The 91759-nt window shown below is 68.2% G+C and carries 87 protein-coding genes, 6 pseudogenes and 1 other annotated feature; of the genes and pseudogenes, 47 read left to right on the top strand and 46 right to left on the bottom strand.

Going from position 1 to position 91759, the window contains the following annotated elements; all coding sequences use genetic code 11:
• Positions 1-1324, bottom strand: a 1324-nt coding sequence (gene mobF, locus AC57BS_RS01300) for a MobF family relaxase (RefSeq protein ID WP_496409742.1), incomplete at its 3' end; no start/stop codon positions are given.
• A 257-nt stretch (positions 1325-1581) separates the two neighbouring features.
• Here mobF and AC57BS_RS01295 point away from each other — a divergent pair.
• From AC57BS_RS01295 to AC57BS_RS01250, 10 genes are all read left to right on the top strand, one after another.
• Positions 1582-1950, top strand: a complete 369-nt coding sequence (locus tag AC57BS_RS01295) for a hypothetical protein (protein WP_496409741.1) — start codon at positions 1582-1584, stop codon at positions 1948-1950.
• A complete protein-coding gene (locus AC57BS_RS01290; RefSeq protein ID WP_496409740.1) occupies positions 1950-2708 on the top strand; it encodes a hypothetical protein in 759 nt (252 codons plus the stop codon). Before AC57BS_RS01295 ends, AC57BS_RS01290 begins: the two co-directional genes overlap by 1 nt.
• The gene (locus AC57BS_RS01285) at positions 2705-3265 is read left to right on the top strand and encodes a thermonuclease family protein (RefSeq protein WP_496409739.1); all 561 of its coding nucleotides are present in this window, start codon (positions 2705-2707) and stop codon (positions 3263-3265) included. The genes AC57BS_RS01290 and AC57BS_RS01285 overlap by 4 nt, the downstream gene beginning before the upstream one ends.
• A 189-nt stretch (positions 3266-3454) precedes the next feature.
• Positions 3455-3727 carry a hypothetical protein gene (locus AC57BS_RS01280; protein ID WP_496409738.1) on the top strand — a complete coding sequence of 91 codons (273 nt, stop codon included), beginning with the start codon at positions 3455-3457 and terminating at the stop codon, positions 3725-3727.
• Complete coding sequence (locus AC57BS_RS01275; RefSeq protein WP_496409737.1) at positions 3724-3987, top strand: hypothetical protein; 264 nt, start codon at positions 3724-3726, stop codon at positions 3985-3987. The genes AC57BS_RS01280 and AC57BS_RS01275 overlap by 4 nt, the downstream gene beginning before the upstream one ends.
• On the top strand, positions 3984-5939 hold the full coding sequence (locus tag AC57BS_RS01270) for a DNA cytosine methyltransferase (RefSeq protein ID WP_496409736.1): 1956 nt from the start codon (positions 3984-3986) through the stop codon (positions 5937-5939). The genes AC57BS_RS01275 and AC57BS_RS01270 overlap by 4 nt, the downstream gene beginning before the upstream one ends.
• Positions 5939-6166 carry a hypothetical protein gene (locus AC57BS_RS01265; RefSeq protein WP_496409735.1) on the top strand — a complete coding sequence of 76 codons (228 nt, stop codon included), beginning with the start codon at positions 5939-5941 and terminating at the stop codon, positions 6164-6166. Before AC57BS_RS01270 ends, AC57BS_RS01265 begins: the two co-directional genes overlap by 1 nt.
• Before the next feature lie 426 nt (positions 6167-6592).
• Positions 6593-6970, top strand: coding sequence for a hypothetical protein (locus AC57BS_RS01260; RefSeq protein ID WP_496409734.1), 378 nt, complete (start codon positions 6593-6595; stop codon positions 6968-6970).
• A gap of 560 nt (positions 6971-7530) precedes the next feature.
• Entirely contained in the window at positions 7531-10758 is a 3228-nt protein-coding gene (locus tag AC57BS_RS01255) for a helicase-related protein (RefSeq protein WP_496409733.1), read from the top strand.
• 2796 nt (positions 10759-13554) lie between these two features.
• Complete coding sequence (locus AC57BS_RS01250) at positions 13555-16551, top strand: DUF499 family protein (RefSeq protein ID WP_496409732.1); 2997 nt, start codon at positions 13555-13557, stop codon at positions 16549-16551.
• Positions 16552-16963: 412 nt separating this feature from the next.
• Here the strand turns inward: AC57BS_RS01250 and AC57BS_RS01245 are convergent, their stop codons facing one another.
• The 4 genes from AC57BS_RS01245 to AC57BS_RS01230 are packed head-to-tail and all read right to left on the bottom strand — an operon-like array spanning position 16964 to position 20665.
• Complete coding sequence (locus AC57BS_RS01245; protein ID WP_496409731.1) at positions 16964-17473, bottom strand: Mov34/MPN/PAD-1 family protein; 510 nt, start codon at positions 17471-17473, stop codon at positions 16964-16966.
• Positions 17474-17480: 7 nt separating this feature from the next.
• A complete protein-coding gene (locus AC57BS_RS01240; RefSeq protein WP_496409730.1) occupies positions 17481-19025 on the bottom strand; it encodes a ThiF family adenylyltransferase in 1545 nt (514 codons plus the stop codon).
• Entirely contained in the window at positions 19018-20013 is a 996-nt protein-coding gene (locus AC57BS_RS01235) for an SMODS domain-containing nucleotidyltransferase (RefSeq protein WP_496409729.1), read from the bottom strand. Before AC57BS_RS01235 ends, AC57BS_RS01240 begins: the two co-directional genes overlap by 8 nt.
• On the bottom strand, positions 20006-20665 hold the full coding sequence (locus tag AC57BS_RS01230; protein WP_496409728.1) for an SLATT domain-containing protein: 660 nt from the start codon (positions 20663-20665) through the stop codon (positions 20006-20008). Before AC57BS_RS01230 ends, AC57BS_RS01235 begins: the two co-directional genes overlap by 8 nt.
• Before the next feature lie 1067 nt (positions 20666-21732).
• Here AC57BS_RS01230 and AC57BS_RS01225 point away from each other — a divergent pair.
• The 4 genes and pseudogenes from AC57BS_RS01225 to AC57BS_RS01210 form a co-directional block, all read left to right on the top strand.
• Entirely contained in the window at positions 21733-22116 is a 384-nt protein-coding gene (locus tag AC57BS_RS01225; RefSeq protein ID WP_496409727.1) for an ArsR/SmtB family transcription factor, read from the top strand.
• Positions 22113-22835: a cation diffusion facilitator family transporter gene (locus AC57BS_RS01220; protein WP_496409726.1), complete on the top strand. Its 723-nt coding sequence runs from the start codon at positions 22113-22115 to the stop codon at positions 22833-22835. Before AC57BS_RS01225 ends, AC57BS_RS01220 begins: the two co-directional genes overlap by 4 nt.
• Positions 22832-23086, top strand: coding sequence for a hypothetical protein (locus AC57BS_RS01215; RefSeq protein WP_496409725.1), 255 nt, complete (start codon positions 22832-22834; stop codon positions 23084-23086). Before AC57BS_RS01220 ends, AC57BS_RS01215 begins: the two co-directional genes overlap by 4 nt.
• A 15-nt stretch (positions 23087-23101) precedes the next feature.
• Positions 23102-23449: pseudogene (locus tag AC57BS_RS01210) on the top strand (methyltransferase family protein); the annotation flags it as partial.
• Positions 23450-23724: 275 nt separating this feature from the next.
• Here AC57BS_RS01210 and AC57BS_RS01205 read toward each other — a convergent pair.
• Both AC57BS_RS01205 and AC57BS_RS01200 read right to left on the bottom strand, forming a co-directional pair.
• Positions 23725-24435 (bottom strand): DUF305 domain-containing protein, encoded by a 711-nt coding sequence (locus AC57BS_RS01205; protein ID WP_496409724.1) that lies wholly within the window; start codon positions 24433-24435, stop codon positions 23725-23727.
• Complete coding sequence (locus AC57BS_RS01200; protein ID WP_496409723.1) at positions 24432-24947, bottom strand: thioredoxin-like domain-containing protein; 516 nt, start codon at positions 24945-24947, stop codon at positions 24432-24434. Before AC57BS_RS01200 ends, AC57BS_RS01205 begins: the two co-directional genes overlap by 4 nt.
• A gap of 300 nt (positions 24948-25247) precedes the next feature.
• Here AC57BS_RS01200 and AC57BS_RS01195 point away from each other — a divergent pair.
• Positions 25248-25406, top strand: a pseudogene (locus AC57BS_RS01195) (transposase); the annotation flags it as partial.
• Positions 25407-25597: 191 nt separating this feature from the next.
• Here AC57BS_RS01195 and AC57BS_RS01190 read toward each other — a convergent pair.
• Together AC57BS_RS01190 and AC57BS_RS01185 are read right to left on the bottom strand one after the other, a co-directional pair.
• Positions 25598-26161 (bottom strand): hypothetical protein, encoded by a 564-nt coding sequence (locus tag AC57BS_RS01190; RefSeq protein WP_496409722.1) that lies wholly within the window; start codon positions 26159-26161, stop codon positions 25598-25600.
• An 84-nt stretch (positions 26162-26245) separates the two neighbouring features.
• On the bottom strand, positions 26246-27601 hold the full coding sequence (locus tag AC57BS_RS01185) for a dihydrolipoyl dehydrogenase family protein (protein ID WP_496409721.1): 1356 nt from the start codon (positions 27599-27601) through the stop codon (positions 26246-26248).
• 186 nt (positions 27602-27787) lie between these two features.
• Here AC57BS_RS01185 and AC57BS_RS01180 point away from each other — a divergent pair, with 186 nt between their 5' ends.
• Positions 27788-28879: a glucose 1-dehydrogenase gene (locus AC57BS_RS01180; RefSeq protein WP_496409720.1), complete on the top strand. Its 1092-nt coding sequence runs from the start codon at positions 27788-27790 to the stop codon at positions 28877-28879.
• A complete protein-coding gene (locus AC57BS_RS01175; RefSeq protein WP_496409719.1) occupies positions 28791-30776 on the top strand; it encodes a glycoside hydrolase family 15 protein in 1986 nt (661 codons plus the stop codon). Before AC57BS_RS01180 ends, AC57BS_RS01175 begins: the two co-directional genes overlap by 89 nt.
• On the opposite strand, the gene AC57BS_RS01170 is transcribed toward AC57BS_RS01175, so the two are convergent.
• Positions 30768-31823, bottom strand: a complete 1056-nt coding sequence (locus AC57BS_RS01170; protein ID WP_496409718.1) for a hypothetical protein — start codon at positions 31821-31823, stop codon at positions 30768-30770. The two genes, AC57BS_RS01175 and AC57BS_RS01170, sit on opposite strands and share 9 nt — an antisense overlap.
• A 185-nt stretch (positions 31824-32008) precedes the next feature.
• On the opposite strand from AC57BS_RS01170, the gene AC57BS_RS01165 reads away from it, so the two are divergent.
• From AC57BS_RS01165 to istB, 10 genes are all read left to right on the top strand, one after another.
• Entirely contained in the window at positions 32009-32389 is a 381-nt protein-coding gene (locus AC57BS_RS01165) for an ArsR/SmtB family transcription factor (protein ID WP_496409717.1), read from the top strand.
• A gap of 59 nt (positions 32390-32448) precedes the next feature.
• Positions 32449-33831 (top strand): mercury(II) reductase, encoded by a 1383-nt coding sequence (gene merA / locus AC57BS_RS01160; RefSeq protein ID WP_496409716.1) that lies wholly within the window; start codon positions 32449-32451, stop codon positions 33829-33831.
• A 179-nt stretch (positions 33832-34010) separates the two neighbouring features.
• Positions 34011-34391, top strand: a complete 381-nt coding sequence (locus AC57BS_RS01155) for an ArsR/SmtB family transcription factor (RefSeq protein WP_496409715.1) — start codon at positions 34011-34013, stop codon at positions 34389-34391.
• Entirely contained in the window at positions 34352-34675 is a 324-nt protein-coding gene (merT, locus tag AC57BS_RS01150; protein WP_496409714.1) for a mercuric ion transporter MerT, read from the top strand. The genes AC57BS_RS01155 and merT (AC57BS_RS01150) overlap by 40 nt, the downstream gene beginning before the upstream one ends.
• A gap of 107 nt (positions 34676-34782) precedes the next feature.
• Positions 34783-35325 carry a TlpA family protein disulfide reductase gene (locus tag AC57BS_RS01145; protein WP_496409713.1) on the top strand — a complete coding sequence of 181 codons (543 nt, stop codon included), beginning with the start codon at positions 34783-34785 and terminating at the stop codon, positions 35323-35325.
• A complete protein-coding gene (locus tag AC57BS_RS01140) occupies positions 35322-36263 on the top strand; it encodes a cytochrome c biogenesis CcdA family protein (protein WP_496409712.1) in 942 nt (313 codons plus the stop codon). Before AC57BS_RS01145 ends, AC57BS_RS01140 begins: the two co-directional genes overlap by 4 nt.
• A 187-nt stretch (positions 36264-36450) precedes the next feature.
• On the top strand, positions 36451-36777 hold the full coding sequence (locus AC57BS_RS01135) for a hypothetical protein (RefSeq protein ID WP_496409711.1): 327 nt from the start codon (positions 36451-36453) through the stop codon (positions 36775-36777).
• A 75-nt stretch (positions 36778-36852) separates the two neighbouring features.
• Positions 36853-36952: a sequence feature (AL1L pseudoknot), on the top strand.
• Positions 36892-37125 carry a hypothetical protein gene (locus AC57BS_RS01130; protein WP_496409710.1) on the top strand — a complete coding sequence of 78 codons (234 nt, stop codon included), beginning with the start codon at positions 36892-36894 and terminating at the stop codon, positions 37123-37125. (Overlaps the previous feature by 61 nt.)
• Before the next feature lie 908 nt (positions 37126-38033).
• Entirely contained in the window at positions 38034-39275 is a 1242-nt protein-coding gene (gene istA / locus AC57BS_RS01125; protein WP_496409709.1) for an IS21 family transposase, read from the top strand.
• Positions 39275-40075 carry an IS21-like element helper ATPase IstB gene (gene istB, locus AC57BS_RS01120; protein ID WP_496409708.1) on the top strand — a complete coding sequence of 267 codons (801 nt, stop codon included), beginning with the start codon at positions 39275-39277 and terminating at the stop codon, positions 40073-40075. The genes istA and istB overlap by 1 nt, the downstream gene beginning before the upstream one ends.
• A gap of 512 nt (positions 40076-40587) precedes the next feature.
• On the opposite strand, the gene AC57BS_RS01115 is transcribed toward istB, so the two are convergent.
• From AC57BS_RS01115 to merA (AC57BS_RS01095), 5 genes are all read right to left on the bottom strand, one after another.
• Positions 40588-41043, bottom strand: coding sequence for a cytochrome c biogenesis CcdA family protein (locus AC57BS_RS01115; RefSeq protein WP_496409707.1), 456 nt, complete (start codon positions 41041-41043; stop codon positions 40588-40590).
• Between the two features lie 2 nt (positions 41044-41045).
• Positions 41046-41360, bottom strand: a complete 315-nt coding sequence (locus AC57BS_RS01110; protein WP_496409706.1) for a TlpA family protein disulfide reductase — start codon at positions 41358-41360, stop codon at positions 41046-41048.
• Between the two features lie 238 nt (positions 41361-41598).
• Positions 41599-41904 (bottom strand): mercuric ion transporter MerT, encoded by a 306-nt coding sequence (merT, locus tag AC57BS_RS01105; RefSeq protein WP_496409705.1) that lies wholly within the window; start codon positions 41902-41904, stop codon positions 41599-41601.
• 28 nt (positions 41905-41932) lie between these two features.
• Positions 41933-42592: an organomercurial lyase MerB gene (gene merB / locus AC57BS_RS01100; RefSeq protein ID WP_496409704.1), complete on the bottom strand. Its 660-nt coding sequence runs from the start codon at positions 42590-42592 to the stop codon at positions 41933-41935.
• 42 nt (positions 42593-42634) lie between these two features.
• Positions 42635-44059 carry a mercury(II) reductase gene (gene merA / locus AC57BS_RS01095; RefSeq protein ID WP_496409703.1) on the bottom strand — a complete coding sequence of 475 codons (1425 nt, stop codon included), beginning with the start codon at positions 44057-44059 and terminating at the stop codon, positions 42635-42637.
• A 106-nt stretch (positions 44060-44165) separates the two neighbouring features.
• Between merA (AC57BS_RS01095) and AC57BS_RS01090 the strand changes: the two genes are divergently transcribed.
• Positions 44166-44555, top strand: coding sequence for a heavy metal-responsive transcriptional regulator (locus AC57BS_RS01090; protein WP_496409702.1), 390 nt, complete (start codon positions 44166-44168; stop codon positions 44553-44555).
• Between the two features lie 123 nt (positions 44556-44678).
• On the opposite strand, the gene AC57BS_RS01085 is transcribed toward AC57BS_RS01090, so the two are convergent.
• From AC57BS_RS01085 to merB (AC57BS_RS01045), 9 genes are all read right to left on the bottom strand, one after another.
• The gene (locus tag AC57BS_RS01085) at positions 44679-44903 is read right to left on the bottom strand and encodes a hypothetical protein (RefSeq protein WP_496409746.1); all 225 of its coding nucleotides are present in this window, start codon (positions 44901-44903) and stop codon (positions 44679-44681) included.
• The gene (locus tag AC57BS_RS01080; protein WP_496409701.1) at positions 44884-45021 is read right to left on the bottom strand and encodes a hypothetical protein; all 138 of its coding nucleotides are present in this window, start codon (positions 45019-45021) and stop codon (positions 44884-44886) included. Before AC57BS_RS01080 ends, AC57BS_RS01085 begins: the two co-directional genes overlap by 20 nt.
• A 304-nt stretch (positions 45022-45325) precedes the next feature.
• A complete protein-coding gene (locus AC57BS_RS01075; protein WP_496409700.1) occupies positions 45326-45787 on the bottom strand; it encodes a thioredoxin-like domain-containing protein in 462 nt (153 codons plus the stop codon).
• 265 nt (positions 45788-46052) lie between these two features.
• Positions 46053-46319: a hypothetical protein gene (locus AC57BS_RS01070; RefSeq protein WP_496409699.1), complete on the bottom strand. Its 267-nt coding sequence runs from the start codon at positions 46317-46319 to the stop codon at positions 46053-46055.
• A gap of 9 nt (positions 46320-46328) precedes the next feature.
• On the bottom strand, positions 46329-46700 hold the full coding sequence (locus tag AC57BS_RS01065) for an ArsR/SmtB family transcription factor (protein WP_496409698.1): 372 nt from the start codon (positions 46698-46700) through the stop codon (positions 46329-46331).
• 46 nt (positions 46701-46746) lie between these two features.
• Positions 46747-47685, bottom strand: coding sequence for a cytochrome c biogenesis CcdA family protein (locus AC57BS_RS01060; protein WP_496409697.1), 939 nt, complete (start codon positions 47683-47685; stop codon positions 46747-46749).
• A complete protein-coding gene (locus AC57BS_RS01055; RefSeq protein WP_496409696.1) occupies positions 47682-48263 on the bottom strand; it encodes a TlpA family protein disulfide reductase in 582 nt (193 codons plus the stop codon). The genes AC57BS_RS01060 and AC57BS_RS01055 overlap by 4 nt, the downstream gene beginning before the upstream one ends.
• Positions 48264-48325: 62 nt before the next feature.
• A complete protein-coding gene (gene merT / locus AC57BS_RS01050) occupies positions 48326-48676 on the bottom strand; it encodes a mercuric ion transporter MerT (RefSeq protein WP_496409695.1) in 351 nt (116 codons plus the stop codon).
• A 178-nt stretch (positions 48677-48854) separates the two neighbouring features.
• Entirely contained in the window at positions 48855-49502 is a 648-nt protein-coding gene (gene merB, locus AC57BS_RS01045) for an organomercurial lyase MerB (RefSeq protein ID WP_496409694.1), read from the bottom strand.
• Positions 49503-49861: 359 nt separating this feature from the next.
• On the opposite strand from merB (AC57BS_RS01045), the gene lnt reads away from it, so the two are divergent.
• Complete coding sequence (gene lnt / locus AC57BS_RS01040) at positions 49862-51487, top strand: apolipoprotein N-acyltransferase (protein WP_496409693.1); 1626 nt, start codon at positions 49862-49864, stop codon at positions 51485-51487.
• 304 nt (positions 51488-51791) lie between these two features.
• Here the strand turns inward: lnt and AC57BS_RS01035 are convergent, their stop codons facing one another.
• Positions 51792-52151 (bottom strand): ArsR/SmtB family transcription factor, encoded by a 360-nt coding sequence (locus AC57BS_RS01035; protein WP_496409692.1) that lies wholly within the window; start codon positions 52149-52151, stop codon positions 51792-51794.
• 85 nt (positions 52152-52236) lie between these two features.
• On the opposite strand from AC57BS_RS01035, the gene AC57BS_RS01030 reads away from it, so the two are divergent.
• Positions 52237-53553, top strand: a complete 1317-nt coding sequence (locus AC57BS_RS01030; protein ID WP_496409691.1) for an NAD(P)-binding domain-containing protein — start codon at positions 52237-52239, stop codon at positions 53551-53553.
• A gap of 203 nt (positions 53554-53756) precedes the next feature.
• Positions 53757-54791, top strand: a complete 1035-nt coding sequence (locus AC57BS_RS01025) for an MFS transporter (RefSeq protein ID WP_496409745.1) — start codon at positions 53757-53759, stop codon at positions 54789-54791.
• Between the two features lie 61 nt (positions 54792-54852).
• Here the strand turns inward: AC57BS_RS01025 and AC57BS_RS01020 are convergent, their stop codons facing one another.
• The gene (locus AC57BS_RS01020) at positions 54853-56766 is read right to left on the bottom strand and encodes a PhoX family protein (protein ID WP_496409690.1); all 1914 of its coding nucleotides are present in this window, start codon (positions 56764-56766) and stop codon (positions 54853-54855) included.
• Here AC57BS_RS01020 and AC57BS_RS01015 point away from each other — a divergent pair.
• The 9 genes from AC57BS_RS01015 (at position 56717) to AC57BS_RS00975 (ending at position 66141) form a co-directional block, all read left to right on the top strand.
• On the top strand, positions 56717-57553 hold the full coding sequence (locus AC57BS_RS01015; RefSeq protein ID WP_496409689.1) for an arsenate reductase/protein-tyrosine-phosphatase family protein: 837 nt from the start codon (positions 56717-56719) through the stop codon (positions 57551-57553). The genes AC57BS_RS01020 and AC57BS_RS01015 overlap by 50 nt on opposite strands.
• Before the next feature lie 17 nt (positions 57554-57570).
• The gene (locus AC57BS_RS01010; protein WP_496409688.1) at positions 57571-58218 is read left to right on the top strand and encodes an arsenate reductase ArsC; all 648 of its coding nucleotides are present in this window, start codon (positions 57571-57573) and stop codon (positions 58216-58218) included.
• Between the two features lie 16 nt (positions 58219-58234).
• Positions 58235-59596 carry an NAD(P)/FAD-dependent oxidoreductase gene (locus AC57BS_RS01005; protein WP_496409687.1) on the top strand — a complete coding sequence of 454 codons (1362 nt, stop codon included), beginning with the start codon at positions 58235-58237 and terminating at the stop codon, positions 59594-59596.
• 11 nt (positions 59597-59607) lie between these two features.
• A complete protein-coding gene (locus tag AC57BS_RS01000; RefSeq protein WP_496409686.1) occupies positions 59608-60615 on the top strand; it encodes an inorganic phosphate transporter in 1008 nt (335 codons plus the stop codon).
• 854 nt (positions 60616-61469) lie between these two features.
• The gene (locus AC57BS_RS00995) at positions 61470-62432 is read left to right on the top strand and encodes a PstS family phosphate ABC transporter substrate-binding protein (protein WP_496409685.1); all 963 of its coding nucleotides are present in this window, start codon (positions 61470-61472) and stop codon (positions 62430-62432) included.
• 40 nt (positions 62433-62472) lie between these two features.
• Positions 62473-63441 (top strand): phosphate ABC transporter permease subunit PstC, encoded by a 969-nt coding sequence (gene pstC, locus AC57BS_RS00990; protein WP_496409684.1) that lies wholly within the window; start codon positions 62473-62475, stop codon positions 63439-63441.
• A complete protein-coding gene (gene pstA, locus AC57BS_RS00985; RefSeq protein WP_496409683.1) occupies positions 63438-64358 on the top strand; it encodes a phosphate ABC transporter permease PstA in 921 nt (306 codons plus the stop codon). The genes pstC and pstA overlap by 4 nt, the downstream gene beginning before the upstream one ends.
• Before the next feature lie 176 nt (positions 64359-64534).
• Positions 64535-65305, top strand: coding sequence for a phosphate ABC transporter ATP-binding protein PstB (gene pstB, locus AC57BS_RS00980; protein ID WP_496409744.1), 771 nt, complete (start codon positions 64535-64537; stop codon positions 65303-65305).
• 242 nt (positions 65306-65547) lie between these two features.
• The gene (locus AC57BS_RS00975; protein ID WP_496409682.1) at positions 65548-66141 is read left to right on the top strand and encodes a winged helix-turn-helix domain-containing protein; all 594 of its coding nucleotides are present in this window, start codon (positions 65548-65550) and stop codon (positions 66139-66141) included.
• 393 nt (positions 66142-66534) lie between these two features.
• Here the strand turns inward: AC57BS_RS00975 and AC57BS_RS00970 are convergent, their stop codons facing one another.
• The 4 genes from AC57BS_RS00970 to AC57BS_RS00955 all read right to left on the bottom strand — a co-directional run bounded on the left by AC57BS_RS00970 (position 66535) and on the right by AC57BS_RS00955 (position 70767).
• A complete protein-coding gene (locus AC57BS_RS00970; RefSeq protein ID WP_496409681.1) occupies positions 66535-66843 on the bottom strand; it encodes a hypothetical protein in 309 nt (102 codons plus the stop codon).
• 280 nt (positions 66844-67123) lie between these two features.
• Positions 67124-68713 (bottom strand): IS1182 family transposase, encoded by a 1590-nt coding sequence (locus AC57BS_RS00965; RefSeq protein ID WP_496409680.1) that lies wholly within the window; start codon positions 68711-68713, stop codon positions 67124-67126.
• A 62-nt stretch (positions 68714-68775) separates the two neighbouring features.
• Positions 68776-69429 carry a phosphate signaling complex protein PhoU gene (gene phoU / locus AC57BS_RS00960; protein WP_496409679.1) on the bottom strand — a complete coding sequence of 218 codons (654 nt, stop codon included), beginning with the start codon at positions 69427-69429 and terminating at the stop codon, positions 68776-68778.
• 255 nt (positions 69430-69684) lie between these two features.
• Positions 69685-70767, bottom strand: coding sequence for an ArsO family NAD(P)H-dependent flavin-containing monooxygenase (locus AC57BS_RS00955; protein ID WP_496409678.1), 1083 nt, complete (start codon positions 70765-70767; stop codon positions 69685-69687).
• Between the two features lie 186 nt (positions 70768-70953).
• Here AC57BS_RS00955 and AC57BS_RS00950 point away from each other — a divergent pair, with 186 nt between their 5' ends.
• Positions 70954-71340 carry a metalloregulator ArsR/SmtB family transcription factor gene (locus AC57BS_RS00950; protein WP_496409677.1) on the top strand — a complete coding sequence of 129 codons (387 nt, stop codon included), beginning with the start codon at positions 70954-70956 and terminating at the stop codon, positions 71338-71340.
• Positions 71341-72320: 980 nt separating this feature from the next.
• Here the strand turns inward: AC57BS_RS00950 and AC57BS_RS00945 are convergent.
• The 3 genes from AC57BS_RS00945 to AC57BS_RS00935 form a co-directional block, all read right to left on the bottom strand.
• Entirely contained in the window at positions 72321-72860 is a 540-nt protein-coding gene (locus tag AC57BS_RS00945) for a recombinase family protein (protein ID WP_496409676.1), read from the bottom strand.
• Positions 72861-73541: 681 nt separating this feature from the next.
• Positions 73542-74498, bottom strand: coding sequence for a cytochrome c biogenesis CcdA family protein (locus AC57BS_RS00940; protein ID WP_496409675.1), 957 nt, complete (start codon positions 74496-74498; stop codon positions 73542-73544).
• Complete coding sequence (locus AC57BS_RS00935; protein WP_496409674.1) at positions 74498-74884, bottom strand: TlpA family protein disulfide reductase; 387 nt, start codon at positions 74882-74884, stop codon at positions 74498-74500. The genes AC57BS_RS00940 and AC57BS_RS00935 overlap by 1 nt, the downstream gene beginning before the upstream one ends.
• Positions 74885-74901: 17 nt before the next feature.
• Here AC57BS_RS00935 and AC57BS_RS00930 point away from each other — a divergent pair, with 17 nt between their 5' ends.
• Positions 74902-76128, top strand: a complete 1227-nt coding sequence (locus AC57BS_RS00930) for an IS110 family RNA-guided transposase (protein ID WP_496409743.1) — start codon at positions 74902-74904, stop codon at positions 76126-76128.
• 590 nt (positions 76129-76718) lie between these two features.
• Here AC57BS_RS00930 and merT (AC57BS_RS00925) read toward each other — a convergent pair.
• From merT (AC57BS_RS00925) to merA (AC57BS_RS00915), 3 genes are read right to left on the bottom strand one after another with little or no spacing between them, the layout of a single operon-like run.
• Positions 76719-77009, bottom strand: a complete 291-nt coding sequence (gene merT / locus AC57BS_RS00925) for a mercuric ion transporter MerT (RefSeq protein WP_496409673.1) — start codon at positions 77007-77009, stop codon at positions 76719-76721.
• Positions 77010-77044: 35 nt separating this feature from the next.
• The gene (merB, locus tag AC57BS_RS00920; RefSeq protein WP_496409672.1) at positions 77045-77707 is read right to left on the bottom strand and encodes an organomercurial lyase MerB; all 663 of its coding nucleotides are present in this window, start codon (positions 77705-77707) and stop codon (positions 77045-77047) included.
• Between the two features lie 50 nt (positions 77708-77757).
• Positions 77758-79182, bottom strand: coding sequence for a mercury(II) reductase (gene merA / locus AC57BS_RS00915; RefSeq protein ID WP_496409671.1), 1425 nt, complete (start codon positions 79180-79182; stop codon positions 77758-77760).
• 104 nt (positions 79183-79286) lie between these two features.
• Here merA (AC57BS_RS00915) and AC57BS_RS00910 point away from each other — a divergent pair, with 104 nt between their 5' ends.
• Complete coding sequence (locus tag AC57BS_RS00910; RefSeq protein WP_496409670.1) at positions 79287-79676, top strand: heavy metal-responsive transcriptional regulator; 390 nt, start codon at positions 79287-79289, stop codon at positions 79674-79676.
• Positions 79677-79708: 32 nt separating this feature from the next.
• On the opposite strand, the pseudogene AC57BS_RS00905 reads toward AC57BS_RS00910, so the two are convergent.
• A pseudogene (locus AC57BS_RS00905) lies at positions 79709-80278 on the bottom strand (Tn3 family transposase); the annotation flags it as partial.
• Positions 80279-80332: 54 nt separating this feature from the next.
• Here AC57BS_RS00905 and AC57BS_RS00900 point away from each other — a divergent pair.
• Positions 80333-80524: a hypothetical protein gene (locus AC57BS_RS00900; protein ID WP_496409669.1), complete on the top strand. Its 192-nt coding sequence runs from the start codon at positions 80333-80335 to the stop codon at positions 80522-80524.
• On the opposite strand, the pseudogene AC57BS_RS00895 reads toward AC57BS_RS00900, so the two are convergent.
• The 7 genes and pseudogenes from AC57BS_RS00895 to AC57BS_RS00865 form a co-directional block, all read right to left on the bottom strand.
• Positions 80478-81269 (bottom strand): annotated as a pseudogene (locus AC57BS_RS00895) (Tn3 family transposase); the annotation flags it as partial. The gene AC57BS_RS00900 and the pseudogene AC57BS_RS00895 sit on opposite strands and share 47 nt — an antisense overlap.
• Before the next feature lie 897 nt (positions 81270-82166).
• Complete coding sequence (locus AC57BS_RS00890) at positions 82167-82784, bottom strand: DUF4158 domain-containing protein (RefSeq protein ID WP_496409668.1); 618 nt, start codon at positions 82782-82784, stop codon at positions 82167-82169.
• A gap of 349 nt (positions 82785-83133) precedes the next feature.
• Positions 83134-84621, bottom strand: coding sequence for an arsenic transporter (locus AC57BS_RS00885; protein ID WP_496409667.1), 1488 nt, complete (start codon positions 84619-84621; stop codon positions 83134-83136).
• A gap of 96 nt (positions 84622-84717) precedes the next feature.
• On the bottom strand, positions 84718-84840 hold the full coding sequence (locus tag AC57BS_RS00880) for a hypothetical protein (RefSeq protein WP_496409666.1): 123 nt from the start codon (positions 84838-84840) through the stop codon (positions 84718-84720).
• A gap of 182 nt (positions 84841-85022) precedes the next feature.
• The gene (gene arsA, locus AC57BS_RS00875) at positions 85023-86828 is read right to left on the bottom strand and encodes an arsenical pump-driving ATPase (protein ID WP_496409665.1); all 1806 of its coding nucleotides are present in this window, start codon (positions 86826-86828) and stop codon (positions 85023-85025) included.
• Complete coding sequence (arsD, locus tag AC57BS_RS00870; protein ID WP_496409664.1) at positions 86828-87205, bottom strand: arsenite efflux transporter metallochaperone ArsD; 378 nt, start codon at positions 87203-87205, stop codon at positions 86828-86830. Before arsD ends, arsA begins: the two co-directional genes overlap by 1 nt.
• 122 nt (positions 87206-87327) lie before the next feature.
• The gene (locus AC57BS_RS00865; protein ID WP_496409663.1) at positions 87328-87717 is read right to left on the bottom strand and encodes an ArsR/SmtB family transcription factor; all 390 of its coding nucleotides are present in this window, start codon (positions 87715-87717) and stop codon (positions 87328-87330) included.
• A 469-nt stretch (positions 87718-88186) separates the two neighbouring features.
• On the opposite strand from AC57BS_RS00865, the gene AC57BS_RS00860 reads away from it, so the two are divergent.
• From AC57BS_RS00860 to AC57BS_RS00850, 3 genes and pseudogenes are all read left to right on the top strand, one after another.
• Positions 88187-89557, top strand: coding sequence for an arsenate reductase/protein-tyrosine-phosphatase family protein (locus AC57BS_RS00860; protein ID WP_496409662.1), 1371 nt, complete (start codon positions 88187-88189; stop codon positions 89555-89557).
• Positions 89558-89599: 42 nt separating this feature from the next.
• Positions 89600-90001: an arsenate-mycothiol transferase ArsC gene (locus tag AC57BS_RS00855; RefSeq protein WP_496409661.1), complete on the top strand. Its 402-nt coding sequence runs from the start codon at positions 89600-89602 to the stop codon at positions 89999-90001.
• A gap of 354 nt (positions 90002-90355) precedes the next feature.
• Positions 90356-90550, top strand: a pseudogene (locus AC57BS_RS00850) (ISL3 family transposase); the annotation flags it as partial.
• On the opposite strand, the pseudogene AC57BS_RS00845 reads toward AC57BS_RS00850, so the two are convergent.
• Positions 90551-91087: pseudogene (locus tag AC57BS_RS00845) on the bottom strand (transposase); the annotation flags it as partial.
• A gap of 121 nt (positions 91088-91208) precedes the next feature.
• Positions 91209-91601: a site-specific integrase gene (locus AC57BS_RS00840; RefSeq protein ID WP_496409660.1), complete on the bottom strand. Its 393-nt coding sequence runs from the start codon at positions 91599-91601 to the stop codon at positions 91209-91211.
• Between the last annotated feature and the right edge of the window lie 158 nt (positions 91602-91759).

The raw sequence follows: 91759 nt of genomic DNA, 5'->3' as shown, positions 1-91759 counted from the left end.
CGTCGGTGACGTCCTGGGCGTCCGGGCGGTGGCCGAGACAGTCCTCGACCATGTCTCGGACGGCCTGCTCACCACCGATGATCGCGGCGGCCTCGGCCAGCCACGCGGCCCGCTGGTCGGCTTCGGCGCGGGGTGCGTGCTTGGCCTGGCGGGTCTGGTCCCACGCCTTCTCCGCGAGGGTGACGGCCTCACCTTCGGTCGGCGGGCGACCGTGCTCGGTCTGGAAGGCGGCCGCCAGCTCGCGGCGGCGGGCCTCGATGGCGCGGTGCCGCTTGGACCAGGTCTTGGCCAGCCGCTCGTCGACGCCGACGATCTCGCGCACCGGCCGCTTGTCGACACCCTTGTCCAAACCGCTCCTGCGGTTCTCGAAACGCACTCCCAGCCGGGCGATGAGCTCGGACTCGATGAGGGTGTTGTACATCTCCGCGAGGGTGACGTTGGCCTTGTAGAGCACCCGTCCGTCGACCGCGAGCCAGCGGCCGGTCTCGTCCTGGACTTTGTTGCTGACCGCGACGTGGGTGTGCAGGTGCGGGTCGGAGGAGCGTGCGTCGCGGTGGGTGAACATGCCCGCGATCAGGCCCTTCGCCTTGACCTGCTGGAGGCCGCCGCGGCCGCGGCGCGTGAACAACACCTCCTTCTCCAGCCACGACAGCGTGGCCTCCACAGCCGAGTGATGGGCGGCCTCGATCTCCTTGGCGACGTCGCGATCGGCCAGCGCCCACAGCGTCGAGACGGACTTCACCGGGGCGAAGGTGAGGTCGTATCCGGCTACCGCGGTGGTCTGCTGGCGGGTGGCCTTGGCCATGAAGGAGCCGCGCTCACGGTCGTCGATCGGTGCCCGCCCGTGCTCGCGGAGGAAGTGCTCGTTGCCCAGCTCGGTGCGGATCTTCGCCCGCACGTCGGCCGGCACCGGGGTCTTCCAGTGCTCACCGCGGGCCAGGTTGTAGGCGACGTAGCGCTTGGCGGTCTCCTGGATGAACTCCGGTTGGTTGCCCAGGTACCGGGCGAACACCCGGCCGAGCTGGGAGGCCTTCTTGGCATTCTCGACGCTCTTGCCGGCGTCCAGGGCGGCGTTCTCCAGCCGCTCAGCGTCCGGGTGGCGCCCCTCGCCGAACAGGTTCCGCATGTGGGTCTCGGTGACCTGCGAGCCCACCTCGAGGTCGAGCGCACCGAGCCCGGCGCCGAACCAGCGGCCCGGCGTCTCGCCCTTCTCGGCGTAGTAGTCGGCCAGTCCCGCGTGGCCGCGGTCGGTGGCATCGTGCACGGCGACCTGACGGGTCAGGTACGTGTACCCGTCTCCCGCCGTGAGCTTGTGCACACCCATCACGCCTGGAGAAGCAACCGCGGCGACCCGGTTTCGGACACCTGCCCGGCACCAATTTCCGACAGTGCATGGGGTGCGAGGGACTTGGTGAGTTCGGAAATGTGGAAAGTAGTCGAGTGTCGGTGCTGGGTTCGTGGTGTTTGGAAAATTCGGTGAGCTCGAGGTGTCCGATCCGGGTCGGTCGAGGTTGCTTCTCGCTTGTGAAGGGGTCGCGGTGGATTTCCGTGACGCGACGATCAAGGAAGAGGTGATCCCCGATGGGGAAGGCGGCACAGGCACAGGCAGGTCGGGACCGGGCTCGGGATGCCCGGCTGAAGGCGGCGCGGGAGCGTCGGCTGAAGCTGGATCCGGACCAGCTGGCGCGGGAGCGGCGCATCGACGAGGCGTCGGTCGACGTCGAGGTCGCCTGGGAGGAACGGGCCCAGGCCGAGCAGGCGATCACGGATGCGGAGATCGCGGCCGCGGCCGCGATCGAGCGGCTCGTTGCGGAGCGGCTCGCGGTCAAGGACGTCATGCAGCTGACCGGACTCGACCAGGCGACGGTACGTCGACTGCGTCAGCTCGAGACCGACTCCGACGACCACGCCGGCATCACTGGTGAGGGTGCCGACGTCGAGGTGGCGTGATGGCGAGCCAGCCGACCATCGTGACCGGCCGCCGGCGGCAGCACGAGCTGCTGCGGTCGTGGTCGGGCTGGGCGCTGACCTCGATCCTGATCGACCCTGCCGAGGTCGCCCACGCCCGGGAGGCCGGCTGGTCGGGCACCAATCACCACGACCCGGAGACGAGGGAGCGGATCGTCGGCGCGGCTCGCGGGCTCGGGTTTGGCGTCGACGGCGGCTGGCACAACCCGGTCGAGGTAATCCCGTGGACAGAAGTTGAAGCGATCGCGCGGGCGGTGCCTGATGAGGTCCGTCAGCAGTTGGTGGAGTTCCGGGCAAGGTGGCGCGACCACCAGGTCGCCTACCCGCGGTTCGTCGCGAGCGCGGACGCGATCGGGTGTGGCCCGATCGTTCCCGGTCAGCCACTCACGCCACGCCAGGAGGCCTACGTGCGCGAGCACGAGGCCTTCGAGGCCAGCGGCGTGCTGCCTGCCTGGGAGCAGAAGCGGGCCTTCCTCGACGCGGAGCGCCTGGGCCTGCACTCCCGGGCGCTCTCCGTGCACGCCGACTCGGAGGCCGGCGACCTCCTCGAGCTGCTGGACGACCAGAAGGTCGACGGGAGCGCGGAGAAGCTGGGCACCGCGGCCGCGGCCGCGTCCGGGCCGCCATCGTCGACGGATCGGCCGGCGCTGCAACCGCCCGCACCCGGCACGACCCCTGCGGCGCTGGCAGCGGGATCGTCGAGCCCGATTGCGCCAACCACGGGAGGAGTGGGCCGATGATCGTGAGCAAGCCGGTCCGGCTCCTGTCACTGGCGATCGTGGCACTGGTGGTCCTCGCCGGCGTACGGAGCATCGTCGGCGGCATTGGGTCCAGCGGCGACCTGTTCGAGGGCGCGAGCACCGATCCCGTGGCTGCCGGCAAGCGGACGCCCGGCGTCGTCGCCCACGTCTTGGACGGCGACACGGTCGAGGTCGCCACTCCCAACGGCCGGGACGTCCGAGTGCGGTTGCTCGGCATCAGCGCACCCGAGATCCCGCAGCCGGGCAAGCGAGGGGAGTGCTACGGCTCCCCGTCCTCGAGCCTGCTCAGGCAGCTCCTGCCGGCCGGCACGCAGGTCACGCTCGTGAGCGACCCGACGCAGGACGACGTCGACACCTACGGGCGCTGGCTGCGCTACGTCGAGGCAGGTGGGCGCGACATCGGACGGGCGCAGATCCGGTCCGGTGCCGCCGCGGCCCGGGACAGCTCAGACCCGGTCTCGCGCCACGCCGCGTACGTGCAGATCGAAGACCAGGCCCGGGAGCGCGGTGCGGGGATGTGGACGGCATGTCGCTGACCTACACGCCGGGACTGATGGCGGCGAAGGGGTTTACAAACGGTATAGGGGGGCTATACCGTATAGGGAGGCTATACCCCGCGGCGCGGGCCGCATCCGTTAGGCGTAGGAGGTCACCACATGAGCAGCTGCGAGGGATGTGCGCAGAAGGGACACGGGCCGGAGGAGTGCGCGAACCGGGATCTCCCGATGTGCGCCCAGATCTGCACCTGCCGGCATGGGGCGCCTGAGGCCGACCCTCCGTACTGGACGGCAACCGCTGCGGTCGCTGATGGGCGTGTCCCGGCCGACGTCGACCTCATCGCGAACCCGCCGACCGACATGGCCGCGCATCTGAGCGACGCGGAGCGGCTGGTCGAGATTCGGGACTTCCACCGTGAGTGGGGCGACGAGGACACCGAGGCCCTCGACCTGCTCTACCTGTGGGAGCAGCTCGGCCGACTGCTGGGGGTGACCCCGTGAGCATCTACGTCGTTGCGGAGCACGGTTCCGCGTACTTCACCTGCGACTTCATTGGCGGCAAGCCCGAGCACCGGTCTGCGTGCCGTGCCGGCATCACGGTTCGCTCCAGCCAGGGCGCACTGTGGCTCGATCCGTCGTGCGCAGAGCTGCCCATCGGCTGGGTCCGCGCCAGCGGCGGGCACTTGTGCGGCGAGCACGCTGGCCGCGTACCCAAGCATGGCCACGTCGCGGCGCTTACCTTCTCGGGGAGTGCGTCATGAGCGCCGCACAGTGGCGCCCGGCGCTGCAGCGACGTCGGTTCAAGCACGACACTCTCGTGGCTGTCGACGCCTTCTCGGGCTTCGGTGGTCTCACGCAGGGGATCGAGCTGGCCGGCTTCGACGTGATCATGGCGGCGAACCACAACGAGTACAAGGTGCGGGTTCACGAGGCCAACCACCCGAACGCTGAGCACTGGATCGCGGACCTGGTCAACAGGGAGGCCTCCGACTACCACTCGGCGCGAGACCTTCCTGCCGCAGACCTCTTCACTGCGGGCATCAGCTGTGTCAACCACAGCCAGGCGAACACGCAGAAGGCGTACGAAGAGGGCCTGACGCTGTTCGACCTCGAGGACGCCGAGTATGAAGCCCGTGTCACCCGGTCCGAGCGTGACCGTGCGACGGCGATCTGCGTCCTGCAGTACGCCGCCCAGCACCACCCGCGGGTGATGCTCATCGAGTGCACGACCGAGTTCGCGTCCTGGGGCCAGCTCGTTCCCGGAAAGCGGAAGGTCGGCGACGGGTCGACCTACCGGTGGTGGCTCAAGCAGCTCGGCCTGCTGGGGTACAACCACAAGGTCCTGTACCTGAACTCGATGTTCTTCGGAGTCGGCCAGTCCCGCGACCGCGGGTACTGGGTCTTCTGGGACAAGAAGCTGCCCGCGCCCGACCTGGACCACCGACCCGAGTCGTGGTGCGACAAGTGCCAGACCATCGTCGAGGCCGTGTGGTCGTGGAAGACCGGCGTCCCGCCGACCGGCTCGGTCCGGTACGGCAAGCAGTACAACTACCGCTGCCCGTCGTGCTACCGCGAGGTCATCCCGCCGTTCACGCCCTCGCTCGACGCCCTCGACCTGTCCAACCTGGGCACCCGGATCGGTGATCGAGCGAAGCCCCTCGCCGCCGCGACGATGGCGCGCGCCGAGCGGTGCCGCCAGCGGTTCGCCGAGTTCCCGGCGGTGCTGATGCCGGCGAAGTCCCAGCGTGGCTCGGAGAGCCACCCCTGGCAGCCGATGGCCACCCAGACCAGCCAGCAGGAGACCGCGGTCCTCTCGACCGGTGCGCTGATGGCGGCCGCGGGCAACACCTTCGAGTGGCCCGGGTCGGAGTGCCGCACCCGCGACTTCTCTCAGCCGCTGCCCTCGCAGACCTCGACGAATGGAACTGGTCTGATCACTCCGCCGGTCGCGATGGCGGTCAACAACTTCCAGGGCGCCCCGCGCGGCGTCGATGAGCCGCTCCCGACCCAGGGCGGGTCTGAGACGCTCGGCCTGCTCTCGGCGCGGATCCTGCCCAACCGCACCAACGGCACGTCCCGGAGCCTGGGAGAGCCGATGGAGACGGTCGTGGGCAACGCCGGTTCCGGTGGCCTCGGCGTTCTCTCCTCGGGCGTTCTGCCGTACCGCAGGCACACCACGCCCACCTCGCACGCTGAGGCGATGCCGACGGTGACGGCCGACCAGATTCCCGGGCTTCTGACCGCGGCCGGGTCCATCAAGAACAACGGGTCGATCCTCGAGGCGAAGTACCGGGCACACCCGGTGTCCGATCCTCTCGGGGCCGTCACCGCTGAGCCGACGCAGGCGCTGCTGTTCTCCGGCTGGTACAAGCAGAACGGCTCCACCGGAACCGAGACCTCCCCGCATCCGGTCGCGGATCCGTTCGGGACGCTTACCTCGCGCGATACGACCGCCATCCTGACCGCCGAGTTGCGTGAGGCGCTCCAGGATCTCGCGCTCGAGGACTGCTACTTCCGGATGATGTACGACCACGAGATCGGTCGTGGCTGCGGCTTCGACGTCGACTTCGCGGACTACCAGGGCACGTTCCAGGTGTGGGGGTCGGCGCGCGACAGGGTCGACGGCTATGGGAACGCGGTCTCACCCCAGGTCGGCTGTTGGATCGGAGGCCGGCTCCGCGCCGTCCTCCACAACGAGGAGGTGGCCGCGTGATGAGCGAGAAGAAGGTTTCCACCACGGTCCCGGGCTCGGGTCCTGATGCAGATGCGCTGGCCGCGTGGAGGCGTGAGCAGAAGCATCTCGGCGCGGTCTGCGACTTCCCCGGGTGCGATCGGCACGCGGAGCTCGGCGGACGGATGTGCGACTACCACGTAATGGTCCGGCTCGCCTCGAACGGCTCCTGGGTCGACGACAGCCACGCTGACGGGGGGCACGGCTGATGTGCTACCGAGAGACCGCCCACTACGTCGTTCTGTGCGACCGCTGCGGCCGGTCCGCGCCGGAGGGCACGGGTTGGTGGACGCCGTCCCATGCCGACCGCGCCGCCCTCGAGGCGGGCTGGGAGATGACAACGACCGAGCACCTGTGCCCAACGTGCGCGGTCGCTGAGGTGACTGACGAGGCCGGGGGAGGGGGCGCGCACCGGCCGGCTGTCGGGTCCTCGACGGGGCCGGACATCTACTGGCCGCCGTTCTCAGCGGCTCGCTCGCGGGAGGAGTCGCGATGACCGACCGGACGGGCATCGAGTGGAGCGACTCGACCTGGAACCCGTCCGGTCGACGCCCAGGTCGCCTTCGACTTCGACGGCACTGGAGCAGGATCGTGACCAGTCGGCGGCGCGCGCTGGGGCCGTTAAGGTCGGCAGCATGCAGCCCACCGATGTGACCGCCGTGCCGGCCGAGGTGGTGGAGGACGTGCTTCGCAACCCGTCAGGTTTCCTCGCCGCGGCCGCGGAAGCAGCACCAGGCTGGGCGTCTCGGTACGGCGGGCCGGAGGGCGTTGCACAGCTGACGAGCGTTCTGCATGACCATCTGGCCCAGCTGACGAAGAGCAACGCCGAGCTCCGAGCCGCGACCGTGGTCTACCTGCGCACCCATCCGGGGCTGTCGCTGCTGACGATCGCGCGGCTGCTAGGCGTGACCAAGGGCGCCGTCCAACACGTCATGCGCCGGGCCCAGGAGGATTCGACGCGCGGGTCAGGGACCTTCGCGCGGCTCGCTTCTCCCGGCGCCTGGCGTTCCTGACGGCCGGACCGGCTCATCCTCGGCCTACGGACCGCCGCAGGGGAGCTCCGGGTCGCCGGCGCGACCCACCCGCTCACGGCGCCGCAGGCGGCGGAACTGGGCGCCGTCCTGGCCGCCGCCGACACTCACCCCGTGGCCTGGCGAGCTCGACACGCGGCACCTGGGCCGGTTCTCGAGCGAGCCGGTCGCGATCACGCGCGTGGACCCCGTCCTGGTCGTGGAGGTCGAGGCGGACACCGCATTCGAGCACGGGCGGTGGCGCCACCTTGACCCGCTACTGCCGCGTGCGCTGGGATCTGTGCGGCTAAGGCGAGCTCAACGAGCGAGGCGATCATCCGCAACCACTAGTGGCTCGCCAGCTGATCTGAGGGGCGGGGAACCGCATCTCAGAATCGACCGGATGGGTGCATGGATGGTATTCGGGCCGGAAGCAGCCACGTCCGACCCCGCATGTGCGAGAGGATCTGAGGCATGCCTGCCCTCCGCTCTTCCGCGCCGCCCACGCGATACCCGGATGGGTTGCGGCGCGGATCCCACGATCAGCGCTTGAGGGGTCGATTGTGAGCGAGCAGCTTGAGCAGGTGTTCGAGCGGGGGCAGCGGGTCCGGGTTCGTTCATCCGGGGTGCCTGAGTTCGCCACGATCCGGTTCGCGCTTCCGGGGGAGGAGCCGGGGTCGTGGGATCTGATCCTGGTCGATGACAGCGATCGCCGGCATGAGGTGAACCTGCGGGCGGGCGACACCCAGACCGTACGACCGCTGGTCAGCGACGGCCGTGGCGACTCTGCGCGAGTGTTGGCCGCGATGTGGACCCAGTGGATGGATGCCGCGGCCACGAACGCCGAGACCAGCGCGATGGCCTCCACGCCGCTGAAGCCGTACGCCCACCAGACCACCGCGGTCTACGGCGCGATGCTTCCCCAGCCGCTCCTGCGGTTCCTGCTTGCCGACGAGCCAGGCACCGGAAAGACGATCATGGCTGGCCTCTACCTCCGGGAGATGCAGCGCCTGGGCCTGGTCCGGCGAGCGCTGATCGTCTGCCCTGCGAACCTGGCCACGAAATGGGTCGACGACTTCGAGCGACTGCTGGGCGGAGGGCTGCGTCAGCTCACCTCCGCCACGGTGCGAGAGGACGCCCTGAACTCCAACGACCTGTGGGTCGTCTCGCTCGAGCTCGCCGCGGTAAACCCTGCGGTGCAAGACGCCATCCGCCCGGACAAGGCCGGCTGGGACCTGGTCGTCTTCGACGAGGCTCACCGGCTCACCCCGACCGCAGCAGGGTTCCACCAGGTCGGGCGGCTGTTGGCCAAGAACACCCCGCGGGCCCTGCTGATGACCGCTACCCCGCACCGTGGCAAGGAGTGGCTCTTCCGGCACCTGCTGCACCTGGTGGACCCCGCAATCTACCCCGACCCGGGTAACGACCCGAACGTGGAGCTCAGCGCCCTGCGGCCCGGCCCGATCCACTTCCTGCGCCGCATGAAGGAGGACCTGGTCGACTATGACGGAAAGACCCGGCTGTTCAAGGGCCGGACTGCCCACAACCACAACATCCCGTTGTCGGCCGTCGAGTACGGGTACTACCAGGCGGCGCTGGACATGGTCGACCGGTTCTTCCCACCGGCGGCCCAGCCACTGGCGCGGATGGTGTACGGCAAGCGGGCCGCGTCCAGCCTGCACGCACTCGCGGAGACCCTGAAGCGCCGGCAACAGCACATGGGCGAGATGAGCGAGGCCGAGGCCGCGCTCATCGCCGAGAGCGACGGCCAGGGCGACGAGACCGAGGTCGACGAGGCCAAGGTCATCCACACCGGGTCGACGTCGACCAAGGCCGAGCGCACCGCGATCAAGACACTGGTCGAGCAGATCGAGGCCACCGTCAGCAGCCCCGCCTCGCAGCCGTCGAAGTGGAAGCGACTCACCGACGACTGCCTAACCAAGCACGGGATCCTGCCCGGAAACGCCGAGCAGGCCGTCGTGTTCACCGAGTACGCCGACTCCGCCGAGTGGATCGCACAGCGGCTCGAGGCCGAAGGGTTCACCGCCAAGCTCTACTCGGGGCGGCAGAGCAAGCCGGAGCGGGACGAGGTGCGCAAGGCGTTCATGCGCGGGGAGTTCCAGGTCATCGTGACCACCGACGCCGGCAACGAGGGCATCGACCTCCAGGCCGCACACGTCCTGGTCAACTACGACATCCCCTGGTCCCTGGTCAGGCTCGAGCAGCGGATGGGGCGCATCCACCGGGTCGGTCAGCACCGTGACGTCTACCTGTACAACCTGGTCGCCACCGACACCCGCGAGGGCGCGACCCTGCTGCGGCTGCTCGACAATTTCGTCACCGCCGCCAACGAGCTGCGCGGCCAGATGTTCGACAGCCTCTCTGCCGTCGCGGAGATCACCGGCATCGACTACGACAAGTGGCTCTCCGACTTGTATGGCAACGACGAGGTCAGGAAGCAGCAGGCGATCGACGCCGCCCGAGCTGTCCAGGCCCACGAGCTCACCCGGGTGGCTCGGCAGGTGCGGGACAACGAGCGGCGATTGGCCAGCCAGGTCGACGCCGTGGCGGCATTGACGCTGCTCCAGCGTGACCTGTTCGCCCGAATCAACCCTGCGATCGTCGAGGCCTACATCGACCGGCTCGCAGCAGCCGGCGTGCTCGAGTCCGCGCCCACCGCGGCCGGGCCTGGCTTCCGCCGCCTGTCTCGGACAGGGGAGAGGTTGCCCGCCAACCTTGGGGGCGGCGTAGAGGTCCATATCGCGACTAGCGGCGATGCCGTCCGCGAGGCGGAGGAGAGCATAGACATCGGGGACACCATCACCCTCGGCCCGGGAGAGCCAGGGTTCACCGATCTGATCGACCTGGCCGCTCGGAGTTTGGCCGAGGACCTCCATCAGTCGGGTGCGGCCGCCGACCCCACCAGCCTGACGCCGTACGACCTGTACGCCTATGAGGCGACGATGACCGAGAGCGACGGCAAGCGGGCCAGTACGTGGGCGACTCTGATCAAGGTCGACGACAGCGGGAACGCCCGAGCAGTGCGCTGGGAGACCCTGGCGAACCTGGTACCGACCGATCAGCCCGGCACCGCGCCGCACCCCGCTCGCGAAGGGCGAGCGTTGGAGTCTGCCCGCGACGTCGCCGCGGCCACGGTGGCTGAGCACCGCAAGGTGCGCTCGGACTGGTTTGCCCAGGCGCGCCGGGACCTGACGAACCTGCCGCTGAACCTCACCGAGAGCATGAAGGACCGCGACATCCGCGTCGAGCTGCGCCGCCGGCTCCAGACGCAGACCGCGCAACGGCTCGAGGAGCTCGAGCGGCTGGCCGACGTGCAGCTGACCCAGCCCAAGCTGATCGGCCGGATCCGGGTCATCGCCGCGGCCGACGTCAGCCTGAAGCACGAGATCGACGCCGAACTGGTCTCCATGCGGCACATCCAGCAGCTCCTCGAGGACGACGGGTGGGTCGTCGAGGACGTCCACACCGAAGGCCGCGGCTACGACCTCGACGCCCGCCGCAACAGCCAGATCCGACACGTGGAGGTCAAGGGCGTGCTCGGCAGCGCGGCCAGCAATGGCATCCGGGTGACCGGCAACGAGGTCCTCATCGCCACCCAGCACCGCAAGGACTACTGGCTCTACGTCGTCGACCAATGCGCCGACGGCAAGGGCCGCTTCTTCGGCGCCTACGAGGACCCCGCCACCCTGTTCGCCACCGACATGACCGGCGACGCGATCTTCCGTGTCCCGGGCAGCAGCCTCAAGAACGCACCTGGGAGCAACGCATGACACGAATGATCGAACGCTGGTTTCCCTGTGCGGAGGTCTCGGCCAATAGCAAGTCAGGGTGGGGGAGCGGCAACGCGGAGGTCGGGATCATGACCTGGTTCGCCAAGCGGCCCACCGCCCAAGCGAAGGCAGCCACGATCTGCTCCCTGCTCCCCTGGCCTGACGACGTAGCGGAGCAGGCTCGACTACAGCAGCTGGTCCGGGACGCGATGACCGGTCGCTATGAGAAGGCCGCGCAGCTCCGCTCCGAGATCCTTCGCAACTCCCCGGACGGAGTGAGCACACTCGATCCGTTCTCGGGGCGCGGCATGATCCCGCTGGAGACCGCACGCCTGGGCCTCCCTGCACACGCGATCGACTACAGCCCCGTCGCGGTGCTCGCCTCACGCCTGCTGACCGACTACCCGTTCCGCGACTGGGGCGCAGAGCCCGAACTTCCCTTCGGCGAACCGAGTGACGCTCTCGTGGACACCACTCCGCGGCTGGTGACGGACGTCGAGCGCATCGTCGACGAGATCGAGGTGCGGCACCGCGAAGCGATGACCGCCTTCTATCCGGCCGTCGGGGGACGCGATGCATGGGGCTATCTGTGGGCTGTCACGATCCCGTGCCAGGAATGCTCGCGCCACTTCCCGCTCATCGGACACTTGGAACTCCGCAGGCCCAGCACCCGGAAGAACCGGGCTACAAAGGCCACCTTCCATGACCCGGGCCAGTCGTACTACATCGACGCCGACGCCACGACGGGGACCTGGGAGGTCGTTGTCCATGAGGGCGGTCCTCGGCGGGCGCCCACTCGACAGGTCCCACCTGGACGCAGCAAGTACGACAGCAACGGCCGGCTGGCAGTCTGCCCGTTCTGCAGCCACGCCCACGACAGGCCCGTGCAGATGAGGATCTTCGCTGAGGGACTAGGAAGCGACTCCCCGCTCATCGCCGCCGACATCGACCCCGACGTCGGCAAGTCCTACCGCGCCCTGGAACCGGACGAGCTCGAAGCGATCAAGGCTGCGACCGCAGCCGTCCGCGAGCAGCCAGGCTTCGGCCCCTTCCTCACCGCGGTTCCCGACGAGCGGATCCCCGCCGGCAATACCTGGACCATCCAGGCCACCGTGTACGGCGCTCAGACCTACGGCGACATGATGAACGCCCGGCAGACGCTGTCCTTCACAACGATCGCCCGAATCATCCGAGACATCGGCACGGAACTGGCCAAACACGGCAACAGCGACGAGTACGTGCGGGCGATGACCGGCTACGCCGCCGCGGCGCTTGCCCGCAAGATCCGGCGCGCCACTCGAGGCTGCACCCTCGACGTCAGCCGAGCCGGGGTCCACGACATCTTCGCGACGGAATCGAGCATCAACTTCTCGTTCGACTACTTCGAGGTCGGGCTCGCCGACGGACCCGGCAGCTGGCGCTCGGTCGCCGACGGGACGATCAGCTCACTCAAGTCGACCATGCCGCCCCACACAGCCCAGCAGCACTCTGAGGTGGTCCGCGGATCGGCCACGAGCCTCCCTTTCCGGGACCGGAGCATCACAGCTGTCGTCACCGACCCGCCCTACGACGCGATGATCGACTACAGCGACGCCAGCGACCTGTTCTACGTGTGGATCAAGCGAGCACTCGCGGAATCCTGGCCCGAACTCGGCATGACAGCCCACGAGTACGGCGTGCAGGAGAAGCAGGACGAGATCATCGTCAAGAAGGGCGGCACCAGCAACAACGACCACCGCAACCGGCAGCACTACGACAAGCTCATCACCCAGGCCTTCCACGAGGCCCAGCGCGTGGTCGAAGCTGATGGAGTCGTCACGATCGTCTTCGGTCACGGCGAACCCGAGGTGTGGCAGCGGCTGTTGACCGCGATCCGCGACGCAGGCCTCGTGCTCACGGGGGCCTGGCCGGCGAAGACCGAGCCGGGCGGCAAGGTCGGGTTCACCAACATCGTCACCACACTCACGATGGCCTGCAGGCCAGCACCAGCGGGACGCCCGCCAGGGCGGAAGGGTGCCGTCGAGGCAGAGATCAAGGAAGTCGTCAAAGAGCGCTACCCCGACTGGGAACGGTGGGGACTGGCCCCTGCCGACATGCTGATGGCCGCCGCCGGACCCGCCATGGAGGTCGTGGGCCGCTACAGCGAGGTCCTCGACGCCAAGGGCGAGCCGGTCGACATCGCGACGTTCCTGCCGCTAGCCCGCGCCGCGGTGCAAGACGCTATGGCCGTCGAGATCAACCACCAGCCCCTGGAAACGTTCGACACCCGCACCCGGTTCGCGCTGTGGTGGGTCCGGCTCTATGGCCGCCAGGGTCAGGCGAAGTCAGAGCTGCGCTGGCAGGCGCTCGCCTCGTCACTGGACCTGACTGCCATCCGGGATCTGGTCCCCGACGCTGACAAGGGCGTGCGGTTCATCTCCTCAAGCCAGTTCAAGGGAAAGATCGACGCCGACTCCGCAGTCATCGACGTCTCCCTCGCACTCGCGGCCGCATCAGAAGAAGGCCTGGAGGCGATGGGCGCTGTGCTCGTCGCCGCCGAGCGCGACCCCGAAGACACCTACCTGTGGGCCACCGTCCAATTCCTCGCCGACCGGCTGCCGGACAACGATCCCGACTCGGTCGCCTTCACCCGTGTCCTGCGCACGAAAGCAGGCATCGGCAACGCCGCCGAGGCCTTCGCAGCCAACAACTACAAGAAGGCGCGCACGCAGAACGACGACGACGCGCAGCTAAGGCTGATCTGATGACCACAAGCACCCCACGAGCACAAGAGCAGAGCAGCCCAGGAGGACAGCCGTGACCACGAGCGTGACGCCCTGGTGGAAGGCGTTGAAGATCCGCCAGGAGATCCTCAACGCCTCTGGCCAGATCGACGATGTACAGATGTCGCTGTTCCGGGCAGTGCATGGCACCGGCACCGACCGGCCGCCGTACGCCGAGGCCGGCTACTACGGCGACATCACCCACCCCACCGAGCGGCTCACCGACCTGCTCACCGAGATCGCTGTGCGAATCGGCGGAGGCGACGACTATCTCAAGGCCCGCGCGGTGACACGGCTCGACCAGGGCATGGGTGGCGGTAAGTCACACGCCTGCATCGGGGCGTTCCACCTGGCCTCCAACCCGGAGGCGCTGCTGGGCACCGAGCTCGGCCAGCGGGTTGCGGACCGGGCCAAGGCCAAGATGGGGCGGCCGCTGGCCAACGACCTGGGACGACCGCACATCGTCGTGCTTCCGTGCGACAACATGACACCCGCAGCCGGCGTCCAGGAACTCGACGGCCCCGCGGTCAACCTCTACGAGCGCTTCCTGTGGCGGCTGTTCTCCAAGGACTACTCGCTCTTCGAGCGCTACCAGCCGTTCTGGAGCGACAAGCACAAGATCGCCGAGGCCATCCGGGCAGTGAACAGACCGGTCCTGATCATCGTCGATGAGGTCCTCGACTACGTCGGCAACGGCCTTGATGGAACGAACAAGCCGGATCTCGCGGCCCAGGACATGGCGTTCCTGCGGGCCCTGCTTGATGTCATCAACGACGTCTCGCACGTGGCGATGCTGGTGGTGATGATCGCCTCGGACACCGACAAGACCGCGTTGTCCCGGGGCGCGCAGGAGCGCCGTGACGATCTGAACAGCCTGCTCGAGCGCAACGGCACCCCCGCCACTGTCACGGAGGTGGGCGACTTCGCCGACATCCTGCGCCGGCGGCTCTTCGACGCCGAGCCGGCCGGTGAGGTCCTCGCCGCGACCGCCCAGCTCTTCGAGCCGGTGCTCGCTGACAAGTCCTGGACCAAGCAGGTGTGGGAGACCATCGGCGCCGACTGGCGCCGTCGGTGGGCCGAAGAGGTGGCCGCTTGTTATCCGTTCCACCCGATGCTGATGAGCGTGGCCAAGGAGGAGTGGAGCAAGGTCACCGGCTTCCAGCGTGTCCGGTCGACCATCCGGATCTTCGCCGCCACGGTGTACGCCCAGCAGCAGCGCGGCAAGGCAGGAGAATGGGTACCGGCACTCATCGGGCCGGGCGACCTTCCGCTCTCCGACAGTGCGGTGCGCGAGGCGATCTTGGGCAGCGGGTTGGTGGAGGACGAGCGCACGATCGCCAACTACCGTAGCCTGGCCGAGATCGAGGTCGTCAACCACGACAGCACCAGCGGGACCGCGCGACGTCAGGACCTCGAGCGGCCCAGCATCTTGTGGAGCGAAAGCAACCCCCGCGCCGCCGAGCGCGCGGCCACCTTCATCTTCCTTGCCAGCATCGTCGGCACATTGCGCCCTGGCCGCGGCCGCGGCGCCAGTGCACCCGAGGTCAAGGCCGCCACCTGCGTCCCTGACGTCAACTACACGATCACCGACGCCGACAGCGTGGTCGACGAGCTGGTCAACCCCGATCGCGGGCTGAGCGCGCTCGACATCATCCCGGGCCAGGGCAACAACAGGCCCGCGCGCTACTTCCTCTCCACCCGCTTGACCCACCGCATGCTGGTCAACAACATCCGCCGCACCATCACCGAGCCTGAGCGGGACCAGGTGATCGCGGAGTTCGCTCAGAAGCTCGCCAGCAGCGGGCCATTCCGCGATCTGCGGTTCGTGCCCGCCGAGGCGGAGCGGACGGCCGCGGATGTGCTGTCGACCGCGGGTCTGGACACCGCATACACGACCCGGCTGATCGTGCTGGACCCGGCGCAGTACAGCCTGCGCAACGGGATGGAGGCTGACACGCTCGAGGCTCTCACCATGGCCATGGGTCTAGGCCAAGGTGCGCAGCAGCTGCCGGTCCAGTGGGCCAGTAGCGCCGTCTACGCCGTCGTGAACACCCAGCGCAGGGGCCTGGTCCGAGGCGTCGCCGTGGAGTACCTCGCTCGGCAGAAGGCGCTCGCGGCGCCCGAGGTCCAGGCCGATGACGAGCTGAAGGCTACTGGCACCAAGGAACTCGCCACCGCGCGCGAGCAGCTGGAGAAGGCCCTGAAGCGGGCCTACCAGCACGTCGCCTACCTGGCCCAGCCTGACCCGGACGGGGAGCGGTACCTCGACCAGCTCACCTTCGACGACGACAACTTCGCCGCTCTCGACGGCACCATCGTGTGGAAGGGCCTGGCCGCCCGCGACAAGGTCTTCGACGCCGGACAGTTCGGCTCCAAGGCACTCCTGCACAACCTGCGCGACCAGGACTATGGGCGCACCCTGTCCGACATCCGGGCGGCGTTCTACAGCGCGCCGCGGCTGCCGCTGCTATACGCCGGCGATCGCGACCTGCAGCAGGCTATCTACGACGCCGTGAGCGAGGGCCTGCTGACCGTGGTGGACGGGGCAGGCACTGCGGTCGCAGTAACCGCGCCCAACCAGGTCAACCTCTCCAGCACAGGGCTGCGGCTGGCCCTGCCTAAGCCGGCCACCTGCCCGAAGTGTGGCCAGCCCGCGCACGACGGCGACTGCGCCACCGGCAGTGACGGGGACCAAGGTGCCGCCGCGGGCCGCGGCACAGCGGGCACGGCCGGCGGTGCCAGCGGCCAGAGGCCGACGACCGGGGGCGGATCCACCGACGCCGGAGGCGACGAAGAGGCTCCTGCCAAGGACAAGCAGGTGGCGTTCTCCTTCACGAGCAACCTCTTGGCCAGCGCAGACAGCGCCGACGGATTCGCCGCCCTGTTCCGCACCTTCTACATGGCGCTGGATGAACGGCAGATCAGCTATCTCCAGGGCACCATCCAGCTGGTGCTGCAAGCCGAGGCGGCCGAGGAGATCCAGCAGCGCCTCGTGGACTTGGGCATCACCCCGACGGTCAAGGACATCTAGCTCGGCGTGCCCCGCTGACCCCGGACGGGCAGGCCACCCGCTACCCGATGCCCGGCGTCGATGATCTGGGAGCGACCTGGTGCTGCCTCAGCAGCAGCGGCCTACGGGATGCCGTGTACGCCTTCGTCGCACGCCTGTGGCCCGCTCGCGAGGCCAAGCCGCGGTTGCTGCTGCTCGACGAGCAGTTGACTCCCGGAGTAGAGAGTCTCCGAGTACAGCGTCGCAGGGGGCGACCAGACGCCGCCAGGTAGTTGGCAAGATCCGCCTTCGGCTGGCAACCCGCCAGTTAGCTCGGCCCTTGCCATGAGGGTCGTAGTTGTGACACGACCAACGGTTGGATCAAGTCTTCGTAGCTGTCGGTCCGCTGTTGATGACTGGCTCGCACCGTGTGGCCGCGCGCGGGACACGCCGCTCACTCCATGCTGACGACCGCGACCGTGTGACGGCCGGTGACCCGGTCCCGCAGCCGTCGAGGTTCGCTGATGAGTGCGTGCAGGTCCACGGACCGATGGTCGTCTCGGAGGGCTGCCACGATGAGGGCCACCGGCTGCCGGCTCCTGCGCGCCATCGTGCGCATGGCGTGGTGGTCGACCGGGCTCGGCGGCGCGGGCCTCGGATGGGTGTGCCACTCGCCGACATAACCGAGGGCGTCGTCGGCCCTGGCTCGGTCGAGGTAGGCGTCCAGCGCGTGCTGGGCGGGGCCTTCGCGTCGCAGGTAAGTAGTGCGGCCCGCGGTGGAGTCGGGCACCTGGACGATGTCCTCGACGACGACGTCGTGGGCTTCCCGATAGCCGATGAGGATGCCGCCGCGTTCGGCGCGAAGGGACGCGCGAGCCGCGGCACCCAGCGCATCTCGCGCTTGTGCGCTGATCCGGACCTCGGGCACGGGATGCGTGGCGCGGACGTCTTCGGCGTCGTTCACGTCTCGTTCAATCGAGGTCTCGATGTTCACCCGCAGGGGACTCCGGGGTCCCGGCCAGCAGCCCGACACTGTGCCGCACCGCTATCGCGGCCGCTTCGGCCACGGCGTACGGCGGCGTCGGCGAGACCGGGAGGCCGCACCCGGCCTCGAACACTTCCGGGGTGGACGAGGGCCTGATGACGGTCGGGGCCAGCGGCGCCGCCCCGTCGAGAGGAGGCACCACGTCGACGCGCATCGACCGTCCCTCGTTCTGCAAGCACGTGGTCACGAACCGGATGCCGGTGAACCCGGCAGCAGTCTCCAGCATGCAGGTCACCGAACCATCCGCCGTGGCGTCGACCACCAGGTCGTATCCGCGAAGCAGTTCAGCGGCCTCGGCCGGGCTCGTGAGGGCGTCCGGCACCGATTCGATCTTCGTCTGGCTGTACGGCCGGTTCTTCAGCACCGCCTCGACCACCCGTGCCTTGTTGTGGCCGACGTAGAGCAGGTTGGCCACGAGGTGCCTGGTCATGTTGCCGGGCGTGAGTGTTTGGTAGTCACGCACCGTCAGGTGGCCGAGCCCGGCCCGGACCAACCCGTCGCAGATGTGCGAGCCGAGTGCGCCGGCCCCGACGACGTAGACCTGCTTGTCCTTCAGGGCGGCCGCGGCCGAGCCTGACCGGAGTCGCATCGCAGCCGCGTCCGCGGAGCCAGAGAACGCCAAGTGCGGGTGCCGCTGGCTCGCCGACCCGCCGCGCGACCCGTTGCCGGACCGCGTTCGACGGCTGCCCTGGCCGTTCCCTCGGCGCGACGGCTTTGCGTGGCCGTCGGCAGGGAAGGTCACGGCGAGCGCCCCACGCTGGTCCCCGCGTCGGTACTGCACCAGCAGCACGTCGACGCGGGCGCGTTCGATGGCGCCGCGGATTTTGTCCGGCTCAGGGACGTTCTCAATCAGGGCTTCCCAATCGATCGGTGGCGTGGCGACCTCGCCGATGTCGGTGACGTAGCCGCTCAGATAGCCCTTGGTGCTGCGCTTCGGGACCTTCCCAGCTCCCTCGAGCCGCACCTGTCCTTGGTCGCCGCGCAGCTTGACGTAGTCGTCGGTGTAGGTGTCCAGGTCGCTGTAGAGGATGAAGCGGCTGTCGACGGGCAGGCTGAGGTAAGCCTCCAGGTCCAGCGCCGGCGGGTCGTCGGGCCAGCCCGCGTCGTTCTTCGCGAACCACTCCTCGATGCGCGCCAGGAAGACGTCGGCGTCCAGCCAGGGCTGCCCGTCGTGGTCGCGCGCCGTGTACAGGCACAGGTGCCCGAGACTGTCCCGGTGCCATGACATCGGACCGGGGACCTCCGTGCGCACCCGGGGCGGCGTGTACGGGAACCCGTCCTCCACGAGCACGGTGACGCGGCTGTCGGTAAGGACGGCATCGCTGCGTGCCCCCTCGGACTTGTCGCTAATGAGCCGGAAACCCCGTCGGACCAGGTCGTTGATGAACATCTCGCGGAGGAAGGCGACGTGGTCCTCCCAGTCGTCGACGTCCGCGCCCTCGGGCTGGTCGGCCTCGAGCTCGTCAGCCAAAGCGCAGCGGTCCCGGGGTGGGCTTGCGGTCACCGGCAGTGCGGTTGCTGCTGGCCTTCTTGTTGCCGTCCTTGTCGTAGCCGTGCGGCATCGGGAACACGTTCTCGAAGTCGTCGTTCGGACCTAAGATGGCCTGGATCAGCAGCGCGGCCTTCCCGGCCTCGTCCTCGTCCATGTCGACGGCCGCGCGAGCGTCCGCGGCGGCCGACTCGAACTTGTCGGCGGCCGTCGCGAAGTCGGCGTCGTCGTCGAACACCATGACCTCGCCGGGCATCGAAGGGTCGGGGATCTCGAACCCGTCGTCGGCGATGCGGCGGAACACGTCAGCGACGCCCTCCATCGCGGAGGCGAAGAACTCCGTCATCGAGGTGGTCTTGGTGACGAGCCCCTCCTCGCAGGCAGTGAATAGGGCTATCTCAACGGCGAAGCCCCCCGGCTTGGTCTTGCCGAGCAGCGTGCGCCGGGCCTGGCGCAGCAGCTTCACGCACGGCACGTACATCTCGTCGAAGTCGGCGTTCTTGTCCTCCTTCAGCTCCGTCATCTTCACGGGGTTCGTGGCGATCCACTCGCCGTCCTCGGTGGGGATCTCCCAGACCGAGCCGGCATCGCGGGCCGGTACGACATCCACGTACAGGCCGTCGGCGTCCGGCACCAGCACCTTGACCGAACGGTCTTCACGGGTGACGGACTCCTCGTCGTAGGCGTCGACGAGGACCTCGTAGACCCGGTCGAGGACCTCGTCGGCGGTGACGCCCTCGGGGTAATCGTCGAGGCGACAGAACATGTCGACGTCGTAGACGCGCCGGATCGAGACCCGTCGGCCGTAGGAGCCGATGAGGATGGGGTTGATGCCCCACTTCTTCAGGGTCTCGTCCTCGCGGAGGATGTCGGCGATGGCCTGGTGTGCCTCCGGCGCGTTGTCCCAGTCCTCGTCGCTGGGCTCGATGTTCGACTGGGCCTTCGCGAAGGAAGAGGCGAGTTCAGCCATGGTCAGTTCTCCTGTTCGGGACGGCCTGCGGCACCGCCGGGTCGGCGGGTGTGTCGGTGGGCGGCTGGGTTGGGGTCAGGGTCGGGCCCGCGGAGGTCGCCGGGCCTGGGGGCGGGGAAGCGGTGCTCGCGTACGCGGCCTTGGCTGCGTCGATGGCGAACTGCTGGCCACCAACGGTGATGTTCTTCTTGGCCCGGCTGTAGAAGCGCCTCGCCGGGGCGTCCGCGGCGTGACGGGTCTCCGAGTACCGGTCGCAGAGCGCCCTCAGAGCGGCGTGCGCCTCATCCGGGTCCATCGACGCCAGGTTGATGAGCAGCAGGCGACGGGCCTCGTCCTGGATGTCGTGGAACGTGTTCGCGCAGGTCTTCGCGCGGGTGGCGCGACGTTCCGCGCCCATCACCGTCATAATCCCGGCCAGGGCTGCGCCGATGAGCGCGCCGCCGCCGACGACCCACACGGGGAACGCTTCGGTGAACGCGGCGCCTCCGCTGAACAGACCGAAGACGCTGGCGGGGACGCCGAGGATGAAGTTCCAGCGCTGCCACGACTTCGCGGCCTCGAACTGACCTTGGGCGGAGAAGCGGGCGGTCTCCTCCAGGCGGGAGAGTTCCTCGCCGATCGGGATCAGGCCGGCCGGCACCTCCGGCGGCACCGAGTAATGCTCGCCGGGCGGCTTCTCCGGGGGTGGGGGTTTCATGGTCATCGGGTCCTGCCTGGACGGCGCCGAGCGGCCGCGGAGCCGCGGTCGCGTGGAACTGCTGTGGTCCCGAAGCCGGGAGCAGTGCTCCTGGAGCTACCGTACGGGCGACTACCGACACTCCTGTCGTGCCGCGGAAGGTGCGCGCCGCGTCCACTTCGGTCTCCTTGGGTGGCCTCTCGGCTGCGGTCGCACCTGGAGCCCACCGAGACGACCGGCGACACCAGCGGCGTGTCGCGAGGTACGCGCTCAAGCGTGTCGCTAACGTGCAGCGCACTGCCGGTGCGGCAGCGTCCAGACTCGATGGGCATGCGGTCTCCTCCAGCCGTTGGCGGGGGAAGACGCCGAGCGGTACAAGCGCATCTGCACCTGCACCCTCCTGCCTAACACGACAGGATCCGAATCTTGCGGACCTGCGGTGGGCGTGTCGCCCCCACGTGATGGCCTCCGCGATCAGCTACTTCATCCGACGCTGCTCACGCATCTGAGGGTCAGTCACAACAAGCGTGATGCGCAACGATGACGCCCGACGACCGCCTCGCCACTACGCACACGCAGAAGCCTGACGGGCCTGAGAGCGAGCCGGGTTACGTCACGACAGCGACGGACGACCGTCGGATCCGCGCAGGTCTGGAGTGCCAAAGAGTGAGCGATTCGCTCACTTGACGCGAAAAAGGGCTCTGACCTGCGGAAATAGCTCCCGCGGATTGAGCGCCGATAAGTTACCTTCCGTAAGAGGGGCGCTCGACAAGCAGCCGTCGCGCCGCCCACCACCGGCGGAGGGCCTTCGTCGTTCGCATTCAAACTCGGGACATTCTCTGACGCAGTCCGGGATCTCGTCCAGGTTGACGCAGACGGGAGTCGCGCTGATACCGCGTCGCTAGACATTTCCGTCGGATTGGACATCGATTCCGTTGCCGTCTTCGCCACTGGGTAGTGGCGCGCCTGCCACGTCCCTGCGTCCGAAGTTGCACCGCGCCGGCGCTTGACATGCTTGGACCAGGCGACGCTATCATCGCTGGATGACGATGAATCTGCGGGCGGCCAATGCACAGCTCTCGGCTGGCGTCGAAGAGACCTCCGCTGCCCGGGCCGCAGCTTGCCTGTTCCGGGGGATGAGTGACCCCTCGCGGGTAGCGATCCTGCGACACTTGCTGCTCGGCGAGCACAACGTAGCCGAACTAACCTCCCACCTCGGGTTGGCGCAGTCCACGGTCTCCAAACACCTGGCGTGCCTGCGCGACTGCGGGCTGGTGGAGTCCCGGCCGGCCGGTCGTGCGTCGATGTTCTCGCTGACCCACCCCGGCGCGGTGCTGAAGGTGTTCGCCGCCGCCGAGGAGCTCCTCGCGGCCACAGGCGACGCGGTCGTGTTGTGCCCCACCTACGGCGAAGGCATCGCGCAGTGAGCAGCCACGTCCACGCCGCGACGTACGTCGAGGACCCCGCCCGGCGGCGCCAGCTCGGGCGCCGCGCTCAGCTGCTCGCGGCCGCCTCAGTCTCCTACAACCTGATCGAGGCCGTCATCGCGATCACCGCCGGCCTGGTAGCCGGGTCGATCGCGCTGGTCGGGTTCGGGCTGGACTCCATCGTCGAGGTCAGTAGCGGACTGATCATTCTGTGGCAGTTCCGGCACCCGCTCCCGGAGTCCCGCGAGCGGCGCGCGCTGCGGCTGATGGCGTTGTCGTTCTTCGCGCTCGCCGCCTACGTGTCGGTCGAGTCGGTGCGGGCACTAGTGAGCGGGCACGAACCGGACGCCTCCCCGGTAGGCATGGGGCTGGCCGCGACCTCGCTGGTGATCATGCCGTTCCTTTCCTGGGCGCAGCGGCGCACCGGAAAGAGCCTGGGCTCGAACGCAGTGGTCGCCGACTCCACCCAGACACTGCTGTGCACCTATCTGTCCGCGGTGCTCCTGGCCGGCCTGGTCCTCAACGCCACCCTCGGCTGGTCGTGGGCCGATCCGATCGCCGGGCTGGTGATCGCCGCCGTCGCCGTCCGCGAGGGTCTCGAGGCCTGGCGGGGGGAGGGCTGTGCCTGCGGTCCAACCCCGCTCCGCGATGCCACGTCACAGGAGACCGCTGGCGAGGGTTGTGCTGACGGCTGCTGCGCGCACGACGAGGGCCGGTGAGCGTCATGGAGTGGCTCGCCCTGACCCTGTTCGCTCTCTACGCCCTGGTCGGGTTCGTGATTCGCACCCTGGTACAGATCCGACGCACCGGTGACACCGGGTTCCGCGGCCTCAGCGGATCGCCGGGCACGGCCGAGTGGTGGGCCGGTGTGTTGTTCGCCGCCGCGCTGGTCACCGGCGTACTCGGTAGCGTCGCGGGTCTCCTCGGCCTCCCCAAGCTCCCGGGGCTCGACCAAGCCTGGCTCGCGTAAACCGGGGTTGTACTCGCCGCGCTGGGCATCGCCGGCACCTTACTCACCCAGCTCGCGATGGGGGAGAGCTGGCGGATCGGCGTCGACGAGTCCGAACAGACAGACCTGGTCACCATCGGTGCGTTCGGGCTGGTCCGGAACCCGATCTTCACCGCCATGCTCGTCACCGGCGCCGGAATCGCCCTCGTCGTCCCCAACCTCATCGCTGTCGCCGGCTGGATGCTGCTCCTCATCGCCGCCGAGCTCCAGGTCCGTGTCGTCGAAGAGCCCTACCTGCGACGCCACCACGGCAACCCCTACCGCCACTACCTGGCCAACGTCGGCCGATTCATCCCGGCCATCGGCCTACAGCGGCCCGGGTGACGTCTAGAGTTCCGCCAAGCCGCGGACCCGCCGCCTGGGCAACGATCCCCGCTCGTCCTCCCAGAAGCTCTGCGGCACTTCGACAGTCGCCTCCATGAGTCGCGCAGCGGGGGTACCCGCAGCCGCTCGCGGTAGCCGCTCGTCTGGCGGTGCACGGTCGGTCGCCGTCGCAGCACCGACGGTGCTCGTCCCGCAACGGCAAGCGCAGCGGCCGCAACACCTTTACGCGAGCAGTGCAGGATGCCGGACGTGGTGTGGTCGGTCGAGCTTCATGCTCACCGAAGAGGTCCGCCGCGGTCGTCTAGGAGCGACTGCAGTGCCTTGGTTTCGGCGGTCTGGGCCTCGACGATTCTGGTCGCGAGCGTCCGGATCCAGGGCTCCTCGGAGTTCGCCGCGGCGTCGTCGGCCATCCGGAGGCCACCCCGGTGGTGGGCGATCATCAACTCAAGGAACAGCCGCTCGGCGGCACGTCCGCGCAGGCTGGCGAGTCGGTCGAGGGCGGCCTGGCTGGCCATGCCCGGCATCGTCATCACGCCGCCCGGTGTGCTGTCGATCCCCTCCATGTTTTGGTGTGCGTCCGAGGCCGGGCTCTCGGCGGGCGCCATCCAGTCCATCGGTGTCGGGTTGCTCTGCGGCTCACCCCGGGTCGCCAACAGCCCATACATTTGGCCGATCTGTTGCTGCTGGGTCAACTCGATGTCGAGCGCGAGGCGGCGGATCTCCTCGTCACTGGTGCGGTCACGGATCAGTACCGCCATCTCGACGGCCTGGGCGTGGTGGGCCTGCATATCCTGTAGGAACCCGACATCGACCGCGGAACCGTCGCGAACGTCGCTGGTGTCGTCGTCACCCAGTTGCATACCGATCACTAGGCCCCCAGCGAGTAGAAGCAGCGCCGTTGCCGCGAGTATCAGGATCGCCGTGCCCGCGCTGAACGGGGCACCAGGAGTACCGGCATCGATAGCGTTGGTGTCGGGTTGTGTCACGAACTCATCCCGCCGGTGCACGGGGCTCCCGGCTCCGGCGTCTGCGGACCCTGGGCGTAGCTAGTCACGAACTGTGTGAGCCGTTCGTCGTCCACGGACTCGAGCGACAACTGCAGACCCCAGGCCGTCGCGACCACGGGCGCCTCTATCCCCGCCACCGGCGAGACCAGCACGAACCCGTTGCCGTCGGCCACGCTCGCCAGCGTCTCGAGATCGGCAGCGTCTAGGGCAGGGTCGTAGGCGAGCCACACCGCGCCGTGCTCGAGAGCGTGGACGGCCATCTCGGGCTGGACCGGGTCGGTGTAGGCGCCGCAGTTGATCCACACCGGGGAGTGGTCGCCACCGACCGGCGGGTTCTGCGTGTAGGCCACTGTGCCTTCGACGTGGTTGCGGCTCAGGTCGTCGTACTCGGCCACACCGCCCAGTTCCGCGGACGTGCCAGGATCAGCTGACTGACCGGTCGCGCCCTCGTCGGTGTCGCCGCCGCAGGCGGTGAGCGCGGCGAGGCTCACGGCGGTAATCCCGAGGGTCGCAATCCAGCGAGGACGGCGTCCACCCCTAGCGGGGCGGGAGGTGCGGACGATCCTGTTCAGCGTTGCCACAATCACTCATTCCTGTCCTTGGCCGCGGTCGCCCGGTGCGATCGCGATTTGGCCGCCCGACCCCAGGCGAGACTGGTCCTAGCACTGACTAACCCAAACATCGTGGCATGCGCAAAAGAACGTCACCTTCGTTCCTCCACTTGTTCCACCTGGGTCTGCCCAGGGTTTGGTTGACACCTGACCTGTGAGGATCCGTCCTCGCTGGGAAGGATGTCGGCTATCGCGAAGGCATACCCGAAGGAGTTCCGCGACGACGTCGTGGCGGTGGCCCGCAAGGGCCAGGCTCCGTTGTCCCAGATCGCGAAGGACTTCGGGATCTCCGAGGGCTCGCTGAGCAACTGGATGAAGAAGGCCGACATCGAGGACGGCCACCGTCCCGGGGCATGCTCGCGTCGGCCGATCGTATGAATGAATGGCCGTGGTCTCGGTTGCAGCGGCGCACCGCTGGTAAGTGCAACCTGATCGTCGTAATCGGTGCCCTGCCGGCGAGGGCTGGCTGCAGTCCTGTGGGCCGGGTGCGGAACTTCAGGCACTGGGTGAAGGCGGTTGGGCTGTCGATGCTAGAGGTTGTCGGGGTCGATGGTCGGTAGGGCGTCGAGGTAGCCGTTCTGGCTGGCGAAGTCGTGGTAGGCGATGTGCCAGCGGTTGGCGCGGTGGTAGTTGCGGATGAAGGCGTCTCGGACGTCGGTGTTGACCGATGCCATGGCGCCGGTGTGCCACAGTTCCATGAAGGCGCGCACGGCGAACCACTGGCCGAGGACGATGGTGCGGTCGTCGATGGAGTCGGTCTGGATGGGGGCGGTGGAGGTGGGTGCCTGGTCGGCGGGGATCGGCACGGTGTAGCCGTGGTCTTCCAGGTACTTCTGCATCTCGGCGAGGTTGGGGTCGCAGACATCCTGGAGATACACGCCGATGAGTTCCTTCAGCGCGTCAGATTCGGCGGCGGCGATGTAGAGGTTGCACTGGCCCATGCAGACCCACTCACGCAGGTATCCTTGGATCAGTTGGACGAAGTCACCTGCCTGGAGCGGCCCGGTGTCGGTGCGGTAGCGGGTGTAGCGTTCCTCGGCGACGCCGCTGTGTTGGGTGCGGCCTTCAGGGCGGCCGATCTCTGCCTCGCTCATGGTTGTCTCCTGGTTCCGTTGCTCTGAACTGGTCTGGCGTCTGCCGAGTTGGCGACGCCGAAGTCACGGGCTATCTGAAGGCGGTCACGCGCTGTCGCGGTCGAGCTTCTCCAAAGCGGTCAGAAAGCTCTCGCTGTAGGTAGGGAACTGTGCGACCTGGTCGAGCAGCGTCTCGAGCGGGATGCCGGTGCGGATGGCGAGCGCGGCCTGATGGATCCACTCACCTGCCTGTGGGGCTACCGCCCACGCGCCGACGAGGACCCGACGTTCGGTGTCCACGAGGAGACCCACGTGACCTTGGGGGTCTTGCTCGTAGGTCCAAGGGCGGGCGATGGTGTCGGCGAGCTCAAGGACGACCGACTCGACCTCCATTCCCTGCTCGTTGGCCTGGGCTGTAGTGAGTCCGACGGCTGCCACCTCGGGGTCGGTGAAGACGACGCGGGGGATGCCGTCGTAGCTGGCGGTGCGTGGGCGGCCGAGAATCGTGTCGGTGATGACGCGCGCCTGGTATTTGGCGACGTGGGTGAACGGCATGATCGCGGTGACATCGCCTAGCGCCCACACCCCGTCGGTAACCCGACCGGTGTCATCAATCTGGATCTCTCCCTTGTCGCCGACGGTGACCCCGATGGTGTCGAGTCCCAAGTTCTCGGTGCGGGGTCTGCGTCCGGTTCCGATGACGACGACGTCGCAGACGATCTCGCTGCCGTCGTCGAGGGAGACGGTGATGTCCTGTCCGTTCTTGGTGGTTCTGGTGGCGCTGACGCCGGTGCGGACGTCGACACCATCCTGGGTGAGTTGTTCGGCGACGAGTTCCCCGACCTGCGGTTCTTCACGTGAAAGCAGGTTGCCGGAGCGTTCGAGGATGGTGACCTGGCTACCGAAGCGAGCCAAGAACTGGCCCAGCTCCGTGCCCACGGCGCTTCCACCGATCATCACCACGCGTCGGGGGATGTCGGTGAGGGTGGTGGCTTCTCGGTTGGTCCAAACGTCGACGGTGTCGATCCCGTCGATGGGCGGGATGAAGGCCTCGGAGCCGGTGGCGATGATGATGTTGTCCGTGGTGAGTCGTCGGCCGTCAACCTCCACCGCACCGGGGCCGGTAATCCGCCCGACGCCTTTGACGACGGTGGCGCCCTGCTTCTCATAGCCGGCCACCTGCTGGGTGTCGTCGAGGTGGCGGATCATGTAATCGCGATAGTCGCGTAGCGCAGGCCAATCCAACTCGGCGCCGCCCACCCCTGCCGCACGCTGTACTCCGTGGCGCGCCTCGGGAGGTCGCAGTAGGGTCTTGGAGGGTATGCAGGCCCAGTAGCCGCACTCACCGCCGATGAGTTCGCGTTCCACGACAGCCACGGTCTTGCCCGCGGCCATCAGGCGGCTGGCAGCGACCTCACCTCCGGGGCCCATGCCGAGAACGATTGCGTCGAAGTGTTCCACGCTTTGCCTTTCGGTCGTGAAGTGAGGGGTCTACCGATGACGGTCGAGCGGTCGGCGCGCCAAACGTTGCCGTTTGATGAGCCACACTACTCATCCGGGTACCCAGATACTGGACGTGCATGCATCTGGGTATCAAGATGTATCGGACGGGTACGTGCTCTTTGCCGGATTCTGATGGAGGTGGTCATGAAGGCATTGGCGATCAGTCCCGGGCAGGCCGATAGTGACCGGCTGATAGATCTTCCGGATCCGGTACCGGCCCGCGGGGAAGCGCTGGTCGAGGTGATCGGTGTGGGCGTCGACGGGACCGATGATGAGCTTGTCTCCGGCGCCTACGGCGAGGCTCCGAAGGGAGACGACTACTTGGTCTTCGGGCACGAGTGTCTTGGGCGGATCGTCACGCCCGCGGGCCCGCTGGTGCGTGGCCAGCTCGTGGTGCCGATCGTTCGACGCCCCGATCCGGTCCCGTGCGTGAACTGCGCGAACGGGGAGTGGGACTACTGCCTCAACGGGTTGTACACCGAACGCGGCATCAAGGGTCGTCACGGGTTCCTGGTCGAGCGGTTCACCGAGAACCCTGACTATCTGGTGCCGGTGCCGGAACGCCTGGTCGAGGTCGGGATGCTCGTGGAGCCCACCACGATTTCGGTGAAGGCGCTCGAGCAGGTGGACACGGTCCAACAGCGGTTGACGTGGCAACCGCAACGCGCGCTGGTGACCGGTGCGGGGACGATCGGCCTGCTGGCGGCGATGCTGCTGTCCCTGCGCGGCATGGAGGTGATCGTCTACAACCGCAGCCGCAGTGGCCCGAAACCGGACCTGGTGGAGGAGTTGGGGGCGAGATTCGTCTCTGCCGAGGACGTGGAGCTGGGGCAAGAACTTGCCGACCGGTTCGGTCCGATCGACATCGCCATCGAGGCTACCGGCTACAGCCCGCTGGCTTTCACCCTCCTGGACATCGTGGGACGAAACGGTGTGGCCGTCCTGACCGGTGTGTCGGGTGGTGATCGGAGCGTCGAGTTGCCCGTGGACCACCTGAACATGGAAACGGTCCTGCAGAACAAGGTGCTGTTGGGCACAGTCAACGCCGACCGGGGCAACTTCGAGGCTGCCGTGCGAGCCTTGGAGGAGGCCGAGAACCGGTGGCCAGGCTGGCTGAGCAGACTGATCACGCGCCGGGTCAGCTTGCGTGACTACCGGCAGGCGCTTGATCGCGGCTCTGATCACGTCAAGGTCGTCATCGACATCGACTCGGCGAAGCGCAGCCGGCGTGGCTGATCCCGGCGCCTATCCGGACCTCGCGGACCTCGCTGCCATCGGGGATGGCCATTCGCTCGCCCTCCTCGGGCCTGAGGCCCGGGTCGAGTGGTTCTGCCCGACCCGCTTCGACACCGACCCGGCAGTGTGGCCCCTGCTGGACCGGGGCCGCGGTGGACATCTCCACATAGCCCCGGTGGACTGCGTGTGCACGGAGGTCAGCTACCTGCCGGGGACCGGCGTGCTGCGCTACGAGTGGGCCGGCAGCCTCGGCAGCGCGCGAATGACGGTGGCGATGCGCTGGCCACAAGAGGGCGAGGTCCAAGAGATCTTGTGGCTGGTCGAAGGACTCGAAGGCCAGGTACCGGTAGAGGTCCAGGCGCAGTTCCGCACCGACTGGGGACGCCGGCCATCCCACCTCACGCTCGGACAGGAGTCAGCGTCCTGGACCAACGACGAGCGCGCCTTCCAGCTCGCCGGACCAGTCGCCCTCGAGCAGTACGACGACCGAGCAATGGGCAACGCCACGTTGACCGCCGGCCAGCGGTGGGGGTTTCGACTCCGGGTCGCACCGCATGCGCTTACCCCCTCGCTCCCAATCACCGCAGACGACGTTGCCGGCGATCTTGACGCCACGGCCCGGCACTGGCGCCGTTGGGTGGACGGCATCGACTACGACGGACGCTGGCACGACGAGGTCGTCCGGAGCGCTATCACGCTGAAGATGCTCATCTACGAACCGAGCGGGGCAGTCGTCGCGGCAGCCACGACGTCTCTGCCCGAGGATGTCGGGGGAGTGCGCAACTGGGACTACCGCTACACCTGGCTACGCGATGCCGGGCTCACCCTGAACGCCCTGTACCTGCTCGGCTGCACCGACGAGGCCCGCGCCTACGCCCGTTGGCTGTGTGAGACCACGGCGGCCCATGACTTACCACTCCGAGTGATGTACGGCATCGATGGACGCACCGATCTGCCCGAGCAGGAGATCGACGACCTGGACGGTTACCGCGGATCCCGGCCGGTGCGGGTCGGGAATGGCGCCGAGCACCAGTTCCAGCTCGACAGCTATGGCGAACTGCTGGACTGTCTGATGATCTGCGAGATCCTCGGCGAGAACACCATGCGCGAGGAGTGGCCGCACTTTCGGCGGCTGGTCGACTTCGTGGCCGAGAACTGGCGCGAACCCGACAGCGGCATCTGGGAGGTCCGCGACCGGCCCCGGCACTTCGTGCACTCCAAGGCCATGGCCTGGGTCGCCCTGGACCGCGGCTGCCGACTCGTCCAAGCCCATGCCCTCGAGGGGGACCATGACTGGTGGCGGCGAGAGGCCGACGCCCTGCGCACGGAGGTCCTCGAACGCGGTGTGGTGCAGGGCCGGTTCCGCCGCGCCTACGACGACGACACCGTGGACGCCAGCCTGCTCATGCTGCCCAGTGTCGGGTTCGTGGAGGGCAGTGACCCGCTCGTCGCCGCCACGATCGACGCGGTCCGGGCGCAGCTCACACCTCTAGGCGCCGTCGACGACGCTTTGCTGTGGCGCTACCTCGCTACGGCAGGCGACGGGCTCCCCGGGCACGAGGGCGCGTTCGGCATCGCCAGCTTCTGGCTCGTCGAGGCGCTCGCGATGTCCGGGAAGGACAAGGAGGCTGAAGCGACGTGCGAGGCGTTGCTGAAGATGTCGGGACGAGCGGGCCTGTTCGCCGAGGAGTTCGACCCCGCCACCGGTGACCATCTCGGCAACACCCCGCAGGCATTCACCCACATCGGCCTCTTGAACGCCGTCCTCCGCATCCACGCGCGTTCCGCGCGAGCCGGCGGCCCGGGTCCCGGGCGTTCCGGGCGCCCTGCGGCCAGCTCCTCGAGCTGGGCCGACACGTGGCAACCGGCGGGCAAGCGCGAACCACCATCAGACTGAGACCCGTGGGTGCGCGCCCGAGTTCGCGGGAGGTGCCGAGTCCAGCGACGCGTTCATGCTGCCGCGGGGCAGCAGGGACCGTAGCGACCCGATCGTGAGTGCCATCATCGCGACCAGCCCAAGGTCGTAGAAGGGTGAGGAACTGCCGAGGAACCACGCGGACACGGAAGCACCCGCGGCGGGACCGATCAGGAGGGCCAGGACCGGATACATCGTGGGCGCACAGCAGCAACACACGTTCAACCCGGCCGTCCCCAGCGTCCCCAGACCTGCCAACCGGCCCATTCCTGCCGACGTGCCGCTCAACCGCTGGAGCAAGGCGTGGATTCCGGCGGCGAACGCCAAGCCCATCAGGGTCGCGATGGTCAACAGCACCGGCACCATCCCGGCGCTGAGCGCGCCGAAGATGTCGGGGCCAGGGAGCCAGAACTCCACCGTGGGCCACGCGGCGACGGGCCCGTGCGTCCAAGCCACCGCCGCGAACGCCGGTGTCCCAGCCGGCGGCAGGTCATGCGGCTCCGCGACGGCCACCATGTTCCCCGCCCACAACGACACGGCCAGGAACCAGGTTCCCACCGTTGCGGCAATCCATCGGTACCGCCTCCTCCGGAGAACGACGCTGAGACCTGACTTGAAGTTGGTGATCGCCACGACCCAGACCATCACCAGGGCAGCGGGAAGCAGGAAGTAGCCGGCGTTCCACAGCCACCCCGGGGTGACCCACGCGAACCGCGACGCCATCGCCTGCGTGAGCCCCAGCAGAACCCACCCCAGCAACAGTTGCGCCAAGGGCGACCAGTACCGCAGCCTGGGGCCACCGACCAGACCGGCCTTCTGCAGCAGCCGCACCCCGGTCACAACGACAAGGCCGGCGAGCGCCAAGACGCTCACCAGGACGTAGACCCAGTCTGTGGGGCCAGCGCCGGCGGCGAGCGCTTCCTCGATCTCGTCGTGCGCCGAGGCTGGTGGGGCCAGCAGCACGACCAGGGCGCCCGCGCCGAACGGCACCGCGCCGTACCGCCCCATCACCCGGGCGACACCGCCCAAGTGACCGCCGTGAACAACCTGTCTCCATATCCGCATAAGCAGATGGTAATCGCAGTCCGCGCGGCGCATCTACCAGGCCCGAATCAGTGGACGCGAAGGGCGCCGCCGATCCACGCATCCGTGTGTCGATCCGGTTTGACCGATGAGTTGGCACGACCTAGGATCGATACGCGAAAGCGAATAGGATGACGAGGGGACGTTGCGTGGCTGGTCAGTCGGGGTTCGAGCCGTGTCGTTCCCGTCCGGAACCTGTCCCTGTCAACTTGGCGGACGTCTTTGCGGTGTTTGCAGACCCGGCACGTCTTCGACTTCTCGAGCTCCTCATTGCTGGGGCACGCACTCTGCCCGAGTGCGTCGACGCTCTCGGCGCGGCAGCGCCGTCAACCACTGCTCATCTGCGATACCTCGCTGAGCGTGGCCTGGTCTCGGCGCCTCGCGGTGGCGACGAGCGCTTCCGCATCTGTGAACCGAGGGTGCGCGTCGTGGTCGCCCTGGCCCGTTCGCTGACCGAAGACAACGCGCCTGCCCTGCGGTCCTGTCCCTTCATTCCAGGTGTCAACCGCTGACACCTCGACCAATCAAGCGGCCGAAGCAGTCGCCTGCGACGGTTCCTAGGAGGCTCCATATGAACAACGAAGTGCACTTCGATCTGGCCGTCGTCGGCTCCGGTGGCGCCGCCATGTCCGCCGCTATCGCGGCCCGCCAGGCAGGCAAGCGGGTCGTGCTGATCGAGCGGGCAACTCTCGGCGGCACCTGCGTCAACATCGGATGCGTTCCATCCAAGACACTGTTGGCCGCGGCGGGCGCGCGACACGGCGCGATGAGCAACCCCTTCCTCGGTGCGCCCACATCGGCCGACCCCGTCGACCTGGCCCAGCTGGTCGAACAGAAGGACGAACTTGTGGGTCGGCTCCGCCAGGCCAAGTACGCCGACGTCGCCGCGGCGTACGGTTTCGAAGTGCGACACGGCGAGGCCCGCTTCGTCGACGAGGAGACCCTGGAGGTCGACGGCTCGACGCTGCGAGCTGGCGCCTACCTGATCGCCACCGGCGCCGAGCCCGCTGAACCTGACCTGTCCGGCCTGGACCAGATCGACTACCTCACCTCCACCACCGCGATGGAGCAGCAACAGCTGCCGGAGTCCCTGCTGGTGATCGGCGGCGGTTACGTGGGCATGGAACAGGCCCAGCTGTTCGCTCACCTCGGCGCCCGCGTCACCCTCATCGGTCGCCTGGCGCCCCACGCCGAGCCGGAGATCGCGCAAGTGCTACGCGGAGTCTTCGCCGATGACGGCATCACCCTCGTCGAGGAGCACGCTGAGCGCGTCGAGGCATCGGGCGATGACATTGTCGTCACCACGACCTCCGGGCAACGGCTGAGCGGAGCCAGGCTGCTGGTCGCCACCGGCCGCAGCCCGCGGACCGCGGCGCTCAACCTCGAGGCCGCCGGCGTCAAGACCGACGAGCGGGGCTTCGTCGTCATCGACGACCATCAGCGGACCTCCAACCCGCGCGTGTACGCCGCCGGGGACGTCTCCGGCGCCCCCCAGTACGTCTACGTGGCCGCGGCCGCAGGAAAGGTGGCAGCCCAGAACGCCGTGGACGAACACTCGGAGGCGCGGGTGGACTACACCGGCCTCCCGGCGGTGGTCTTCACGCGACCGCAGATCGCCTCGGCCGGACTCAGCGAGGAAGAGGCCCTGCGGCGCGGACATCGCTGCGCCTGTCGCGTCCTGGGACTTCAGGACGTCCCGCGAGCGTTGGCCAACCGCGACACGCGCGGCGCCATCAAGCTGATCGCCGACGCCGACACCGGCAAGGTGCTCGGCGTGCACGCGGCCGCTGAGGGCGCCGGAGAGATCATGCTCGCCGCGACCTACGCCATCAAGACCGGAATGACCGTCGACGACCTCGCCGACACCTGGGCGCCCTACCTCACCATGGCCGAGAGCCTCCGAATTGTGGCCGGCCTGTTCCGCAACGAGATGCCCACCTCCTGCTGCGCGTGACGGCACTCTCTCCCGGCAATCGTGTCGCCTGGCCCTGTCCGGCCCCGGGGAAGATCCCCGGTCGCCGGTCAGGGGTCGGTGTCGATGCGGTCGCGAGCGAACTCACTATGCGGCTTGCCGAATCGCACTGGGTCAGCAATACTATGCGCAACAACGAATAGAAGGTACGGAGACCAAACATGAGCAGCCCAGTTTCAGAGCTTTCGGCCCCGGTTGCGTCGGGCGAACGGTGTTCGCACGTGCACACCACGGCTCGATTCTTCCGTGCGCTCGCCGATCCCACCCGGCTGACGTTGCTGCAGTTCATCCTGGCCGGCGAGCGCACCTCGGCCGACTGTGTCGAGCACGCCGGGATCTCGCAGCCGCGGGTGTCTGTACACCTCTCCTGCCTCGTGGACTGCGGCTATGTCCGTGCCCGCCGCGACGGCAAGAAGTTGCGGTACTCGGTCGGGGATCCCCGTGTCGCCGACCTCGTCATGCTGGCTCGCGCCCTGGTCGCCGACAACGCCACCGCCCTCGCATGCTGCGCCCACATTTCCGGAACGGAGGCAACCCAGTGACGCGTGTTCCTGCGGACCGCGAGGGCGGCTTGCTCGGCATCATGGCCATGATCGGTGTTGTCGCGCTGCCCATCCTCTGCTGCGCCGGCCCCGCCCTGGTGGCCGGCGGCGCCTTGGCCGGGCTCGGCGGCGCCCTGCGCAGCCCCTGGTTACTGCTCCCGGCATTGGTGCTGCTCGCCGGCGGGGTTGCCCTTTGGATGCGCGGTCGGCGAGACGTCACTGCCTGCTGTCCTCCGCCGCCGGGCAGCGATTTGCACACAACGAGCGTTCAGAGCAATCGCTGACCCACCGACACGCTCACTGACGCGCTGCGCAGCCTGCAGAGCCCGAGTTGTCCCTGCCGAGCGGCCCGCGAAGCAGGGTCCAGCACTTCAAGGAAGGTCCACACGTGATGAGGCTGACACCCCCCGCCGGCCACCGCGTTGCTTTGAGCCGCCGGTCCGCCCTGGCCTTGGTCGCGGCCGTCGCGACCGCCGCGGTGAGCTTGTCCGGATGCGGCACCACCGAGCCCACGACCAGCACGGGTGGCGGAAGTACTGGCGACACGGTGTCGCTGCTCGACGGGACGACGTTGGCAGTTCCTGCGAAGGAGCCCGCCGCACTGTTCTTCTTTTCCGTGGGGTGTGGCGAATGCGTGGGTGGGGCGAAGTCGCTCGATGAGGCGGCCCGGGAGTTCGACGGAAAGGCGACGTTCCTCGCAGTAGACATGGACCCGAGCGAATCGGAGGCCACCATCGAGCAGTTCCTGGACTACATCAAAGCACCGGAGCTGGCCACCACCGTCGACACGAACGCCCAGCTAGCCCGTCGCTACCAGGTTGCCGCCCTGTCCACGCTGATCGTGGTCGACCCTGCAGGCGAGGTCAGCTACCGGGCCACCGACCCGTCCTCCCGACAGATTCAAGACGCCTTGATTGAGGCGGGCGCCGAATGAACGGCCTCCTCGCCCTTGCCTTCGCGGCCGGCATGCTATCGCCGGTCAACCCGTGCGGCTTTGCTTTGCTGCCGGCTTGGATCACTGCTTCCCTCGGCGACGCCGATACCTCAGCGCTGCCGGTCCGCCTCTCACGTGCCCTACGCTCCGGGGCTGCCCTGAGCCTCGGTTTCGCCGGGACCTTGGTGGCTGCTGGGCTCATCGTCAGCGCAGGTGCCCGTGCGTTGATCACAGCCGCCCCCATGTTGGGCCTTGTTACCGGTCTCCTGCTATTGCTGGTCGGCCTCGTCACGCTCACCGGCCGCTCGTTGAGCTTGAAACTGCATCTTCCAACCGGCCTCGGCAAGGCGGCTGGCCCGCCGAGCGCCTGGCGCATGGTGCTTTTCGGCGTCGGCTACGCCGTCGCCTCTTTGTCCTGCACCTTCGGTGTGTTGCTGGCCGTCATCGGGCAGGCCCAAGCCGTCGCCAGCGTCGCTGGCCTGTTCGCGGTTTTTGCCGCCTATGCCTCCGGTTCCGCGGCCGTCCTGATCCTCGTCGCGGTGTCCACAGGGGCCGCAGGCGCCGCTCTCACTCGCAAGGTAACTGCCCTGGCACGGCAGGGGACTCGCATCACTGCCGTCGTGCTCGTCGTCAGCGGCGCCTATCTGGCTTGGTACTGGTATCCCGCAGCAACCGGTGACTCTGCTCCTGCTGCCCGCGGGGGAGGACTCGCTACCTGGTCTGCAGCAGCGACCGCCTGGATTCAGGGCCACTCCAATCTCATCGCGGTTGCCGCCGTCGTCGTTGTGGTGGCGGTTGCCGCGGCTTCGTTCCACCACCGGCGCTCCGGCGGTGACCGTGAATTGTCCACGGGAGACCAGGTCGCCGACGCGGAGTGCTGCGCTCCACACGCCGCGCCCAGCCTTGTCACCCACGCCCCGGACAGCGAAAGACACTGATGTCGACACCGGTGTCTGCTGCATCTGAGCTGACCATGTCCATGAAGTTTCGGCACTCGTCGCACTGGGTGCTGGGAGAACGGCCGGCCACTGACTTCCCCCTAGCGGTGGCCGGCCGCACCCTCAACCAGCCTGCGGTCTCGTCTGCGCGGCGACGGGGACAGTGCTGATGCCTACAGTCGCCCCGATGACGCAAAACTGGGTGCGTCGCGCCCTCGGCCACCTGCTGACCGGCACGCTCGCGACGCTCGGAGCCTTGAGCACAGCGTTAGGCGCCGGGCTGTCGATGATCGGTCTGTGCTGCACCCCCCTGGCGGCTACTGCGGCGGCGGGTGGCGCTGCCGCCGGAGGCGGCGCTGCCGTCGCGCCCACCACCTGGCCGTTCTGGACTGTAGGCGCGGTGCTGCTGACCGCCGCCATGCTGTGGCATCGACGGCGCCGGGTCGGCGCCGTGTGTCGGGCCCGCCGCGCTGGCCCAACGATGGCGCCGAGGGCGGTCGCGGCGGGCGAGTGAGGGCGAGGAGATCGGGGCGCTGAAGAAGCGCGTGGCCGAGCTAGGACGGGCCAACGAGACCCTCAAGAACAGCCCCACGTTTATCGCCCAGGCGGAGCTCGACCGCCGACTCAAGTGATCGTCGATTACATCGAGACCTACAAGTCTTGGTTCGGCGTCGAGCCGATCTGCGCCGGGCTGTCCGAGCGCGGTGCCTCGATCGCGCGTTCCACCTACTACGAGCGCCGTCGGCAGCCAGTGACAGCTGCTGAGTTCGAGGAGGCCTACCTGGCCAACGTGTTGATCACCCTGCACACCGAGAACTGGGGCGTCTGCGGCGCTCGCAAACTCCACAAGGCAGCTCGATGAGCCGGGATCGACGTCGGTCGCGACCAGGTCGCCCGGCTGATGCGGATTGCGGGGATCCACGGCGCCGTGCTTGGCCGGCACCGCACCCGCCACGACCGTCCGGGACACCGCCACGGTGCGGCACCCCGACCTGGTCAAGCGCCGCTGGGATGACCCGGCCGGGACCGACTGTGGGATCCCGAAGGTCGTGCTGGCCGACCGGAGGGGCTCCTTGAAGGGGCGGTGGTCGCGAACGTGGTGGTGCCGACCCGGGACTACGTCCGGTTCGCTGCGCATTACCGGTTCCGCCCGGACTTCTGCGGGGCTGCCGGTCCGGAGCCGAAGGGGGGTCGAAGAGAACCTGGTCGACTATGCCAAGAGCGACCTGATGGTGACCCTGGAACCCACCGACGACCCGTGGAAGTCTCCGGGCTCGGACTTGCCCGGGTCAACGCCGCTGCCGCGGTCTGGTGCGCCGGCCCGGCCTCGGTCGTGGTTGGGGTGGGGGCGGTCATGTGGGATCTCCCTACGGCGACGATGGGTGTTGGCAGGCGCAGCAGGACACATTGGCGTCCGCAGCGAAGTTCCGGGGCGGCCAGTTCGCGAGCCTCGGCCGTGCGCAGATGCGGATTACCGGGCTAGGTAGGCGCCGGTCAGGACCAGGCCGCGCGGTGTGAGCGGGACGAGGGGTGGGGCTGCCACGGTCCTGGTCAGTCCGGCAGTCCGGCAGTCCGGCAGTCCGGCAGTCCGGCAGGACAGTCGGCGCGGTTGGGGTGGACAAGGGGGTTCCCTCCGTGTCGGACGGTGGTTGGTTGTCCTCTCGCGGATGTGCGGGTCAGCAGCGGTGGCGCTCGTCCGTATGTCGACGACGCTTGAAAACGAGGCCATAGCGACGGTCGAAAACGAGGCCACCCAGACAGATTGGATGGGTGATCTCTGTGGAGGATTGGGCTTTGATCCGGCGGCTGGTGGCGGATGGTGTTCCGCAGCGTCAGGTCGCGCGGGACTTGGGTATCGGGCGGTCGACGGTGGCGCGGGCGGTGGCCTCGGACGGGCCGCCGAAGTACGAGCGGCCGGCGGTGTCGACGGCGTTCGCGCCGTTCGAACCGGCGGTGCGGCAACTGCTCGAGAAGACGCCGGACATGCCGGCGACGGTGATCGCCGAGCGGGTCGGCTGGACGGGGTCGATCACGTGGTTCCGCGACAACGTCCGGCGGCTACGTCCTGAGCATCGACCGGTCGACCCAGCGGACCGGCTGACTTGGCTGGCCGGGGACGCGGCGCAGTGCGACTTGTGGTTCCCGCCGAAGAAGATCCCACTCGAGGACGGCTCGAAGGTGCTGCTGCCGGTCATGGTGATCACCGCGGCGCACTCACGATTCATGGTCGCGAAGATGATCCCGACTCGGCATACCCAGGATCTGCTGCTGGCTATGTGGGAGTTGCTGCAGACCCTGGGCCGCGTCCCGCGGCGGCTGATCTGGGACAACGAATCTGGGATCGGCCGTGGCAAGCGGCACGCGGACGGCGTCGGTGCGTTCACCGGCACCTTGGCCACCACGCTGGTCAGGCTCAAGCCCTACGACCCCGAATCGAAGGGTCTGGTCGAACGCAGGAACGGGTTCTTCGAGACCTCCTTCATGCCCGGCCGGGAGTTCGCATCGCCGGCCGACTTCGACGCCCAGTTCGGCGACTGGCTGGCCAAGGCGAACGCGAGGGTGGTGCGCACGATCAAGGCCAGACCGGTCGACCTGCTCGACGCCGACCGGGCGGCGATGCTGCCGCTGCCCCCGGTCGCACCTGCAGTGGGATGGGTCAACCGGGTCCGGCTGGGGCGTGATTACTACGTCCGTGTCGACAGCAACGACTACTCGGTCGACCCGAACGTGATCGGAAGGTTCGTCGACGTCCTCGCGGACCTGGCTCGGGTCGAGGTCCGTCACGACGGGCGCTTGGCCGCGTCCCATGACCGAGTCTGGGCACGCGGGATGACGGTCACCGACCCCGCACACGTCGCCGCTGCGAAGGTGTTGCGGGAGCAGTTCCAAATGCCCCGACCTGCCGCGGATCCCGACGAGGAACTCGGGCGGGACTTGGCTGACTACGACCGGGCCTTCGGCCTGATCGACGGCGGGCTCACCGATGGCGCTGCGGACGGCGAGGTCGCTTGATGGGCACGAAGAGGAACACCGACGCCACCGAGGCACTCAAGCAGCTGACCTACTTGGCGGGTGCGTTGAAGGCGCCCCGGATCACCGAAGCAGCCGGCCGACTGGCTGATCATGCCCGCGACGCCGGCTGGACCCATGAGGAGTACCTCGCCGCCGTGCTCGACCGTGAGGTCGCCGCCCGGAACGCATCAGGCGCACAACTGCGGATCCGTGCCGCCGGGTTCGCCGCCAGGAAGACGCTCGAGGAGTTCGACTGGGACGCCCAACCCGCCGTGCGCCAGCAGATCGCCTCCCTGGCATCGGGCGGGTTCCTCACCGAGGCACGCAACGTCGTGCTGCTGGGACCGCCCGGCACCGGCAAGACCCACCTGGCCACCGGTCTAGGGATCGCCGCCGCCCACCACGGCCACCGGGTCTTGTTCGCGACCGCGACCGAGTGGGTCACCCGGCTCACCGAAGCCCACCGCGCCGGCCGGCTGCCGAACGAGCTCGCGAGGTTGCGGCGCTACGGGCTGATCATCGTCGACGAGGTCGGCTACCTGCCCTTCGAGCAGGACGCCGCGAACCTGTTCTTCCAGTTGGTCAGCAGCCGCTACGAACACGCCTCGCTGATTCTCACCAGCAACCTGCCCTTCAGCGGCTGGGGCGGTGTCTTCGGCGACCAGGCCGTCGCCGCAGCGATGATCGACCGCGTCGTCCACCACGCCGACGTCCTCACCCTGAAGGGCGCCAGCTACCGGCTACGCAACCGCGGGATCGACACCCTGCCCAGCATCAAGACCCAAGACACGGCAGACTAGACAGCACGAACCGGTGGCCTCGTTTTCGAGCGTCGGATCGGCCTCATTTTCGAGCGTTGCCGACACCGTAGTCGGCTCTTGGGCGCCCCGACGGTTTTGGGTCGAGGTAGTGACCAGGCTCGTGTCGTGAACTTTGGCCCGTCGCCCCGCGATCATGGCGCCGGTGGCCGCGGTTAGGATGATGAGGCCGGCGACCAGGGCGAGTGGTGTGGCGTGGGCCTGGATCCAAGTCGAGGCGGTCGCGGCGATGCTGGCCAGCCCGCCGGTACGTCCGGTGGTGACTGGGCCGCCGTGGAGTGCGGGGTACCAGTACCAGGCCAAATAGGCGTCGGTGAGCAGGGGGACGGCCGCGGTGGCCCGTGGTCCGTAGCGGGCCACGGTGCTGGCCTGGCGGTCAGCGCGGCACCCGCCAGACCGGTCATCAAAGCGAGCAGGAGCAGCAGCGTGGCTGACACGGCTGCGTACGTCGCGAAGACGAGCAGCAGGCCGGCGAAGCTGGCGGTGGCCTGGGCCTAGGCGATCACGGCGAGCAGCACCCCGAAGGTGCACGACATCGAGGCGGCGGCGTAGCCGACCCCGAAGCCCACCATGCGGGTGGTGGTGAGCCCTTCGGTTGCCCGGCCGGGGATCCGGGGCAACCGAAGGGACAGTGAGCGGCCGGCGAGCATCGCTGCTCCGAGCAGGAGCAGCACGATGCCGATGGCGAAACCGAGTGCGGGGGCGGCCTGGATGATCCACCGGGCCCCCGCGCTGATCAGGAGCCCGGCGAGCGCGAGGGTGCCGGCGAATCCGAGGGACAACGCCGCCCCGGCGCGCATGGCACGGAGCACCCGGATCGGGGCCGGTGCGCCGTGCGAGCTCGGGTCGTCCAGGGTGTGGGTGATCCAGGCTGGCAGCAGCGCGAACCCGCACGGGTTGACGGGTGCGACCATCCCGGCGACGAAGGCAAGGGTGAGCAGCGGAGTCATGGTCAGGCGCCGGCCTTTTCCAGTTCAGCGGTGATCGTCTGCGCTGCGGGGTCGGTGCCGCGGAAGGTCAGCTTGCCGTCGGCGTCGATGACGATGAGCGTCGAGAGCGATGCGACCTGGAACCGCTGGGAGACCGCGGCACCGGCGTCGATCGCGGGGGGAACGTGCTCGGCGTCGACGTAGTCCATGAAGTCGCTGATCAGGTCCTTGGACTCGCCGGGATCCATGTCGATGGCCAGGAACTGCGCATCGACTCCCGCCTCCTCGGCGGCCGTGGCGGCCGTGGCGGCCTCGCCGAGTTCACCGACTCCGATCACGCATTCCCCGCATCCGACCGAGAAGAGGACACCGCGGTGGGCTTGTCGGTGGCGGGCAGCGCGATCTTCTGGCCGTTGATGCTGCTCACGGCGACTGTGCCGTCCTTGCTCGCTGAGCCGTCTGTTGCGCTGAGTCCACAGCAACCGGAGCCGCATCCGGTGAGGGTGAGGACAGCGACGCTGGTCAGGGCGGCGAGCCCCGCAGCGGTCCGGCGGCGGGAGCGGGAGCGGGGGTGGGTCACCGGGTGGGTCCGTCAGTGGTGTCGTGGATGGTGCGGTCGGTGGTGTCGCTGGTGTGCGTGGGCGGGGCGCAGCAGGAGTCCGTGCTGTCGCCGCCGCTGCGGCGGGCGATGCCCAGCACGGCGAGGCCTAGCAGCGCGAGGCCGGCGCCCATCACCCACGGGTTGCGCAGGAGGCCGCCGATGCCGGTCAGGACGCCGGCTGCGACCAGGGCGGGGCCCGCGCAGCACAGGATCATCAGCAGCGCCGCGCCGCCGCCGAGCAGCAGCCCGCCGCCGGTGGAGGGGTCACGGTTGTCGTTCATGAACAGGTCTTCCTCGTGTCTCGGGTGTTCAGGAGCAACAGGAATCGGCAGCGGTGGCGGTGGGCTGCTGTGTCTGGTCCAGGAATCCGGCCGCGAGGTCGGCGCCGATCCGGTAGGCCTCGGCCACCGGCACCACCTCGGCGCCGGGGTGCTCGGCGAGCCAGCCGCCTGCGTCCTCGGCCGAGGCGAAGAAGTGCACCTGGTTGCAGAAGGACGAGCGGATCGAGGTGATCTGCTCGGGGTTGACCAACGACACCACCGCCGTGGCCGGTTCGATGCTGGTCACCCCTGCGTCCGGGTCGATCGTGACCCGGATGGTGTCGCCACTGACGGGGGAGACCGACTCCACCCGTGCCGCGCGGCCGAGGAGGGTGGGGAAGATGAGGGTGTCCAGCGCGCACCAGGTGTAGAGCTCCTCACCGGCCACGGTGAACCGGTGCGGGGTGGGGCGCAGTGTGAGGCCCTGGCCGATGATCCGGCCCTGGTCGTCGTACTCGGTATCCGGCACCGCGGCCAGGACGGTGCGTACCTGATCGAGGGTGCGGCCCGCAGCCGCGGCGAGCTGCGCGAGGGTCACCGGGTCGCCCTCGACAAGCAGTCGCAGCAGCGGGACCAGCAGGCCGGCGTCGAGACCGGTCTCCTGGGTCTGGGTGAGTCGATCGGTGAGTTGGGTGCTGAGGTCGGACATGACGGATGCCTCCTGTGTGAGTGGGTGCTGTCTGCGTGCGGGTCAGGCGCAGCAGGACAGCTTGGAGATGTCGGTGGAGAAGGCCTTGGCCACGATCCGGATACCTTCGGCCATGGTCAGGTAGGGCGCCCACGCGTCGGCGACCTCGGTGACGGTTTTGCCGAGCACATGCACGCCGGCGGCCGCGAGCTCACCGGCGTCCTTGGCGACCGCGGTCAGGCCGAGGATCTCGCCGGTGTCGGCATTGAGGACCATCTTGATGAAACCGCGGGTGTCGCGGTTGACCAGCGCCCGGGGCACGTAATGCAACGGCAGGACCCGGCAGTCGCAGCGGATCCCGGCCTCAAGGACCTGGGCCTCGGTCATGCCGACCGACCCGATCGCCGGACCGGTGAACGTGACTCGCGGCAGCCGGGTGTAGTCCACCGACCTGTCGGCGTCGGTAAAGGCGTTCTCAGCAACCAGGGTGCCGTGGTAGGCGGCGACGTAGACGAACTCGGGGTGACCAGTGACATCCCCGGCGGCCCAGATCCTCGGGTTCGAGGACTGCAGCTGGTCGGTGACAAGGATCTCGCCGGCCTCGCCGGCCTTCACCTCGACGGCGTCGAGGTTGAGCCCGTCGGTGACCGGGCGCCGACCCAATGCGACCAGGACCTGCTCGGCGCGGAACTCCTGGACGCCGCCGGAGACCTCCGCTGTTGCGACCACCTCTCCAGTCGACTCGTCACGGGTGATCGCGGAGACGACCGCCCGGCGTACCACGCGGATCCCTTCGTCGGCGAAGACCTCCTGCAGCGTCCTGGAGACTTCCGGCTCCTCCTTCGACGCCAGCCGGGAACGCACCAGCAGGGTCACCTTCGACCCGAGTCGGGCGAACAGCTGAGCCTGCTCCAGCGCGACGTAGCCGCCGCCCAGCACCAGCAGGGACTTGGGGACCTCGGTCAGCTCCATCGCCGTGGTCGAGGTCAGGTAGCCGGTCTCCTCCAAGCCGTCGATCGGCGGGGCCCAGGCCCGGGACCCGGTGGCCACCAGGTACTGCGGTGCCTCGATGGTCTCGACAGTCCCGTCGGCGGCGGTGACCTCGAGCACGGGAGCGTCCGGAGTGCCGGCAAACGCGGCGTCGCCGTGGCGGATCTGCCAGCCGTAGGAGTCGGCGACGTCGACGTACTTCTCGCCGCGCAGCGACTCGACGAGGTCCTGCTTGCCGGCCACCAGCGCCGGCATGTCCACCGCGGCAGCCGCTGCGGCGACGCCGGGGAACCGGGTCGATGCGTCCGCGGCCACATGGCGGGCCTCCGCGGCGGCGATCAGCGCCTTGGAGGGCACACAGCCGGTGTTCACACAGGTGCCCCCGAAGGTGCCACGCTCGATCATCACCACCGACTTACCCAGCCCGGTCGCGCGAATGGCGGCGGCGAACGCGCCGCCCCCCGATCCGATCACTGCCAGGTCATACGTCGACTGCATCCCGAAACCTCCCCGGTCTGGTTGGGCAACGGCCCCTGATACGGCAATACTGGTCCTTCCAGTACAGGGGAAGGTCAAGTGAGACCTGCGCCACAGGAGGTCACGAATGCGGATCGGGGAGCTCGCCGAGACCGTCGGCGCCACCACCAAGACCCTGCGCTTCTACGAAGAGCAAGGACTCCTGCCGCGCGCTGAACGCACGCCGAGCGGCTACCGCGACTACACGATCGAGACGATTTCCAGGGTCGACTTCATCCGCCGTGGTCAATCCGCCGGGCTCACACTCGCCCAGATCAAGCAGATCCTCGACATCCGGGATGACGGCCAGGCACCGTGCGGCCACGTGCGTGACCTGCTGGACACACGGCTGACCGAGATCGACCGGCAGCTCGCCGCGCTGACCGACCTCCGCGCCACAATCGCGACCCTGCGCGATCAAGCCGCCGACCTGGCGCCCGAGACCTGCACATCGGACCACGTCTGCCGCTATCTGTGAACAGTGAAGCAGAACACCGCGCGGTGAGATTCGAGCAACACATCGCCTGATGCGGGCTCGCTTCACCGTGTTCGACGCGTCGGACCGCCTCAGGCCCGGGGAAGCGGACGATCCGGCGCCGGCTCAACCTGCCACACCCCACCGCCGCCGCGTGGCCGGTCCCGGGTGTCGATGCGGACGCCCGGGCGGCGACCGGCGGTGAGGAGTGGGGTTCGGCGTGATGCCGCTTCCCGCAATCCGGCCCTGCTCGTCGAGCTCCACGCTTGGCAGTGTGGGCAGCACCTGCCGTACTTCCTCCACGTCACGGCCCGCGCTCGCCGCGAACTCCTCAGCAGACCGGGCGGCCAGGGGTCAGCAGGCCGAGCAGTGGGACCATCGCCCACTGCATGGCCTCGGCCTGCGGTGTGCGGGCGAGAGCCTCATCGAGGTCAGACCTCAACTGATCGAGCTTGGTGGGCATGGTCATCTCCCTTCCTTTGGTTCACCACCCAGGTGGGCCGCAAGCTCGCCATCCTGGTCCTGTTATCCGCCTGTCACGATACGTTACCCCGTGTCGAGACCAAGTCCTGAGTTCCTCAGCTGTGTGACCTGCTGGGGCCAGGAACCTGTGGATTGACCTGCGGAAACGCAGGTTTGGCCGGTGACACGGCGTGTCACTCGTGGGCATCTCCGGAAGTCCTGCGGGGGTTGGTGAGCCAGCGCGCCGGGGTCGTTGAGGTAGAGGCCGCGGGCGGTGTCGAGGGCGTCTTCCAGGGGTGCGGCCTCCGCCATCAGCCCCCGCCTCCGAAGCCGCCGGTGCACGGCGCGCCGGGCTCCGGCGTCTGGGGCCCCTGGGCGTACTTCGTGACGAAGTCGGCGAGGCGCTCGTCGGCCGGCCCCTCGAGGGGGAGCTGCACCCCCCACGCGGTGACCACCACCGGGGCGTCCATGCCCTCGACCGGGGAGACCAGCACGTACCCGTTGGTGTCGGCGAGCGCGGCGAGACCCTGCACGTCGGTCGAGGCGAGTGTGGGGTCATAGGCGACCCACACCGCCCCGTGTTCGAGGGAGTGGACCGCCATCGTCGGCTCGACCGGCTCGGTGTAGGCGCCACAGTTCATCCACACCGGTGCATGGTCCCCGCCGACCGGCGGGTTCTGCGGATAGTCGACGGTCCCCTCGACGTGGTTACGGCTCAGGCCCGGGTACTCGGCGACACCCTCCAGGTCGCCGGCCGTACCGGTCTCCGCCACAGGTCCGGTCGGCTTGTCTTCCCCGCTGCATGCGGCCAACGCCGTCAGGGCCAGCGACACGAGCAGGGACGCGGCGACCCGGCGACGCGCTCCGGTCAGCCTGTCGAGAATGCGGAGCGGCCGCGTTTGTCGTGGTGGGGGCGAAATCGCCACGAAAGTGACTCGTTTCTTTGGATGACCGGGACAGCGACGGGTGTCTGGGATTGGTGGGTGCGACTCGGCACCCACAAACCGGGGGACTAAAGGACCGGATGGCTGGGCTGGCTTATGCTGAGTGGTCCTCGTCCACATGGGCCTTGATGCCCAGATCGTGCAGGGCATCGAGCAGATCTACGACAGAAGGCGCCTTTTCCGCGAGGGCAAGGACGATGACACCGCTGGCCACGTCAAGGCTCTGCACGCGCACCCCGGGCCAGGAGTCCAGTTCCCCACGCGCCAGGTCGTCGGGCGCGACGGCCCCGCAGCACCCCGTGCCGGTCACCGGGACGTTCGCCAGATCCGGGACCATCAACTGCAGCAAGCGGGCCGGCACGGGCGTTACTTACGCCGGTTCGATCAGCGCGCACGCGGCCAGCGCAGCGGTGTTGTCCGCAGCGAGCCCGCGGGCGTACATCACCAGCTCGGCGACCCGCGGGTCCGTGACCCGGTACAGCGTGCGGCGTCCTTCGCGGCGCGCTTGCACGTAGCCGCAGTCGGCGAGACAGCCCAGGTGCGCGGAGACCCGGCTCTGGGCCAAGCCGATGTGCTCGACGCACTGACCGACCGAGTGCTCCTCGGTCAGCAGGTACTGCAGCAGGCGAAGACGGGAGGGATCGGCAAGGGCACGGAAGAACTTCGCTACCACCTCGACGCCCGCCTCCTGAGAGGGGAGCAGATTCGTGGCGGTGCTACCTACCTGGGCCTGCGGTGTCACCTGGTTCGTCCTCCCTTACGCATCGACAGTTGAGTGTATCTGGCTATCAGGATCCGTCGGCATCCAGCGCCTTGGCATCGCGACGCGGAGTCGCACAGCAGTCGTCGACGTCGGTTTTCACTCGATCGGCCGCTCGGCTGTTGCGTCGTGACCGAAGGGCCGCCGCGGCTCCTGCGACGGCGAGGATCAGCGCCACGATCGCGACCGTGCTCTGGTTCTCGTTCAGCCATCCGGTCAGCTGCGCGGAGATCCCCTCCGTGGCGGACCCCATCGACGGGCTGTTGCGGTTCCCAGTCAGGGCGGGGAGCCAGTAGATCACCAAGTAGATCCCAGACAGGACCAGGACCGCGCCACCGAGGCGAGTGACGACGGGCAAGAGGCCACGGATCTTGCGGGTGAGCGTCTCCTTGGCGAGCGCTGCTGCGATCGCCAAAGCGACGAGAATCGACGCTGCGCCGAGGGCGTAGGCGGCGAAGACGCCCAAGAGCTGCAACGGGTTGGCGGTCGCGGTGGCCTGAGCCACGACTGCGAGTAGCACCGCCAGGGTGCACGACAGTGACGCAACCGCGTAGGCCGCGCCGAACGCGACCAGCCCGCGGTAGCCAGTAGCCTGCTTGGCGCCCACGCCGGTGCCGCGCGTGAGACGGAACTGGATCTGGTGGCCGGTCAGGAACATCAGCCCAAGCACAACCAGGCCGACGCCGATCACCACGGCGGCCCAAGGCACCGCACCGACCAGCGACCGAAGTCCGACCGAGATCAACAGCCCAGCCAAGGTGAAGACCATGGCGAACCCGGCGCTGACGGCGAGCCCGACCATGAAGCCTTGACCGACGCGGGCGATCACGGACGGGGTTCCGGTCCGCTCAGCCGCGCCAGTTGGCGTCCCAAGGTAGTAGGCGAAGAAGGCTGGCAGCAGGGCGAAGCCGCACGGGTTTACCGTGGCCAGCATGCCGGCGCCGAAAGCGAACAGCAATCCGGTCATGACAGTCCCGCCTCCTGCAGGGCATTGCGCAGTGTCTCCCCATCGGTGGGGACGGCATCACGGAAGACGATGCGGCCTTCTGCGTCGATGATCACGGTCGTGTCCAGCGCTTGTACCTTGAGCGCCTGGGTCAGGGTGCCGTCACCATCGCGGATGAAGCCATACTCCGCGTCGGCCTCTTGGGCGAACTCGCGCACCAACTCCAGGTCGTCTTGGGGATCAGCATCGACTCCGAGGACTGAGACCTTGTCGCCGTACTCGTCATGGATTTCTCCGAGCGCCTGGGCCTCGGGGATGCAGGTGAGGCACCAGCCGGCCATGAAGAAGATGACGGCTGGCTTGCCGGGAGGAATCTCGAACCGGTCGCCAGCCGTAGTGGTGGCGCTGAACTGCGGTGCCTGGTCGCCAACCTCGGATCCGCCTGTCGAGGACAGCTCAATCTGCTCGGTCGGTGGCTGCTGCGCGCTGTTCGAGGTGCCGGCACCCTGAGACCCGCCCTGCGACCCGGCGCCGCGTTGGGTGGCGACCACGGCCAGGACGATCACGACGGCGACGCCGCCCGCAATCAGCCACGGCACGCGACGCCTCCGCGGCGAGTTCCCTGAGCGCGGGGGAGTGGCCTTGCGGCCCGTACTTTGACTCATCGGTGGCATTCCGTTCCCGTATTTGCGTGGTGCTCGGTCAGTGCTGGTCGGCTTCGGGGGGGGTGCTGGGTGATGCGAGTGGGATCAACGTCTTGATTCCGGTCGGGCGGACAGCAGGACTGGTCGAGCGACCCCCGGTGCCGGCGGACGAACACGATCAGCGCGGCACCGAGCAGCACAAGCCCCGCGATCACCACCGCCGGATTGGACAGGAACCCGCCGAGCGCGGCTAGGCCGCCGCCGACAAGCAGGGCCGGGCCCACGCAGCACAACACCATCAGAGCGACCGCGCCCACACCCAGCGCGGTGGTTCCCGGGGATCCTTGTTGCCTAGATTTCTGTGTCATCTGGAATTGCTCTCCTTCATGGTCTGGGCGCCCCAGTTCCAGCGGTGAAGCGCGCCGCGGTCGAACGAGTCCCTGACGCTGCCCACTGCCACGCCACGAGGCGCGAGGCAGGCCGCGACGCGGGGCGCGGCCTGCCGCGGCGACGCCGTGTGGTCGACGGAGTGCAGGGACCGCCAGGTCAACAACACGAACCGCCCGCTGAGTCAGTGAACCGGGCGACGGCCAGCCGCCGGCCCAGCTCGAAAGCCTCCGCGACCGGGACCACGGTGGCCTCCGGCCTCTGGTCCAGCCAACTCGAGGCGGCGTGCTCAGATGCGAAGAAGTGCACGTGGTTGCAGAACGACGACCGGATCGCTGAGACTTCGCTAGGGGTCACGATTGACACCACGCTGGTGGCTGGCTCTACCGAAGTAACGCCATCGGGGGTGACGCTGACCCTGACCGGCTCACCGGTGCCCTGGCATGGCGATTCGACCTGCGCTGCCTTGCCCAGGAGGCTCGGGAAGATCAGGGTGTCCAGGGCGCACCACGTGAACAGGGTCTGACCGTCGACGACGAACCGGTGAGGGGTGGGGTTCAGCGTGATGCCGCTTCCCACAACTCGTCCCTGCTCATCGAGCTCCACGCTCGGCAGTGTGGGCAGCACCTGCCGTACTTCCTCCACGTCTCGGCCCGCGCTCGCTGCCAGCTCCTCAGCAGAGACCGGGCGGCCATGGGTCAGTAGGCGGAGCAGTGGCGCCATCGCCCACTGCATGGCCTCTGCCTGCGGTGTCCGGGCGAAGGCCTCGTCGAGGTCAGAGCTCAACTGATCGAGCTTGGTCGGCATGCTCATTCCCTTCTCTTGGTTCACCACCGGTTGGGCCGGCGGACTCACCATCATGGTCCTCTTATCCGGCTATCACGATACGTTACCCGGGTGTCGAGACCAAGCGCGGCCAGCCTGGGAACAACTGCGGCGTCGCCTCACCGGGCTGCGGACGCCCTGCACGGACCGGCCTGCGACCAAGAAGTTGATCCGCGCCGCACGGCGACGGAATACGCAAGGGAAAGGGTCACCATGTGCAGGTGCCGCGGCAGCGAGGACACCGACATCGATCACTGGAGATCGGCGGGCCCAGCTCATCGGGGTCTGGTCAGTGGGTGTGGCGCAACTCCAACTCCTGGCCACCAGCGGATGGAACCCCGGTGAAGTCTGCCGCGGCCAAGACGACGAAAGCGTCACCGGATTCAACCGAGCCATCGCCATCGCCATCGCCGTCGCCGTCGCCGTCGCCGTCGTGTCGGGCGTCCGGGTCTCCGCCCGCGCACCTCGGCCCGGCGTCCGTCGCGGCTGCGCTCGGCGGGCTGCTCCTCGCGACGGCGTTCGATCCGATCGGCTGGACCATCGGCATGCTGGCGGGCCCGGCGTGCCTCATGATCGCTCTCCAAGGCCGCTCGACGCGTGCCAGCCTGCTGCTCGGCTTCGTGTTCGGAGTGGCTTTCCAGGCAGTGCTGCTCCTTTGGCTCGCGCAGTCGATCGGGATCGCAGCGTGGGTCGCGTTGACGTTGGTGCAGGCCTGCTGGTTCGGCATCCTGGGCCTGTTCGTGCGACTCCTGTCCGGGCTCCCCGGGGCCCCCGTCTGGTTTGCCGTGGGCTGGACTGGCGTTGAATCTGCCCGGTCTGCGTGGCCGTTTGGCGGCCTGCCTTGGGGACGTCTGGGGATGACGATGCTCGACACCCCATGGGCGGGGACGTTGCCCTACCTCGGGGTTACCGGGGTAGGGCTTGGCATCTCACTCGCCGCCGGCCTACTCGGCGCCACAGTCCGGGCACAGAGGCGCGGAAGGCCGTCGCCCCTCGCACCCTGCGCAGGCCTCGGTCTCGTCGTCGGGGTCGGCCTGGTGCCGGCGGTCGCGCCGTTCGACACACCAGACGGCGGCTCGATGACCGTGGCCGTTATCCAGGGCGGAGTTCCCGGCGACGGGAGACAGCTGGTTGCCCATCATCGGGAGGTCACAGACAACCACCTCGAGGCAACGCGCGAACTGGCACAGCTGGTCGAACTCGGGGCCAAGCCCCCGCCTGACCTCGTCGTGTGGCCCGAAAACTCAACTGCGGTGAACCCACTGACCGACGCCGTAGCACGGACGAGCATCGAGGATGCCGTGGCGAGCGTCGGGGCGCCCGTGCTCGTCGCCGGCATGGTGGACGGTCCGACCTCCAAGACTGTCCTCAATCAGGGGATCGTCTGGACGTCGGACGGTCCCACCAGGTCGCGCTACACCAAGCAGCACCCAGTTCCGTTCGGTGAGTACATCCCCTTCCGGAACGTGCTCGGACGGGTCTATCCCCGCCTAGACGAGGTCCCTCGCGATATGCTCCCAGGGAACTCTTCGACGCCCCTGACTGTCAGTGGGGTCCGCGTGGCCGACGCGATCTGCTTTGACGTGGCCTTCGACGACGTTCTTGCTCCCCAGATCCGGCGGGGGGCCCAGTTGATCGTGGTCCAGACGAGTAACGCGAGCTTCACGGGAACCTCCCAGCTGGATCAGCAGTTCGCCATCAGCCGTGTCCGAGCCATCGAGACCGGGCGCGCCATCGCGGTCGCGTCCACCAACGGCATCAGCGCCATCATCGGACCCGACGGGTCGGTAGCAGAGCGCGCCCCGCTCCGCGGGACCAGTGTCCTCGTCGCACCGATGCCGCTTCGAGACACCCTCACCCCCGCCGTCAGGTGGGGCCGGGCCACGGGGAATGCCGTCCTGTTCCTCGGGCTCGCCGGCCTGCTGCTCGCCGGCCTTCGGAGTTTCAATAGCCGTCGGTCAAATTGACCCAGCGGCGGACTTGACCACCGCAGACCGAGGCTCCTCACCCGGCTCAGGTCCGGCCCCGTCGCTGCGGCCTTTGCGGTCGAGGCGCATCCGCTCCCGCCGGGCCGGTGTGGACCCACGGAGACGATACGCGCCATCCATGAGATCGCCAGGGGTAGTCGCCTGCGCTCACTCCAAGACTGCACCGAGGTACTGGTCCGCGGGGAAGCGAGCCGCCTCATCAGCGGTCCAGCGGGGCGCTTGCTCTGTGGAAACAACGCTCTCGTGCCGCGCGCCGATAAGTTATCTTCCGTCCGCCACCGCGTCATTGCCCAGCGGGCCTGAGTGCGGCCGCAAGTGAGGCGAGCCCGGATGGGACGACTCGGTAGTAGGCCCACTTGCCTCGTTGCTCTCGCGTGGCCAGCCCGGCTTGGACGAGGACTTTCATGTGGTGCGAGACGGTGGGCTGGCTGAGCCCGACGGGCTCGGTCATGTCGCAAACGCACGCTTCACCTTCGGGTGCGGCGGCGATCATCGAGAGCAGCTTGACTCGGGTCGGGTCGCCTAGGGCCTTGAACATCCGGGCGAGGGTCTCGGCTGACTCGTCGCTGACGATGCCCGCCGTCATGGGCGAGCAGCAGGCGGCGAGGTCAGCGGACTGAATCACCGGGAGAGTCGAGGGCATGGATACCATGCTGGCCCATCCATTGACATTTGTCGATGTGTTCGTACGATGGTCGCATCGATGATCGTGAATGTGAGGAGTTGGAATGAGTGATCTGCCTGTCGTGGTGATCGGCGCCGGCCCGCAAGGATTGGCGGCTGCCGCGCATCTGCTGGAGCGCGGGCTGGAGCCGCTCGTGCTGGAGTCCGGCCTCGAGCCGGCCTCCGCGGTCGCCGAGTGGGGCCACGTCCGTTTGTTCTCGGCCTGGCCCGAGCTGGTCGACGGCGCGTCGGTCCGGCTGCTCGAGCCGACCGGCTGGACGGCGCCGAGCCAGGGCTACCCGACGGGCGCGGAGTGGATCGACGGCTATCTGGCCCCGCTGGCCAAGGCGCTAGGGGAGCGGGTGCGGTACGACGCCCGGGTCACCGGCGTCTCCCGCAAGGGCCGCGACCGTCTCGTCGACGCCGACCGTGCCGAGCAGCCGTTCACGATCCACCTCGTCGACAGTGACGGCGTCGAGTCACGCCTCGAGGCGCGCGCCGTGATCGACGCCTCCGGCACGTGGCGCCGCCCCAACCCGGCCGGCGCAGACGGACTGCCGGCACTGGGTGAGCGGGTCACGGGGGACCTGATCTCGTACCAGGTGCCCAACCGTGCGACGTCCGAGCGGTACGCCGGCAAGCACACCGTCGTGGTGGGCTCGGGCGACTCGGCGTTCAACGCCATCCACGAGCTGGTCCAGATCGCGGCCGACCATCCGGGCACTCGGATCACCTGGGCGATCCGCCGTGTCGTCAGCGACAGCACCTTCGGTGGCGGCGCGGCCGACGACCTACCTGAGCGCGGTGCGCTGGGTCAGCGGGCCAAGCGGGCGGTGGAGTCTGGCGCGGTCGAGCTCGTGACCGGGTTCCGCATCGCGGAGATCCGCCGAGACACGGACACGACCGTGCTGGTGGGGGAGGACGGCAGGGAGGTCCCGGCCGCGGACACCGTGGTGGTGCTGACCGGGTTCCGTCCTGATCTGTCGTTCCTCTCCGAGATGCGACTCGACCTCGACCCAACCTTGGAGGCGCCGCGCAGGATTGCCGCCGAGATCGACCCGAACATCCACTCGTGTGGGTCGGTCCAGGCCACCGGCGCCGCGGACCTCGCGCAGCCCGAGCCCGACCTCTACCTGGTGGGGATGAAGTCCTACGGTCGGGCGCCGACGTTCCTGGCGCTGACTGGCTACGAGCAGGTGCGCAGCGTGGTTGCCGCGCTCGCCGGCGACCACGAGGCGGCGGCCCGGGTCGAGCTGGTGCTGCCCGACACCGGCGTCTGTGGCGGCGCCGGGGTCTTCGACGACCCGGAGAGTGCGGGCGGCGGCTGCTGCGCACCGGCGCCCGCCGTGCTGGAGATCGGACGGGCTCCTGTCAGCCTCTGACCTCACCGAGGCGGGGAGCCGGCCGCGCACCCGGGTCGGCTCCCCGCACCCGGCGGGTGCTGGACGGATGCTGGTTGCGCTCTGCGTGAGCGTGACGGTCAGCTACGGCGTGCTGTACTACGCCTTCACAGTGCTCGCACCCGCGATCTCCGCACACCGGCTGGTCGGCAACCGCGGTCACTGCGGCGTTCTCCGCGGGCAGCCTGACCGGCGCCGTGGCCGGCATCGCGGCGGGACGGCTACTGCAACGTCGCGGCCCGAGGCTGGTGATGACTGCCGGCAGCGTGCTGGGTTCCGGCGCGGTCGCCGTGGTGGCGCTCGCCCCGAGCTACCCCGTGTTCGTCCTGGGGTGGCTCCTGGTCGGCCTCGCCAGCGCCGGCACCTTCTACCCACCCGCGTTCGCGGCACTGACCCACCGGTACGGCGCCGGCCGGGTGCGCGCCATCACCACGCTCACCCTGGTAGCGGGCTTCGCGTCCACGATCTTCGCCCCTCTCACTGCGGCGCTGGGGGAGTGGTTCGGCTGGCGCGACACCTACCTGATCCTGGCGGCGCTCCTGTTCGTCGTGACGGTGCCGGCGCACGCGCTCACCCTTCGGCTGCCGTGGCACCACGACGCCGGGACGAGCCACGCACGAGCCGATCGGGACGTCCTGACCAGTCGGACGTTCCTGCTGATGGCAGCCTCGGGCACGCTGGCCTCGCTCGCGACGTATGCCTCGCTCGTCAACCTCGTCCCGCTGCTCCTCCACCACGGCGTGAGCCTGCAGCTGGCCGCGTGGGTGCTCGGGCTCAGCGGCGCGGGCCAGGTCGCCGGTCGGCTGGCGTATCCGGCGCTGGACCGGCGGCTGTCACCCAACGCGCGTTCGGCTGGCGTCATGGGGGTCATGGGTGTCACGCTCGCGGCCCTGGCGCTGGTGCCGGGCCCGGCTCTCGTGCTGGTGCTGGTGGCGGTACTCGGTGGCGCGGCCCGCGGCCTGTTCACCCTGGTTGGCGCCACCCTGGTCAGCGACCACTGGGGCTCGCAGCGGTACGCCGCGATCAACGGCGTCTACCACGCGCCCAAGGGGATCGCGGCGGCGCTCGCACCCGCCTTCGGTGCCGGCGTCGCTGCGATCACGGGCGGCTACCCGGCCATGTTCGGGGTGCTCGCAGCGCTCGCCCTCGTCGGTGCCGCACTGGCCGCATGTGCCGGCGACCCCATACCCGTGCGCGGGAGCACCGAGGCCGTGGGATAGCTGCATGGGGCCGCAGGTGCTTGACCGCCCCCAGCGGCGCCGAGCACCCACGGGTTTGGCCTCAGGATCCGATGACGCCGCCGTCGTCCTTGGTGATGACCACCGTCGCTGAGCGCGGGGTGGTCAGCCCGTCGAGGTGGGGCCACTGGCTGGGGCTGCCGTCGCCCGGGTGCTGGATGTTCACGAACATCGTGCGCTGGTCGGGCGTGGTGACCACGCCGGTGACCTCGCAGCCGGGGACACCGGTGAGGAAACGCCGCAGCTGCGGTACGCCGGCGTCATCGGTGAGGTACGGGTTGGCGGCGAGCATCTGGTCGTTGGCGCCGAGCGGCTGGGTGCCGTCTGTCTGGATCCAGACCCGGCCGTCGGGGTCGGACCAGATGCCGTCGGGAGAGCCGAACGCATCCTCGTCGGCGATGGTGGAGCCGTCGCCGCTGCTGCGGCCCTGACCGGCGAGGAGGAACAGGTCCCACTCAAATGAAGCGGCAGCGTGGTCGCCGCCCTTCTCGTTCCACCGGACGACGTGGCCCCACGGGTTGGGCTTGCGCGGGTTGGCGGCGCTCATCACCTTCGCCGAGCTGGTGTTGTTGGTGAGCGTCAGGTACACCATGTCGGTGTTGGGATCGACCGAGACCCACTCGGGGCGGTCCATCCGGGTCGCGCCGACGGTGCTGGCGGCCAGGCGGGTCTTGACCAGCACGTCACCCTGGTCGGCGAACCCGTTCTCCGCGGTGAGACCGCCTTGACCGTGGACCAGAGGCAGCCACTCTCCGCTGCCGTCGTCGTTGAACTTCGCCACGTAGAGGGTGCCTTCGTCCAGGGGGCTGCGGCCGCGAGCACGGGCCGCCTGCCAGCTGTCCTTGCTGACGAACTTGTAGACGTGCTCGTTGACCTGGTCATCGCCGGTATAGACGACCACCCGGCCACCCCTGGCGACGTGCACGTAGGCGCTCTCGTGCTTAACCCGGCCGAGCGCGGTGCGCTTGACGGGACGCGAGTGCGGGTCGAACGGGTCGATCTCGACGACCCAGCCGAACCGGTTCGGCTCGTTCGGCTCGGCGGGCGTGACGACGAAGCGGCCGTCGTGGGTGGCCCAGTTGTAGCGGTCTCCACCGACGCCGTACCGGCTGGTGAGTGCCTGCTCCTCGGCGGTGTAAGTGCCGGGGTCGACCCGGAAGTAGCCGTTGAAGTTCTCCTCGCACGTCAGGTAGGTGTCCCAGGGCGTGACGCCGTGGGAGCAGTTGTTGACCGTGCCGAGCGGGACCCGGCCGGCAGGGTCGGCCGAGGTCCGCAGGAGCCGGTGGCCGGCTGCCGGGCCAGTGACCGACATCGGCGTGTTCGCGGTGATCCGCCGGTTCAGGCGGGACTTCACCAGAGACCACTCGCCGGCGGCCTCCTCTCGGATCTCCACCACAGAGACGCCGTGGGCCGCCTGAGACTTGGCCACCATCTCGGGGGTCCATGAGGTCTTCGGCGGCGCGGTGCTGGTGCCTGTCTGCAGGTAGCTCTCGTCGGTGTACTCGTGGTTGAGGACCAGCAGGCCGTGCTTGTTCCCGGACGGGCCCCGGTCGATCGGGTAGTAGTGCATGCCGTCGTGGTGCATCCCGACCTGCTGCTCCTGCTCGACCGCGGTGTTGCCGGCCGGGCTGAACGAAGGGAACGAGCCGGTGATCGGGGTCCCCCACGGGACGAACGCTCGCGCGGTGTAGCCAGGCGGTACGACCACCTCGTCGGCGTAGCTGAGCGGGATCGGGCTGAACCCCAGCAGCTCCGCCGCGCTGACCCTCGAGGTGGCCTTCGCCAGCGCGGGCGAGGAGCCCACCAGATTGGTGGTCAGGAACGCCGCGGCGCCAGCCATGCCTCCGGCCAACACGCTGCGGCGCGAGGCGCGGCGCTCCACGACCTCGTCAAAGCTCGGTCCGTGCGTGGGGTTCGTGCTGATGTCGTCGGGATCGATATCGACGTCCAGGGTCATGTCGCTTCCTTCACTCGGGATCGTGCTTGCCATACTGCGGAAGATGCTGCAACGATCCTTGAGTCAACAGGCATTGAGCCAGTGGAGGGCAGGTGAACGGAAGATGGACCTTGAACAACGGGCGCGGTTCCACGCGGCTCTCGGAGAACCGGGACGGCTAGCGATCGTGGATGCCCTGTCGGTGAGCGACCTGTCGCCCGGAGACCTGGCTCAACAGCTCGGCTTCGGCTCCAACCTGGTGGCGCACCACCTGCGGGTGCTGGAGGACGCCGGGATCATCCGGCGTTCGAAGAGCGAAGGCGACGGTCGTCGCAGCTATGTCCGGCTGCGCCCTGACAATCCTTTGCTCGCGGCGCTGGACCTGGTCCCGAGGTTGGAGGACGACCTGCGTGGTCGGCGTCGGGTGGTGTTCGTGTGCACCCAGAACTCCGCGCGTTCGCAGTTGGCCGCATCCGCGTGGCAACGCGTGAGTGCCCTGCCCGCTACGTCTGCCGGCACCCATCCGGCCGCCCGCGTCCACCCCGGCGCGGTCCGGACGGCCAAGCGACACGGGCTGCCCCTGGGCGACACCACGACGCGCCACGTCGATGACGTGCTCGCTCCCGATGACCTGGTCGTCGCCGTCTGCGACCAAGTCCACGAAGAACTACCCGACGGGCCCCGGCTGCACTGGTCGGTTCCCGACCCGGCGCGTTCGGCCAAGCCGGAGGACTTCGACGCCGCGTTCGACGACATCGTGCACCGCGTCGGACGGCTCGCGACCACCCTCGACCCAGAACCGAACTGACCCTAGGAGACCCTGTGATGAGCACCCCCGCGGCGCCCGTGGAGCACCACCCCGCCTTGCAGAACGCGACCGAGCGGCTGGCGAGAGAGTTCCGAGGCACCTACGGCACGGAGACCGTCGAACGCTTCCTGCACACCTCGTACGACGAGTTCCTCAAGACCGCCAGCGTGACCACGTTCCTCCCGCTGCTGGCCGAGCGGTTCGCCCGACAGCGACTCCAGGCGCTGGCCAAGGTCGAAGGACACAGTGCCGATGGCCGCCCCATCGTGTTGTTCCTGTGCGTGCACAACGCCGGCCGGTCGCAGATGGCGCTCGGCTTCTTCCAGCACCTGGCGGGCGACGCGGCCGTCGGCTGGTCCGGGGGCTCCGAGCCCGGGGCTGGGATCAACCCGGTCGTCGTCCAGGCCATGAAGGAACGCGGCATCGACATCGCCGAGGAGTTCCCGAAGCCCTGGACCGACGAGACCGTCCGGGCCGCCGACGTGGTCATCGCGATGGGCTGTGGCGACGCCTGTCCCATCTTCCCCGGCAAGCACTACGAGGAGTGGGAGCTCGACGACCCCGCCGGCCAGGATCTCGAGACCGTCCGGGCCATCCGCGACCAGGTCGAGCAGCGAGTCCGGCACTTGCTCGGCCAGCTCGACGTCACCCCCCGGACCGTCTGAACGGCGAGGCGCCGTCATGCACGTAGCCATTGTCGGGGGCAGTGACGCCGGGATCGAGGCCGCGCGGCGCTGCCTCGAGCTCGACCATCAGGTCCAGGTCAGCCTTCTCGTGGCAGACGCGTTCCCGAACTACAGTATCTGCGGCATCCCGTACCACGTCTCCGGCGAGGTCCCGGACTGGCGGAACCTCGCCCACCGCAAGACCGATGACCTGGAGCGGCTCGGCATCACGTTGATGCTCGACCACCGGGTCACCCGCGTCGACGTGCCCGAACGGAGCCTGTCCTTTACGAACCACGATGAATCCGGCTCGCTTAACTACGACCGGTTGGTCCTCGCCACCGGAGCCAACCCACGTCGCCCGCCGATCACCGGCCTCGACACCCTCGGGCCGCAAGACGGCGTCCACGTGCTGCACACCATGCCGGAGACGTTCGCCGTCACCGACACCGTGAACCAACTCCCCGCAGGGTCGACCGCGGTCATCGTCGGCGCCGGGTACGTCGGCCTGGAGATGGCCGAGGCCCTGACCACCCGCGGCCTGCAGGTGGTCGTGGTCGAGCAGCTCCCGCAGGTGCTCCCGCGCACCCTGGACGCCGAGCTCGCCGCGTCGGTCGAGCGCCACCTCACCGAGCAAGGTGTCCAGGTCCGCTGCAACACGACCGTCGAGGCGATCGACAGAGTTGGGGACACGCTCGAGGTCGTCCTCGGAGGCGACCGCCTCACGGCGGGGCTGGTCCTGGTCGCCACCGGGGTCGACCCTGCTACGGAGCTCGCCGTGGAGGCGGGCCTCGAGCTCGGGGCGGCCGGTGCTATCGCGGTCGACCGGCAGATGCGCACCAGCATCGACGGTGTCTGGGCGGCGGGTGACTGCGTGCACACCCACCACCGGCTCCTCGACGAACCCGGGTACCTTCCGCTGGGCACCACCGCCCACAAGCAAGGCAGGGTCGCCGGCGACAACCTCATGGGCGGTGACCTGAAGTACGCCGGCACGCTGGGCACCCAGGCGGTCAAGCTGTTCGACCGGGTCGCGGCAGCCACCGGACTACGTGACGCCGAAGCACGAGCCGTCGGCTTCGACCCGCTCACCGTTCAAGTCGACGTCGATGACCACAAGGCCTACTATCCGGGCGCCACCACGCTCGCGGTGCGGCTCACCGGAGACCGGGGGACCGGCGTGCTGCTCGGCGGCCAGCTGCTCGGCGCCTACGGCGCCGAGGTGTCCAAGCGCATCGACATTCTCGCGACCGCGATCCACAACGCGAACGCCGTCGCGGCCCTGGGCGATCTCGACCTGTCCTACACCCCACCCCTGGGCTCTCCATGGGATGCGGTCCAGCAGGCCGCCCACGCCTGGCAGGCCGCCAGGAGCTGACGAGGCGCGGTATGGACACGGTGACCATCACGCTTGGGGCGATCGTGGCGCTCCTGCTGGCTTTCGGCTTCGCCAACGGCTTCCGTGACGCCCACGGCACGATTGCGACCTCGGTCGGCACCCACGCGCTGACGCCTCATATCGCACTGGCCGTGGCCACCTTGATGAATCTGCTCGGCGGTTTGATTGGCACCGGAGTTGCTCAGACGGTCGGCGCGGAGATCATCGCCACGCCGTCCAAGAGTGTGGGCATGGCCGTGATTCTGGCCGCGGTTGTCGGTGCGACGCTCTGGAGCGTGCTCACCTGGAGGTTGGGGCTGCCGTCCTCATCCTCCTATGCCCTCATGGGCGGACTGATCGGAGCGGCGGTGGCTGCCGCCACGGGTGTGCACTGGGATGGGGTCGCCACCAAGGTCCTGCTGCCGATGGTGCTCGCGCCTCTGATCGCGTTCATCATCGCCATCGCCGTACACACCGGCATCATGTGGCTCTTTCGGGGGTCCAGTCGAGTCAGTGCTCTGAACCGGGGGTTCCGGCTCGCACAGACCTTTGCAACCGCCGGTGTGGCACTCGGCCATGGGTTGCAGGACGCCCAGAAGACGATGGGCGTGATCGTCCTCGCTCTGGTTTCGATCGGTTACCAGGACTCATTCGACGTACCCCTCTGGGTCATCCTCTCCGTGGCCGCGGCCATGGCGGCGGGCACGTACGCCGGCGGCTGGTGGCTCCTCCGCACGCCCTCCCGCGGGGTCGTGCAGCTCGACGCCCCCCGTGTCTTTGCGGGCGAGGCGAGCGCAGCCTCGGTCCTCTACGTGACAGCAGTTGCCGGATTGCCGGTCTCGGCTATGCAAGCGATGACCTCCGGCGTCATTGGCGCCGCCACCACGCGAGGCCGAGCCGCCGTGCGATGGGGCGCTCTACGAACCATGATCGTCGCGTGGGCGATCACGCTCCCGGGCGCGGCATTTGCGGCCGCTCTCGTATTCACCCTCACCGACCTCGCCATGTCGAGCATCTGAACGGAGACGCCATGAATCCCAACTCAAACCGACCCCTCCCGCCAGCCGAGTTCACCGTCGGCACCCACCTGGCCCCCGAGGACGGCGCCTGCCTGATGGAGTGGGTCTCGGTTCTCGCCGGAGAACCATGGTCAGACGCCCCCGCCACCACTCATCCTTTGCTGGCACACCTGGGCCGGTTGGTCAACGACGCGATGACCCCGATCGGGCGGCAGGCGCTGTATCCGCTTGCGCCACGCTTAAGGAGTCTGAACAGCGTCGACCCAGCGGTCTCTGCCGAACTCGCGGAGCTGGCTACCGCGGCAGCGCTGAAAGTCCGCCCCGGCCCCCGGCTTGCCTGGATGCATGCGGCTGCTCGGCGCCGCCTTCGATCACCGTCTGTGCGACCTGAACTGGGTCAAGAGTGCGGGAGGGCGTCACGCCTGCGGCAGAGGATCTACGACCATGGGCCAGCCCATCGAGCGGTCGAGACGGCCGTGATGGCGCTTGCTCGCATACCCGAGGCCGACATCCACCTGCTACGCCTCCTCGACGAGGCGGTTGCCCATCTTGAGGACCGGACCAGACTCGATGGCGACGACCCAGCACGGGTGGACTCGGTCGGCCGGACCGATCAGTGCTGAAGCGGCTCGACAGTTTCGGCCGAGTGTCGGGAGCAGAGCGCCGCGCGCCGGCCCTCGGCCCGTGCGTGAGCCCTCGGGATGCTCAGCCCGAACAGGTGTCACACTGGCGACGAGTTTCATTCACGATTGTTCACTCGCCGTTCAAACTTGACACGTGCCCCGGTCACCCGAGCTGCCTACCTTGACCATGTCAATTCCGACAGAACATACAGACTTGTCAGGAGATTCGAAGTGAAAACCACTTCCATTCGCCGTGCCCTCGTGCCCGGCATCGCGGCCCTGTCGCTGGCTCTCACTGCTTGCGGTGGAGACAGCAACGCCGGCTCGGGCGAAGGCGGTGAGCTCTCGGGCTCGATCGCCATCGATGGGTCCAGCACGGTCGCGCCCCTGACCGAGGCCGCCGCCGAGCTCTTCAATCAGGAGTACCCCGACGTCCAGATCTCCGTCGGCACCTCCGGGACGGGCGGCGGCTTCGAAAAGTTCTGCCGCGGCGAATCCGAGCTCTCCAACGCCTCGCGCCCCATCGGGGAGGAGGAGATCGCGATCTGCGAGGAGGCGGGTATCGCCTTTGAGGAGTTGGGTGTGGCGAACGACGGCCTCGCCGTCGCGGTCAACCCGGAGAACGATTGGGTCGACTGCCTGACCGTCGACGAGGTCTCCAGCATCTGGGACAAGGGATCCAGCGTCGACAACTGGAGCCAGGTCCGTGACGACTTCCCGGACGTACCCATGGAACTCTACGGCCCCGGTAGCGACTCCGGCACCTTCGACTACTTCACCGAGGCCATCAATGGCGAAGAGGGCCAGATTCGTACTGACTACAACAACATCGGTGAGGACGACAACGCGGCCATTCAGGGCGTATCTGGTAGCGAGGGTGCCACCGGCTACATCCCGCTGTCTTTCGTGGAGGAATCCGACGGTGCCGTGCGTGCCGTGCCGATCGAGAACGAGGAAGGTGAGTGTGTCGAGCCGGCAGTCGAGACCGTCCAGGACGGCTCGTACAATCCGCTCGGACGTCAGCTCTTCATCTACCCCTCGGACAAGGCCTTGGAGAAGCCGGAGGTCGTGACCTTCCTCGAGTTCTACATCGAGAACCAGGCCGAGATCGCCGAGGCTGCCGGGTTCATCCCGCTGACCGAGGAGCAGTCGCAGGAGGCGCTGGACAAGGTCGCATCGCTCGCCGGCGAGTGACCTAGACGTACTCACGGCACAAACCTACGGAGGAAGAGGGATGGCCACACCCACCTTGGTCCAGGATGCGCGCTCCGCAGCGCCTCCGACTCTCGAGGCCAGCAGTCGCCGCATCGGCGAACGGGTCATCGTGGGGTGGCTATTCCTCTGCGCCGCGGTCGCGGTGCTGATCACGATCGGCATCGTCGGTGCACTGGTGCCCCCCACCATCGAGTTCTTCCGGAGGGTGCCCTTCGGTGAGTTCTTCTCCGCCGGAGAGTGGTCGCCGACGTTCGCAGATCCACAGTTCGGTGTGCTGCGAATTGTCGTGGGCACCCTCGTGGTGACGTTCTATGCGGTGATCGTGGCACTGCCGTTCGGGCTGGGCGCGGCCATCTACATGAATGAGTACGCCTCGCCCCGTGTTCGGTCGGTCCTCAAGCCGACTTTGGAGGTCCTCGCGGGAATCCCCACCGTCGCGTTCGGGTTCTTCGCGGTTGCTTTCGTCACGCCGTGGTTCAAGTCGATCTGGCCGGAGTGGCTGCCAGGACAGCTGGGTGTCGAGCCTGGGGTCTTCGCCGTCGGGACGGCGGGCCTGGTTCTGGGGATCATGATCATTCCGACCGTGGCTTCGGTTTCCCAAGACGCTATGGCCGCTGTTCCCTACGGCCTTCGGGAGGCGGCCTACGGGATCGGCAGCACCCGGATGCAGGTAGCGACCAAGATCGTGGTGCCCGCAGCGCTGTCCGGCATCGTGGCATCCTTCGTTCTAGGTGTCTCACGCGCCATCGGTGAGACGATGATCGTCCTGCTGGCGGCTGGTGCCACCGCCAACCTCACCGCCTACCCCAACGAATCAGTACTGACGATGACCTCCTTTATCGCCATCACGGCCAACGGTGACATCGCTCGCGGAAGCACCAGTTTCTACACGATCTTCGCGGTGGGCTCACTGTTGTTCGTCATGACCATGGTCATGAATCTGATCAGTATCCGTCTCGTGCGCAAGTATCGCGAGGTGTACGAGTGAGCACCCCGACCCGCACTCGAATCGCGGTTGACGCCGCACGAGAAGGCTCTCGCCAGTTGACGGGAGGGCGGCGCGACGTCAAGGGGCAGATCTTTCTGTCGGCCATCCTCCTGTCGATCGTGGTGGCCGTCGTCACCTTGGGCCTGCTTCTCATCACGACGGCCTATCGGGGTTGGGACCGGCTCGACCTCAACCTGGTCACTCAGTTTCCCTCGACACTGTTCCCCGAGACCGCCGGCCTCAAGTCAGCCATCGTCGGAACCCTCATGATCATGGGCGGGGTGATCGTCACGGTGATCCCGATCGGTGTCAGCGCCGCGATCTACCTGGAGGAGTATGCAGACGACGCCAGGTGGTACAACCGCGCCATCGAGGTGAACATCCAGAACCTCGCAGCCGTCCCCTCAATCGTCTTCGGAATCCTGGGGCTTGCATTCGTCGTCCAGGGCGGGTTCGCTCTCGGTGCAGTCGCGTTCGCGGGTTCGCTGACCTTGGCGATGCTCGTGCTGCCGACCGTCGTCCTGGCCTCACGCGAAGCGATTCGCGCGGTCCCCGACTCCATCCGACAGGCCAGCTACGGACTGGGCGCCACGCAGTGGGCAACCATTCGACGACAAGTGATGCCGGCGGCTTTGCCCGGGGTTCTCACAGGGACGATCCTTGCCCTCTCCCGCGCCATCGGAGAGACGGCGCCACTGCTGCTCGTGGGCGCGACCACCTTCGCTGCGTTCTACCCTGAGAGTCCGTTCGAAGGCAAGTACTCGGCCATGCCCGTTCTCATCTACCAGTGGGCAGCCCGCCCGCAGGACGAGTTCCGAGTGCTCGCGGCAGCCGGAATCATGCTACTCCTGGTCATCCTGCTCATGATGAACTCGATAGCGATCTGGTTGCGCAACAAGTACACCCCCAAGTACTGATGCATAGTGCAAGATCCCCACGCTCAGACCGAGAGGTATCCATCACCATGAACAATCCGGCTGAGGCCAGCACGGCCACCCCGACGTTGGAGAGCGACGTCCATTCGGTCCCCGCGTTACAGACCGAAGTGCATGGCGCCTCGCGTGAGATCAGTCCATTTCCCGTCGATCCGGTGATGGGGCTGCTGGATCTCAACGTGTTCTACGGTGACTTTCATGCCGTTCACGACGTCAATCTCGAGTTCAGCAAGAACGAGATCGCCGCACTGATCGGCCCGTCGGGTTGCGGAAAGTCGACTGTACTCCGCTGCCTGAACCGCATGAATGACCTGATCAGAAGCGCTCGGGTCGAGGGGGAGGTGACCTACCACGGGACCAACATCTACGGCCCAAAGGTGGATCCCATCGAGGTTCGCCGCAACATCGGCATGGTGTTCCAGAAGCCGAATCCCTTCCCCAAGTCGATCTACGACAACGTGTCCTACGGTCCGAAGGTCACCGGGATGAAGGTCGAGTCGATGGACGACTTGGTGGAGGAGTCTCTCTCGAGAGCTGCGCTGTGGGACGAGGTAAAGGACAAGCTGAAGCAGTCGGCTGTCGGCCTGTCGGGCGGTCAGCAGCAGCGGCTCTGCATCGCGCGCGCCATCGCGACCCAGCCGGACGTCATCTTGATGGACGAGCCTTGCTCGGCCCTGGACCCCATCGCGACCGCCCGGATCGAAGATCTCATGATGGAGCTGCGTGAGGATTTCACGATCATTATCGTCACCCACAACATGCAGCAGGCCGCTCGCGTCTCCGACCGGACCGCCTTCTTCACTGCCCGCCCCGACGAGACCACCGGCAATCGCACCGGCCTCCTCGTCGAGTACGACATCACCAGCCACATCTTCTCAAACCCCCGCGACAAGCGCACCGAGGACTACATCTCCGGCCGCTTTGGCTGAGTAAGTGCGACGATGACCACGAATCTCAGCAGTGGAGCCACTCAACGATCGTACCCACCACGCTCGACGGGCTCGTCGCGTTTTGGTCGCACCGATCCGGTCCTGCCGCGATGACTAGGCGCGATACCGAGCTCGCTCCGACCGAGCTCGAACGTGCACGCACGCGCAGATGGGTACAAACTGCGGGTGCGCATCTGCTAGTCGTGGACCCGCCGAGTGACGGTGCCAAATTCGATGCACACATGGCCGCGCGCGGAGTGCACGTCACTCGCGTAAATTCCACCGTAGACGCCCTTGTCGAGTTCGGTCGCGGCAATCCGGCGGCCGTGATCATCAGCCAACAGGCCGAAGGTCTGCCAGCTGACGAATTCGTGAGGAAGATTCTCGAGTACGGAAGTCCCCTCATCATTGAAGTCGGCGAAGACGGTGATGCCGCCTCAATAGGATCCCTTCTTGTCGCGAGTGCCGCCGCCGCATTCACCCGCCCCTACACGGCCGACGCGGTGTGGACCCTCATGCAGCGGTCGGCCAACTCCCTCGACGATCACGCACTCCTCTCCTTTGGGCCGATAGCTCTGGACGCAGGAGCTTTCACGGTGCACATCCGGGGCGAGCGGATACCTGACCTTCCACTGAAGGAGTTCGAACTGCTTCGTGCCCTGATGTACAGAGCGCCTGAGGTCATCACTAATGACGAACTGCGAACGGAAGTCTGGGGCGGCGTGGGGGGCGACAGCACCCTCCGCGTACACGTCAGACGCCTCCGCACCCGCCTCGCGGGCGCCGGTGAGATTCGCAGTGTCCGCCGCCGTGGCTACGCTTTAACGATCGACTAGTTATTACGCTTTAACGATCGACTAGTTATGATGTCCAGGGACATTCTCCCGCCGGTCGGCGGTGAGTCGGCCTGACAGGTGTCCCTGCGTTCACGATGCACACACGAGGTGCACGGATACCAGATCGTTCCATTGCTCGAGGCGGGGAAGGTAGGGGTAGCGGTGGGGGAGCAGGCCGTGGTGTTGCAGGAGGCCCGCAGGTGCTCGGCCTTTTGCTGGACACGGCGTCGAGACCTTCGTGGGATACCGGGATGCTGCCGTCGCCCAGTCCGCGGAGCAGTTCTTGGACCTTCCCCGAGCGTTTCCAGGCAATGACGTGCCGGTCCTGGGGAAGCGCGGTGACGAACTCGACGCCCGCCGCGCGGCTCCGCGTGGGTGGTCCGGCGGGCTGCCTCAGCCGGTGGCGCCGTCGATCACTTTGCCGGCGAGCAAGGCGGCCCTGAGTCCCGCCACGGTGTCCAGCCCGAGCCACGGGCTCGTGCTGCCTTCGGTGGCGAGCACGTTCACCATCTTGTCGTCGAGAGGGACGAACAGCCCTTGAGGGGCAGGGGAGTAGATGGTCGACCCGGGCTCACGGCCCGCATACTCGTTGGTGACCGGTTCATAGACGGGCTCGTCGACGCGGAACAGGCTGAGCACGACCTCGGTGCCGACCGGAAGGCCTACGACCACCGCACCGGCCGGTACGTCTTCATGTCTCAAGTGAACCGGTAATCGTTCGCATCTGCCGACTCCGCCGCCTCGAGGTCGCGCCAACTCATCTGCGGGTCCGCCGCAGTGGCGCTAGGAGACTGCTGAACAAGACGTGCTCTGGGTGCTGGTGAGCGCGTGGGTGGCGGGCGGAACGCGGCCAAGGCTGTCGAGGGGCGAGTTTGAGTCAGCACTCTGGGTGCGACAACGGGGTCGTTCCGCCCGCCGGTGGCCATCGTGCGTGGTTGTATGGCCGGCTGCAAGGGGGGCCTCGCCAGCCCGGGCGGGCCGGTCAGGTCAGGGCCCAGGCTCCGTCCTGGACAGTGAGGCCCAGGGCTAGGAGTCGGCGCAGATTGAGGGCGGCGACGCGGTGGTGGAGCCAGTTGTTGTTCTTCTCGACTCCGCGGTAGGGCACCCGACGCGAGCCGCGGGCCAGCCAGGCGATGGAGCGCTCGACCATCGGGCGATGCTTTCGGTACACGGCCTGGAAGCCCTCGTCGTTGGCTCGCTGCCGGTGCTCGCGTTGGAGCAGGTCGTGCTCGCCGACGGTGAGCTTTCGGCCCCGGACAGAGTTGGTGCAGCGCGCGACGAGTGGGCACTCACGACACGCGATCCCATAGGTCACGTTGCCCTTGTCGGTCACCCGCCGGGTGATCCCGGCCGGACAGGTCGCGGTGCCGGCGTCGTGGTCGACGACGAAGTCATCGACGGTGAAGCCACCCTCGACAGCAGGCTTGATCGGCCAGGGCTTGACCAGCGGGATCCACTTCTTGCTGTCCAGGGCGTGGAGCATCTCGCCCGACGCATAAGCGGAGTCGCCTAACACCTCGACCGGCTGGTCGTCCGAGACGGTGGAGTCGGCGACCACCAGCCCGGCGCCCACGTTCGCATCGGAGTTGGCCGGGCCGTTGGTCTTGGTCAACGCACACACCGTGGTCAGTCCGGTGTCGGGCTCGACGACCACGTGAGCCTTGAACCCGTCCTGACGCTTCTCTCGGGTCTTGTGGGCGTGCCGGGTATCGGGGTCCACGGTCGAGATCACCCGATCCGGTGCGGTCACCCGCGCGATGCGCCACCTGCCGTCGGTGCCATCAGAGTCCTCAGCAGGCTCCACGTCCTGGCCGGCCACCAGGGCCAGCAGCGCGACCGCGTCGGCAGGCTTGCCGCCGCCAGCGGTGATCGCTTCGACGTCGAGGACCGCGAGAAGCGCGAGCGCGTCACCGACCAGCGTGGTGACGAGCTCGTCGCGGGCAGTCTGGTCGTCCCACGCGATGGGAGGCTTCCCGGGCATCGTGTAGTCCTGCCCGGTGAACGTGGCCAACCGGATGCAATGCATCTCGATCAGGTCCTTGGCGCCGGGCACTTCGCGACCCACTCGGCGGATCTGGGCGATCAGCTGGGTCACCGTGTCCTGCCGGGCGACCGCGTCATCGAGGATCGTGGAGTCCAACGCCCGACGCGTCTTTCCCGCAACGGCACCGGTTTCGGTGATGACCTCGCGGACCACCTCGAAGATCCGCTGCGGCCGGTCACTGCCCGCCAACCGCTTGCGCCAGTACGTCAACGTCGAGGAGTCGAAGCCCTTCGCGTCGATCGCGTACCCACACGCAGCCTTCCAACGAAGATCGAAGGTGAGCGCGTCGACCGCTTCGCGGTCGGAGTGTCCGTACAACGCCTGCAGCACGATCACCGAGGCGATCACCTCACCCGGGATCGACGGTCGACCCCGCCCCGAGGGAAACAGATCAGCGAACAACTCGCTCGGGAACAATCGGTCACGATGCTCGGCCAGCAACGCGAACACGCTGCCCGGCTCGAGCAGGTGCCCCGCCACAGACTCAACATCCAGCAACTCACGCTGCCGATCCGACTCACCCTGCATGCACGCAGGATTTCAGCCGGGTGCCGGGACCGCCGGGAGGCGCGCCTTTGTTCAGCAGTCTCCTAGGCCTCGACGCTTGGGCTCCTTCCAGTGACGAGATACACGAGCCTGCGGGCAAGCGAGACCGCGTGGTCGGCGATGCGCTCGTAGTATCGGCCCAGGAGTGCGATGTCAACGGCGGGTTCGACTCCGTGTTGCCATGACTCGTCTAGCGTCTGACGGAAAGACGATTGACGGAGTTGATCCATCTCATCGTCCGCTGTCTCAAGGCGACGCGCGGCCTCTATGTCGCGGTCGGCGATAGCGTTGGCGACCTTGCCGACCATGTCCTCCGCGACTGTGGCCATGCGCTGTATGGTCGGGATCATCTCGGGGGGAACGGCGAGTGAAGGAACGCGGAGCCGAGCGACCTTGGCAACGTGCACACACAGGTCTCCCATGCGTTCGAGGTCGGCGACCATGCGCAGCGCCGCTATCAACATGCGCAGGTCGCTCGCAACCGGTTGCTGCAGGGAGATCAGTTGAACACTGTCCGACTCGATCTTGTCTCGCATCTTGTCGATCGCAGCGTCGCCGGAGATGACTTGCTCGGCCACGTGTGCGTCTGCCTCAAGCAATGCCTTGGTGGCCAGCCTCACGGACTCCCGTACCTGACCGGTCATAAAGACGAGCTCGTTGACGATCCCGTCGAGCTGCTGGTGGTAGGCGTCCCGCATGACCATCACCCTAGCCCTTGCCGATCTGCATCAACGCCCAGGCCGCCGCGAATGCCTGCGAACCGGTCATGGCCCCACCGACGTGCGGCGTGTGGAGCCGATAACGGAGGATCTACCACAATGGCCCCGATCGCGGGGAGTCAGGTGATTCGGTTGAGGGTTGGCAGCCTACCGCCTCCCGCGGCCGTTGGACCACGCAAGGGTGGCCCGGATGTCGAAGGGTGGGCTCGCTTGCGTCGGGCGGGCGCCGACTGGTCAGCGCTGAAGGCGTTCGACGATCTCCGCCGCGGTGTCGCGGGCCGAGCGGCCCACGCCCAGCAGGGTCGCCGAAGCGGGTCCGGTCCAGTCGCCGTACCCGACGAGGTGCAGCCGTGGTTCGCGATCGGCACGGGTGCCGCTGGCGCCGTCTACGGAGACCTGCCCGTGGTGATCGCGCAGCTGGAGCTGCCGCAGGTGGCCGAGGGCCGGGCGGAAGCCGGTGCACCAGATGATGGCGTCGACATCCAGCGCGGTGCCGTCGGCCCAGGCGACGCCGGTGGCGGTGATGCGGGAGAACACCGGCTGCGCCTTCAGGACGCCGCGATCGCGTGCCTCGCGGACGCTGTCGACCATGACCACGTCACCCAGTCCGCCGACCCCTGCATCCTCGCGTCCCTGGCGCAGCGCCTCGATGCGAGCCGTCGCCGCCGCGAACAGTGCCCGGCCATCCACGTCGTCTGGCAGGAACCGCGGCGGTTTGGCGGTGACCCAGGTCGTGTCGGCGACCATGGATACCTCAGCAAGGATCTGCGCGCCCGAGTTGCCACCGCCGACCACGACGACCCGCTGGCCGGCAAAGTCGTCGGGGCGGCGGTAGTGCGCCGCGTGGAGCTGCCGTCCCTGGAAGTCCGCCGCCCCGGGATAGGTCGGCCAGAACGGCTGGGTCCAGGAGCCGGTCGCCGACACCACGAACCGCGCCGTGACCTCGAGGTCGTCGGCGTGGACCGTCAACCCGGCGCCGGAGTCGTAGCGAGTGATCCTGCTGACCCGGTGCGGTCGGCGGACGTCGAGTCCGTAGCGCTCCTCGTAGCGGGCCAGGTAGTCGATGACGTGCGTGCGCGGCGGGAAGCCCAGCGCGGCGTCGTCCCACGGCGGCATCATCCATCCGGGAAGCGAGGAGTAGGTCGAGGGGGAGAAGAGGCGCAGCCCGTCCCACATGTGTTGCCACGCCCCCCCCGGGCGGTCCTCGGCGTCGAGGACGATGAAGTCCCGCCCGGGCGCGAGACCGGCCCTTTGGAGGTAGAAGGCGGTCGCGAGCCCCGCCTGGCCACCCCCGACGACCACAACGTCATGGTCCACGTCAGCGCTCACATGCGTCCGCGGAGTCGGCGCCCACGGGCCGGGCGACCGGCCCGTGGGCGCAGGTGCCTGACTGCTGTGGGGGCGAGTTCAGCGGCTGTGACCATGCGGCAAGCCTAACCATGCGAGCGTCGAGTCCTGGGCCTCGATTTTGACGCAGCCATCGACACCTGCCAACATTGACGCGTGTCGAACTCTGCTGCCGCGGTAGACAAGGTGCCCATCGCCCGCGACCCGCTGGCGTGCTGCGTGCCGCTGGCTCGTGAGCCGCTCAGTGCCGAGCGGGCGGCTGGGGTGGTCCCGATGCTCAAGGCGATGGCTGACCCCGCCCGGCTGCGGCTCCTGTCCCTGGTGCTCTCCCACGAGGGCCGCGAGGCGCGCGTGTGCGACCTGCTGCCCTTCTTCGATCTCTCCCAGCCGACGATCAGCCACCACCTCAAAGTGCTGCACGAGGGCGGACTGCTGGACCGCGAGAAGCGCGGCACCTGGGTCTTCTACAAGGCTCGACCCGACGCCATGGCTGCCCTCGGCAGCCTCTTCACCACCAACCTGACCAACCAGGAGCAGGCATGAACGACACCGTCCGCGAGACCCCGACCGCAGGCCCGGAGAAACCCCGCTCGTTAGGCGGCGGGTCCCGCTCGGCCAGCCACGCCCGGCCCATGATCCCGAACAGGTCCGCGGCCTGAGCTGAGAGGGACCACCAGGTTGGGGTGCAGGATCGCCTGAACCTGGTTCTTCAGCCGGGTCCGCTGCCGCACGATGTGCCCGCGGCGTTGGACCTGCCGTCGCAGTGCGGCGGTCTCGGCGTCGGGCATCCACACCGACGGCAGGTAGTCCGCCGCCAACAACTCGGCCAGAATCGGCTGCGTCGACCTGGTCGGTCCTCGACTTTGGCCTCTGCGGTCGCCCTTGTCTTGACCGGGTTGTAAACCACTACCCGGGCGGCCTCGCTGGCCAGCACGCCAGTGGTGCGGGACCGGCGGGACCGGCGGCGTCAACACCTTCCTACCGTTTACGAACGGCATCGAGTCGCTCAACGCTCGGTACCGCAGGTGTCGGCAACGCTCGAAAATGAGGCCGATCCGTCGCTATGGCCTCGTTTTCAAGCGTCGTCGACAGCAGGGCGTGTCGGTACGAGGAGACTTCCCGACCGAGCAGCCGCGTTAAGTTTAAGGTGCCTTTACCTGGCCCCGGTCACTGGCCCCAAGGAGGCCGGGCAGACAAGAGGGACCATTCGCTCGAAGCCGGCGTTCAAGGCCCGGAACTCCTGAAGCTGTCCCCAGGGGCAAAGTAGCCGCCTCAGCATGTCCCGCGGAAACGGGTGCGGCCGGGGCCGGTTGGGCTCAGATCGCCGCTGAGAGAGCCGAGCATGCCCAATTGACGGCCTTGACTCGGTGTCGGTGCCGAGAGCGGCGTTCTGAGCGACCTCCTCGCCGCTGTCGGCCCAGCAGGAGAGGCACTCCTGGCGCCGCCGGAGCCCGGCGTCGTCGTGGTGCGGACGAATTCGGGCTGCCCCGCTCAGCGGGTGTTCGGCGCCGTTGCCTGGTGCTTCAGGTAGAGGAGTACACGGTCTCGCGGCTGATGCCGAACTCCTTGGCCAGCGCTGATTTCTGCTCGCCAGCGGCGGCACGTTCGCGCAGCTGCTGGGCCTGGTCGGCTTCCAGAGCAGGCTTGCGTCCGGTGTAGACGCCCCGCTGTTTGGCCGCCGCGATGCCTTCGCGCTGGCGTTCCAGGATGAGCGCGCGTTCGAACTCGGCGAATGCGCCCATCACTGAAAGCAGCAGTGTGGCCATCGGTGAGTCTTCGCCGGTGAAGGTAAGACTCTCCTTGACGAACTCCACGCGTATGCCCTTGTCGGTCAGGGTGCGCAAGATGCGGCGGAGATCGTCGAGGTTTCGCGCGAGCCGGTCCATCGAGTGCACGACCACGGTGTCGCCGGCGCGGACGAAGGCCAGCATCTCGGCCAACTTCGGGCGGTCGGCGTCCTTGCCCGAGACCTTGTCCTCGAAGATGCGCTCGACATCGATCCCGTCGAGCTGGCGGACGGTGTTCTGGTCGGTACTGCTGACGCTGAGATAGCCAACCCGCATGGACGCCGCCCTCCCCTGCCTTATGTGTCAGGTTGGACTCTATGAACCCACCTGACTAGCGTCAAGAAACTAGCGAACTGACTCTATCTTGACGCCTCGCGGCAGCGCCGCGTTGCGTGGTGTTGGGGTGTACCCCAACACCACGTCCAGTGAGGAGCCGATCGTGATGGCAGGTGGCGCGTTCCTTGCCGCGGCGCCCGGGTAGGCGACCCCGCTCAACGGTTGTGCCGCGTTTGAGGATCGTCAAGATCTGTGGCCCCCGCCCATCACGAGATGTGTCGTCGTGGCACTCGACCACGGGAATCCTCCCGGAAGTGTCTGCCGTCAGGCTAGCTTTCACGGCCCCTGGCCACGGGCCCGGCCTGTCCCGGGGGCGGGGCTGGCGGCAGGTACGGCCGGAAGCGCCGCGATGCAGCAGCCACGCTGCTGCGAAGTGCGCGGCGGCGGCAAGGAAGAACGGCCACGAGGCTGGTCCGGCGACGCTGGCGCCTGCGGCGCTTGCAGCCGTACCGGCGCCGGCCGCGACCAGGGGGGCGGCGCCACAGCAGAGGCCGAGCATCGCCAACCCCGCTCCGATGAAGGCTGCCACAGCGCTGAGCCCAGCCGCGATGACCGCGAGGAACCGCAACGCCAGACGACCAGCGGCTCCGACAACAACGTGGGGTGAAGTGGACATCGACCTCACCACGAACGGCCCTCGCGACGATCCTGATCGCGGGAAGATGTCTCCGACGTTGTCAGCGCGGGGGCGCAGCAGTCTCCGGAATCGGTCACCATCGGATCCTCGGCCACCCCAGGGTCGGTGACGCGGCTCCTTCGGTGGTGGTGGATGACCAGCGCGAGCGCGAGCAGCACGGCTCCCGTCGCGGATACGGCGATGAGTGTGCCGTGGGCCTGCACCCAGGTGGAGGCGGTCGCGGCGAAGCCGGTCAGGGCAGTGCCGCTGGCCGCGGGGCCACCGTTGACGGCGGTCGGGTACCAGTACCAGATGAGGTAGGCGCCGGTGACCGCGAGCACGATCGCGGTCAGCTTGGGGCCGTACCGGGCCATCGAGGCCGTGCGCCGGGTAAGAGCGGTGCCGGCGATGGCGGTGGCGATGGCGAGGAGCAGCAGGACGGTGGCTGCTCCGGCGGCATAGACGGCGAAGACCACGACCAGGCCGGTGTAGGTGGCGGTCGCCTGGGCTTGGGCGATGACCGCGAGCAGCACCCCGAAGGTGCACGACAGTGAGGCGCCGGCGAACCCGACGCCGTAGGCGACCGACTGGCCCACCCCGTGGCCTCGCGATGCGGGCTTCCGTCGGATGCCGGGCAGTCGGAGGCCCAGCGAGTGGCCTGCGAGCATCACGGCCGGGAACAGAAGCAGCACCACCCCGGTGGCCAGCCCGAGCCAGGGCGCGGCGTCGATGACGGCGCGGGCGCCGGCGCTGACGATGAGCCCGGCGGCCACCAGGGTGCCGGCGAACCCGATGGTCAGCGCTACCCCGGACCGCAGGGCTCGGGCCAGGCGGCCCGCCAGGGCGGTGTGGTGGGTGTCCCCGAGGGAGAGGGTGATCCAGGCGGGGAGGAGCGCGAAGCCGCAGGGGTTCACCGGGGCAACCATGCCGGCGGCGAAGGCAAGTGCGAGCAGCCCACTCATCAGCCGGTCACCTTGTCCAGCTCGTCACGGATCTTCTCGGCGTTGGGCTCCACGGCCCGGTAGACGACATCACCGTCGGGGTCGACGATCACCACGGTGCTCAACTGGGTGACCCCGTAGCGGGCGATCAGCGTGCCGTCGGGGTCACTGGCGTACGCCAACTCGTCGGCGTCGTAGTACTCGAGGAACCCTTCGATGTCCTCGACAGTCTCGTAGGCAGCGACGTCGACGACCGCGAAGTCCGCCGCTTTGGGAGCCTGGGCCTGGGCCTCGGCTGATATAGGTCGAGGTAGTCCTTCACGGACACCTCCGGAGGTGCTTGGAAGGGACCGACAGGTTCTTTCACTCGAAGGTCTGGCGTTGACGCGCCTTTGGCCTTCTCGCACCCCCGGAGGTGGGTCCGATGGTTGTTCAGGCTGTGCCAGTTACATCGTCGACGGTCGTTGTCGCAGTCGATGTTGGCAAGACGGAGTTCGCGTTCTCGGTCACCGATTCTGCTCGGACGTTGCTGCTCAAGCCCCGCACGGGGTGCCCGATGACGGGGCCCTCACTCTCCCGGGTGGTGGCCGACATTGTCGGGGTGCTCCGGCCCGGCGCGGTGGTCAAGGTCGGCATCGAGGCGGCCGGGCACTACCATCGGCCGCTGCTGGACGCGGCGTGGCCGGATGGGTGGGAGGTCCTCGAGCTCAACCCGGCCCATGTCACCGAGCAGCGCCGGGTGCTGGGCAAACGCACCATCAAGACCGACGTGATCGACCTGCAAGCGATGACCGAGCTGTTGTTGGCGGGCAGGGGACAGCCCGTCCGGGACCGATCGTTGGTGCTGGCCGAGCTCACCGCCTGGTCAGCCCATCGCACTAGCCGGGTGCTGGTGCGCACGGCCACCAAGAACCAACTGCTGGGGCACCTGGATCGGACCTTTCCCGGTCTGACCCTGGCGCTGCCCGACGTGCTGGCCACCAAGATCGGCCGGCTGGTCGCTGCCGAGTTCGCCGACCCTTCCCGGCTCGCAGCCCTGGGCACCACCCGGTTCGTCCGGTTCGGCGCCACCCGTGGGCTGCAGATTCGTCGACCGGTCGCGGACAGGCTCGTCCAAGCCGCCCGTGACGCGCTGCCCACCGCGGATGCCTCGGTCGCACGGATGGTCCTGGCTGCGGACCTTGCGCTGCTGGGCGACCTCGACTCGCAGGTCGAGCATGCCACCGACCAGCTGGCGCGGCTGCTGCCGGCCAGCCCGTTCGCGCCCCTGCTGACGGTCCCGGGTTGGGCTGCGGTCCGTGCCGGGAACTACGGCGGCGCGCTCGGCGACCCGACCAGGTTCGACCACCACCGGCAGGTCTACCGCACCGCGGGTCTGAACCCGATCCAGTACGAATCGGCCGGCAAACGCCGCGACAGCGTGATCAGCCGCGAAGGCAGCGTGGAGCTGCGCCGCGCGCTGATCGACCTCGGGCTCGGGCTGTGGCTCAACGACCCCGCCGCCAAGGCCTACGGCTCCCAACTGCGTGCCCGCGGCAAGAAGGGCCTGGTCATCGGCTGCGCGATGGCACACCGCGCGAACCGGATCGCGTTCGCGCTGGTCCGTGACCAAGCCACCTACGACTCCAGCAGGTGGACCCGAGAGGACTGACAAAGCAGGACTTCACAACTCCGGTCGACAGTGTCAGGCTCGAGGACACGAAGGACCCGGACCAGACGCCGTTTCGGCTATGGCAGACGCCGCAAGACGTTATGCCGCATCTAGCTTGGCGCCCGGGTCCTTCGCCTGTGCGGCAGCCCGAACGAAGCCAGACGACCCGCTCATCGCGAGGTCGCATACGTCAGCGTGGGCGCCCGGCACCCCACAGCCTGGAAATGCCGACCAACAAGAACCACGATCAGCTCCGGGGAACCCCGAGCTGATCAACTGCGCCCAATCCCAGACTTGACGTGACCTACAGCCAGCTAGGGCTTGGGCGGTGGGTCCGCAGCCGCCGCACTCGACGGAGAAGAACAGCAGCACGCTCGGACGGTCACCGGGCAACGTGGTCGAGCCGCCGGCGACGGTGCGGGCGGTGAAACTCGCCGCGGTGGTGCCGCCCTCGTCAGCCGGGGAGGAGTTGTCCTTGCTCAGCCCTCCACAGGCGCTCAACAAGACGACGAGCACGCTGGTCAAGGCAAGCGCCGTGAAGCGACGGCGAGCCGTACGGCTCCGGGTGACGGTGTCATAGGGGGCACTGGTCAGCGGTCCTCTCCTCGGGCGTGGCCCGGCGTGGATTCGTTTCTGGACGGGTCGGGTTTACAGCAGTCGTCGTCCCGCTGGTGCCGTCGTGGGACTGCCAGCACCGCAACGACTACGAGCAGGACGCCTGCCGCAATCACCCACGGGCTGCGCATAAACCCGCCGATCCCAGCGAGTGCTCCGCCAGCGATGAGGAGGGGGAGGGCGCAGCAGGCGATCATGAGCAGTCCGGCTCCGGCGGCCATGAGCAGGCCGCCGCCACCTGGTTGGTTGTCGCGGTTGGATGTCATGGGTGTTCTCTCTCGTTCACTGGTCGGCCTTTGTGTCAGCAGCAGCAGTGGCGGGCCTCGGACCCGGCGGGGTCGGCATGGAGGCGGCCAAGCAGGCCGGCGGTGATGGCGGCGCCGAGCTGGAAGGCGTCAGCCACGGTGACCATCTCGGCTTCGGGGTGCTCGGCGAGCCAGCCGGCGGCATCCTCGGGGGAGGTGAAGTAGTGCACCTGGTTGCAGAACGAGGAGCGGATCGAGGTGATCTGCTCGGGGTTGACCAGGGACACCACGGCGGTGGAAGGCTCGGCGCTGGTGACACCGGCCGTGGGGTCGACGGTGACCCGGACCATGTCACCGCTGACCGGTGAGACCGACTCGATGCGGGCGGCGCGGTCGAGCAGGGCGGGGAAGATCAGGGTGTCGAGGGCACACCAGGTGTAGAGCTCCTCGCCGGCCACTGTGAACCGGTGCGAAGTGGGTCGCAAGGTGAGGCCCTGGCCGACGATCCGGCCCCGGTCGTCGTATTCGGTGTCCGGCACGGCGGCCAGACCACGGCGTACATCGTCGAGGGTGCGGCCCGATGTGGCGGCGAGCTGCTCGAGGGTGACGGGGTCGCCGTCGACGAGCAGCCGAAGCAGCGGGATGAGCAGGCCGGCGTCGAGGCCCGTCTCCTCGGACCGGGTGAGCCGGTGGGTCAGGTTGGTGCTGAGGTTCGACATGTGCGTTGCCTCCCTTTCTGTCGGGTTGAGAAGTGCTGTCTGGCGCTTGATCAGGCGCAGCAGGACAGTTTCGAGACGTCGGTGGTGAAGGCCTTGGCGACGATCCGGATGCCCTCGGCCATGGTCAGGTAGGGCGCCCACGCGTCAGCGACCTCGGCGATGGTCTTGCCGAGGATGTGGACCCCGGCGGCGGCGAGCTCGCCGGCGTCCTTGGCGACAGCGGTCAGGCCCAGGATCTCGCCGGTCTCAGTGTTGGCGATCATCTTGATGAACCCGCGGGTGTCCCGGTTGACCAGCGCGCGGGGCACGTAGTCCAGCGGCAGGACCCGGCAGTCACAGCGGATCCCGGCCTCGAGCACCTGGGCCTCGGTCATTCCGACCGCGCCGATCGCGGGGCTGGTGAACGTCACCCGCGGCAGCCGGGTGTAGTCGACCGACCGGTCGGCGACGGCGAAGGCGTTCTCGACCGCCAGGGTGCCGTGGCGCGCGGCGACGTAGACGAACTCGGGGTGCCCGGTCACATCGCCGGCAGCCCAGATCCGCGGGTTGGAGGACTGCAGCTGATCGGTCACCACAACCTCCCCCAGATCGCCGGTCTTCACCTCCACCGAGCCGAGGTTGAGGCCGTCGATGACCGGACGCCTGCCGAGCGCGACCAGGACCTGGTCGGCGCGGAACTCCTGCACGCCCCCGGACACCTCAGCCGTGACGATCACCTGCCCAGTCGCAGTGTCGCGGGCGACCCGGGAGACGACCGCCCGGCGGACCACCCGGATGCCCTCGTCGGCGAAGACCTCCTGCAGCGCCTTGGAGACCTCCGGCTCCTCCTTCGACGCCAGCCGCGAACGCACCAGCATCGTCACCTTCGAACCCAGCCGGGCGAACAGCTGGGCCTGCTCTAGGGCCACGTGGCCGCCGCCGAACACCAGCAGCGACTCCGGGACTTCGGTCAGCTCCATCGCCGACGTCGAGGTCAGATAGTCCACGGGGTCCAGGCCGTCGATCGGCGGGGCCCAGGCGCGGGCGCCGGTGGCGACCAGGTACTGGTCGGCCTCGATGATCTCGACGCTCCCGTCGGCCGCGGTCACCTCGAGCAGTGGAGCGTCCGGGGTGCCTGCGAAGGCGGCGTCGCCCTGGCGGACCTGCCAGCCGTAGGCGTCGGCGACGTCGACGTACTTCTCTCCCCGAAGGCCCTCGACGAGGTCCTGCTTGCCGCCGATCAGAGCGGGCATGTCCACCGCTTCTGCGGTGGTGGCGATGCCGGGGAACCGGGTGGACGCGTCCGCGGCGACGTGGCGGGCCTCGGCCGCCGCGATCAGCGCCTTCGACGGCACGCAGCCGGTGTTCACACACGTGCCGCCGAACGTGCCGCGCTCGACCATCACGACCGACTTGCCCAGCGTGGTGGCGTGAATGGCCGCGGCGAACGCTCCGCCACCCGATCCGATGATTGCAAGGTCGTACCTGGGCTGCATCCCGATTCCTCCCCAGACTGTTGGGAAATGCTTCCGATGCAGCGATACTGGACCTTCCAGTACAGGGGAAGGTCAAGTGAGACCCGCGACACACAGGAGACGGGATGCGGATCGGGGAACTCGCCGAGGTGGCTGGAACGACCACGAAGACGCTGCGCTTCTACGAGGAGCAGGGGCTGCTGCCGCCGGCCGAACGCACGTCGTCCGGCTACCGCGACTACACGCCTGAGGCCGTTGCCCGGATCGATTTCATCCACCGCGGCCAAGCCGCCGGGCTCACCCTCGCCCAGATCCAGCAGATTCTCGACATCCGCGACCGCGGCCAGGCGCCCTGCGGCCACGTGCGCGACCTGCTCGACGCACGCCTGGCCGACATCGAGCAGCAGCTCGCCCAGCTGGCCGCGCTGCGCGACACCATCGCGGCGCTCCGCGACGAAGCCTCACAGCCAGAGCCCGACACCTGCAGCCCCGACCAGGTCTGCCGGTACCTGTAGGGCCCGCAACCGGGCAGCCAAGAATGACGCCCTCAGAGGACCGAGTCGCGCAGGTCGAGGTCGAGTCGCGTGTCCATGTCGAGGTGGAACCGGCCGTAAGGGTTGATGTGGGTCCAGAACAGCGGAGACAGGGCGCGGCGGTCGTGTTCATCGAGGCTGTCGTGGAAGGCGGGGTCTTCGAGGACGGCCTGGACGAGCAGGGTGTTGACGTGCACGAGCGCGGACTGCAGCAGGTGGAGCGCGAGCATGGACACCTCGGCATGCTCGCGGTCGGGGCCGGTGAGGTCGCCGTCCTTGCCGTAGAAGATCACGGTGTTGCCGGAGTTCCAGTTCTCCACCACCTGCAGGCCGCCGTGGATCTCGCGGCGCAGCCCCTCGGAGGCGAGGTAGTCGCAGGCGAAGATCGTGCGCACCGCCCGGCCGAGCTCCTCCAGCGCGGCGTAGGTGGGGTGCTTCGGGCCACCGCGGGTGAACCGGCGCAGGATGGTCTCGGAATCGGCGGTGCCCAGCCGCAGCGCGGTGGCGTACTTGACCATCTGGTCGTACTGCTGGGCGATCAGCTTCCAGCGGATCGGCCGGGTGAGCACCCGCCCGAGCTGCCCGTACGCCGGGGCGGTGTCGGTCTTCGTGTCGTCGGGGCGGTAGAGCCGGGAGCCGTGATGGTGGCGGTGTTCTTCACCTTCGCGCTCTCCGGTCCGCTGCCGCCCAAGGAGATGGGCATCGTGCTCGGCGTGGCCGTGCTCCTCGACGCCTTCCTGGTGCGCCTGGTGCTGCTGCCCGTCATGCTGGCCGGATCGAGCCGATGTTCTTCAACCGCGGCAGCAGCCGGAACCCCAGCAACTCGGTGAACGCGAACCCGACCACGGAGGCACCGTGGGTGTCGACGTAGCTGGTGTCGATGTCGACGTCCGTGCAGTGCCGCAACAGGCCCTCGATCATCGCGGCGACCTCGCTGGAGGAACAGGACTTCAGCTGAGAGTAGATGCAGGTGGATCGGCGCTCGACGTGCCAGTAGATCATCACCCCGGGACCGCCGTACCGCTGGTGCCACTCGGTCATCAGGTTCGACTCCCACGACCCGAACTTCTTGGAATCGCTCGCGCACGCCGTACCGGTGCCCCACCAGGCCGGGTCGCGGGCCTCGAAGGTGGCGTTGACCAGCTCCGCGATCGCTTGGCGCAGGTTGTCGCGGGTGATGAAGTGGCGGCGCACGTGCCGCAGCGCGACTTCGGACTCGCCGTGCTCCCCAGTGGAGACGATCGCCTTGATCCCCATGTTGGTGCCCAGCGCGAACAGGCACAGCAGCAGCCGCCGACGCAGGGTGTCCCGGTCTAGCACCTCCCGGGAGGCGACCGAGGCGAACGCGGTGGTGAAGTCGGCCAGGAAGTCGGCGTCCTTCAAGACATCGAGCAGGTCGAGGGTGCCCCACCGGCGCAGGACCTCGTCCTTGACCGCCGTCAGGTGCTCCGGCTCCGGCAACGCCGACAGCTTCGGCACCGTGATCCACGGCTCCCCGTTGCGGGTCTTGATCCGCACCCCGCCGGCAGTACCGTCCACGAGTGCCCGGTCCAGCCTGGCCAGCGCCTCAGTCATCCGCTGCCGCAGGCCGGCCACGAACGCGGTCGGATCCAGGGGCTGACGCAGCGCGGCGTAGTGAACCTCGCGGATGTCCTCGAAGTCGCCAGGCAGGTCGTCCTCGGGGTTGCGCCACCGGGCCCCGCCCTCGACGTAGACCTCGCGGCGCCGGATCGCGTCCCGCAGCGCGACCAACACGCACAACTCGTACGGGATCCGTTCCACCCGGCCGGCCTCGTCGATCACTGCGTCGCGCCACGCCTTTGGGACCACGCCCTCGATCGGCACCCGATCGCCAGGGTCATAGAACCTGTGCTTGCCGTCCACCCCGGCGTACCGGGCCAGCAGGTCGAGCGCGTCCGTCACCGGCCGGCAGGCGGTGTTGTTGCATCGGAAGGACAACGCGGCCAGCAACGGCGCCAGCATCCGCCGGTAGTGGTTGCTGTAGGACCTGCGCAGCACCGTCCGCACGCGGGCCTGGAAGGCCCGCTCGTTGGCCTTCGCCTCCCGGACCAGCTCACGCAGGGTCTTCTCCCCAACCACGGGGAACAACGCCGCCCGGACCGTGTCATCGGGATGCTCGACCGCGGCCTCGCGTACCCGCCGCAGGTCCTCGGTCAGTTCGCGTTCGACGCGTCTGTCGGCGCGGGTGTTGATCCTGAGCACCAAGGCCAGCAGCAGGTCGACCAGTGCGTCGGTGATCTCAGCCGACCGGGTCCAGCACAACGCCGCCAGCAACGTCAGCCGTACCGGCTGCGGGGCGGCCGCCAGATCCGAGGGGTAGGACCGGGTCACGCGGGCACGCCACGCATCCACCAGCCGCTCCGAACAGTCCGCGAACAACCCCGACGGGAGCCGCAGGGCCTTGACCGCCGTCAGCTTGGCGACCTCCCGCAGTAGCGCGTCCAGACTCACCTAACCCGGGTCCGCCTTCAATTCCGCGAGCAGACCGCCCTGGTCGACGAGTGACTCCAGCCGCTCCGCGCCCGCCTCGCCCAGCCGCAGCACAATGCGTTCGCAGAACGACTTCTCGAACAGCGCCTTGGCAGCGCCGATGATCCGGTCCAGTCTGCCCGGAGGTTCGATTTCCTCGGCCCGGCACCGCACCAGCACTGCCTCGTGCAGATGCTCCTCGCGCAGCTCGACCGGGCAGACCTCCTCGGCCAGCCACGCCGCGAGCTTGTCCTCATCACCCCGGGTGAACTCGCGGAACCCGAACGCCTCGCGGATCTGCGCCCGGTGGTACTTGATCGTGCGCCCTGACCACGGGTACTCAGCGAGGGCATCGGCGTCGACCCTGACTTGGTCGGCGACATACGCCACGGCGGCGGTCGGCAGTTCGTCGATGCTGGCGGGGAACCTGGCCTCGAGCTCGAAGAACTTCAACAGCAGCGCGAAACCGAGCCGCGTCGGCCCTGACTTGTTGCCTACCAGCCGGCAGTCCTCGTCGACCAGCGTCCACGAACCAACTAGATCCTCGGCCGACCACTCAGCACGCAGACGACGAACCGTAGGGATCGGCGAGCCCGACACGCCAGAGCCCGCCGCCGGATCGCCTACATGTCGGTTCGGGACACCTTCAGGAGTACGCCGCTACCTTGCCCCTCGGGCCACGTTCGGGAGTTCCGGGCCTTCAACGCTTCCGTCGTCACCGTCGCCGACCGCATACCCAAGGCCGAGGCCAGCTGAACATCAATATGCGGAACGCCGCCTACACCGAATTCCGGACAGACCCTACGCCGTCCTCGCGGACCAGCGTGGGGGCAGCAGCGACCGCTCGATCTGCGGACTCGGCAGGGCCGGCACCTGGATTGAGGCCTGCGGGTACTTCCGCTTTTCGGCCCGAGGCGGGTCCGAGGTGTCTGGTCTCGGGTGGGGTCTTTCAGCCGATGACCATGAGCCAGCCGGCGAGGGCGAGGAGCGTGATGATGAGGACGGGGATGGTGAGGACGATGCCGGTTCGGAAGTACTGGCCCCACCCGATGTGGATGCCCTTGCGGTCGAGCACGTGGAGCCACAGGAGGGTGGCGAGGCTACCGATCGGGGTGATCTTCGGGCCGAGGTCGGAGCCGATGACATTGGCGTAGACCATCGCCTCATGGGTCATTCCGGTGGCCCCGGTCGCGCTGATGGCAAGGGCGGCGATGAGCACGGTGGGCATGTTGTTCATGAGCGAGGCGAGGACGGCGACGATGACACCGACTCCGAGAGCCGTGACGAGTACGCCGTGGTCTCCGAAGAAACCGAAGACCCCGGCGAGCTCGTCGGTGACGCCCTGGTTCCGCAGGCCGTAAACGACGAGGTACATGCCGATGCTGAAAAGCACGATCTGCCACGGGGCCTCGCGCAGAATCTTGCTCACGGAGATGCGCGCGTCACCAAGGTCGCCGATGGACGAGTGCGGCGAGTACGACGTGCCGGCCAGCTCGTCCGCGATGTCGGTGCCGGCGTCTGCAGTGTTGCGCGGGTCACCGAAGCCGTGTCGGTGCAACCCGTCGGGGGTGACCGCGGCGTGGGTCGGGAGCCGATTCGAGGTGCGTGTCGACTTTCCCGCGAACAAGAAGGTGGGCTTACGGGAGGCGACGGCCATGAGGACGACGGCGCCAAGGCCGGCGACGGCGGAGAGAGGAATGTGCAGCGGCTCGGCCGCGAAGTAGCCAACGAGGAGGACGGCCAGCACCACCCACCCGGCTCTGAAGGTCAGGCGGTCTCGGACCGCGGAGGTCGGCGTGTTCAGGACGGAGACGTTGTAGGTGCGGGGGATGGAGCCCCAGAAGTAGGCCATCATCACGGCGAGGCTGGCGACGACAGCGACGATCCCGACAGGCACCATCACTGCGGCGTAGCGGGCGAAGCCGATGTCGAAGAAGTCGGCGGTGACGATGTTGACGAGGTTGGACACGACGAGCGGGAGGCTGCCGGCGTCGGCGATGAACCCGCAGGCGATGACGAACGCGAGCGAGGAACGTGCCGAGAAGTTCAGGGCGAACAGCATCTGGATGACGATCGGGGTGAGGATCAGCGCGGCGCCGTCGTTGGCGAAGACCGCAGCGATCGCTGCGCCGAGCAGGACGATCAGCACGAAGAGCAGTCGCCCGTTGCCGCGGCCCCACCGGGCGACGTGCAGCGCGGCCCATTCGAAGAAGCCGGACTCATCGAGGATCAGCGAGATGATCACGATCGCGACGAAGGCCAGAGTCGCGTTCCAGACGATGTCCCAGACCACGGGCACGTCCGAGAGCCCGACCACAGTGGTGGCCAGGGCCAGGACGGCGCCGCCAAGGGCACTCCATCCGATACCGAGACCTCTGGGTTGCCAGATCACCAGCGTCAAGGTGGCGAGGAAGATCAGGACGGCGACGACGATCACGAGAGTGTGTTCCTTTGGGCGGCTGGACTGTGTGGGCCAGGATGGTGGGGCCGATCGCTCGGCGGGGGAGGGGTGGGCGGGGAGGGGCGAACCGGCTCAGGTCGGCGGTAGGCCGGTGCGCGTGGCGAGGTCACGGACACGGACTTCGATCCCGTCGCGCACCAGCCGCATCCGCGCGATGCCGTCGCTGCCACGCGTGAACGGCTCGTCAAGCGTCACCGAGTCGACGCTTGACACGACGCCCAGGACGGCTTCGCTGCCGAGGACGACACAACGTCTGCGACGCTGAGCAGCACATCGGCACCGGTTGTGGGTTGCGGTGGCTCATGTCGACGCCGACCTCAGCGAGCGCCTCTGATCGTAGACCCGGGCGCGAAGGTCGGTGCGCTGGTTCTCGGACGTCACTGGGAAGTTCCCGCGGTGATAGGGGAGACCAGGGCGCGGAGTTCCTGGACGCCTCGGGGACCGTGGGGTAGTCGCGGTAGGACCACCATACGGTCGCTGTGGTACTGGGCGACCTCCTGGAGGTACCGCTGCTCGCAGTGGGCCCTGGCGACCAGGGCGGGGTCAGAAGGCCGGCCCGCGGCGAGGCTCTGATTCACGACCCATCCGGTGGGTGCGATGCCTGTGCGCGCAAGGTCTCCCTGCAGGTGCGCCGCCTCGTGGACCGGGGTGGCCTCGGGCAGTGCCACGAGCAGGACGTGAGTTCGGCTCGGGTCACGTAACCGGTCGAGCAAATGGAGTACGGAGTCCGGGAGCTCACCGGTCTGGCGCGACAGCTCCTGGTGATAGGTCCGTGCCGCATCGAGAAGGAGGAGGGTATGTCCGGTCGGGGCGGTGTCAAGGACGACGAAGGAGTCCTTTGCGGCGCTGACCGTGCGGGCGAACGCCTGGAAGACGGCGATCTCTTCGGTACAGGGCGAGGCAAGGTCCTCAGCGAGCACGGCGCGCGTCGCCTCATCCAGATCCTCACCTGCGCCGGCCAAGACCTCGGCGGTATAGGCGGCAGTCTCGGCAACCGGGTCGATGCGGGAGACCTCCAGACCCTCGAGGTCGCCTCCCACGGTGGCGCGAACGTGGGCAGCCGGATCGGTGGTGGTCAGCAGCACCCGGTGGCCCCGGTCCGCCAGGGCAACGGCGACCGCTGCGGCCACGGTGGTCTTGCCGACCCCGCCCTTGCCCATCGTCATTACCAAGCCGGCGCCGGGAGCGGCGATCGAGCCGATCAGCTCGTCAAACTCGGCGCTTCGCGCCAGGGGGTCAACCTGGCCGTCGTGGGTGAGACAAGTGTCGACGGCATCGCTGTCCTCGTTGGTCGCGAACCTGATCAGCTCGTCAATGCCGATGGGTGCCGAGGCGCGCAGGGCGACGGTGGTGCGCGGCAGCGCGGCAAGGGCGTCGGGCATGCCGGCGGCGGAATCGCAGGCAGCGTCCTGCATCGCGAGGGCCAGTGCATCGTCCCAACCGGGCGTGGCGGCGAAGACGCCATTGAGGACGAGGCGTTGGTGCTTTATCCCGAGAAGACGCAGCTCGGTACTGGCCCGGGCAGCCTCGGCCAGGGACGCTTCGTCGGGCCGCGCGACGAGGATCAGCGTGGTCGAGGCCGGGTCACTGAGCTGGGCGACTGCGTGGGCGTAGCGGTCCTGCTGTGCGGTCATCCCGGACAATGGGCCGAGGCACGAGGTGCCGGTCCCGTCGCCGATGAAGGTGGTCCACGCAGCCGGCAGCGCGAGCAGGCGCAAGGTGTGGCCGGTTGGTGCCGTGTCGAACACGACGTGGTCGAAGTCGCGGACGACGCCGGAGTCGATCAACAGTGCCGTGAACTCGTCGAATGCAGCGATCTCCACGGTGCAGGCGCCGGAGAGCTGTTCCTCCACACGGGCGACCGCGCTGTCGGGCAGGACGCCCCGGTAGGGGCCGATCACGCGCTCGCGGTACGCCGCTGCCGCCGACTCGGGGTCCACGTTAAGGGCGCTCAGGCCGTCCACGCCGGCGACCGGCGTGGGGGTAGTGCCGACCGGTTGGCCCAAGACCTCCTCGAGGTTCGAGGCCGGATCGGTGCTGACCAGGAGAACAGACCTTCCCGAACGGGCCAAGCCGACCGCTGTCGCACAGGCGGTGGAGGTCTTACCAACGCCGCCCTTACCGGTGAGGAAGAGGTGGCGAGTGGTAACAGAGGAGACGAGGTCCGCGATACCGGTCGTCATCAGCAGCAACCGTCCTGATCGGCGGGTCCGCAACTGGGCGCGACCGCCTCGAGCGTCGCTGGAGCCGCGGCGGTGGAGAGACCGGCAGGGCCGGCGAGCTCGTGGCGGCTCGGCCGGGTCCCGCTGAAGCGTACGGCCCCGTCGATGAGCACGATCGGCAACACGTCCTCGCCCCCAGAGGCCATCAGCGCGGCAATCACGGGACGGTTTGCAAAGGCGCCAGGCTCCTGGGCCAGGTTGTATCGCACAACCTCAGCTCCCCGGGCCCCCAGCCAGCGCAGGTCCGCCTCGAAGCGAGCCAGCTCGGGGTCGACCGACGGGCCGCACACTCCGGTGGAACAGCACATGGCGGGGTCAAACACTTCGATGGTCGGCACGAACATCTCCTCGGACGGGCTGGATCAACAGCAGCAACAGCGCACACTGTCTTGACGTCCATCAATATAAACAGGCTTCGACATCGGGTGCAAGCCGGCGTCGCACCCGAGGGTGGGACGTCCTACGGGGCTAACGACACCAGGGCGGGCGTGCGCGTCGGGCGGCGAAGGTTGTCCACCTGCTCGACGAGGGTGCCGAGGGTGTCCGCCTGGACGCGGTAGTGGACCCAGGTGCCGCGACGCTCGGAGGTGAGGATCCCGGCCTCGCGCAACACCTTGAGGTGATGGGAGATCGTGGGCCCGGAGAGGTCGAAGGCTCGGGTAAGGTCGCACACGCAGGCTTCGGCGTTCTCGTGGGCGGAGATGAGGGAGACCAGCTGCAGGCGCACGGGATCGGCAAGCGCTTTCAGTCCTCGCGCGATCTGGCCCACCTCGGTAGAGGAGAGGGGTGCGACCGGCGCCGAAGGGGCGTCCGGCGCGCAGGTACTGATCTCGATCGTCCGCTTCGTCATGAACCCAAATTGACAGACATCTAACCAGTGGGCAAGTCTTCCGTGGTTCGAGACCCGTATAGACGCAGGGGACCGGCAGCCGCCGCAGCGGTTGAGCACGTCGGTCGACGGGATGCGCGGAGTCGGCGAGCGGGGTGCCGCTGCCAACCCAGCCGCGCGGCGTCTGCGGGTTCTTGAAGCGCACCAGCCCGGCCTCGCGCAGCGGGTTCACCGAGACGATCCGCGCGCCGTTCTTCTTGGCGGTCTGGAGTGATCGGGAGTTGTGATGGCGAAGTCGTCGAGGCGCCGTGCCCAGTGAGGGGCGCGGCGCCTTGCGTCGCGTCGGGGTGATTATCTGGCGCTGTCATACGGGTCGGCGCACCGACGCACCGCGCGGGTGCTGAGACGTTGGGTGACCGGTCCGGCGACGCGCTCGTCGCGGACGAGGTCGGCTCGGTCTCCTTGCCGATCGCGATTGGCCTGCTTGGTGATGATGTACCCGGTCCTGGCCAAGGTGCGTTACAACGAGCTCGGCCACGTCACCAGCGACCGCCGGATGCTCGGCACCTCGATCCTGCTCAATTGTATTCTGGGCCCCGCCCTGATGTTCGCGCTCGCGTGGCTGATGCTCCCGGACCTGCCGGAGTACCGCACCGGCCGGATCATCGTCGGCCTCGCTCGCTGCATCGCCATGGTCCTGATCTGGAACGACCTGGCCTGCGGCGATCGCGAGGCGGCAGCCATCCTGGTCGCCATCAACACGGTCTTCCAGATCCTCGCCTTCGCGGTGCTGGGCTACTTCTACCTCCAGGTGCTACCCGGCTGGCTGGGTCTCAACCAGGCGGCCCTTCACGTCTCCATGTGGGACATCGCAAAGTCGGTGCTGATCTTCCTCGGCATCCCTCTGCTGGCCGGGTACCTCACCCGCACCCTCGGCGAACGTGCCAAGGGCCGCGAGTGGTACGAGGCGACGTTCCTGCCCCGCATCGGACCGGCGGCCCTCTACGGTCCGCTGTTCACCACCGTCCTGCTGTTCGCGCTGCAGGGTGACACCATCACCAACCAGCCGCTCGACGTCGCCAGGATCGCCCTGCCGCTGCTGGCCTACTTCGCCCTGACGTGGGGCGGCTCACATGCTGCTGACCAAGGCGCTCGGCTTCGACTACCAGCGCGCCACCGCCATCTCGTTCACCGCTGCCGGCAACAACTTCGAGCTCGCCATCGCGGTTGCAATCGGCGTGTTCGGCGTCGCTTCGGGTCAGGCGCTGGCCGGTGTCGTCGGACCACTCATCGAGGTGCCCGTCCTGGTCGGTCTCGTCTACGTCAGCCTGTGGGCTCGCAAGTTCTTCACCGAAGACGCCCCTTCCCGATCCACCGCCACACGAGTGTAAGGATGACGTTCATGGAATCCAACACAGTGACCGAACAGACCCCACAGGTGGTCTTCGCCTGCGTGCGCAACGGCGGACGGTCGGTGATCGGCCGAGTCCTCACCGAGCACTACGCCCAGGGACGAGTCCGCGCCGAATCCGCCGGCACCCAGCCCGGCGAGCACATCCACCCGGAGGTCGCAGAGGCGCTACAGAAACTCGGACTGGACACCTCCAACGAGCACCCCAAGGTCCTCACCCACGAGACCGTCGCCGCCAGCGACCTGGCCATCACCCTCGGCTGCGGGGAGGAATGCCCCTACGTCCCCGGCGTGAAGTACGTCGACTGGCCAGTCGCCGACCCCGGCGGCCAGGACGAGGAGACCGTCCGCGGCATCATCGCCGACATCGACGGCAGGGTGCGCGACATGCTCACCGATCTGGTTCCCAACCACGAGCTCCCGCCGTCAGTGCTCGACTCGAGCTCCTGAGCGAGCATCCAGCCGACCGATTCGGAGCCACGTGGAGCCAGAATGACCAAGCCCACCTTGCTCTTCGTCTGCACCCACAACGCAGGCCGCTCAGCGCTCGGGGCCGCGCTCGCCCGGCAGCACGCAGGCGATCGAGCCGCCGCGATGTCGGCCGGTATGGCGCCTGCTGATCGACCGAGCGACGTGACGATCGCGAGCCTCGCTGAGATCGGCATCGACGACTCGGACCACATCCCCAGCCCCGTCACGGAGAGTGTGGTCGCGAGCTCGACCGTCGTCATCGCGATGAAGCCCGGCCTGGCACTCCCGAAGGTCGAGGGCGTGACCTACGAGACCTGGGACCTGCCCAACCCGGCCGAATGGGACGTTGACGGCATACGCCCCCTGCGCGACCACATCGACGGCCTGGTAACCGATCTCCTTCACCGGGTGCTCGATCCCTGACTCACGTGCGGCGATTCACGCCCTCGCGAACGCGTCCAGGTGCCCGACCCGTGAGGCCGGCACGGACCCGACTCGGGTGACAGGTCGAACCGCCAACCCGGCGGCGGCCGGATACTCGTGTGTCACGTAGGGCGTCGCCTGTTCTGACGGCTGGGTTGAGCTGACGCTTTGGGCCGCCCTGGGTGTTGCACTGGCCCGAGCCGGGTCTGACCGCCCCCAGCGGGGGGACTTTTGGGGCTCTTCGCAGTTGGGGGTGTACGGAGTGTGACGTCGGCCCGGGCGGGCGTGGTCGGCGCGTCGAGGACCGGATAGGGGTCCAGGTCTCCCGAGGATGGAAGTTCTGACACTGCCCATCTTGAACCAGATCGCGCTGTTCTGGCCATGCCGCGTGGTCGATTTCGACGCCTGGTGCCGCCGCTGCGGGTGCGAGGGATCGCCACGCGACACGGTGACCCGACAGCTGGCGCACGAGCCGTTCGGGTGGCGGCCCACGACACTGGTCGTGACGATCCGCCGCTACCGGTGCACCGGCGCGGCCACGTGTGGCGCCTTCACCACGATCGCGTCGAGGTAGACGATGGGGTACAGCGCGTCCAAGGGCCGCTGCTGCCAGGTGAGGATCTCCTCGCTCACGGCGTCGGTGATGTTGCTGATCGTCTCGTGCGACAGCTCGGTGCCCAGGGTGGCTTCGAGGTGGTAGCCGATGTCGCGCACCGTCATCCCGCCGGCGTAAAGGCTGATGATCATCTCGTCGAGCCCACCAAGTCGACGGCTGCCCCTCGGCACCAGCCGCGGCGTGAACGACCCCTCACGATCACGCGGCACGGCGAGGTCGACATCGCCGACCTGCGTCGCGACCGTCTTCGGGCTCGAGCCGTTGCGGCTGTTGGAGACCGCGGAGGCCTCAGGTGCGCCCTTGGCGTAGCCGAGGTGCTCGGTCAGCTCAGCCGCCATGCCACGCTCGAGAGCGGCCTTGATCATCGCGGGGATGAACCCGCCGTCGCCGGTCAGGGCGAGCTCGCCGGCGTCGATCTGGGCGAACAGCCCGTCCAGTGCGCCGGTCGCAATCAACTCCTCAGCAGCCACCGTCCCAGGAGCCTGAGCGCGCTCGGCACGACGAGCCGCCGCACGCCCCGCCCTGCTCGATCCAGTCGTCACGTCAGCCTCAAAGGTCTCAGTAGTCACAGCGGTCATGATGGTCCCTTTCTCAGGACCGACCCCTTACACAGACCATCTGACACCCCCCCCGTAGTCCGAGCCCGGTCAACAGCAGCAGGATCGCCCGATCCCGCAGCCCTTTCGCCGAGCGCAGGTCCACACAGTTGAACAGTGCCTCGATCGTGCCCGCCGGGACGGGGGCCGGGATCGATGACAGCCGCCATGCAGCTGCGTTCGGAACCACGCCGGAGAAGTCCTGCCCCGTCCGGGCCGAGCGGTGGCAGAAGTGCAGGAACGAGCGCAGCATCACCATCTGCTTGCCGAGCGTCGATGCCTTCAGGCCACGTGCTGCTTCCAAATTCACCCACTCGATCACCGTCGCGGCCGTCAGCTTCCGCAGCGACTGATCGATACCTGCAGTGTGCCACGTGCCGCAGCCCAATCCAGTACCTAATCTCGCTTTTCATCACACTCTAAATAACTGGCAGGGACGGGAGTTGACGAGCCGGGAGTAGGCCGTCGAAGCTGTAGCGTTGGCCGGCAGGGTCGCATCTCGGGGGTGCTTGCCACGTACGAGTCCCGTCGGATCCCTACCGACGT

The organism is Nocardioides sp. BGA-UO-ETr-FS32 (genome assembly GCF_059567905.1).
Note: the sequence above shows the minus strand (reverse complement) of the source record. Positions and strands in the feature narration are given on the sequence as shown.

Coding starts and splice junctions, on each gene's coding strand:
- AC57BS_RS01295 (WP_496409741.1), top strand. CDS start 1,582: ATGGGGAAGGCGGCACAGGCACAGGCAGGTCGGGACCGGGCTCGGGAT.
- AC57BS_RS01290 (WP_496409740.1), top strand. CDS start 1,950: ATGGCGAGCCAGCCGACCATCGTGACCGGCCGCCGGCGGCAGCACGAG.
- AC57BS_RS01285 (WP_496409739.1), top strand. CDS start 2,705: ATGATCGTGAGCAAGCCGGTCCGGCTCCTGTCACTGGCGATCGTGGCA.
- AC57BS_RS01280 (WP_496409738.1), top strand. CDS start 3,455: ATGTGCGCCCAGATCTGCACCTGCCGGCATGGGGCGCCTGAGGCCGAC.
- AC57BS_RS01270 (WP_496409736.1), top strand. CDS start 3,984: ATGAGCGCCGCACAGTGGCGCCCGGCGCTGCAGCGACGTCGGTTCAAG.
- AC57BS_RS01265 (WP_496409735.1), top strand. CDS start 5,939: ATGAGCGAGAAGAAGGTTTCCACCACGGTCCCGGGCTCGGGTCCTGAT.
- AC57BS_RS01260 (WP_496409734.1), top strand. CDS start 6,593: ATGCAGCCCACCGATGTGACCGCCGTGCCGGCCGAGGTGGTGGAGGAC.
- AC57BS_RS01235 (WP_496409729.1), bottom strand. CDS start 20,013: ATGGCTGAACTCGCCTCTTCCTTCGCGAAGGCCCAGTCGAACATCGAG.
- AC57BS_RS01225 (WP_496409727.1), top strand. CDS start 21,733: ATGACGATGAATCTGCGGGCGGCCAATGCACAGCTCTCGGCTGGCGTC.
- AC57BS_RS01190 (WP_496409722.1), bottom strand. CDS start 26,161: ATGAGCGAGGCAGAGATCGGCCGCCCTGAAGGCCGCACCCAACACAGC.
- AC57BS_RS01180 (WP_496409720.1), top strand. CDS start 27,788: ATGAAGGCATTGGCGATCAGTCCCGGGCAGGCCGATAGTGACCGGCTG.
- AC57BS_RS01165 (WP_496409717.1), top strand. CDS start 32,009: ATGACGAGGGGACGTTGCGTGGCTGGTCAGTCGGGGTTCGAGCCGTGT.
- merA (WP_496409716.1), top strand. CDS start 32,449: ATGAACAACGAAGTGCACTTCGATCTGGCCGTCGTCGGCTCCGGTGGC.
- AC57BS_RS01155 (WP_496409715.1), top strand. CDS start 34,011: ATGAGCAGCCCAGTTTCAGAGCTTTCGGCCCCGGTTGCGTCGGGCGAA.
- merT (WP_496409714.1), top strand. CDS start 34,352: ATGCTGCGCCCACATTTCCGGAACGGAGGCAACCCAGTGACGCGTGTT.
- AC57BS_RS01145 (WP_496409713.1), top strand. CDS start 34,783: ATGAGGCTGACACCCCCCGCCGGCCACCGCGTTGCTTTGAGCCGCCGG.
- AC57BS_RS01140 (WP_496409712.1), top strand. CDS start 35,322: ATGAACGGCCTCCTCGCCCTTGCCTTCGCGGCCGGCATGCTATCGCCG.
- AC57BS_RS01135 (WP_496409711.1), top strand. CDS start 36,451: ATGACGCAAAACTGGGTGCGTCGCGCCCTCGGCCACCTGCTGACCGGC.
- istB (WP_496409708.1), top strand. CDS start 39,275: ATGGGCACGAAGAGGAACACCGACGCCACCGAGGCACTCAAGCAGCTG.
- AC57BS_RS01115 (WP_496409707.1), bottom strand. CDS start 41,043: ATGACTCCGCTGCTCACCCTTGCCTTCGTCGCCGGGATGGTCGCACCC.
- merT (WP_496409705.1), bottom strand. CDS start 41,904: ATGAACGACAACCGTGACCCCTCCACCGGCGGCGGGCTGCTGCTCGGC.
- merB (WP_496409704.1), bottom strand. CDS start 42,592: ATGTCCGACCTCAGCACCCAACTCACCGATCGACTCACCCAGACCCAG.
- merA (WP_496409703.1), bottom strand. CDS start 44,059: ATGCAGTCGACGTATGACCTGGCAGTGATCGGATCGGGGGGCGGCGCG.
- AC57BS_RS01090 (WP_496409702.1), top strand. CDS start 44,166: ATGCGGATCGGGGAGCTCGCCGAGACCGTCGGCGCCACCACCAAGACC.
- AC57BS_RS01080 (WP_496409701.1), bottom strand. CDS start 45,021: ATGACCATGCCCACCAAGCTCGATCAGTTGAGGTCTGACCTCGATGAG.
- AC57BS_RS01060 (WP_496409697.1), bottom strand. CDS start 47,685: ATGACCGGATTGCTGTTCGCTTTCGGCGCCGGCATGCTGGCCACGGTA.
- merT (WP_496409695.1), bottom strand. CDS start 48,676: ATGACACAGAAATCTAGGCAACAAGGATCCCCGGGAACCACCGCGCTG.
- merB (WP_496409694.1), bottom strand. CDS start 49,502: ATGCCGACCAAGCTCGATCAGTTGAGCTCTGACCTCGACGAGGCCTTC.
- AC57BS_RS01035 (WP_496409692.1), bottom strand. CDS start 52,151: ATGCCCTCGACTCTCCCGGTGATTCAGTCCGCTGACCTCGCCGCCTGC.
- AC57BS_RS01030 (WP_496409691.1), top strand. CDS start 52,237: ATGAGTGATCTGCCTGTCGTGGTGATCGGCGCCGGCCCGCAAGGATTG.
- AC57BS_RS01020 (WP_496409690.1), bottom strand. CDS start 56,766: ATGACCCTGGACGTCGATATCGATCCCGACGACATCAGCACGAACCCC.
- AC57BS_RS01010 (WP_496409688.1), top strand. CDS start 57,571: ATGAGCACCCCCGCGGCGCCCGTGGAGCACCACCCCGCCTTGCAGAAC.
- AC57BS_RS01005 (WP_496409687.1), top strand. CDS start 58,235: ATGCACGTAGCCATTGTCGGGGGCAGTGACGCCGGGATCGAGGCCGCG.
- AC57BS_RS01000 (WP_496409686.1), top strand. CDS start 59,608: ATGGACACGGTGACCATCACGCTTGGGGCGATCGTGGCGCTCCTGCTG.
- pstC (WP_496409684.1), top strand. CDS start 62,473: ATGGCCACACCCACCTTGGTCCAGGATGCGCGCTCCGCAGCGCCTCCG.
- pstB (WP_496409744.1), top strand. CDS start 64,535: ATGGGGCTGCTGGATCTCAACGTGTTCTACGGTGACTTTCATGCCGTT.
- AC57BS_RS00975 (WP_496409682.1), top strand. CDS start 65,548: ATGGCCGCGCGCGGAGTGCACGTCACTCGCGTAAATTCCACCGTAGAC.
- AC57BS_RS00965 (WP_496409680.1), bottom strand. CDS start 68,713: ATGCAGGGTGAGTCGGATCGGCAGCGTGAGTTGCTGGATGTTGAGTCT.
- phoU (WP_496409679.1), bottom strand. CDS start 69,429: ATGCGGGACGCCTACCACCAGCAGCTCGACGGGATCGTCAACGAGCTC.
- AC57BS_RS00945 (WP_496409676.1), bottom strand. CDS start 72,860: ATGCGGGTTGGCTATCTCAGCGTCAGCAGTACCGACCAGAACACCGTC.
- AC57BS_RS00940 (WP_496409675.1), bottom strand. CDS start 74,498: ATGAGTGGGCTGCTCGCACTTGCCTTCGCCGCCGGCATGGTTGCCCCG.
- AC57BS_RS00930 (WP_496409743.1), top strand. CDS start 74,902: ATGGTTGTTCAGGCTGTGCCAGTTACATCGTCGACGGTCGTTGTCGCA.
- merT (WP_496409673.1), bottom strand. CDS start 77,009: ATGACATCCAACCGCGACAACCAACCAGGTGGCGGCGGCCTGCTCATG.
- merB (WP_496409672.1), bottom strand. CDS start 77,707: ATGTCGAACCTCAGCACCAACCTGACCCACCGGCTCACCCGGTCCGAG.
- merA (WP_496409671.1), bottom strand. CDS start 79,182: ATGCAGCCCAGGTACGACCTTGCAATCATCGGATCGGGTGGCGGAGCG.
- AC57BS_RS00910 (WP_496409670.1), top strand. CDS start 79,287: ATGCGGATCGGGGAACTCGCCGAGGTGGCTGGAACGACCACGAAGACG.
- arsA (WP_496409665.1), bottom strand. CDS start 86,828: ATGACGACCGGTATCGCGGACCTCGTCTCCTCTGTTACCACTCGCCAC.
- AC57BS_RS00865 (WP_496409663.1), bottom strand. CDS start 87,717: ATGACGAAGCGGACGATCGAGATCAGTACCTGCGCGCCGGACGCCCCT.
- AC57BS_RS00860 (WP_496409662.1), top strand. CDS start 88,187: ATGATGTACCCGGTCCTGGCCAAGGTGCGTTACAACGAGCTCGGCCAC.
- AC57BS_RS00855 (WP_496409661.1), top strand. CDS start 89,600: ATGACCAAGCCCACCTTGCTCTTCGTCTGCACCCACAACGCAGGCCGC.